Source organism: Salinimicrobium catena (assembly GCF_900102915.1).
Taxonomy (GTDB): Bacteria; Bacteroidota; Bacteroidia; order Flavobacteriales; family Flavobacteriaceae; genus Salinimicrobium; species Salinimicrobium catena.
In genome coordinates this window covers 57,672-173,014 of record NZ_FNGG01000003.1, presented here as the reverse complement: position 1 = coordinate 173,014, position 115,343 = coordinate 57,672, and the positions used below count along the sequence as shown (strand labels likewise).

Genomic DNA, 115,343 nt, shown 5'->3' with positions numbered 1-115,343 from the left:
ATTTCAGCTTTTTATGAGCCATGTCGGCTCATTGGCGGCTCATTGGCGGCCATAAAAAAGGCCATTTTTGCTTCCTTTTTTAGATCATTGCAGACACAAATTAAAAATCTAAAAAATGAAACTTTCAAGGCTTCTTTTCTGTCTCTTTTTACTCTTCCATGTTGTTAATGGTTCAGCTCAAGAGAAAGATCTGCACCAAAAGATCATGAAGATGGACAGCCTGCTCTTTGAAGAAGGCTTCAACAAATGCAATATGGAGGCGCTCAAAAAGATCACGGCTGAAGACCTGGAGTTTTATCACGATCAGGGCGGTATCATTTTGGGCAAATCCGATTTTATTGAAACTACCAGGAAAAATATCTGTTCTATCAATTACAAACCTATACGAAAATTGGATAAGGAGAGCCTGGAGGTCTTTCCTCTCAAGAGCAACGGCAAGATCTACGGTGCCATACAATCGGGGATTCATGAATTCTACGCAAAGGAAGAAGGCAAAGAACCCTATTTGACCAGCACTGCAAAATTCACTCATTTGTGGCTAAAGCAAGGAGAAAAATGGCTGCTGAAGCGGGTGCTGAGCTATGACCATCGCGGCCCTGAAGATGCTCATAAAAATAACATTTTTGAGGATCGTTCAACCGTAGAGACCTGGCTGCGGGAAAACAGGGTTCCTGCACTGGGGCTGGCGGTGCTAAAGGACTACAAGCTGAAAGAGGTGAAAATTTACGGCGAACTGGAAGAAAATGTGCCGGCTCCGATAGACGCTATTTTTAATGTGGCTTCCCTGACCAAGCCTATAGTTTCCGTGCTTACCCTGAAGTTGGTAAATAACGGGGATTGGGATCTTGACACGCCTGTTTCAAGGTATTGGACAGATCCCGATGTGAAGGACGATCCCAACAGCAGGCTGCTCACCACCCGTCACATCCTTTCCCACCAAAGCGGTTTCAAGAACTGGCGCTGGGAAAATAATTCGGGAAAACTGGCATTTGATTTTGAGCCCGGCACCGGCTTCAACTATTCAGGGGAAGGTTTTGAATACCTTCAGAAAGCGCTGGAGAGCAAATTTGGCAAACCCTTGGAAGTGCTGGCCGACTCGCTGCTTTTTCAGCCGCTGGAAATGAAAGATACCCATTTCTACTGGAAGAATTCGGTGGAAGAAGATCGCTTTGCCCAATGGCATAATTCCGAAGGAGTCCATGAATATCAGGTGGTAAAAGACACCTCAGCCAGTGCGGCCGATGACCTGCTGACCACTATGGAGGACTACGGAAAGTTTGCGGAATACGTCCTAAACGGCGCCGGACTGTCGAAAGAACTTTTTCAGGAGATGACCAGCGATCAGCTTTCAGAGAACAGCGGCATAAAAATGGGGCTAGGCTGGGAATTGCTTCCGAACTTAAAAGGAAATGAATATGCCATTCTGCATACCGGCGGCGACAAAGGAGTGTTCACTTTGATCATGCTGCTGCCCGAGACCGGCGAAGGCGTGGTGATGTTCACCAACGGAGATAACGGCAACAAACTTTCTTTTAAGATCATTGAGGCATATTTGTCGCTGGGTAAGCAGATCACAGGGAAATCAAATTAAAGATCAGGAGGTTTTTAACATTTTTCAGTAGTTTTAATCCGGTAAAAACTACAACAGGCGAAAAACTTTTCTTCTAGGCATTGGTCTTGCAACCCTCACCCTGTTCTCCTGCAAAGAGAAAAATGTTTCCTTAAGTTCCTCTTCTACCGTGGTATCTTCGGAAGCTTTTAATCTGCGGAAGGTAGACACACTCGGCAGTCGGTACAACCAGTTAGGCCGCTTTAGCGGAAGCATCCTGGTGGCTGAAGAAGGTGAGATAGTTTACCAGAACTTTTTTGGAAAGGCAGATCATAAAACGAATATGATATTCACTGAAGAAACCCTTTTTGCTGCCGGTTCTTTATCTGAACTTTTTACTGAAGTTGCCCTGGAAAAGCTGAAACCTGAAGGAAATTCCGCTTCCACAGATGCTGTAGTAGAAGCAGCTACAGCTGCTCTCATTGCCGAACTGCAGCTAAAAAACACCTTTTTTCAGCAACAAGCACCCGCAAAAGCGGCAACAGGTTATGTGCATAGCGTTGGCTATGCCGGACCTGAAGTTGAGCCGGTAAATTCAGATCAGCAACCCCAGCTTTGGACCACCGCAAAAGATCTTCAAAAACTGCTGGAAAGCATTCCGAAGAAAAATATTGAGAAGGAAGGTTACCTGGAAAATGGCGGCTTTAGCTTTGCGGTGCGAAAGAATGGCGAAATTATCGTGGTAGTTCTCAGCAACCGCAGAAATCCGGTAGCCGGGGAAATGGCTAAGAGCATTGAGCAGCTTTGGAAGCGAGAACCTTATCAACTACCCCTTCCGCGTAAGGAATCAAGAGTCTCCTCTGCCCTTCTGGAAGAATATGCAGGAGCTTATCTTCTCGGGCCCGGTGCAGAACTTAAAGTGGTAACCGAGAATGACAGTCTCTTCCTCTTCATGGGACCTCAAAAGGTGCATTTGAAGCCGCAGTCAGAAAACCAGTTCTTCATGGACAATACAGAAGCGGCTATCAGGTTTGAAAAAGACAGTACGGGAAAGGTGGCTTACGCCGAATTGCTTGATGGCTTCCTAAGCGGGAAGGAGATCCCAAAAAAGCAATAAGATCTCCTACTGCACGCTGAACCTGCTGGCCAGTTTTTTTCCAAGAACTACCACCAGCAGGCTTACCCCACCTATGATAATATTGAGCCAGGCTACCGGCGCATTGACATTGAACAAGTTTACGAGCACTTCATTGAGCGGGGCAACAAAATAGGATATTCCCAAAGTTAGCAGCAGGATGCCCAGAAATAATGCGTAGACCTGGGCGCCACCTCTAAGACCCGTCCAGATTCCGGTGATCCCCAGGAGGACATGAATAACAGCATGCAAAGGGTTGGAAGTGAAAACGCCCAGGAAAGGAGGGTCCAGCAGGTTGTAAATTCCCTGGACCAACAGGAGGGCACCAATAATAATGCAGTAAAAATCAAGTGTGCGTAAAGGACTTTTCATCTATGTAGGGTTGGTAAAGCTCAGATTCAACAGACCGTTTAAAATTAAACAAAATACCTGTAGCTGTTAATTTTAGAATGCTAAAACGGTACTAAAACCTGTGCTACAGTTTTTCCCGGAAATTTGAGTAAATTTGGGGCCCATTGAACAGAATACCTATGCACGATTCCCAGCCTAATTCCCCGCAGGAAACAGAACTTCAAAATGAAGCCAACAGGCCAAGTTTATATTCAAAGACCCTGATCATCATTTTCTCATTGCTGTTCTCCCCTATCTTTGCGGCGGTTCTGCTCATGTCTAACCTCAAGGCCGTGGACCGACCAAAAGCAAGGATCTATGTGCTCATTTTTGCCATAGCGTACCTGTTTGCCACGGCGGCCGTTCTGCAAATATTCAACCTGCCTCCTAACCTCACTTTTATTGCAAACGTAATAGGGGCTGCCATTCTCAACGAGTACTTCTGGAACAAATACATTGGCAGGGACGTTACCTACGAAAAGAAAAGCTGGATCAAACCCGCCCTTATCTCGGTAGCTATCGCCCTGTTCTTCCTGCTGCTCTTAATGAGTTTAGGCGGTAATTTACCTCAATAGCATTTATTTTATATAAAACTTTGACCTACAGGTAATTGAATTTATCCTGAATACGATCTTCAGCCAATATTTGGAATCTTCACATTTTATTTAGATTTTAGAAATGAAATTTAACTGTTGTTAACATTCCCTTCGGAAGGAATTCCCCCATTCTTCCGGAAGCAAGGATCTGGGGGAAATATGCAGTAACCCCCAATCTGCCGCACATGAAATACTTTTATGTTAACCTGATATTCCTTTTTTTCAGCCTGAAGCTTGCTGCTCAAGATCCTTCCGAAGCAAGGATAAGCAAAGAATTTCTGCTGGGAAAAACAGCATACACAGAGTCCAATTTTGTAAAAGTAGATCCCAAACATGCCTCCCGCAATATGTACCTCAACCGGGAAACCTATACCGCTTTTGAAAGAATGTTCAAAGCAGCAAAGGCCGATGGCATTCACTTGCAGATCGTATCGGGAGCACGTAGTTTTGAACATCAAAAGGCCATTTGGGACAGGAAATGGAAGGCCAATGAAGACCTGGAACCGCTTTGCCGCAGCCAAAAAATACTGGAGTTCAGTTCTATGCCCGCCACCTCCCGGCACCACTGGGGCACCGATATTGACCTGAACAACCTTGAAAATTCCTATTTCGAAGAGGGTTCGGGAAAAGCCGAATATGAATGGCTGGTCCAAAATGCGGCCCGCTTTGGGTTTTTCCAGGTGTACACCTCCAAAGATTCCGGGCGCACCGGTTATAACGAGGAAAAATGGCACTGGTCCTACCTGCCGCTGGCCCGGCATTACCTGAAGGCTTACAATGAAATGGTGAGCTATGAAGATATTGCCGGTTTTGAAGGAGCATACCTGGCAGAGGTACAGGAAATGATAGCTGATTATGTGAACGGTATTTCCCAGGAGGAACCGGCTTCCATTACCGGAAATACAGAGCGTCAGACGGTTTTTACTGAACCCGGAGAATAGGATCTCCTTCAAGCCTGCTGCTTAGAATAGACTCTAATTTTCCTATCTTGCCCACAATGAAATTCAGCAGCAAAACTTTTATCCTACTTGCAGGACCTCTCCTGTTCCTTTTATTATGGCTTTTAGAAGCCCCAGAAGGTATGAACGAATCGGCCTGGGCCGTTTTGGCGGTGACCCTCTGGATGGCCCTGTGGTGGGTAACAGAGGCTGTGCCCATAGCGGTAACTGCATTGCTGCCTATTCTTTTGTTCCCGCTTACGGGCGCTTTGGATATTGGCAGCACCACCTCGGCTTACGGGGACAAATATGTTTTCTTGTATCTCGGCGGATTTCTGATCGCGATCGCCATAGAGAAATGGAACCTGCACAAACGCATCGCCCTCTCGATCATCAACCTTATTGGGACCGATGTCAAATTCATCATTCTGGGATTTATGGTAGCCACGGCTTTTCTATCCATGTGGATCTCCAACACAGCAACTTCTGTGATGATGCTGCCAATTGGAACGGCTATTATTAGTCAGTTACAGGATGATCCCGCTACTGCTAAAAATGAGAATGCCTTCTTTGGGAAAGCGCTTATGCTGGCAATAGCCTACAGCGCCTCTATAGGTGGTATCGCCACTCTTATTGGTACTCCGCCCAACCTGGTGCTGGCAGGAGTGGTCCAAAAGCTCTACGGAATTGAGATCAGCTTTTTGCAGTGGGCCAAGCTGGGAATTCCGGTGTCGATAGTCCTGCTGCTGATCTGCTGGAAGTATCTTACCCGTTTTGCCTTTGACCTTTCCAGTCTAAAGTTTCCTGCCGGAAAAGCTGAGATCGCCTCACTTCTGGCCGGGCTGGGAAAAATGAGCTTTCAGGAAAAGGTTGTGCTGACTGTATTCTCTTTGACCGCCTTTGCCTGGATCACCCGGTCATTTTTGTTACAGCCCATTGTCCCCTTTATTGACGATACCATCATTGCCATTGCGGCAGGAAGCATTCTGTTTGCACTCCCTGCCGGGAACGGCGAACGAGTCCTACATTGGGAAGATACAGTACGGGTTCCATGGGGGATCATCATCCTTTTTGGAGGAGGCATGGCCCTCGCCAAAGCTTTCGGAGAGACCGGGCTGGCCGTATGGCTGGGGGAGCAACTGACAGCCCTGGAAGACCTTCCGCTTTACCTGCTGGTACTGGTGGTAGTGGCCGCGGTGAACTTCCTTACCGAAGTGACCTCGAACCTGGCTACAACTGCCATGTTGCTGCCTATCCTGGCGCCAATGGCCCTGGCTATGGGTGTTCATCCTTATTTCTTGTTGGTGGCCGCGACCCTGGCTGCTTCCTGCGCCTTTATGCTGCCGGTGGCCACGCCACCCAATGCTGTAGTCTTTGGCTCGGGCCACCTTACTATTCCCGATATGGCCAGGGCAGGCATTTGGATGAACACCTTTTCTATTCTGTTAATAAGCCTGATCATCTATTTTTTACTCCCCTGGTTGTGGAACTTCAAGATCGAGGAGATCCCTGCTGTCTTTGGTTGATCGCAATAACTAATGAATTAGTTTATATTAATATATTTGCACTGCAAATCATTTTTCTATGAGAATATTCTATTTCCTGATAATATTTTTCCTATTTTCTTCCGGATATGCACAAAAGCTAACAGAGCGTATTGATCTGCTTGTTCTGGAACATCACGCTTCTTACCCGGATGTAGGCCTGGTAGTTTCGGCTTCCAAAGCAGAAGAAGTAGTATTTGAAGATGCCTATGGCTATTCAAACCGTGAATTCCAGGTAAAAGCACAGCCACAGCATAAGTTCAGGATAGGATCCATTACCAAGCAATTCACCGCGGTGGCTATTATTAAGTTAATGGAAGAAGGTAAATTATCGCTTAATGATCCTCTTCAAAAATACCTCCCAGGTTTCCCTTCAGAAATAAAACTAGAGCACCTGCTCACCCACACTTCGGGCCTTATGGATTATGGTAATAAACCTGACTGGTTTCCCAAGGTTTCCAAACAGGACCTGGAGCCGGAGGCGCTTGCTGATTACATTCAAAAGGACACTTTGCAATTCACCCCCGGCAGCAGGTTCGCCTACAACAATTCAGGGTATCACCTCCTCGGGCTCATTATTAAAAAGCTAAGCAAAAAATCCTACGAGGAATATTTAAAAAATGAAATTTTTGAGCCTCTTGGAATGAATGACAGTTTTGCCCATTCTTCAAGTGAAGTCGTGGCAGATATGGCCGAAGGCTACGAAGATATAAATGGAAAAGCTTACGCCCCGGAATTCATTCACCCCAAACAGCCATTTGCAGCCGGAAATATTGTCTCCACTGCAGCCGATCTGCGGAAATGGTACAGCGGATTGTTCTCGGGAAAGATAATAAAACCTGAAACTCTTGAAAAAGCTTTGACTCCTTACACACTTATCGATTCCACTAAAACAAAGTACGGTCTGGGCTGGCAGGTAGACAACCTTCAGGGACTGCAGATGGTGAACCATGGAAGCTATTATCCGGGTTATACGGCCGAAGCATGGTATTTTCCTGAGACGGAAGTCCTGGTTACCGCGTTTTCCAACAGCATGCCACTTACCAACATGGTAAAGAAAATCGGTTTAATTGCTAATTCAAAACCCCTGGAGAAAAAAGAATTTCTTCAGCTAAGCCATAAGGAGTTGCTCCCCTTAAATGCGACTTATCAAAAAGATAATGATCAGTGGAAATTTCAGGTGATTGAAAACAAGATCTATTATTCCCGCAACAATAGTTCCCGGTACGAGATCAAACCCGTAAAAAAGGATCTTTTTTACTCCCTCGACTGGGACATCTTCCTGGAGTTCAAGGATGCTGAAAATGGAGTTTATCAAACCTATGTCTTTCACTGGAACGGTACAGAAACAGAGTATTCACTGGTTTCAGAAGAAAAAACAAGCCTTCATTAAAGTTCTCGCAAAGGCTGAATTAATGTTTCCCGTAGATCTCGCTGTTATTCGCAGATCAATTTTTCATGAGACATATCTCTAATTAGGTTTCACACGAAGGACACGGAGATCAAAAAAATTAAGCGCACATAGACAACATCTTTCCTCGCCATGGGCGTAAAGTGTAAAATACACTAATCCCTATCTCCACAACTTCCTGAAATTCAAAATATTCATTAAATTAGGATTCCCTCCCCAGCAACAGTTTTTATAACTAACTAATTCCTGATAAAAATGAAAAAATTGATTCAAGATCTTCAGAACAAGAGCCTGTTGGCAGGTTTTATACTTCTTCTAAGCACTGCAGTGTTATTTGGCCAGAACAAAGCCGAAGAAATTGATAACCTGTTGAGCAAGTATCATGAATACGATCAGTTCAACGGGTCGGTCCTGGTGGCTGATGGCGGAGAGGTCGTCTTTTCAGACGGCTACGGCATGGCCAATATGGAATACGACATTCCAAATACGCCCGAAACCAAACACCGATTGGGCTCTATCACAAAACAATTTACGGCAGCACTGGTTTTGCAGCTGGTCGAAGAGGGAAAACTGGAACTGGATCACCCCATTTCAACTTACCTTCCTAATTATGAAGGGCCTGCTGCCGATGTAGTGACCATTCATCACCTGCTCACTCACAGCTCGGGCATTCCCAGCTACACCTCCTTCCCCAACTTTTTCCAGGACCATAGTCGGGATCCATCCAGTCCAAAAGAATTTGTAAAGACATTTTCCGACTCTACCTTACAATTTACTCCGGGAGAGAAATTCGCCTACAACAATTCCGGTTATTTCCTGCTGGGCCATATCCTTGAAGAGGTGACGGGAAAATCCTATGAACAGGCCCTGAAGGAGAGGATCTTTGATCCGCTCAACATGAATAACACCGGCTACGACAGGCATGAGACCATTTTGAAAAACAGGGCTTCAGGCTATGCAAGGACCGGTGATGGTTACAAGAATGCCGCTTACCTGGACATGTCCCTCCCCTATGCTGCCGGCTCCCTTTATTCTACTGTAGAAGATCTTTACAAATGGGACCGGGCCTTAGATGCCAACGAGGTGCTTTCCGAAGAATCCAAACAGCTCATGTTCTCCTCCCAGATCCCTGCAGGCAAATCTCAATACGGCTATGGCTGGATGATCAATAAAATGCCGGTGGGCGATACCGGGGACAGCATTCCTATGGTAGCCCATGGTGGGGGCATCAACGGCTTCAATACGCTTATAGTTCGTTTCCCCAAAGAGGACGATCTTATTGTTCTCCTGAACAATACCGGAGGCGCCAAACTCAGCGATCTGGCAATGGGAATAAATAATATTCTTCATGGTGAAGAAGCTGAAATGCCGAAAAAGTCCTTGGCTATGGCTCTATTTCCTGTTTTTGCGCAAGACGGGGTTGAGGCCGGTTTGGCTAAATATGAGAAACTAAAGAATGATGATACTTATGCGATTAATGAGGGAGAAATGAATCAGCTAGGTTACCAATTACTGCAGAACGGAAAGGCCAAAGAAGCCATTGAAGTATTTAAGATCAATGTAGCTGAATTTCCTGATTCCTGGAATACTTATGATAGTTTGGGTGAAGCCTATATGGAAGATCGCCAGAAGGAAAAGGCCATTGCGAATTATGAGAAATCCATTCAAATGAATCCGGAGAACGAAAACGGAAAAAAGATGTTGAAAAAGATGCAGGAAGAATAAAATAGGAAGCAAAGTTTGACAAAGACTTTTTTTGTTTTTTCCACAAATGCCGCTGATACTGATAAAATATTTAATGCAGCAGATGTTGGTTAGATGAATTCTCTGTAACACTTTCAGAACGCGGCCGTCTGTAGGTAATAACTTCAACTTCTTTTCAAATGAAAACATTACCTCTTGTTAACCTGTTATTCCTTCTGGGCATCCTGACCTACCTGATTTTCTTTTCGCAAGAACAACAAACGCAGGATGTCATTCCTGAGCTGAGTGTAAACAGGCTGAACGTTGTGGGAGAAAATGGCAATAAATATGTCGTTATCAGCAGTCCGGAACTTCAGGCGTTGGGAACCATTAACGGAAAAACTATTGATCCCGAGACCACGGAAAGACCGGTTCCTGGCCTGCTTTTCTTTAACGAGGAAGGTGACGAAATAGGTGGCTTGGTCTTTGGAATAGACAGTACAAACAGTTATCAAATGCTAACCTTTGATCAAAGAAAGAACGACCAGATCATGACCTTAAGAAAAGAGGAGCAAAAAATAGAAGGGGAATGGAAAAAACGTTATGGACTTTTGCTTCAGGAGCGGTCTGAAAAGCCTCTGCCCGAAATTGTTTCAGAAATAAGAGCGATTGAAAAGATCGGAGACACTGCAATAAGGACACAAAAGTTTCGTGAATTTTACAGTAACGAAGAACATCTTGCTCCCCGGCGCATGTTCCTTGGCCGCACATTTAACGGGGATGTAGGGCTGTTTCTCATGGATAGGAACAATCAACCCCGGGTAAAGATCTATGTAGATCCTGAAGGTAACCCAAAGATTGAAAAAATAGATAGTATCGGCGTTAAGAAAGAACTTTAAAGAAGGTGGTAATTAGCTCTTTTTTATCCTCACCTCATTTTCCAAAGTTCTTCCTTCCTCAAAATCGCTCAGGTTCTTTATAGTAGTCGCGGCGATCTCCTCCAGGGCTTCATGCGTGAAAAATCCCTGGTGTGAGGTGATGAGCACATTGGGAAAGGTAATGAGCTGCAGGATCTGCTCATCAGGGATGATGCTTTCTGAAAGATCTCTGAAAAACAGGTTTTCCTCCTGCTCATATACATCCATTCCCAGGTAGCCCAGCTTTCCGGACCTTAAAGCATCGATGGCATCTGAAGTTTTGATCACCGCGCCCCTCCCGGTATTGATGATCATGGTGCCTTTCTTAATCTTGTCAAAAACATTCTTGTCGAGGAGGTGATAGGTTTCGGGAGTAAGCGGGCAATTCAGCGAAATGATGTCAGCCTGCCGCACCAGTTCGTCAAAAGTGCAATATTCAACCCCTTTCTGTTTCAGGGCATCTGACTCCCGGGGATCATATGCCAGAACCCGGCAGCCAAACCCCAGCATGATCTCGCAAAAGATGGCTCCTATCTGACCGGTACCCACTACTCCAACGGTCTTTTCAAAAAGGTTAAAACCTACCAGTTTTTCAAGGGAGAAATTCCCTTCCCGAATGCGGTTATAAGCCTTATGGATCTTCCGGCTAAGGCTAAGGATGAGCGCCACGGCATGTTCGGCCACCGCGTGCGGCGAATAGGCGGGCACCCTTACCACCTTTATCTCCTTTTCTTCTGCGGAAGGAATGTCCACGTTGTTGAATCCGGCACACCTCAGGGCAATAAGCCTCACCCCGTTTTCCTGAAGTTGCTTAATGGTTTCGGGATCCAGATGATCGTTGACGAAGACGCACACGGCTTCATATCCAAGAGATAGACTCGTAGTATGGGAATTCAGGGTAGCATCAAAAAAGACCAGTTCGTGCCGCTCGTTGTTGAACCGCTCAAGATATTCCCGGTCATAGGACTTTGAACTGAAAACTGCCACTTTCATATTTCTTTCACTGAACTATGTGTATTAAATTTACGGAATTAAATGATTTTCTTCTACCCTTTATCTCTTCAGAATTAGGTAATTTCTTAACCATTTTTTTTGTATCTTATACCAATACAGCTCATTACCTGAATTAATTTCTTCCCTACATTCAGAAGACATGTAACTTTTTCTTTAAGAAATGCCCAGTTTTTTTCACCACATCCGCAGACGGTTATTGAAGAATAATAAGATCGGGAGATACCTGCAGTACGCTATTGGAGAAATAATATTAGTAGTGGCAGGAATCCTGATCGCACTTTATATAAACAACTACAACCAGCAGGAAAAAAAGAAGAAAGAGTAAGGGTGATTCTTGAGGAGATCCAGAACGACCTCCAAAGGAACATCTGGGAATCTGAAGAACTTATTGAATTTTATTACCGGAAAGATTCCATTATCTGGAAAGTAATTAATGATGAATTGACCCGCCAGGACTACATTGATCATTCTTTTGAATTAGGAACATTAATAACCGATCCCTACCACATGAAGATCTACACCAACGGATATTTAAATTTCAGCAGGAATATTTCCGACGTTCCTTTGGAATACAGACATCTTTTAGGGCCATTGAATGAAATCTATGTGAATGACAAATATGAGATCGATAAATTTGATGAGCGTATGAATCATATTACCGATAGGTTTCACGATCATTTATCCCAAAACTACACCTGGTTTCTACAGTGGGGTTATGGTGAGATGAACGATACTATCATCGAATATTTTTTAAATGATGACTATTATAAAAATGCAGCTTTAACATTTGGCACTTATGGTGGCATTTTAAGACAGAGAGTGCGGGAATTCAGGTGGGCCGCAATAGATGTTTATAATATCATTACCGATATCCTGGACAATAAGCCCCAAAGGCATGAATTCATACCTCATGATAAATTTCACTATCCTCAGGAAAAACTGGATCAGTTTACCGGGATCTATCTGGAAAAGAATGAAGAGGGAATTTTAGGATATCCAATGAAATTCCATATTCTTAAAAACAATGATCGCCTTCAATTGGTATCCCAAAAATACTTGGATACCGTGCCACTATACATAAAAGCTCCGAACCGGGTATATACTACTACAGGGGAGATCGAGTTCCTGGAAAATGAAAACAAGCAGATAAAAGGTTTTAGATATGAATGGGAATCTGATACCATAGATTTTAAAAGAATAAAAAACCGGATAAAATAATTTCACCATAAAGTATGTCATGCCAGAGAACAACATTGATTTATGATTAATTTCCTTAAGAAAATCAGAGAAAATGCATTAAAAAAGAAAAAGCTGAAGAGGTATTTCTCCTATGCTATTGGAGAAATTATTTTAGTTGTCACAGGTATTTTAATTGCACTGCAACTTAATAACTGGAATGAGCGCCGAAAATTAGAAAACCGAAAAGAACTTTATGTACAATTAATAATTTCAGATCTGCAAAGCGATCTAAAGGACCTTGAAACAAAGATCAGTTTTGCAAAACAAGACAGTATAAAACTTAGTCAATTAAAAAATAGGATTTCCTCATCTGAAGCTACAGTTGATACGCTTATAAATATTTATCGCACTGACTTCAATCCCCGAATTGCTTCTGCAGTTGATTACAACACAACTACTATAGATGCTTTGGAAGCCTCAGGAGACATAAATCTTTTTCCTCCAGAAATTATTGCTCCTCTTACAAATCTTCAGAAACGGCGAAGAGCCGACTTTGAATATGCTGTTCAAAATCTGGAGCAGTATAAGCTTAGTATTAACATGGTCGTAAAAAAGTTCCCTGCACAAGGTTTTCATGGAAGTATGGCAGCTTCCTCTCCTATGGCTAAAAAGGTGTGGGATAACATTGATGAAGCAGACTTCATTTCGGACATAAACGGACTTATCACTACAAAATTTATAACTGTACAACTTTATCTTACATCTACAAGAATTATCGAAAAAAAAACAAAAGATGTACTAGAACAGTTAAAGCTTTTTTCGAAGAACTTATAGATTTCCCGAAGATCTCGGTAGCCTGATCCGTATCCGATAACCTTGATTTCATACTCATCCTCTTTGCTTTACAGCCTTTATGGTATTCCGTATTTTTTATTAACAAAAATTTAATAAATTTACCAATGCATAAGAGATTATGCTTTTACCCTACGATTTTAAGAACCCTAAATTTTTATATGGACAAGGTATTTATCCTGTTGATCAGCTTTCTTATATCTCGTGGGGAAACAGATTCATGCTTACCCGAGCCTCAGGAAAAATGTGCGACCTCGGTCGAGCTAGAAACAACAACTACTACATCAAAGAAGAACCCTGTAGCTGTTCAAACAAGTAAAGAAAAATACAACTCCAGGCTAACCCATTAGTGAACAATGAACACAAACGAAAAGTTTCCCGCAGATCTCTACACCTATATGAAGGAGCATACTTTAATGGAGGTCAAAGGAGGCACTACCCGCCCCACTTTTCTAAAGATCTGGATGGTGGAAGTAGATGGCCGCGTCTTCGCGAGAAGCTGGAACAAAAGTGAAAGAAGCTGGTTCACTGAATTCCTGCGGACGGGCGTTGGCGAGATCAAATACGGCGATACCATTATGAAAGTAAAAGGCAAAAAGATCGCTGCGGAAGATCCTGTGAACCCAAGGATCAGTGAGGCTTATCTGAAGAAGTACAACCAGCCCCAGAACCTGCCTTATGCCGAAGGGATCTCCAAGCCGGAATATTTCGATTATACCATGGAGTTTTTTCCCGATCCTGATAACACAGTATAAAGACCTTTTACTATCCTGTACTATAAGTAGATAACAAAAAGATATTGTCATTGATCACATAAACTATAATTTTAATGAAGATATATTTAGAGAAAATAATATTTGTTAATAGAGCTCCATTTGAAAACCTTGATTTAAACTTATATGAAAATGACATAAATGTATTAATGGCTGTAAATGGAAGTGGTAAAACAACAATACTATCTCATATTACAGATGCCTTTTATGAAATGGCAAAACCTCATTTTCAGAATGAATTTGAAGAAAATCAAAATAAATATTATAGGGTCTCATCAAATATTTATAATCTAAACTTTAATAATTTTTCCCTTGTCTATTTTAGGTTTATCACTCCAGAAGGAAAAATCGACTATATCGATGTAAGAAATCAAATGAGTTCTGCAGACTATGATAGACACGTCCAGCTCGATGATAAAATACCATACAACGAAATAAATGGTGTACTCGTAAATGCCACCAACGTAAAAAAAGTTTCAAAAGAACTTAATAAAGATTCTGCTTTAAAAATTTTCAATAATAATGTTTTAACCTTTTATCCCTCGTATAGATATGAAAATCCTGGCTATTTAAATCAACCTTATGAAGTAAAGTTGGAATTCAAAAAAAGTTCAGGATTTGCTGGATATCTAAACAATCCATTAGAGGTTATAACAGGTTTACCAGAACTGGCTAATTGGATTATGGATATAGTCTTAGATATGAGGATGAATCAGCAACTGCCAGATTTACTAATATTTAATAACCTGAACAATATCATTTCTCAAACATTAAAATCCAAAGGTTTGCAAAACTGCCGATTTGGCGTTGGACCAAGGGGTTATGGTAATACAAGAATTCAAATTGTTGAAAATCAAGGAAAACAAGTATATCCAAACATTTTTAATTTGTCATCAGGTGAAAGCTCTTTGCTATGTATTTTTGGAGAAATTTTAAGGCAAGCTGATAACAATATAAGCAATACAATTCTCAGTCATATTCACGGAATCGTTCTAATCGATGAAATTGATAAGCATTTACATATTAGTTTACAAAAGGAAGTACTTCCAGAGTTATTAAGATTATTTCCAAATATTCAATTTATTCTAAGTTCTCATTCTCCCTTTTTAAGTATGGGGCTTGCCGAAAAACTCGAAAATAGATCAAAAATAATCGATTTAGATAATTTCGGAATTACCAAAGATCCATCAGAAAATAAAATGTATGAGGAAGTTTATGAAATGATGATAAATGAAAACAAAAGGTTTAAAAACCTTTATCAAAATCTAGAAAGTTCAATTAACAATAATAATAAAACCTTAATAATTACAGAAGGAAAAACAGACATACAGCATATTCGGAAATCTGCAGAAATATTAGGATCGTTTGATTTTGAGGTAGAATATTTTAATGCAGAGTCCGATTCTAAGTTATTAGCAATGTTAGAACAGCTATCGAAGCTTCCAAGGACAAGAAAAATAATTGGAATATTTGATAGAGATGTTCCTAAAACGGTTTCTAAAATTGAAAAAAATGGTAATACAACCCTGGAATATGGGAATAATGTTTATGCTTTTTGCCTGCCTATTCCAGAACATAGAGAGGGTTATACGAATGTATCGATCGAATTCTATTATCCAGACAAAGACTTAAAGAAACCGCATAACGGGAAATGTCTTTACTTCAGTAATGAGTTAAATTTCAATAGCAATAGAAAACCTATATCTCCTATAAATGAACCAGAAGATGATTTTGACAAAAAAATTTGGTGTGAAAATATCGGAGATTTAGAATGGATTCATTCAAAATCAAGATTTGCAGATTTAGTGGAAGATAATCCAGAATTTGTTTCAAATTTCAACTTTGACAGTTTCAAATTGGTTCACGAAAAAATAGAAGAAATCAACGCCGCCTAACAACGGCTCATCGCAAATAACAGGTATGACCGAAAAAGCTTAGTTTTAGATACCAGGAAAGAAAAAAGTTAAACCGTCTCCCGAAGCGTCGGGACCACGTCCCTACTCCGCCCACTGGCAATAACCGAGACGTTGCAAAATGAAAAAATTTAAAACCTTTTATTGCGAGCAATTTAAAAGCTGGTTTACTGGGGAAGCCACCAATTGAAAAAGTTCAGAAATAACAAAAGGGAACTGGCTTTTTTTGTCCCGTACTCTGCCAACTGGCGATAACCGAGACCGTCGCCTACAATTGAAAAATTCACATATGAACGAAATTATCGATTTAAGCCAGGAAATATATGAAGGGATGCCCGTATTCAAAGATCTTCCTCAAGTTAAAATCACAATTCATAATTCTCATGAAAAATGGAATGGAATTAAAAATCCGGCAACAATTACTCCTGCAGTACATAAATTAGAATTAGGTGAACATACAGGAACTCATGTTGATGCCATTAATCATATGGAAATTCAACATAAAGGAAAATCAATTGATAGGATGCCTTTATCAATGTTTTATACGGATGGTATATGTCTTGATTTTTCACATAAAAATCTAAAAGAACTAATCGAACCTGAAGAAATCGAGAAAGCTTGTTCGAAAGCAAATTTAGAAATTAATGAAGGTGATACTGTTTTACTTTACACAGATCACTATCGAAGATATTTTAATACTGAAAATTGGGGAAATGGACCAGGGATATCAATTTCGAGTGCAAGATGGTTAGGAGAAAGAAAAGTATCTGCATTTGGTGTAGAAACGATGTCCCCTGGTGTTTCAGGTATATCAAATAGAGAAGTCCATCATATATGTGGAGAAATGAACTTCACTCATTATGAAAATATGATAAATCTTCACAAATTAATAGGAAGAGGAAGATTCAGATTTATAGGTTTGCCTCTTAAAATTCGTGGGGGAACTGGCTCTCCAGTTAGAGCTGTTGCTGTTTTCGAAAACAAGTAAGCGAAACCGTTCTCCAATAAATTAGTATGAAAGGTATCATCGGACATATTTTTTTAAACGTAAAAGATTTCAATGAATCTGAGTTTTTCTATGATAACCTGTTAACCCTTATAGGTTTTGAAATTGACCATGTGGATGAGGGCGATTTTGGTAAATTAAAATCCTATAAACAAGGAGAACATAATATCTGGATCAGATTTGACCGACAAAAGGAAAGCAAAGAATTTGTGCGTGATGTTGGCCTGGACCATTTAGCCTTCGAACTTCAAAGCGAATCTGAAATTGACAAAACTTACGAGGCAGTAAAAAACCTGAACGTGAAAATCACTCGAGAACCAAGAAAGTATCCGGAATATTCAGAAACTTATTACTCGTTCTTTTTTCGTGATCCCAACGGAATACCATTGGAAACTTATTTGCAGTAACTGAGTTAAATATGAAAAGCAGGGGAATACTAACTCAGATGAAAAAAGTAGGAATATGCAAAAGTGATCTCTGGCAAAACTAAAAAGCTCCTGTTATGAATTTGAAGAAAAACAAAGTGTTCTCCTTTATTGCAATTTCTGCACTAATCATTTTATTGATCATTTTTCTGGATTGGGCACTTCAACACTTCCTTGATGGATGGCAAAATCCAATGTAGCACTTTCTGACTATGATTAATAATACAGGTTGATTTAAAAGCCCTCCTGGCCGATCAACATACCATTGACTTTTTCTCTAAAGAAGGCACTATTTGATCAAATCAGGTCCTCCCCTATACATTCTTTTCAATTCCCATTCCCAACATCCAGGGTGATATATGTCATTCCTTTTCCGGCAAAAAGTGAGGAACTTTAATAGCCGGTTTCTTCGATCTATGACGGGATCGCTGTTTCCGGCCTGCCCAATAATCTGCCCGCAAAATTAACGGTTTTAACAGTTGGTAACAATGGTTACTGACCCAGGGCCTCTATTAGGGTAATTTTGTCCCATAAAATTTAAGAAATGAAGAAACAGCAACTTATTTTTCTACTTCCGGTAATGCTTTTCGGCTGGATACTTTCAGCCCAGGAAACCGTTTCTATTGGAAAAAGGGAAGTCCTGGAACGGGTGCAGGAGAATAACAGCCAGTTGAGGATCTCTCAGCAGGAGTTCCTGGCCGCCCGGGCACAGTACCGGCAGACCAACGCGGTCTTTTTACCGAACATCAGTGTCTCCCATACCGGGATGACCACCAATAATCCGTTGATGGCCTTTGGTTCCAAGCTGAACCAGGAGATCGTTACCCAAAGCGATTTCGATCCGGCCCGGCTCAATGATCCAGACCGAATCGACAACTTCGCCACCAAAGTAGAGGTACAACAACCTTTGATCAACTTTGATGGCATTTACCAGCGCAGGGCTGCAAAGAACAAGATGCAGGCTACCGAGTTAAAAAGCGCACGCACCGGCGATCACATGAAGCTGGAAACGGAAAAAGCCTATATGCAGCTGCAATTGGCGCACAAGGCGGTGAAAGTACTGGAACAGGCTCTTGAAACAGCCGAAGCCAACCTGCGCCTGGCAGAGAACAACTTCGACCAGGGATACCTGCAGAAATCTGATGTGTTGGCCGTGGAGGTTCGGGTGACCGAGGTTAACAATCAGCTGCAGTACGCCAGGAGCAACGTGAAGAACGCGAGCGATTACCTCATGTTCCTTATGGGAGATTCCATAGATGTGGTGCTGGTGCCCAAAGATTCGCTGCAGGTGCAGATGAACCCGGTGACCGCCCCTGCCCTTTCTGAAGATCGAGCAGACATACAGGCTATGGAACTGGCCGCCCAGGCCCGTCGAAAAATGTATACAGCCGATAAAATGGCCTTTTTGCCCAGGCTTAATGCCTTCGGAAGTTATGAGCTGTACGACGATGAACTCTTCCAGGGAGACGCTACCGGATATATGGCGGGAGTAGCCCTGACCTGGGACCTTTTCGACGGAAGCAAACGCTTCGGAAAGGCGCAGCAGTCTAAAGCTGAATTTAAGCAGGCGCAGCTGGAATACGAACAGCATGTACAGAAGAGTCAGCTGGAACTCAACAAGGCGGTGCGAGACCTGCAGGACGCAGAGAACAAACTGCACCTTACGCAACTGGCCATGGAACAGTCAAAAGAAGCCTTGCGCATTCGCAACAACCGTTATGAGCAGGGACTTGAAAAGACAACCGACCTGTTAGGGGCAGAAACCCAATATTCTGAAAAACAGTTGGAGTATTTCCAGACGGTGTATGAGTATAATTATGCGGTAGCATATTTAGAGTTCTTAACTGAGAGTAGTAATAAATAAAAGTGGGCAGAGGACAGTGGACAGTGGATTGAAAAGCACCAAGCACCAAATTTTTACCCGCCGAAGCTTGAAAAGCGAAGGAGGGCCAAACTCCACAAATGTCACACTGAGCCCGACTGCGAAGCAGGAGGAAAGCCTGTCCTGAGTTTAGCGAAGGATCGAAGTGCTTCGTAACCGACAACCGAAAATAGACCTTAAACATTGAACATTAAACCTTGAACAAAATAGAGATGAAAAAAACGATATACACTTTAGCCTTAGCTACCCTTGGATTGTTTGCTACCAGCTGTGGCAGCGACGAGAAAAAAGAGGCGATCAATGAAGGTCCCGTAGTGCCGGTGAGGGTGGAGACTCCATCGGGTGCCGGGGAGCGATTTCTTACCGCCAGCGGGAAGATAGAAGCGGTAAACAGCGCCAATTTGAGCACCCGCATGATGGGGTTCATTGAAGACATTCACGTAAAAGTGGGTGACAAAGTGAACAAAGGAGAATTATTGGTCTCCATCAACAACAGCGACCTGCAGGCCAAACGTGCCCAGGTGAACGCTGGCATCACCGAAGCCGAAGCAGCCTATAACAACGCGAAGAAAGATTACGAACGTTTTAAGGCATTGTATGAGAAAGAGTCGGCTTCCCAAAAGGAAATGGACGACCAGACTGCCCGCTTTGAAATGGCGAAAGCCAGGCTGGAAGCGGCAAAACAAATGAAGAACGAGGTGAACTCGCAGTTCGCTTACGTGAACATCCGTGCGCCTTTTAGCGGGGTGATCACGAACAAGTTTGCCGAAGAAGGCACCATGGCCAATCCCGGGCAACCGCTATTAGCCATAGAATCTCCCGGAAAATTCGAGGTGATGGCCAGAGTTCCGGAATCTGAGATCTCCAGGATCGAAACCGGAACAAAGGTAGACGTCAATGTAAAATCCATTGACCAGACCATTCCGGGAACCGTTTCCGAAGTAAGTACCTCGGCCAGGAATACCGGCGGACAGTACATGGTCAAAATAGCTTTGGAGGATACCGAGGCGAAACTGCTTTCGGGCATGTACGCTACCGTGCGTTTCCCAATCGAAAAGAAAGAGGAAACCGCTTCGCAGGCGGTAATGATCCCTCAGGATGCCATTATTACCCGCGGAGACCTGCAAGGAGTCTACACCGTAAGTTCCCAGAATACCGCCATGCTGAGATGGCTGCGTCTTGGAAGAACTTATGGCGACCAGGTAGAAGTGCTTAGCGGACTCAACCCTGAGGAAGCCTACATAGTTTCGGCAGACGGAAAATTGTTCAACGGAGCAAAAGTTAGTGTTAAGGAGTAGAATTCGCGTGAGGGATTGAGGCAGCTACCGTGTAGCGCTGAAAGCCCGACCCGTAGGGTCACGCCCACCTGCACAAATGCCAAGGTGGATAAACTCAAAGAAATATAAAAATATGAAAGAAGGATTAGCAGGCAAGATCGCCAAAGGCTTTATCAATTCGAAACTTACGGTGCTGCTCATGATCGTGTTCATGATCATTGGGGTGTACGCGTCGTTCTTGATCCCCCGCGAGGAGGAGCCGCAAATTGATGTGCCTATGGCCGATATTTTTGTGGGATACCCCGGGGCCAGCCCCAGCGAAGTGGAATCTCGCATTATAAAACCACTGGAGAAAATGGTCTCCAATATCAAAGGGGTGGAATACGTCTATTCTACCTCGATGAAAGAACAGGGAATGTTGATCGTGCAGTTCTATGTGGGTGAAGACATCGAGCGTTCTTATGTGAAGCTCTACAACGAGCTCATGAAGCACATGGACCAGATGCCGCCGAATGTTACCCAGCCCCTGGTGAAGACCCGGGCCATAGACGACGTTCCGGTACTTGGGTTGACCTTGTGGAGCGAGAATTACAACGATTACCAGCTGCGCCAGATGGCCAACGAGCTTAGGCACGAGATCGAAAAGGTAGAAGATGTTTCTATCGTGAACGTGATAGGGGGCCGCAACAGGCAGCTGCGCGTGGTGCTTGACAAGGATAAAATGGCCGCAAGCGGAGTTGATCTGCTTGGGGTCTCACAAAAGATACAGGCCAACAACCAGCAGCTTTCATCGGGAAGTTTTGACAGGAACGATTCTGAAATACTGGTAAGTACAGGAAGTTTCCTGGAATCGGCCGCAGATGTTGAGAACCTCATCGTGGGGGTAAATAACAATCAGCCCGTGTACCTGAAGCAGATCGCCACCGTACAGGACGGACCCGAAGTCCCAAAAGAATACGTTGCCTTTGGTTATGGACAGGCCGTAAATACTTCGGAAAAGTTCCCCGGGGAATACCCTGCCGTTACTTTATCTGTAGCCAAGAGAAAGGGTGCCGACGCGATGAAGATCGCCGATGTGATCCTTGAAAAAGTAGATCACCTGGAGAGCAACCTTATTCCTGAGGACGTGCACGTAGAAGTGACCCGAAACTACGGGGAGACCGCTTCTCACAAAGTTGGTGAATTATTGCTGCACCTTATCGGCGCAATTATAGCGGTTACTTTGGTTGTGATGCTGGCCATGGGATGGCGCGGCGGACTGGTAGTGTTCCTTTCGGTACCTATCACCTTCGCCCTTACCCTGCTGAGCTATTACATGCTGGATTATACATTGAACAGGATCACCTTGTTCGCCCTGGTATTCGTTACAGGTATCGTGGTAGATGACTCGATCATCATTGCCGAGAACATGCACCGCCACTTCAAGATGAAACGTTTGCCGTTCAAACAGGCCGCATTGTATGCCATCAATGAAGTAGGTAACCCGACCATTCTGGCAACCTTTACGGTGATCGCTTCTGTACTGCCTATGGCATTTGTGAGCGGATTAATGGGACCATATATGAGTCCGATGCCGATTGGAGCTTCCATCGCGATGATCCTGTCCCTATTCGTGGCGCTTACCATTACGCCGTACCTCGGATTTATCTTCCTGCGTGAAAAAGCGAAAAAAGGAAAGCCTGTAAAAGAGGCCGAAAAGAGCATTGAAGACTCAATGATCTACCGCATCTACAGGAGGTTTGAAGAACCGCTTATTGATAACAGCAAGATTCGCTGGGCCTTCTTAGGAATTACAGCATTCCTGCTGCTTGGATCTGTGGCTTTGTTCTTTACAAAGGATGTAGCCGTAAAAATGCTGCCGTTCGATAACAAGAACGAGTTCCAGGTGGTGATAGACATGCCCGAAGGAACTACTTTAGAGCGAACAGCTGTAGTGACCAAAGAAATAGGACAATACCTCAGCAACAGTCCGCAGGTGGTGAACTATCAAACGTACATCGGCACCTCTGCCCCTATCACCTTTAACGGACTCGTGCGTCACTACGACCTTAGAGGAGCGAGCAACACTGCCGACATACAGGTGAACCTGCTGCCAAAAGGCGACAGAGACCTGCAGAGCCATGATATTGCGAAACTATTACGTCCCGACATTCAGGCGATAGGAGATAAATACGGAGCCAACATCAAGTTGGTGGAAGTTCCGCCGGGGCCTCCGGTATTGTCGACCATTGTGGCTGAAGTTTACGGGCCCGATTACGAGACGCAGATAGCTTTAGCCGACAGTATCCAGACCATTCTTCACAATACTGAAGACGTGGTGGATATAGATTGGATGGTCGAGGCCGATCAAACCGAATACGAATTCGAGATCGACAAGGAAAAGGCCATGCTGAACGGTATCGCTCCCCAGCAGATCGTTTACACCCTGAACTCTGCTCTTGGAGAGAGAGCCATCACCCAGTTATATGACGAAGAAGCCACTCAGCGAGTGGGGATCGTGCTGGCTCTTGACGAAGAAGATAAATCTACCGTTCAGGATATCATGCAGATACAGATCGCCTCGCAGAACGGGCAAATGATCCCGGTGAGCGACCTGGTACAGCCTAAAGAGGTGACAAGGGACAAGAGCATATACCGCAAGAACCAGAAGAGGGTGGTTTATGTACTTGCCGATATGGCCGGGGAACTGGAAAGTCCGGTGTACGCTATCCTGGGCATGGAAGAAAAACTGCAAGAGATCGAACTGCCTGCGGGTTACGAGATCAGTGACCTGTACATGGGGCAGCCGGAGTATGAAGATAACTACACCGTGAAATGGGACGGAGAATGGCAGATCACCCTGGAAGTGTTCAGGGATCTGGGAATCGCTTTCCTTGGTGTGATCGTGATCATTTATATCCTCATCGTGGGATGGTTCCAGAACTTTAAAGCTCCAATCGTGATGATGGTGGCCATACCGCTATCTCTGGTAGGGATCGTTCTTGGCCACTGGCTACTGGGAGCCTTCTTTACCGCCACCTCGTTCATTGGAATGATCGCCCTGGCGGGGATCATGGTGCGGAACTCGGTGCTGCTCATCGACTTCGTCAACCTGAGACTGGAGGATGGAATTCCGCTAAAGCAGGCAGTAATTGAAGCCGGTGCCGTAAGGACCACGCCTATTCTGCTTACTGCCGGAACAGTGGTGATAGGAGCCTTTGTGATCCTTTTCGATCCTATTTTCCAGGGGCTGGCGATCTCGCTAATGGGAGGAACCATAGTATCTACCTTCCTTACTTTACTGGTGGTACCGCTGGTATACTACATGATCGAGAAAAAGAAATATGTTGACAGGGAAGAAAAGACAGTAGTGACAGAAAGAGAAACTGAGGAAGTTAATTAGTTATGAGTTATGAGTTGTCGGTTGTGGGTTGTCCGTTTAATCCACACCGACAACTGGTAACCGATCCACCTTCGCTAAAGCTACGGCGGACATAGAACCGAGAACTGAACCATTTAACCTTAAACATTGAACTTTAAACCCAAGATGATGAAACTACTAATAGTCACCACAGTATCAGAGTACCAGAAGGAAGTCCTGAAGCTGTTCAAGAAAGCGAACATTGAAGCTTTTAGCTCTTCTGAGATCGACGGGTATAAGAACACCACTTCGCTGATCGCGACGACAAGCTGGTTTCCCGGAGAAAAAGGCGGTAATGAGTCTTTGATGTTCTTTTCCTTCACCGATGAAGAAAAGATCACAGACTTCTTTAGCTACGTGCGGGAATTCAACAACAATTTGGAAACCAATAATCCGGTGCGGGCCATTGTGCTCCCCATTGAAGAATCTATTTAATAATTAAAATCTATAAAATATGCTTAACAGAGTCATTCGCGGCATTGCCGGAACCTTTATCTTGATTAGCCTGCTACTGGCAGTTTATGTAAATATCAACTGGTTGTGGTTTACAGCCTTTGTTGGGGTCAACCTTCTACAGTCTTCCATCACCAGATGGTGTTTAATGGAAGATATCCTTAAGAAATTTGGGATCAAGAATTCCGGAGAAGCTTCCTGCAACAGTTAAAGCAGCTATTAGAACCATCGGCTTTTATCAAGATTGGTAATGGCCGGGAAACTGGTTTGTTTCAAAGGATTCCGCCTGTTGCGGGATCTTTTTTGTTTCTGAGGGAAGCAAAGTTGAAACAGGAACGGACATATTCCATGCAATAAGTCTATTTTAAAGGACTATCATTTCTCCAGACTTTAACGGATCCGTTCTAAAACAAAAAGATCCCGCCTTAAGCGGGATCTTCAATTTTATTTCTCTAATCTACTCGCGGTCAAGAACCGGAGGCAATTCGTCTATATACATTCTTTGGAAAGTGGGTTGATGCATATCTCCCTGACCGATCTGCTCAAAGTTCTCTGCCGCCCTTTTCTGCGCCTGACTTTTACTTTGTTGCGCTTTACCCATCATATGATTAAGCGCGGCCTGCAACAGTGGCTCTGAAGGATCTCCAAGAGTTCCCAGGTCATTAAGGTCCTCGGCTATTTCTATATCGGGTGAGAGCCCGTTCACATAATCACTTTTTCCAACAGAATTGGCCGATTTAAAGATCAATGGCTGAATGGCGTAAGTGTGGTTTTCATTAGCTCCTTCTTTTCCAAAATCGGGACTGTCATACAGAGTTGCTGAAGCCTGGAATTTTCCGGTGGTAGTGGTTCCTACCTGTATCACATCAATATACGGATCAAGCCCGTTGATGACCAGCTCACTGGCCGAAGCTGTCCCTAAAGTGGTGATAATATAAACTTTCGAAAGCTGCAGGCTGTTGATGGCTTCCTGTGTCCTGATCACCGGATTGAAACGGTTCAGCAGGCGTTCGGGATCTTCTTCTTCAAAATAGGTCTGGTACTTTTCGTTCCACTGCTCTTGCATGAAAACCTTTCCTTCAAACTGCCCGGTGATCATGCTGGCAAGATCCACAGCAGATTCCACAGATCCCCCGCCATTATATCTAAGGTCAAGAACAAGGTCGTTCACTCCGGCAGCCTTAAACTCACCAAAAGCCGCGTTGAGTTCATCGTCAAAATCGGCAATGAAACTGTTGTACATAAGATATCCAACTTTTCTCCCTTCCACTTCCAGAACTTTATTGATAAATACAGGATTTTCGGTATATCCGGCTGGATCAAGAGTCACGGTTTGATCGGTAAGCACTATGCTTCCGTTCTCCACATATCCTACATTAATGGTAAAGGAACCCTGCATTAGGTCGGCGTAATTGTCTAGCGTGAGTTTTGTCCCGTTGACTTCAGTGAATACCGTACCGCGGGTGAGACCGGCTTCGGCTGCAGAGGTATTCGGCAGCACATATTGTAGGAAACCAAAAACATTATTGGTATTGGTGATCCTACCTAAACCAAACTCCATTCCCGCGATACTGCTGTTAATGCCCTTAAAGCTTTCTTCAAGTGCTACATAATCATCTGTAATGAAGCTAAAGCGGTCCTGGCTGGAGAGCAGGTCGTCAAAAAGAGCTTCGGGGGAATCAAATCCTGCCAGGTAGCTGTTCTTTTCGTTTGTTGAAGCAAAGTAATCATCTGCCAACACCGGTACATCTGCCTTATACAGGTAGATATCGTTCATGCCTTTATAGACAAATTGTTCTACTTCTAGATCCCCAAATTCTTCGGTGTTCTTATCTTTTTCTCCGGTATTGGTAAGGTTATCTTTTAAAGCTTCATCATCTTTTTCACAGGAGGCGAAAAGGAAAGCTGTCGCTAACAGCATAGGGGTGAGTTTCTTCAAGTTCATATATTTTCTTTTTCAATCAGTCAAAAAATCTGAACGTTCATTTCATATAACCTTCTTGGTCTTTAGTCAGAACGTTTCTGCAGCTATTTTCGTTCATCAATTATGCCACACTTCTTATAAAAGACTGAAAAACACAAGTTTAATTGGTTTTTTTTGATTCTGAAGCATGACCGATCGCATTCTTTTCTACTGCTAAAAGAGCTAAATTGGATTTCAGAAAAATAGAGACACCATGCAAAATTCGGTTGTTTACCTGCTTTTGATCCTGGTTCTCGGAAGTTGCCTTAGGGACGAGAAGCTTTCCGCAGTCTATGTTCCCATCCAGGAAAAGGCTGCAGGCAATTTACAGGAACACCCGGGGAAAGAGCTGATGGAGACACAGTGTTACGTGTGCCACAGCCCTACTGCCGCGATGGACGAAATGATCGCTCCGCCCATGGCAGCCATAAAAGCACATTACCTGCTCGACCAGCCTTCAAAAGGAGAGTTCATTAAGGCTATTGTCTCCTTTGTTGAAGATCCTTTCGCAGGAAAAGCAAAAATACCCGGTGCTGTGGCCCGCTTCGGTACCATGCCGCTTCAAAACTTTCCGGAAAATTCTGTAGAACAGATCGCGGAGTATTTATATGATCACCAGGTAGAAGAGCCGGAATGGTTTGCCGAGCACTGGAAAGCCGGGCCCGGAAAAGGCATTTATCGACAGCAGGGCCGGCGATCAAATGCTCAGGGGCAAAGCAGCCGTACACAATATGAGGAAAAAGGCATCAAAATAGCCATGGAAGCCCACCAACTCCTGGGGCAAAATCTCATGAGAGAGATCCAAAAAAACGGCACTTTAGAAGCCCTGGAATTCTGTAACCTGCAGGCCATTCCGCTTACCGACAGTGTAGCCAATAAATTCGATGCTTCTGTACAGCGGGTTTCAGACAGGAACCGCAATCCGGTGAACTCAGCTAATTCCGAAGAAAAAGCGATAATTGAAGTCTTTAAAAGAGAAATATCCGCAGGCAAGGATCCGCAACCTGTCCTAAAGATGAAAAGGGACAGTGTGGAGTTCTATTATCCGTTGGTCACCAATACCCTGTGTCTGCAGTGCCACGGAAAACAGGAGGAGATGGAATTTGCGGTAAAGGAAAAGATCCTCAAACTATATCCGCAGGACAAAGCCACCGGCTACTCAGAGAATGAAGTGCGGGGAATATGGAAGATAGCGTTTAAAAAGTAGTTTTTATTTACTGTTCCTGTTCACAAAGATCCAGTAGAGGGTAACGGCTACAACGGTTAAAATTCCTCCGGCTATGTAAATTTTGTACTCCATGATAACATTAAGAATTACGGAGGCATCCAGGTGTGAATTAACCCCATAAACTGTAAGTAGTAAAATCCATCATTAAAAATAATGTCAGGGTCACCAAAAACAGGAAAAGACTTATAAAGAAAAAAGTACTTCCCAATCGGCCTTTCTTTTCAGAAAGATCGATCATTTCTTCTTCGAGTTTCAATTGTTCTATTCCTATTTGTAAGCCCTTAAGCCGGGCTTCATTGCCTTTATCGGTAAAAAAGATCCTGCCCTCACTTTCCATTATCATACCATATTTCTTCAGTTCGCTGTAGATCTCCTCAAGACATTTGTCAGCATGTATAGAGCCGGCATCTCCCTGCTCCACCAGGTCGATCAATCTCTTCAAATGGTTTAACATTCTTCAAAAGCATTTTGAGAACCCAAATTTCCCAAAGCATTTTTAGGAATACTATGACGGTGGTCAACTTAGAAATATTTTTCAAAAAAGATTTTTACACCTCACTTTTAGCCATTTACCCCCCTGTTTAATTTCTTCGGAAGGAATTTCTGACGAACTGACCTTGGTCATAAAATAAGGATAAACCGGTCCTTAATTTTGGACCTGTAACCGAAGTAAGAAAAAATGTTTTCAAAAGCATGTGAATACGCGATACGGGCCACTGTTTTTATCGCCTCGGAATCTGAAAAAGGAAACCGGGTGAGTTTGAAGCAAATAGCCCGGGAAATAGATTCCCCCGAAGCTTTTACGGCCAAGACCCTTCAAAAGTTATCCCGAAGCGGCATTATTACCTCCACCAAGGGAGCTCATGGCGGCTTTCATGTGCTGCCCGAAAAAATGACCGAGATAAAAGTATCACAGATCGTGGTGGCCATTGACGGGGACACCGTATATAAAAGATGTAGCCTGGGACTTTCAGATTGCTCAGAAGAACACCCCTGCCCCTTTCATTCCCGGTTCAAACCGGTGCGCACAGGATTGCAGGAAATAGTGGAAAATACGAATCTTAAAGATCTCACCTCGGGGCTTATCTCGGGAGAAACATTTTTAAAAGTCTAATACACGGGTTAAAACAGTAGATGGAATTAACGACAGACCGAAAGTTAAATCTGCAGGAGCAGGTAAAAAAATTAAAAAAAGAAAAGAACGCTGTGATCCTGGCGCACTATTACCAGGAACCTGAAATACAGGAAATTGCCGATTTTATCGGGGACAGCCTGGAACTGGCACGAAAAGCAGCGGAAACCGAGGCCGAAATCATCGTTTTTGCGGGCGTACATTTCATGGCCGAAACGGCGAAGATACTTAACCCCTCAAAGAGAGTATTATTGCCAGACCTCAAGGCCGGCTGTTCCCTGGCAGATAGTTGTCCGCCTGAGGCTTTCAGAAAACTGAAGGAACAGTATCCAGATCACGTCGTGGTCACCTACATCAATTGTTCGGCAGAGATCAAAACCCTCAGCGACATTGTCTGCACCTCATCTAATGCTGAAAAGATCATCAATTCCATTTCGAAGGATAAGGAGATCATTTTTGCACCAGACAAGAACCTGGGCAGTTACCTGATGAAGAAAACCGGCAGAAAAATGCTGCTGTGGGATGGGGCCTGCCTGGTACACGAAGCTTTTTCCCTTGACAAACTGCTCGAACTTTACAAGGAACATCCTTCGGCCATGATCATTGCCCACCCCGAGTCTGAAGAGCATATCCTCAAAGTAGCGAACTACATAGGATCTACTTCAGGAATGCTGAATTTCGTAAGGAACAGTGAGCATGATAAATTCATCGTAGCAACAGAAGCGGGAATCCTGCACCAGATGCAAAAAGATGTTCCCAATAAAACACTGATCCCAGCCCCTGCAAAAGAGGATAACACCTGCGCCTGCAGTGAGTGTGCTTTTATGAAAATGAACACGCTTCAGAAATTATATAACTGTCTTAAGAACGAGGATCCGGAGATCCTTCTTGAGGAAGCCCTAATGGAAAAAGCCCATTTGCCCATCAAACGAATGCTTGAACTGTCATAATATGAGAACAGACGTACTGGTAATAGGATCAGGGATCGCTGGTTTGTCATTTGCCATAAAGATCGCGCAGGCTCGGCCAGAAAGCAGTGTCACCGTTCTTACCAAGAGCAGCAATGATACCTGCAATACCGCCCAGGCCCAGGGAGGCATTGCCGTGGTGCTTGACCGGGTTCGTGACAGTTTTGAACAACATGTACAGGATACCCTCAAGGCCGGCAGAGGCCTTAATGATCGTAAGGTGGTAGAAATGGTGGTTTCACAGGCTCCTGAGCGATTATCTGAACTTATTTCCTGGGGAACTTCTTTTGATGCCGACAAGGAAGGAGGACTGGCTTTAGGCCTCGAAGGCGGGCATTCACAACGCCGGATAGTGCACCATAAAGACCTGACAGGTCTCGAACTGGAACGCAAACTGCTGAAAAAAGCAGCCTCCTTGGCTAACATCATATTTACCGATAAATATTTCGTCATCGACCTGCTTCTGGAAGAAAATTGCAACAAGACCTGTACAGGGGTAAAAGTGCTGGATAAAACTTCGCGGCAGCAGATCAACATCTCTTCCAGGGTCACCTTTTTGGCTACCGGGGGCAGCGGAATGATCTTTCAGAATACCACCAATCCGTCGGTAGCGACCGCCGATGGTGTGGCCATGGCTGTAAGGGCCGGGGCTCGGGTGAGCAACATGAACTTCATACAGTTTCACCCAACCGCACTTTTTGAAGAGGGAAAACATCCTCTGTTCCTGCTCTCAGAAGCCGTACGCGGATTTGGCGCCTATATTGTGAACCATAACGGCAATCGCTTCCTCTTTAAAACCGATACCCGCGGAGAACTGGCAACCCGGGATATAGTTTCCGAAGCCATTGTAAGGGAACTGAAAACTTCAGGCGAAAGTCATGCATTTCTGGATTGCCGGCACCTGAACTTTGAGGCTTTTCAGAATGAATTTCCTACCATAGTCGCCTACTGTCAGAGAATTGGATTGAACCTCAAAACAGATCTAATACCCATTGTTCCCGCGGCTCACTATCAGTGCGGCGGAATCGATGTGGATCAGAATGCCCGCACCTCGATCTCCAACCTCTTCGCTTCAGGAGAATGCGCCAATACCGGACTTCACGGTGCCAACCGGCTGGCATCGAATTCGCTGTTGGAAGCGCTGGTATATTCGCACCAGGCATTTGAATCGGTCGTGCAAGAACTCGACGAGATCAAAGAGCCAAAGAACGAGATACAGCCCGAGATCCTGACCTGGGAACACGAAGCTGATGACGAGATCATTGAAAGCCTTAGACAAAGGCTCAATGAGGTCATGACCTACGATCTTGTTCACGCCTCCGGTAAAAGGGATAAAAAAGAAGCCCTTGAACAGCTGGAAGAACTAAAAGATATTATTGATCATTATCCGCCTTTCAATACAGGTACTACCGCTTTTTATGAATTGAGGAACATGGTATGCACTGCCATCATCATCCTTGACCAGGCCATAGATCATCACTCCAAAATGCGAAAAAATTTGCCCGATCCTGTAATGTAAAATTGAAAGGGGATTTTTTGATGCAGAAGGCTTCTTTTTAGGAAAGAATATGCTATACTTGCTGCTTTACAAATAAGCCCCCAAAATGCCTATAGTTAAGAGACAAACAGCTTCAAAAATAAGAAAGACCCATCGTTACCTGGGACTCTTCATCGGGATCCAATTCTTAATGTGGACCATCAGTGGACTGTACTTCAGCTGGACCGACATTGATGAGATACACGGGGACCAATTTCGGAATGCGGAAATGACACCTTTAAATTTTGAAGGGCTGGTAAGTCCTTCAGAAGCGACAGGCATGGAGGTGCATTCTTTACAGCTGAAGGAGATCGCGGGAGAACCTTACTACTGGATCAACCACAGCATGCTTCACAATGCCCGTACGGGAGAAATGAAGAAAGAGTTGACAGAAGCTGAAGCCATGTTAATTGCTGAAAAGAACATGATGGAAGGGCTTGAGGTAGAGGGGATCGAAAAGATCACCACTACCGGAAATCACCACGAATACCGTGGCGGACCGCTACCTGCTTATGTAATAAGTTACGATACACCTGAAAATATCAAAGCCTACGTTTCTATTGCCGACGGAACCTTCAGGACTCTGAGGCATCGCGACTGGCGCTGGTTCGACTTTTTGTGGATGACCCATACAATGGATTATGAAGGGCGGGATGACTTCAACACTTTCGTACTCAGGGCTTTTTCCCTATTGGGCCTCATCACCGTACTCAGCGGATTCCTACTGTGGTTTATCTCTTCTCCTACCATGATCAAATGGACAGGAAACAAAAAGAAGGGCAAAAAAGTAAAACGGGTAAAAAAGTAGATCTTTTACCCGTCTGATCTTCTTCAATTTTAAAAATGGATCATTCAAACTGAATGATCCTTTAGCTTCTTTCTTTGTAATATTTATGGATGTGCCTACGCACGTAAAGGAACCTTAGTACCCCGAAACCAAGGATCACCGGGGCAAGGGCAATAAAGAAAAAACCCAGACCCGTAAGATCTTTTAATACCTCTACTTTTAAAATGGCTACCCCAGAACCCAGGATCACCATAAAGGTGCGCAGGTAAGCCAGGAAGGTGCGCTCATTGGCCATTTTCGTGCGGTCAATTGCCAGCCAGTCACGGGTTATTAGTTCCTTTTCCTCCATTATTTCTTTTCGGCCGCCCAGGCCTTATATCCTCCTTCCAGGTCAATGATCTTCTTGAATCCGGCTTTAGAGAGTTTTTTTGACGCTTTTGCGCTGCGGTTTCCGCTTCTGCAGTAAATATAGAGGGGTTCGTTCTTTTCCATTCCCTGGAACTGCTCTATAAAATCCTCAGAAAAGAAGTCTATGTTCCTCGCGCCTTTTATATGGCCCTCTTTAAATTCTTCAGGAGTACGCACATCTACCAGTTGTACCTCCTTCTTCTTGATCTTTTGATCGTATTCTTTAACTTCGATCACCGAAATTTCAGCACTGCTTTGAGCAAAGGCCGCTGAAACCCCTAAAAACAGTATTACCGCCACTAATATCTTTTTCATATATGCTCCTTTTTTAATCCTTAACGGGACAAAAACCAAACCAAAGATATCAATTTTTCAGCGGGATAACATGCTCATAGATCGCCATGAAATGGGAAAAACTTCCGAAGAGAACAAAAAAATGAAAAAGCGCGTGATTGTACTTTAATCTGTTAATGCTATACAAGACGGCGCCAAGGGTATAAAAAAGACCACCCGCAAACAACCACCACAGTCCGCCGACAGAAAGGTTTTCCAGTAAAGGTTTGATCGCGGCAATGATGATCCAGCCCATGCTCACGTAAAGAATGGTAGAAAGGGTCTTATACTTTCCGGTGAAGAAAAGCTTCAAAATGGTACCTGTGAGGGCTATTCCCCAGGCCACTCCAAAGATGGCCCATCCCGTGGTTCCTTTTAAGGTTACAAGAGAAAAAGGCGTGTAGGTGCCGGCTATGAGAATGAAGATGGCAATATGATCCAGCACTTTAAGCCTGAATCGCCAAACAGGATCTTTCGCGCTGTGGTAAAAGGTTGAGGAGGCATAAAGCAGCAGCAGGCTTATGGCAAAGACCATGAAAGTAAGGGTGACCCTTGTACTTTGAAACTCTGCTGCCCTTATCCATAACAATACCGCCGCCAACAGGCTGAGCAAAATGCCAAACCCATGAGTAAGGATATTCCACTTTTCCTCTTTGGGCGGATAAAATTTTACGGGTCCTTCTCCTTCCATAGTTTTATTCTGTTGCTGTAAAAATAAGAACATAATTTCTTATTTCCTGATCACTTCGGAAGGAAAAGCATGGATTTCCCCCATTCCAAAAAAGGCAGCTGAAGGCTATTTTTAAAAGATCAAATATGAATATCATGCGAAGTTTACATTGTCGCGATGCGGGTTTTGACTGCGAGGGAGTCATCCGTGCAAAATCAGATGAAGAGGTGTTGAATCAGGCTGCCCAACACGCCAAAGAAGTTCACGGAGTCGAGGCTACGCCAGAAATGCAGAAGGACCTCCAGGCTTTGATAAGGGAGGAGTAAAAGGAGGTTTTCCTGAGGTGATTGATAAGTCTGCACTTGCTCGGGAAGAGAAAGAACAGGCCAGGGTTACCGTATGGCTTGATTCTTATGATGATCTGTTTTCAGATTTTGATCCCCGCTCCTATTCCAAAAGGGCACTTTCTGATGATTTTATCGCGCAGGCAAAAAAACTGATCCGTGAGGAAAGCAGGGGCAGGGATTTTTTGTGGCAGTTACTTCTTCCCGCTTCCGTACGTAACTCTGCACATGAGGCCGTGATCGCAGAGCGCTTACCACTTATCTTCTCGCGAAGCTACGAGCAGCTCTTATTACAAAGAAAAAAAAGTAGGATAAGAGGTATAAAAATGGCAGGATTTGGAATTCTTCTCATGGTCATTGGCGGGTACATCTCCTTTCAGGAACCCGAAGAATTTTCAGTTCATCTTCTTCTTATCATCTTTGAACCCGCAGGATGGTTCCTGTTCTGGAGTGGGCTGGATATACTTCTGGAATATTCGAGGAAGACAAAAAAGGACCTGGATTTCTACCGCCGAATCTCCCGCACAAAGATCATATTCGGTTCCTATTGAGATACTCTTTTATAGGTATTTTTACAGGAAAGTTACTTTTCGGGAAATTTTTTCAACTCCAATGCGTTATATTAGCGTAAGAATTACCTGGCCAACAGTAGTTAAACCTTCCTAAACTAGTGCCAAATTGTAAGGCTGTTTCGGTGAAATACCATTTTTTTCGATAAAAAGCATTGTTTTTTAAAATAAAGATGTATTTTAGTCCCGAAATCATAACCACCAAAGAAACATGGATCTGATCGTAGTACTTATTTCTTTTGATATAATTGCCTCCAAATTTCTGGATTCATACATCACCTCTTATAGGGCTGTAGATTTTTATCAGGAGAGAAATCCCTTCCTGGCAAAATTACTTTCAGCTTTGAACATAGACCATGATGCATGGCTATCTTTCTTCTTTACCATTTTAATGGTGGGAGTCGCCGTTTACTTCCTTAACACGGCTTACGCCTCCATGCCTTACCAGTTGTTGTTCATCCTTACCGGTTTATTCACAACTACTTTGAACCTGGGAGCGGCACACAGCACTTACTTTGGAAAGAAGAATTTCATTACCCGCAGATTATTACAGGGAAGAAAATTGGAAGCATAGAGAAAAACTTAAGAATTACATTTAAATATAAGGATCAAAGAAATTTGATCCTTTTTTATGTCCTGATCTTTCTGAAGACTTTGACTCAATCCCTCTAAATGAGCAAGAATTTCCATAAATTTCCGCTTCAAAACGAAACCCTACAATTTGAAATATATAATTTAATGAAGATGATGAAAAAACTTAAATTTTTAGCGGTCTTATGGCTCGTCGCAAGCAGCAGTCTTTTGGCCCAGGAATTAGAATCTCCTAACGGCCAACTTGAAATGGAGTTTTCCCTGCTGAAGGACGGAACTCCCACCTATGATCTGGAGTACAAAGACAAAGATGTAATCAAACAAAGCAAATTGGGGCTGGACCTGAAAGAGGAGAAAGACCTGCTGAAGAATTTTACAGTTGCCGACGTACAAACTTCAACCTATGATGAGACCTGGGAGCCTGTTTGGGGCGAGCAAAAGGAGATCCGCAACCACTACAATGAAATGGCAGTGACCCTGCTTCAGGAAGATACAGGGCGAAAAATGATCCTTCGCTTCAGGCTTTTCAACGACGGGCTTGGTTTCAGGTATGAATTTCCGCAGCAAAAAAGTTTAGGACATTTCGTGATCGATGATGAAAAGACCCAGTTCGCCATGACCGGTGATCACACCGCTTTCTGGATCCCGGGAGATTATGACACACAGGAATACGATTATACAGAGTCAAAACTTTCAGAAATAAGAGAAAAGATGGAAAGTTCTATTACTGCGAATCTTTCCCAAACCTCCTTCTCTCCTACCGGGGTGCAAACATCTCTAATGATGAAGACCGATGACGGCCTTTACATTAACCTTCACGAGGCAGCACTGATAGATTATTCTGCAATGCACCTGGACCTGGACGATGAGAACATGATCTTCGAAGCCTGGCTTACACCAGATGTTAACGGAGACAGGGTTTATATGGTCGCGCCGGCTACCACTCCATGGAGAACCATTATTGTGAGTGACGACGCCCGGGATATCCTCGCCTCAAAAATGACCTACAACCTTAACGATCCAATCGCCATAGAGGATCCTTCCTGGATCAAACCTGTAAAATATATCGGCGTTTGGTGGGAAATGATCACCGGGAAAAGCTCCTGGCATTACACCAATGATTTCTCTGCCGTTAAACTCGGAGTTACAGATTACGAATCGGCAGAACCAAATGACACACATGGTGCAACAACCGAGCACGTGAAGGAATATATCGATTTTGCTGCCGAACATGGTTTTGACGGGGTGCTGGTCGAAGGTTGGAACATTGGCTGGGAAGACTGGTTTGGCCACTCAAAGGATTATGTCTTTGATTTTATGACCCCTTACCCTGATTTTGACCTGGAAGAAATTCGTGATTATGCGAAAAGCAAGGGAGTGGAAATGATCATGCACCATGAGACCTCCTCTTCTGTTCGAAATTATGAGCGTCACATGGATGAAGCTTATCAATTCATGAAAGACAATGGGTACAATGCCGTTAAAAGCGGGTATGTAGGAGATATACTGCCGCGGGGAGAGAACCATTACAGCCAGTGGCTGGTAAATCATTACCAGTACGCCTTAGAAAAGGCTGCCGATTACGAGATCATGGTTAACGCCCACGAAGCCGTTAGACCTACCGGGATAGCCCGTACTTATCCAAACCTTATCGGCAACGAATCTGCACGCGGCCAGGAATACCAGGCTTTTGGAGGTTCAAAACCCAACCACGTCACGGTGCTTCCGTTTACCAGATTGATAGGCGGACCAATGGATTATACTCCCGGGATCTTTGAGATGGACATCAGCAAACTGAACCCTGACAACGATTCCTGGGTGAACAGCACCATAGCCAATCAGCTGGCATTATATGTCACCCTTTACAGTCCGTTGCAAATGGCAGCCGATCTTATCGAGAACTATGAAAGATTCCCTGATGCCTTCCAGTTCATCAAAGATGTGGGAATGGATTGGTCTGAAAGCATTTACCTGGAAGCAGAGCCGGGAGATTATGTGACCGTAGCGCGCAAGGAAAAGGGAACTGACAAGTGGTTCGTTGGAAACGTGAACGGAGAAACTCCGCGGACTTCAAAAATTAAATTTGATTTCCTTGATAAAGGTGAAAAATATATAGCCACCATTTATTCAGATGCCAAAGATGCGCATTACAAAAAGAATCCGCAGGCATACGAGATCAGGAAAGTGGTGGTGACCAGCAAGTCAAAGTTATCGCAGAAGTCGGCTCCGGGTGGCGGTTACGCCATCAGCATAGTTCCCGCGGAAAAAGGCGAGACCAAAGGTTTGAAAAAGCTGTAAAAAATCAGCTTCTTAGTAATAATGAAGAGCAGGCAGTTTGCCTGCTCTTTTTTTTGACAAAATGTAGAACCTGTATTTTCCTGAAGTTTTTGTATTTTGAAGCAACTAATCAGAATTATAGATCATGAAAACAGCTTCCATACTTAAAGACCTGGATTTTAATGAGAACAAACCGGCCGTACAGGTGCTTCTTGAGACCGACAGCAGTAAGGAAATTCGCATTGCTATAAAAAAAGGGCAGGTAATGAAAGAACATAAGACTCCTTACCCCATCGTAGTGGAGATCTTTGAAGGTTCGGTCAATTTTGGGGTGAATGGCGAAAGCATGCTGGTGAGAAAAGGAGACCTGCTCTCCCTGGAGGGAAATATTCCGCATGACCTGCGGGCCGAAGAAGACAGCGTGATACGACTTACCCTTACCAAGGCCGACAGTGCAGAGCGGGTAAAAGGAGTAGCCGATCAAAAAGAGTAAAAAAATCAGTTTCAAGGGCTTAGAAAGGCGAGTTCAAAAACAACGATTTTCCCTTTGAAAATTACAAATAAGCTGCTTAATTTGCAGTTCAATTCGGGATGTGGCGCAGTCCGGTAGCGTATACGTCTGGGGGGCGTAGGGTCGCAGGTTCAAATCCTGTCATCCCGACGAATCGCGTAATAAGCGATTACAAAGCACTGTTAATCTGTTGATTTTCAGTGCTTTTTGTTTTTAGGGATATCAGATAATATCATCTAAAATCAATAGTTTGGTGAATGATTCGGTGAATTAAAATTTACACTTTATTCCGTAACTTCAGAAGGTAATTAGCAGAATTAAATTTGTTCTTCAAGAAAAATTTCGTTTAACCCAATACCTTCGCAATGCCTGATTTTACTACCTTTTCTGTATTATTCTTCGTAAGAAATACGAAAGATGACAAATCTAAACTCTCTGTTTATGCACGGATTACTGTAAACGGAAAACGAACAGAACTCAGTTTAAAACGAACTGTACCGGTGAATTATTGGGACACTTCCAAAGGACGAGGAAGAGGAACTTCTCCAATAATTAAGAAACTTAACCAATATCTTGATCAGGTAAATGCCAGGTTTTTAGACTGCCACAAAGAACTTTGTGCTGAAAATAAGGTGATCACCGCTAAAAGCATTAAAGCTCGATTTCACGGGACGGATGCCCGAACAAAGACTTTAATGGAGTTAGTAGACTACCATAATAAAAAAATGGTTTCCATTCTTAAACCAGGTACTCTGAAGAATTACCGCACAACAGAAAAGTATCTTAAGGAATTCTTAGCCATAAAATTTAAAAGTGAAGATATCTTTCTTTCTGAACTCAATTATAAATTTATTACAGAATTCGAAATTTTTATTAGAACCTACTCCCCTTTTAAAGATAGGAAGATCTGTTCCAATAACGGAACCATGAAACATCTGGAACGTTTGAAAAAAATGGTACGGTTAGCTGTTAAGCTGGAATGGCTTCCGAAAAATCCATTTATCAATTATCAACTCAAATTCTCAAAATCAGACCGACAGTTTCTTAACGAACATGAATTGGAAAAGCTGGAAAATACGCAGTTTAGACGAGGAAGTCTCGAAAGAACCAAAGATATATTTCTTTTCTCCTGCTTCAGTGGATTGTCCTATATTGACATTAAGAATCTCTCACCTAAGCAGCTTTTAACTGGGTCTGATGGTAAAACATGGATTTACACAAAAAGGGAAAAAACGTCAGAAACAGTCAAGATCCCTCTTCTTTACCAGGCTCAGGAGATCCTTTCAAAATATCAGAAAACTGCAAATGATGATGAACGATTATTTCCGGTGGTTTCTAATCAGCAGATCAATTCTTATTTAAAGGAAATTGCTTCTGCCTGTGGGATTCGGAAAAAAATTTCCTTCCATTCTGCACGACATACATTTGCAACTACAGTTACCTTATCTAATGGAGTACCCATAGAAACCGTTTCCAAACTTTTAGGACATTCCAAACTTTCTACCACCCAGATCTATGCAAGAGTACTGGAGGAAAAAATCAGTACAGATATGGAAAATCTGTCTTTAACCTTTAAAAGAAAACGAGAAGAAAGATTAAACAGTAGAGAGTGATTTTCAACATTCCTTACTGCATGTAATTCTCAAGAAAATGTTATCTTTTGCCATCTTTTCCCATTTTTGGTAATAATAAGTGGTTTTATCTTTTTTGTTATGATAATTGAGTAAACTCTTCCTTGTTTTAAATATTTAATGAAAATAATCTAACTATACTCCTTCCGTAATAAAAAGCGAAACCAAAATCCATAGATGAATATGTGAGGAAGATGAAGAACCATCAAGCTGGATGAAATAATGGAGCTCATGACCGATGCAATGGAGGAGTTTAAGAAAGGTCTAATAAAGTTGAAGAAGTTGCCGAATGGCCTTCATAATAGAATCATTTCTGTTACTATCGAGCCTTTGGATAAACAATTAAAATTTTTCTTTCAGCACCAAGAGAAAAGAGATATTCTGACTGCCGAAGCACTAAAGGCCATTAATCAGAAATTAAATAAAGCTTACATATTCTCTAAAAGTTTGTGAATTCTGTTTAAGAGTTTTTTAGTTATACTAGTGACTGTGATAAGGCACCTAAACTTTCTAGTCGCAGGTTCAGAAAAGGTAACACCTGGCAGCAATCCAAAAATAGAAGAAGAAGCAATATTTTTTAAGTATCTTCTGGAAAAACCGGAGAAAATGGCCGATTCACAAGATTGATCCTAAACCAGAACTCACCATAATGCGCCCTATACTGTTTTTACTTCACGCTTAACTTCCGTACGCTATAAAAACAGCACAGGATCCAGCGCCAGGTAAGTTATGGTAGATTTGGGGGCTTAAACAAATAATATCAGCCGATTAAATCTGCTTATTTCTTCTTCCCCACCACAACAGGAACCCCGAAACCGGTAGACCTGCAATAAAAAAACTGCCTAAAAAAACTAGTATTTTTCCCCCTAACCCAAAATATTGCCCGGTATGAAGCCCATAGCTCATTTCCTGCAATTTAAGTCCATTACTTTTATCTCTATAGAAATGCTCCTGTAAAAGATCACCGCTTACAGGATGAAAATAAAAATTCGACTGATGGTCAAAATGTAGGGCTTCTGGATAGGCACCGGTAATTGTGGGCAAGTCTTTCCCTTGATCCCATACAAAGAACATCCCACTCTGGGGATATATTGCGAAGGTCTGTGCCATTGCCTTGTCAACAACAGGAACTCCAGAATCCTCGGCTTCCTCACTTATTTTCAAAGAGATGAAATCCGCTGGGTATTCCTGTCCTAGATTTCCAATTTGGTAAAAAGTACTGTGCATCCATTCATAAGAAAAGCTTAGGCCGGTTATTGCCAATAGCAGCCCAAGTATAGTGACATAGAGACCAGTTGTTCTGTGCCAGTCATAATTAACCCTTCTCCACCTGGCTTTCCATTTTATGGTCAGATGTTTTTTAAGATTTTTTCTTTTCTTAGGCCACCAGAGAATGATTCCGGTTATAAGCATTATGATAAAAATAATGGTGGATATTCCCACTACCTGCTTTCCTACTTCCTCTGGAAGCATGAGGTGCATATGTAGGTCTTCTATAATGAGGAAGAAATCCTTTTCAGTATTCTGAATATGTATAATTTCCCCTGTATAGGGATCTAAATAGATATTGTGTAAGGTTCCTTCTAAAAAGGTAGCTATATGCGCCGGCCTTTCCCGGTCCTGGTAAACAACCATACTTACATCTGCCCCCGGAAAATGCTCCTTCACTTCTTTTTGCAGGAGTGATGGAGGTACAAATTCCTGTTCTCTTGGTTCTATTTTTCTCCAATCCTGAGTAAGGTCGCGAATCTCATCATGAAAAACGAAAATACAACCGGTAACTGCTACAATAAAAACAACAAGCCCCGAAGTAAGGCCTAACCAAAGGTGCAGCTTCGCTGCCCAGAGTTTATATCTCTTTTGTTTTTTCGCTTTCGACATCACATAAAAAAAAACGTCCGGGCAAAATTAAATTTCTCCGGACGGTTTTCTTAGTTTAATTCAAATTAAAAATTATAGGTAAAGCTGGCCGCAAAGTTTCGTGGAGCCTGAGGGTTGATCGTTGACCAACCATTGTAATACTCTTCGTCACCAAGATTGTTCAGCTTTAAATTGAGGGAGAATTTTTGAACATTATAAAAAACCGCTGCATTTAACACAGTGTATGATGGAAGGGTAAAAATCCCTCCAACCTCTCGGTTAAAGATCATGTTCTCACTTGCGTAATTACCCCCAAGACCAAATCCAAATCCTTCCAGTGTTCCTTCATGAAACCTATAGCTTGCCCATAGATTAGCAAGATCCTCAGGTCCTGCAGATTCCGGTCTTCTTCCTAAAAAGTCGGTTTGATCAGATACTGTCAATTTGCTGTCGTTATGGCTATATCCTGCTATAATGTTTAATCCTTCAAAAGGAGTCGCAGTAATACTGGCTTCAAACCCACGGCTGTAGCGTTCTCCATCCTGCACATAAAAGAAAGGTCTCCCAGTCTCTTCCATTACAATATTCGACACCTGTATATCATAATAACTTATTGTGGCTGCAATCTTGTTGCGTATAAGATTCAACTTAGTACCAACTTCTAGCTGCCTTGCTCTTTCGGGCTCAAAAGTAACAGTCGTTGTTTGCCCTTCAGCAGGGTTTCCTTCCTGGCCTGGAGCTATGTTCCTGAAGCCATCCATATAATTTCCGAAAAGGGAAACTCGTTCCAAAACAGGTTGGTAAACAATTCCGAATTTTGGAGAAAGTGTGGTTTGACTGTGAGAATCATTTTCAAACCTGTCTACCCTTAAACTAGCCATAGCAGAAATTTTTGGGGTAAAATTGATTACATTAGAGACATAAGCACTGTAGACATCCTCTTCAACCGTATTATTGTTCAGCTGCGAATTTGCAAGCAAATTATTGGCAGCTGCTACAGAAAGGATTCCGTTATCATTATCACTTATGTAAGCAGAAGGATCAAATATTCCATAAACACTTTCATTCACATTTTGAAGACTGGCATCACCAATATAGACATTCCCATTGGCGACATATCCCGAACTGTTATCGATCACTTGTCGGTTATAATAATCCAAACCTACCACCATACGGTTTCTCATTCCTGCTACAGTAAATTCCCCAATGAAATTTTGCTGAATGTCTGAAGTAAGCGTAGTGGAATTTTGGTGATTCATATATCTTGTAAATACAAGCCCCTCATCAAGGTTTGTTACAGAACCTTCAACTTCTTCTCTTTCCTTGAAGAAGCGGGTAGTTTCATACAGATATGTATAATGTCCTTTTGCCTTCGCTGAAGCGCGAGACAAAACAGTCTGGGAAAGCCAATTATCAGAAAGCTGATAATTCATTTGCCCCTGAAGACTATAACTAGGATTTTTGAGAGTTAATTCATTACTTGTATAAGAAAGGTTGGGATTATATCCTAATTCTTCAATATTAGTAGCAGTAAGAGGGGCGCCTCTATCTACAAATAACATCGTAGGGTTGGTGCTTTCTCCTGTATAAATTTCTGTATTTACAAGAAAGGACAAACGATCGTTTACGGTATAGCTCAAAGAAGGTGCTATAAAGAAAGATTCTTGAAACCCTAAATCCTGGAAACTATTTTGCTTATGATAAGCAGTGTTCACTCTTAGGGCCACTCTCCCGGCTTCATCAAGAGGAGTATTAACATCCGCAGTCACACGGTTTAAACCGAAACTTCCGATAGTATAGGAAATATTTCCTCCAAAATAATCATATGGCTTTTTAGTCACGATATTGATAAGACCACCATACGAAATCAAGCTGCTTCCATAAAGGGTTCCAGACGGCCCCTTGATAACCTCAATCCTATCGATATTCGCAGGGTCTGGACTACCATTAGTGACTCCGGGCAAACCATTCACTAGGGTTGGCTGAACAGGAAAACCTCTCAACGAATAATATCCAGCTCCATCATTCCCACGACCAGTAGATTCCCAAAGCTTAGAAATACCTGGTGCATTTCTGATGGCATCATCAAAGTTAGTAACTACCTGCTCTTCTAAAAGTTCGGTGGTAATTGTATTATAAACCTGAGGGTTTTCAATATCCTTCAATGGTAATTTAGCGACGTAGGGAGTCTTACCTCTCGCAAATTCATTAATGTTTCCATTGGCTCTTACTACAACCTCTTCTAAATCCTGTTCTTTATTATTAAGAATTATGGCAGGAACAGTAGTGGTTGCACCACCCTGAACAGAAACTGCAAGTTCCCTGGTTTGAAATCCTACATAAGATATACGAAGGTTATAATTGCCGGTAGGAACATTCTGAAGGAGAAAACTCCCATCCTCCTCCGATTCGGTTCCCATACCTGAATTTGGAATAGTAATATTAGCATGCGCAATTGCATTACCATTTTTATTGATAACCGTTCCCTTTATATTTCCTGTTGTTTGGCTAAAACTCCACTGTGTTACAAATAGAAAAAAACTCAGCAATATGTATTTCTGACTCATGTTTTAAGGATTAACTTTATTTAGATTAAATGTAAATAACAGCGCAAATGTAGGAACCACAACCTACAAAAGAAAGCTTATTTATAATCTTTATAAATAAAATTGTTTTAAAAAAGTTTCATTGTCAGAAAATCAACCCATTAACTAATTAATTTTAACAATCTGCGCATTTAAGATTTTGAAGTTGTTGAGGACATCTGAGGAAACTTCATCCAAAAATTAAAATCCGTCGGCCAACGAATGTGATGAAAAACATTTACTCTTGATAAGCCAAAATAGGTTTGGATATGACTTTCTTTTTTTTAATTGTTCGTCCATACCACAGCAGAAACCCCGTTATCGGAAGAGAGGCACAAAGTAAACTTATAAAGAAGGCAAGAACTTTCCCCGGGATTCCCCCAATAGCTCCCACGTGAATGTCGTAATTCATGCGCAATACTTTTTCCGGAAAACCGGCTTCTTCATATTTACCATATAAAGTAGGTGATGAGATTTCTTGCAATGATTTGTTGTCGTAAAAACGATAATCGGCATCGTAATAAACCCCGTCCTGATAACCAATCTCTACATATATAGCGTCAGAAGAGGCATAAGGATAATGGAATTCAAGATCATTTGCCTGTGGATATTCCTCTCTAAGATCATAATATAATTGATCAATAGGCTCCAGCTTTCCAGCTATTCTAGAACTATTTTCATAATTTTTTGACAACCGCCATAAAGCTTCCTTTTCTCCCCCAAGACCATAATATACAGCAGCTCCAAAAGAATCAAAAGCCATGACCAATCCCGTATATATAACGATGATCGCAACAAAACTTACATAAAAGCCTACAACAGAATGGAGATCATAATTTTTTCTTTTCCACCGCGTGCTCTTTTTCCAGTCAAAACTGAACTTCTGTTTGCGTTGTTTCCGCTTTTTTGGCCACCAGAGCACAATGCCACTAATTAACATGAACGCAAAAATTACCGTACTCCAGGCTACTACTTGTTCACCTATAAATTTGGGCATCCAAAGGTACCTGTGCCCTTCAAGTACAAAAGGAAAAAAACCCTTCAAATTATTATCTATCTCAAGTACTTCCCCCGAATATGGATGCAAATAAACAGTTTGATAAAATTCCGGTTCCAGTTCGTAAAAAATAACCTTTATGGGATCGTTCTGAGCCTCATAAAGTGTCCCATGAATCAATCTTCCCGGAAAAACCTCATGCGCCAGTTCCTTTGCTTCAGAAGGTAAAATTACCGGCAGATTCTGCTTTTCAATGGTGGGTAGAGTAGAAGTAAATTTGTTGATCTCTTCCTGGAATGCCCAAAGACAGCCGGTAACAGAAACAATAAAAACCACAAGACCACTAACCAAACCTAAATAGAGATGGGCCTGACGAATCAATTCTTTAAATGCGACGGAGGGTTTCCTTTTTTTCATAAGTACATGCAATGGTAGTTTAGACTAAATCTAAATAAGATGTAAAAGTATACAGGTTCATTCGTTTTTGCAAGTATTCTTCCTTTTCACATCCTCAGATCCTTTAACTTTTGGTAAATTTAAAAGAGTTATCTAATTTCCATGATCCATGAATCAACGTACATCCAGATATAACAATGAAGAATTTCTGGAGTTTAAGAAGCTGATAATGGCAAATATTCATTCGGCACAAGAACAATTGGAGCAATATACCCAGGCATACATTAATACCAGTACAAATGACGATTCAGATCCTGCCCCATTGTTCCCCCAAAAAGAAGGCTCTGAAGCTTCTAACAAAGAAGCCGGTTAATCGTGTAATAATATTTAAACTTGCTTATACTATGGCAGAAACCTAAAAAAGGAAGCGAAAAAATTTTCGCCTCCTTTCACACAATTCAACATCGATTAATTAAAGTACTAAAACGATTCAATATAGTAATTCTCAAATTTATAAGGAATTCCCAGCTCCTCCCTCCGTCGGTCATTCATTTTCCAATTCCAAGAAATTCCGATCTTTAAAAAACTTGAGCCGCAATTCTCTTAATGTTTTTACTCTTTCCCATGGAATAATAATGAAGAACAGGCACTCCCGCAGCCACCAATTCTTTGCTCTGCTGAACACACCACTCTATGCCCACCTCCTGTACCTCTTTATTACTTCCGCACTTTTCCACTTCCCTGATTAACTCATCAGGAAGGTCCACATGGAACCGATGAGGGATAAGACTAAGGTGCCTCTTTATCGAAATGGGTTTCAAACCGGGAATAATAGGAATGGTTATCCCGTTTTCCCGGCATTTTTGTTCAAACTGGAAAAACCTCTCATTATCAAAGAACATTTGTGTGACGATATACTCTGCGCCCGCCTCCTGTTTCGCTTTAAGGTTCTGGATATCCCGCTCCAGACTCGGAGCCTCCATGTGCTTCTCGGGATACCCGGCTACTCCGATACAAAAATCTGTGCAGTGACCGTTTTCCAACGCTTCATCAAGAAATTTCCCCTCGTTCATACCTGCTACCTGCTTCACAAGTTCACCTGCATATCGATGTCCGTCTGCTTCCGGTGTAAAATATAATTCACTCTTGACGGCATCCCCTCGCAGAGCCATGACATTTTGAATTCCCAGGAAATCCAGGTCGATCAAAAAGTTTTCTGTATCCTCTTTTGAGAAGCCGCCACAAAGAATATGCGGAACAGCATCCACTTTATATTTATTCTGGATAGCAGCGCAAATACCCACCGTTCCCGGTCGCTTCCGTACAACTCTTTTTTCAAGCAATCCTTTTTCTCTTTCGATATAGACGTATTCTTCCCTGTGGTACGTAACGTCTACAAAGGGTGGTTTGAAGTCCATCAGGGGATCAATTCCGTCAAAGATACCTTGAATATTATGCCCCTTCAAAGGGGGCAGGATCTCGAAAGAAAACAATGATCTTCCTTTTGAAGCTTTTATATGTTCGGTAATCTTCATTTTTTATTCTACTGTATTTTAAGCTCTTATTCTGCTATTGAAGGATTAAGCCATTTTTTGGCTGTTTCAAAGCTGATTCCTTTTCTCTCAGCGAAATCTTTCACCTGGTCTTCTTTAATTTTACCCACTCCAAAATATCGGGCTTCGGGATTAGCGAAATAATATCCACTTACACTTGCAGCGGGCCACATTGCCAGACTATCGGTCAGTTTTACACCAATCCTCTCCTCTACCTTCAGTACTTGCCAAATACTTATTTTTTCCAGGTGATCAGGGCAGGCTGGGTACCCCGGCGCCGGTCGGATACCTTTATACCTCTCCCTGATCAATTCTTCGTTACTCAAATTTTCTTCAGGAGCATAGCCCCAATCATCTATCCTGATCTTTTCGTGGAGATATTCAGCAAAAGCCTCGGCGAGCCTATCGGCAAGGCCTTTGATTAAAATGGAATTGTAATCATCGTGTTCTGCTTCAAATTGTCTTGACAGTTGTTCTGTACCAAAGCCCGCAGTAACACAAAAACAGCCCATATAATCCTGGATTCCTAATTCTCGTGGTGCTACAAAGTCGGCCAGCGCGAAATTTGACTTTCCTTCGTGTTTATCCAGCTGCTGACGGAGGGTGCGAAAAATCATTGTTTTTTCTTCGGAATTCTCCCGATATCGAATTTCAATATCGTCAACATTAATCGTATTCGCAGGAAAAAGACCATAAACAGCTTTTGCTTTTAGCAGTCTCTCATCAAAGATCCTTCTCAGCATTTTCTGTGCGTCAGTAAAAAGCGTTGTTGCTTGTTCCCCTACCAGCTCATCTTTAAGTATTTTGGGATATCTCCCGTGCAATTCCCAGCTCCTGAAAAAAGGGGTCCAATCGATATATTTTTCCAGCTTCTCCAGTTCCAGGTCCTCAATGACGTGGATCCCTGGCTTTTGAGGTGCGTGAATCTTCGATTGGTTCCAGTCAATACAAAATTTATTAATCCTTGCCTGCCCTAAACTTAAAAAAGATTTCACCTTACTCCTTTTGCTAAAATTCTGGCGGAATATTTCATAATCGGATTTAAGGTCATCTATATATTTTTGACGAGTATTGACCTTTAGCAAGTCCCCCACCACAGTAACGGCACGCGAAGCGTCATTAATATGAACGACGGCGTTCCTGTACTGCGGATCAATTTTCACTGCCGTATGAGCCTTTGAGGTAGTAGCCCCACCAATCAACAAAGGAACGCTGAAACCCTGCCGATCCATTTCCTTCGCCAAGAAAACCATTTCGTCGAGTGACGGTGTGATTAATCCACTTAGGCCAATAGCATCAACGTTTTCGGTCTTGGCCGTTTCAATGATCTTTTCCGGCGGTACCATTACCCCCAGGTCAATGATCTCATAATTATTACAGCCCAGCACAACGCTCACGATATTTTTCCCGATGTCGTGCACATCTCCCTTTACCGTAGCCATAAGAACTTTCCCAGCCGAGCTCCTTTTATTCTTTTTGTCGGCCTCAATGTACGGCAGCAAGTATGCCACCGCTTTTTTCATCACGCGGGCCGACTTTACCACCTGTGGTAGGAACATTTTTCCGCTTCCAAATAGATCTCCCACTACATTCATTCCGGTCATCAGAGGGCCTTCAATTACATCCAGTGGTCTGTCACTCTGTTTGCGTGCCTCTTCCACATCTTCAACTATAAAAGAATCTATTCCCTTCACCAAAGCATGGGTGATACGTTCCTGTAGGAGCTTTTCCCTCCAGGAAAAGTCTATTTTACTTTCTTTTTCAGTGCCGACCACTGTCTCGGCAAACGAGAGTAGCCTTTCAGTTGCGTCATCCCTTCTATCAAGGATTACATCTTCCACATGCTCCAACAAGTCCTCTGGAATGTTATCATACACTTCGAGTAAAGCAGGATTTACGATCCCCATGTTCATTCCCGCCCGTATAGCATGATAAAGAAAGACAGAATGCATGGCTTCGCGCACCGGATTATTTCCGCGGAAAGAAAAGGAGACGTTACTCACTCCCCCGCTTAAACTCACATGAGGAAGATTCTTTTTCACCCAACGAGTGGCCTCAAAATAATCTATGGCATTCCGTCGGTGCTCTTCCATTCCTGTTCCCACCGGGAAGATATTCAGATCAAAAATGATATCCTCGGGCGGAAATTTCACCTTCTCTACAAGCAGTTGATAGGACCGTTTGGCAATCTCCACGCGACGCTCATAGTTATCTGCCTGCCCCACCTCATCGAAGGCCATGACGATGACCGCAGCCCCGTAGCGTTTGATCCTCTTTGCGTGCGTGAGGAACTCTTCCTCCCCTTCCTTGAGGCTAATTGAATTCACCACGCATTTTCCCTGTACAACCTGTAAACCCGCCTCCAGGATCTCCCATTTGGAGCTGTCGATCATTATAGGCACCCGGGCAATATCGGGTTCTGCAACCAACAGGTTCAGGAACTTAACCATCGCTTCTCTTCCTTCAATTAACCCGTCGTCCATATTGATGTCTATGATCTGTGCACCACCCTCTACCTGCTCCCGGGCCACAGATAGGGCTTCCTCAAATTTTTCTTCTTTTATAAGCCTCAGGAATTTCTTTGAACCTGCGACATTCGTTCTCTCCCCAATGTTTATGAAATTGCTTTCGGGGGTGATTACCAGGGGCTCCAGCCCAGATAATTTAAGAGGTCTGATTTCTAGCATCCTTTAAAGTTGTCGTATGTTAACTCTCTTTTAATCACTCGTGGCTTATAATCTTTTGCAACTGCGGCAATGGCTTGAATATGTTCCGGAGTTGTTCCGCAGCAGCCGCCCAGAATATTAACCAAACCCCTCTCGAGATAGTTTTTGATCTGATTCGCCATATCCCACGGGGACTGGTCGTACTCCCCAAATGCATTTGGGAGCCCCGCATTGGGATAAGCCGATACACCGGCGGCAGATTTTTGGGCCAGTACCTCCAGATATGGGGTAAGCTGTTTTGCTCCCAGCGCACAATTGAAACCAACGCTTAGCAGATTCATGTGGGAGATGGAGATCAGGAAGGCCTCTGCTGTTTGGCCAGAAAGAGTTCTTCCTGAAGCATCTGTAATGGTACCACTGATCATAACCGGAATATCGTTATCCAGTTCTTCCTTAAGCTCATCAATAGCAAAAAGCGCGGCCTTGGCATTCAGGGTATCGAATACCGTTTCCACCAGCAATACATCCACTCCCCCGTCTATGAGCGCACGGGCCTGTTGTTTATAAGCAATCCTAAGTTCTTCAAAAGAAATAGCACGAAAGCCGGGGTCATTTACATCTGGACTCATGCTCGCCGTTTTATTAGTGGGCCCCATGGCCCCCGCTACGAAACGCGGTTTTTCAGGATCTCGCGAAGTCACCTCTTTCGCCACCTCCTTCGCTATCCTGGCCGATTCGAAATTCATTTCGTACACCAGTTCCTCCATTTTATAGTCTGCCATCGCAATGGCAGTCCCTGAGAAGGTATTGGTTTCTACTATGTCTGCACCAGCTTCAAAATATTTACGGTGTACATCTGCAATGGCCTTAGGCTGTGTAAGAGACAACAGATCATTATTGCCCTTTAGGGAAACCGGCCAGTCGGAAAAACGTTTTCCGCGGAAATCTTCTTCGGTGAATCGATACTCCTGCAACATAGTACCCATGGCACCATCCAGGATGAGAATTTTTTTAGAGAGTACTTCTTCTATTTTTGACATGTTATTGCATTAAAATGCTATCAAAAAAGAAGGGAAAGGATATTCTTTTTGTTATCTATCCGCAGAAAAAGCGGTAGAATTTAGCACCTTCTCCAGAAGGAGGGTTGCCAAGGCTTCAACGGGTCTATTCCCTCAACCTTTCTTGATAACGAAAATTCAAAAATTTAAATGAACTGGAAAACGCAAATATGGGAGTTCTAATTGAAAACTGCAAGTTCCATAACAGGTACTATTATCACTTTTTTTTCATGGTGGCCTAAGGGCGTAAGAAAATCTTGAAGATCAGTATCTCAGGAATTGACCTTGATCGGGCAGGGGGCAAAAAAAACGGCTATACACAATGACAGCCGTTGATTTCTTTAAAAATAACTTTTTAGATAAGCTGATTAATAACTGTATTTGAAAATCGTTCCATTTCCTCCAATTGCGGGCTCGCCTGTAACAGGAAAAAATCCACCCCAATTTTTTCAAAAGCGACTATCTGATCCTGAACCTGTGCAGGAGTCCCTGTGAGACCGGTTCTAAGACCACGATTAGAGACTGAATAATCTTTTTTTGAAAGTTCATTTTCAAGTTGAGTATTTTCCACCCATTGCTGGTAATTTTTGTAACTGGCCGAAGAAGCCTCAACATTGGTAATTCTTTCAATCTCTTTCTTAACCTCCTGCTCAGTTTCACGAACAATGGAATAAGCAGCCACCCCAAACTTCATTGGCGGCAGTCCTAACTTTTCCCTTCGTTCCTTCATGCCTTCAATTCGCCTTGCTATTCCTTCGGGAGAGTCACCGTGCATTACATATCCATCACACTGCGTACTAATCATAGTTTTGGCAGCTTCAGATTCCCCTCCGGCATAAAGAAAAGGTTTTTTACGTGGTTTTGGCTGCAGCACGTTATCCTGTACCTGATAATACTTACCGTTAAACGAAACGTGATCCTCCTGCCACAGCTTTGACAGAAGTTCAATCCATTCACTGGTCCTGGCGTAACGGTTGTCATGTTGATCAAACTCGATGCCGTATTTTTCGGCTTCAGCTTTCCACCAGGATGCCACAACGTTTAGGGATATTCTGTCATTGCTGATATGCTCCAGGTTAGCAACCGCTTTAGCAAGTAGTGCAGGGTTGTGGTAAGTAGGCCTAACGGCTACCATGATTTCCAGTTCCTTGGTCACAGCAGCAAGAGCTGCGGCTGTAGACCAGGCATCCAGGGAGGGCGCCTCCTCCCCTTTTATATCATTTAAATAATTCGGCGATCAGGGAAAGGCTATATCCCCAGTCTTCACTTTTCTGGGCAAGCTGTTTTATATAGTCCCAGGAAATTGACATTTCCTCCTCGTTTACATTTCGCAACCATCCACCAAAAACGGGTAACCAGTATCCAAACTTCATATCGCTACTTCTAATTTTTTATTTGTTTCTTTTTCCAGGAAATCCACCAGTTTTCCATGTGGATCAAATCCAATTACATTAACTGCATCAGCCACAAAGTTCGACATCGCGTTAATGTCGTAGTAGTATAGTTGTCCATCACGGTCATCAATGATGTATTCTATACCCCCTACTTCAATTTCGGTTTTACGCATGATCTTTTCAATATTATTGATAATTTCCTGGGGCGGAGTAAAAGCCTCTACTTTGAGACCGTTCTTTGCCGCGTCCACGGCACAGGCATTGCGAACAAGTTCCTGTCCATTGGTGGTTTGGCAGATGTCTGCCGGACAAAGATTAAAGCTATCGCCGGAAGTATAGACCTTTATACCATAAAGATATTTTCCCTGAAGAGTTTCAACCCTATGGATATGACCTCCCCTGGCCGGAATGAATTCCTGGACCAGAGCAGTATGATCAAGTCCTAGATCAATATTTCCTTCAGAAACCGCCTGGTGAAGCTCCTCGGCGCTGTTGTAGCGCACAATTCCTGCACCACTTCCTCCTATGTTGGCTTTTACCACAATTGGGAAACGCAATTCCCTGCTTGCCTCCACAGCCTGTGACGCATGATTAATCACCACAGCTTTTGGATAAGACAGCTCTAAAGAATCAAGCAAGCTGAGTTGGAGAGCCTTGGAAATTTCGTACCTCCAGGCCTTTGAACCATTTATTACCCGCACGCCCTTACTCTCAAGATAACTGAGAAGGCTCGTGGTATAAAAAATGGCCTGTGTATTGTCGCGCAGGTATGCCGACGGACTCATTCTGTTAAAAAAGACTTTATACGACAGATCCTGCTGCTGCATGAAAGGACTAAAGCTATGCGCTGCTGCATTATATATTTTATATGGAAGTTTTCTTTTTTCTAGCTCTGAGAAAAGAGGCTTGAACCAATCTGGATGCTCGTGGAAAATTGCAAGGGTATTTCGTTTATAATTCATTTTACATTAACTGTTTGGGCATTATTTGTTTCTAAAGGAAAAATCCACAGTTTAATTCTTTGAAAGTGTTTTCCCGTTTATCATATTAAACCTACCAATTAAGTAGGTTTCAAGGCAAAAGTAATGGTCCTGGTAAAAAGAATCTTCTTTTTAGCCATTCAATTTTCATTTTTAACATATTATTGGGAATTTATTTTCCTCTTGTCCTGCGCAATATCATCCAGGGTATTCTCACCCAATACTCTCAAGGTGCTGTCCCTCACCTGGATCATAAGGGCATGTACTGAGCAGGCAGCTTCATCAGGACAATCTTCACACCTCTCATAGTAATTAAGGCTAACACAGGGGACCATCGCAATAGGTCCTTCCAACTCTCTGATCACATCTGTCATTTTTATTTGTGAAGGGGGGTTCATCAAATAATATCCCCCACCCTTTCCTTTTCTCGAACCCAGAAAACCAGCTTTTCGAAGACTGATGAGGATATTTTCCAGAAATTTATGGGATATGTTTTCACATTTAGCAATCTCGGCGGTTTGCACAGGTTCCCTTTCAGCCTTTCTTGCCAGATGAGCCAGTGCTTTTATTCCATATTTAGTCCTTTTAGAAAGCATCGTCACAAGGTAGAAATATTTCGGCAATCTTAGAATTTGAAAGAGTCTTATCTCTTTCTCCAGAACGCCGTCCCAAAATGGTAAATTCTTTTTCGATACAAAAAAACCCCTTCAGGGAGAAGTGAATACTTCTGCATTCCCAAAGAGGTTTCCCCTCTACGATTAACCAAAAGAAACTATGATTACTGTTTAATTTCTCCCTCTGGAAAAGTTATAAAAAGAGGCGCATCATTTTACTCAATCTAAGCCATGGTTGTTGTTGCCTGTTATTCTACTAAACAACAAGGTAATTATTTCTTCACATCTTTCTTCCTAATAGAAGGTTAATAATATCAGGATAAAATGTAGTTCTAACGTATAAGAAAAAGAAAATAGATTGATCTGAAGTAGAGACCTTTTTAGTAGTGACAGAAGAAGTTAAAAATTTAACGATCAAATTTTTAGGGCCTTGATTATTTATGTCTTCCCAAATCTGAGATAATAATGAAAGAAAATGTTAAAGAACACGTATTAAGGATTTTCCAGGACAAAGTTTGTTCAATGCCTCAATTAAATTCTGAAAAAGAAATAAAGATTTTCTTGCAGTTACAAAAGTACAATTTAATTTATGTTACTCCTGAAGGTGCTATAACGATCACTAAAAAAGGTAAAGCGGCTTTGAAGTTTGGGGTTGAGAAATATATTGTGCTGGAAAGATTTGAAGAAAAACTTTTGAAGGATGCGATGAATAGAGAGATAGAACGAAAATGGATTTATTTTGCCGCTATACCGTTGATTCTTATTTTAAGTATAGGATTATTATATCTCCAATTAGAGATAAACTAGCTTATTTTTAACCTCAGTTAATCAGACTCCGCTTCTATAAAAATTACATGCTCCTGAAAACTTCGAACCAGGAAAAATAAACTTATAACGTACAACAGATTATCGATGTTCTGCCAATTCTTTTGATCCATAAAAAGAATGGCATATATCACTAATTCGGAAAGGGACAATAGTAACACTCCTAGAAAAAAGTAGGACGTTAGTGTATTGGCTTTATGAATACTGAAGAAAAAAGCTATCAGCACTAGTGCAATAATGAGAAAACCATTTATATAAAATGTAACCTCTAAAATGTCGCTTTGCAAATCGATAGAAAAGAACTGTCCTAAATAAAGGAGAATAAATGAATTGATTCCCAAAAAAGCTCCAAGAACTATAATGTCGAAAATTGTAACTTTTACCCTTCCCAGAACTCTTACAGTTAAAAACATCAACGTAAGAAGAAATATTATATGAGTTACATAATAGGCCAATTTGATAAAGTCTTTCTCCCAACCAAGGAGAAAAACATCACATAGGGGGAGTAAAACAAAGGGTATAACTCCTGCATTCTTTCCTATATGTCCTACTCGTAAGGCAAAGAATAAAAAAATACTGGATATTATTATTCGAAGAATCTTACTTTGCACAAAAGCATATTCAATATTTATCCAGGACAAGAGAACCAGAATTGCCGATATGATCAAGATAACCTTCTTCATCCAACATTTTAAGCATCAAAAGTATATTTCTCATTTATAGTATATAAATATATTTCCCTTTTTTCGATGAACTGCAGAATGTAATTTAACCTCGAACCCAACTGTTATAAAGAGAATTTACATCATCAGAGTGATGCGTTTACTCCAACAATAGAAAATCTTTCCTTTCACCATGAAAATATTTTTTTTGATCACTTCTAATGCGTGGTGCCGCAAAAATATTCCCCTTTCCCTTTCCCTTTGATCTGCAGGAAAAAGCTTTAAAAATAAAACCTCTTAACCAAAAAGAAGGGGTTCTGGATAAGAGGTTTTGAACAAATTAAAAGGGGAATTCCCTCTCAATCATGAAAAAACTATTTTTCGATATATTTCTGGTGATCACGGATCCACCTCTGAAGAGTCTTTTCCTGTAGACGGCTCACGCTCTTACCATTTTCATGAGTCCAAGTACCATTGTCGACATTTTTTTGAAAAATGGTTTTCTTCTCTGCTATTTTTAATTTAAAAACTCGAATAGAGCGTAAAGCCTCTACAACATATCCTTTACTCTCACGAGAAACCCTTAAAAGCTTCATGTAATTCTGTTCTATGGGATCAATAATTTTATTCTTCCCCTAAATTAAACCAAAGCATTTTCTTCCCCTGTATAAAAATGGTTAAACTCTTTTTAATAGTTTCAAAATTTAAAGCACAACCTACACAGTTTCTCTATTAAAATTCGTTGCTCTAATTTTATTTTCAAAAAAATTCCCCCATGAGTATTACCTCCCGAAGAATTCTTGAATATTTGAATAATGGTGACATCGAAAGAGTATTAGAAGTAGATAATCTTCATGATCAACTTAATTACCTTGTAGAAAATAATTTTATTGTCATTAATGATCAGGAGATCACAATAACTGAAAAAGGATTAGATATACTGTAAATTGTGTTTGACGGAAACAGATTTTCCATTATGTAACTCGCCAATCATTGAATCTATTGGTTTTTTTTCACCGAATTGTGAACCATTCTTCTGTCGATCCTTACGTCCAAAACTAAAGATATTTTTTGATACCATTAATGCCAAGGAGAAATGAATAATAAAGCATTAATATCTACGAAGTTCTAGAAGTTTTTTTGTGCATTAAAGGGTCCTAAACTTTTTCCAAGAAAGGCAGTGTTTTTACTGAGCGGAGAAGTTTTTGTTAATGATATACCTCTTAAATTAGGGACGGGAGTACTACAAAGTACAGCGCAGGTGAGACAGTAGAAATGTACTGTAGTTAATATTCGAGCTAATTCCTTCTTCGCTATTAAATTGAAGAAAAGTTTTATTGGATGACTATTCCTTAGACAGTAGCCTAAACCAGTTAGGGAATTATGAACATATAATTAATAAAGGTCGCCTGAAAGCAAAGTTTCAAACACAGTTGTAGTAATGCTTAAAAGCACTAATTCCGCCCCTTCAAGATCAACATTCTAACTATGATAGCGACCGTAAATCATCAAATACTGATGTTACTGAAACAGTATACGTAAGGGTATCGGTTTTTAGAGGTATGTAAGAAAACGAATATTTAGACCCTATTTAATGCCTACCGGAATAAAGAATAAAAAATGGAGTTTAATCAAAAAAAGAGAGGCTGCCAATAGACAGCCTCTCTCATTATTTATTCAAGAGTCATTTTCCTTATCTACAAGGAGAATGGGGTAATTTCCTGAATTTGTCCACATGCAACAGGCAAGGTGGCAACGTATTCTGCTGCTTGGTCATCATTAGGATCCAAATCAGCTGTCATACCATGAAGTACAATTACTCTGTTCTCCAATGGATCAATTCCATCAGCAGAGATAGTCTCTCCTTCTCCCAGTGTGAAACTCTGGCTATAGGTATAGGTTCCCACTGAATTTGCGGTTGGAAATGAACCATCATTTTGTGTTAAAGGTAGAAGGACCGGTCCATAGAATGGAGCTCCTTCTCCTAAAGTAACAAAGCCATTTCCGTCTTCATCTGCACTACTTGGTGGACAAACTGAATTACTATCATCTTCAAAACCATGTATGTGCTGAGGGTGTAACATGTTTGCTTCCATTCCTGACGCTAGAACGGTCGTGTATAGCCTATTATCCTCGAGTTTTAAGTAAGCTAGACCCTTGGCGTTCGAATCATTTAACTCGCTAACAATCGCCTTATAAAAAATAGCATCAGATTCAGGGTCTTGGAAAACGGGAACACTATCCTCCCCTTCACATCCTGTTCTAAAATGGTAGTACTCCAAATTATTATCACCATCAAAGAAACTTCTTACTTCATCATCGTTGATGACTCCGGATCTAATTACCCTGTTTTGGACATCTCCGTAAGCATCAGAATCCTCAAGTGTAATTTCGAAATAATATTCGTCCATCCCTTCTGTGTCTGGAAGGATGAAACATAAAGGAGCGGTTGCGTAATCGCCATTTCCGTCCAGTGACACGTTATTGCCATGGTCGTTATAAATCTGACTTCCTCTAGTTCCATTTTCATATCTCCAGACATCAACGCTATATTCTGCAGGATAATGTCTTCCTGTTTCATCACAATAATTTCCGAAAATACAGAATTCGATTCCTTCGTTGGTGTCCAGATCGAAAAATAAATATCCATATTCGTTAACATTACGATCATCATAGCATAGAACAGAAACGTCCACATACTTTTTGACTCCTGCCCCTAAGCTTATATCCATGGGTAAAGGAGCGTCAACAAAATCTGCCATTGTACCACCTGCAGGTGCAACCCATATAAGGTTACCATCTGCGTCATAAACCATGAAATGATCTAAGGAATATTCTCCCGGCTCTAGTTCTAGCTCAGGAGTCTCTTCTGTAAAAACCTGACCTGCAACAAGATCGACCCTAAACGGTGCTTCCATGGTTCCAACCACTGGCATACCGTTTTGCGATAGCACTACCGTTGCATAAGCGGGTTGCGCATCTGAGCACTCCGGAATATCACTTGCACTACTCTGTTTATTAGAACTTTTTGAAGCCAAATCATTTACAATCGCACTAAACGATAGCGTAGCTTTTTCTGAATTGTCAGTTGGATTTGTCTCGTCTTTACTACAGGAGGTAAAGGCCAAGGCCAGTACACTGAAGTAGCAAAACATTAGTTTGAATTTTCTCATAATTAAAATTTAGAATGGTTAATAAAAATTATTTAAATGATAATTCTTTATGCTAAATCTCTTTTGTCATTAAAAAGAATGACCAGAAATGAATAAAAAATTACAATTTTGGTAAAATTAAGGATTACAAAAGACTTTATAGTGGGTAAAAACCCTCATTATCAAATAATTAACATCCCAAATGTTATTATGAAGCTAAAAAATTTTGGCTCATGTAGTAGGTTATTAAAGCTCATAACCAGTAATTGATATTTTTAGAATAAAGTCATATCTAATATATGATGTTCATGAAAGATCTCTTGAGGTCATTCCTTCTTCATGGAATACATATCTTATGTTTTCCTAATCTGAAAATTAAACGAAACCTATTAGAATGGAGTTACATCAGTCCCCAAGTCAACAACAACTTACTTGTGCCGGATCGTGTGCTGTTTTTGAAGGTACCGGAGGCTACATGTTAAACAAGAACAGCATAGAGCTCATCATGGTAAATATTTATATTCAACTAAAAATTGGAGATTTTCGAATAATAACCATAGGAATAGAATAATCCCCCAAACATGGTTTTGATAAGATATTCCAATACTCAAAACATAAGAAAGCAAATCATAATTCAGCTGTTAAGTACTCTCTATATCCTACTAAAAGAGTTTTGATCTCACCTCGTGATGATTTGAAAAACAAAAAGTCATCGTCGTAAATACTAAATTTTATCTGATTAGATAAAATTGAATGGCTAAAAAAGAAGAGAGAAACCTGACAGAAAAAGTAAAATTAAGAGGATATTTTTGAATTGCACTTCGTTAATTTTTGGGAAAAGTTTAATTCCCACAAATTGTGCAAGAAAGAAAACAGGGAGTATAATTATACTTATTTTTACATGATTCATTGTTAGTATTCCGCTAATGCTAAGAGCAGGAACACGAATTAAAGTGACTAAAGCCAGAACCCCCATCATGGTTGCTCTAAAGGTTCGGGCTTCGTAGATACTGTTCTTAACGCTGATTACATAGAGTGGACCTCCAGTTGAAAAAACACCGGCAAAGAATCCACCGAGGATACCAAAAGCAAGATTTGTTTTCCTGCCTATTTTATAGTCCTTCCGTAGAAAAAATACATAGGCAACATATGACAAAATGAAGACCCCGAGGCCTTTTTTTAAAATGACCGGTTTTGTATAACTAAGAACTATTATTCCTAATATAACTCCCACAACTGATGCCAGACTGAGCCTTATAATGGTTTTACGATCAATATTCTTCCATTCCCTATAAATCATATAGGCACTGGAAATCATGTAGAAAAGGGAAATATAAGCTATGGCATCAGGTAATCTTAGTGCCAAGAGGAGAATTGGTAATGCCACCAGGGACCCGGCAAAACCCACCAGAGTTTGGACAAAGAAGCCACAAAAAATTGCAGTAGCCAGAATAAATAATAAATACAGATCCAAGAAATAAAGCTTTTATGGCAGACAAAATTAATAGGCACAACTTCTTCATGAAAGTGGAATCAAGGGATGTAAATGGTAATTTTCGTTGATTTTATTTATTTTCGGCCATATAATATCCGAAATAATGGTAGATGATGTAGATCGTAAATTAATCCGAATCCTAAAAGAAAATAGTAGATTATCTTATGTTGAAATTGGGAAGAAAATATTTCTATCCCCTTCTTCAGTCAGGGAACGAATTAAAAAGTTAGAAGACACAGGAGTAATTAAAGCCTACACTCTTAACATCAATGAAAACTTGTTAGGAAACAGCCTGGAGGTTTTTATTATGTTGAAAATTTTTAGCGGTAAATTTAAAACAGTTATTTCGGAGATTAGTTCATATGCGGAGGTAAAGGAAGCATATAGAATTACCGGGCAGCATAACGTACATATGCGGGTGGCTTTAAAAGATCAGCTTCATTTGCAGCAATTTATTGATAAACTGGTCACTTTTGGAGAACCAACTACCCATCTCATTCTTTCTAAAGTGGGAAATTCATAAGGTTTAATTCCAGGGGAGGTCTAACTATTATAAAAGTAAATGCACCTTTTTCCATTCAACATAAATTTCTCTACAGCTTATTTTTTCACTTTTGTGGAAAACCATGTGGAAAACTAATTTAATGTTATTTAAATTTCATTGCTTCATTCCCTATTTTTACACTCGTAAACCTGTAACCAAAACGATTTATTCATAAGGGGAATCATGTGAAAATCATGAGCTGTTGCGCAACTGTAAGTAATTAGATTTACGAGCCAGGCTACCTTAATTTTGGTTAGACTTTTACTTTCGCATAAAAAGTAAATGTCCAATGACTTTGTGACCACTCCCTCACATTCTCTTTTTGGAACATACGTTTTATGTATTTTTTTAACGATCTAAAAAAATATTATGAGCATTTTTGAAAAAAGAGTGAATTACAAACCATTTGAATATCCTGAAATTTTAAAATTTACTGAGGCTATTAATAAATCCTTTTGGGTGCACTCTGAAGTAGATTTCACCGCAGATGTACAAGATTTCCATTCATACCTGTCTCCAAATGAAAAACAGGTGGTTAAGCGAAGCCTTTTAGCTATTGCACAGATTGAAGTTGCTGTTAAATCTTTTTGGGGTGATCTTTATACTCATCTTCCCAAGCCTGAATTCAACGGCCTGGGAAGCACCTTTGCAGAGTGCGAATTTCGGCACTTTCCGAAGAAGAAAAGGCAGTATTTAAAACTTTCAAAGAGATAAATCAGCTAGAGATTGTTCAACAGGCATCGATTCGCCAAAAATTCATTGATCAGGCACAAAGTTTAAATCTGAACATCCCTTCAAATCTTCCCGTGAAGGAAGTCAATAAACTGATGATTGAAGCCTGGAAGCTGGGAGTAAAAACACTTTATTACCAGAGAAGCCAGAGTGTTTCAAAGGAATTCATTGCAGAAATGGTGACCTGCTCCAGCTGCGAAGCTTAAATTTTTTAATTTTTTCAAATGATTTAACCTTAAGGTGCAAAATGTAAATTATTGAATTATCTATATTTTATTCAATTAATAAATTTCCAATTATGCACCTGCTTTTGAAATGTTATGGTATACTTTGTACAGAACGATAATACTTATCTCTAAATCTTTGTGGTCTCGTTGAATACCTGTCCATAATCTCCTTTCAATATTGGGATATGATTGATAGGCCGAATATCCCAAAAACCACCTTTGAAACCTGTAAGCAACAACATCCAGCCAGTTGTTATTATGCGAAGACACCCGCTATAAGAGGTATTCTATTGATCTTTATCTCAAATATTAGGTGTTTTCCTGTAGCTAATGAAAGTTCAGAATTTTATTTATAGAGGGGTAGGATTAATTCTACCCCCCCTCATACCAGTGAATTCAATACTTATTCTCTTTCAACTCCTCCGGGTAATAGGTAATCTTCAGAATCGAGCAAATTGATAACATGAGATTATATAATTAATAAAATAAGTGATTTATATGGTATATACTATTGGAAATACCTGTTGTAGAGACTTAGAGCTAAAACAAAAAATTATGCACTATAAAGGCTGCCAAAAAAATACTGCCTATAAGTAAGATCCATTTCCCAAATTTGTACCGATCCTTAAGCATATTATCTTCCATAACAGATAATTTTAATTTTAAAAATGGATAACCTCTTAGGACATCGGACTTATAGACTCCTAAGAGAGTTATCCAAAAACAGATTGGGGGAATGGGTAAAATGATGGGGGAATGAATTAAAATGGTTAGATATGCTTAACCATAAAAGTCAATTAAATATAGAAATTTAATTTTAATTAAAAAAACACAACCACTTCGTGTAAAAAAGTTTTATGCACAGCTAGGGGGGAAGAAGAAAGCAAGAGGGCAACACGCGGTGCGATGTTGCAAAACATATTTCCTTTATTTTCAGGTAATTACATTCTAAAATTAATTATCCACACTATACAGGTTTACTAATTCCTTTAGATAGACCAATTTACAGTCTACCTTTTTTACTAAAAGAAATCTATCTAACTCCTTTTTGTGCCTCACAATATAGTATTAGTTCTGGTAGATTGGGGCTTGCAGCGCTTCGCTCGCTAAAATCCTGATCTTTCAGAAATACGAGTTTCATTAAATAAACATCTTTAATTATTATTTATTTATTTCAGGATTATTTGCGAAAAACGTAATTCCCATCCCCTCATTCTCTTAAATGTTATTCCCAGAATTACTTTTCCCTGCCCCACCTGTATCTTTATTCTGATAGACTCTTTACTATGGAGAAAAAGTGCTTTGTAACCTTAAAGATCAAATCGGAAACTGCAGAAATGTTCCGGAAGTTCAGTCGTGATCTTGGGGAACAACAAACGGAGACGCTTCAGCTAATGCTGGATTTCTTTTCAAAACACAACCTGAATCCCTCTGAAGATCTAGGCCCCAACATGAAAACCCTGGAAGGTACCATCAGTAAAAGAATAAATGTCATTATAGCGATCATTAGGGATATTGAGAAACGCCAAACTAAACCGACTCTGGCCATGCTCCAACTTCTATTCCAGGAAAGCCCGCAAAAACAACCACTCCTAGTGGAAAAAAGGAAACCTTCTGTAGAGATAGAAAAAACTGCCTATAGCGAAACTCAACACAAAAATGAAATTCTGCAGAAAAAGGTCTTTCAGTGGCAGACCATTACCACAAGCATTCTCGATAAAGTGGCAATATCCAGAACAAGCTTCGGAAAAATCCAGTTGCGACTCCTGATGTCACCCAAGGAGCTCCAGGATATCAAAACTAAAATCGAAAAACTCTGAGCATGTATCTAACCATCTCTCCTCAGAAATTGTCCCAGAATTATTCATCCAGCTCGGCGGATTTCGTTACCTACCTTGAAAAAGAAAATCAATCTATTAATGCTGACTCACCTGAACTCTTCTTTAACCAGGATTCCCATAGGATAACTTCTTCAGAGGTGATAGAGGCAATAGATGGCAATGTCGCCAAGTTAAAAAGAACAGAACCCAGATATTATTCCATCACGATCAATCCCAGCCAGAGGGAATTAAATCATATTGGAAATGACAAACAGAAACTGATCACCTATACTCGGGAGGTGATGAAGAATTATGCGGCTGCATTTAACCGGCAAATTCATGGGAGACCAGTAAGTCCTAAAGATATTTTGTTCTTCGGTAAAGTAGAATTCAGTCGTACTTTCAAGGGAACCGACCGGGAGGTCAGGGAAAATAAACCCTTCCTGAAAAGAATAGCCGCCCTGGAAAATTCTCTTAGAAAGATCGAACGGGAAGAATTATCTGCCCCCGCCTCGGACATTAAAAACGAGTTGAATAAAGTGATCGTACAATGTCCTCATAAGATCAATAACAAACCCATAGAACCTGGTATGAGAAAACCGGGAAACCAAAGCCATATCCACCTGATCGTAAGTCGAAAAGATATTTCCAATACCTACAGTCTATCCCCTGGCAGTAAATACAGATCCTCAGAGGTTGTAATGCATGGAAAACTGGTCAGAAGAGGGTTTGACAGGGATAAATTTTTTCAAACTGCTGAAAAAACCTTCGATAGACTCTTTAATTACCAAAGAAATTTCGTGGAATCATATGACGCTAAAAAAATATTGGCTAAAGACCCACAGAAATTTTATTCTTCTTTGCAACACCTTACCCCGGCAGAAAAAAAGATAGCTCTTAAATTGATGGATCAGGCAGGTTTGAAACTCCCTATGCTGAACCTAAATCCGAACCAAGCTTCCTTTGTTTTAAAGCAAATAAAAAGAGCCATTGGAGTAGCGGTAAGATCTAGTTCAATAGGTTACTAGAATGAATTGGGGAGAAGTACATATGGATATGCTACAATTAATTTGCTTTGGGATACTTTTTTGGGGAATGATTAAAATAACTAACTGGGGATTTTTTTTGAACACGATCCTTATCCTGTTCCTCATGGCATTCTTTATCCCTGCCGATCTTTTGGAGATTCAACGGTTCCTGCTCTTAGAACTTGTTCCTCTCCTTACCCTAAACACCCTCCTCTTGGCAGTCACAGAAAAGTCGCACTTCAATAGAAGGCTTCCCAGGTACAGCCCTCGTTTCAAATTGAAAAAAGGCAAAATAAACATTTCAGATATTCGCCGAGGTGTGGCTATAATAGGTGCCGCAGGAAGCGGAAAAACTGAAAGCGTGGTTTACAATCTTATTGATCATTTTCGCAAACATTCATTTTGCGGGATTATGCATGATTACAAGAATTTTGAATTAACTGAATTGGCTTATCCTCTGTACAGAACGGCCGAAATTCCTTTTTATATTCTCTCCTTTGATCAAATAATTCATAGAGTAAATCCCATTGCTCCACGGTATCTCCCCGATGAGGAAAGTGTAAATGAGGTGTCTCGAGTACTTCTGGAAAATCTCCTTGAGCAAAAAGAATCACTTTCCTCCGGCAATTCGAAATTCTTTAATGATGCAGCTGAAGGTTTGATCTGTGGCCTGATCTGGAAATTAAAGACAGACTATCCTGATCTTTGCACTCTACCCCATTTGATCACCCTATATCAACATTTAAATACGCAAAGCCTGGTCACCTATCTTTCCTCTGACCCAACTTCTAAAGCCATGGCCAATGCATTTCTTAGTGGTGTGGACTCTGAAAGACAAACGGCAGCCGTTAAAAGTACCCTCGCCAACGCATTCAAGAAGATAAATACGAAAAGAATTTTTATGGCACTTTCCGCAGATGAAGTTCCGCTGAATATCAATGACCCCCTGAATCCCGCTGTGATCTCCATTGTAAACAATCCAAAATTTGAGACTGCCTACTCCCCTGCCATCGCGACGGTGATCCATACCATATCCAAACAGATGAGTATTAGAAAGAAACTTCCCTCGTTCATATTGTTAGAAGAAGCTCCCACCATACGCCTTCTAAACATGCACCGCATTCCTGCCACCCTCCGGAGCTATGATATTGCAACTATATATGTGATGCAGGACAAGATCCAGAATGACCTCCTCTATGGCGAAAAAGCCAGCAAAGCTATCCTCAGTAATCTGTCGTACCAGTTTTTTGGAAAGGTAAATGATCCGGATACTGCTAAATATTACGAACGTTTTTTTGAGATCGTTAAAAGAAAAAGCATTAGTACCAGTCAAAGCGAAGGATTAAACTTTGATACTCGAATTACTAAAAGTGAAAGAGAGGTATCAAAAATAAGAGCCGACCGTTTCTTTAGACTACAACCGGGAGAATTTGTGGCTTTTGCAGACGGAAAGGATCAGGCGGTATGTTTTAATTCCGGAAAGCTGAAAAAACAACTTCCAATACTGGTCAGAAAATTTACCGAAGAGGATATTCTACAAAATTATGTGAGAATCCAGGATGAAATCAAATCGATGTTTACCATTACCCGAGATTCATGAGAAGAATTTCAGCTTTAAATTATAAACTGTTGCGACAAATCCGACTTATTTTTATCCTTTTATTGGTTGATAGTACAATATAACAGCTCCTTTTTTTAAAGTTTTAGTTTTATTAAGCTTAAAAGTAATTCTCTCTTTAATATTATCAAATAAAGGCAAACCGTTCCCTACAACAACTGGAAATATGCAAAGTTGGAATTCATCAATTAGGTTCAGGTTTAATAATTGTATAATTAAACTGCGACTACCAATAAAAATATCATTACCTGATTGTTGTTTGAGTTCTATTACTTCATTTCTTAGGTCTCGTTTCGCTATTGTAGCACTTTCCCACTCTGTATTTTCAATTGTACGGGAGAAAACTATCTTCGGAATTTTGTCAATTGCCGTAGCAAATTCATTTATAGATTTATCTTCCGAAGGATTTTTTAATACGGTTCGCCAGAATTCCATAAGTTCAAAGGTAATTCTACCATATAAAATGGCATCTCCCTGTCCTAATAGTTCCGTATAGTGCTGATGTATTTCTTCATCGGGTAGTCCAGAAGTATGATCACAAAAACCATCAAGCGTCATATTAAATGCTGCAATTATTTTTCTCATTACCTCGTTGTTTAATTGTCGCCATTTTAGCCGTTACTATAAGTCAAACATTGGAATGACTGGAGTTCAAAAATTTCCGGTAAAGACAATTTAAAATCTTTTTTCCTGATTGACTCCCGAGCTGTCCAGCTAATCTACTGAGAAAACTTTCTATAAACCAAATATAGCGTTGTCTTAATTTAGCGGGTTTTCCCCTATTTTCTTGAGGCTTCAAATCTGTTAAATTTAGAGTAATTTAAGTTTCCCCCCATAAAGCGCTCTTTAATTCTGTTCGACTTCAGAATCCCCCAACCACTTCAGTGATACACTCTTCTCTGAATTGGTAACAAGGTCGGCAATGACTCTGAAATTAAAATTTAACCATTGTATTAATCTTTAATTCTTTCAATTATGAAAAACCTAAGACTTTTCATTGCTTCTTTAGTGGTGTTCACCCTGATCTTTACTTCATGTAGTAAGGACGAACCTCAAATCGAAGGCTCAGAAAAGGCATCGTTGTCTTTTGGAGCAATCGTAAATGATCTTCTTAACAGATCCGGCACCAAACAGGCCGTTATGGATTTACCGGCTTGTTCTGATGATACGCCAGCATATGTGCATGTTGTATTAATGCAGGGAGACACGGAAATTGTCGGTACCGAGACAGAACCTTATCGCGTAGATCTGGTAGCAGGCCAAATTTTCACCGAAGAGGATCCTGCGCTTCAACTGGATCCTGGAAGTTATAGCCTGAATCATTTTTCGGTATACAACGACGCAGGTGATCTTTTATGGATTGCTCCGCGACTCGGCTCTGAACTGGCTGAATTTGTTGATGGGGCCTTACCACTAACTATTAACCTGGGGGCCGGAGTGAAAAAATACGTCGAGGTACCGGTCCTATGCTTTGATGATCGCGAGGTCAATCAATATGGTTACCTGTTCTTTGAATTGGATGAAGTAAGAGCCTATGAACTCTGTTTCTTTGCCAACTATTGTGATGATGATGGAAGGCATTACACCGCCAACTACAATTTAGATATCTGGCTGGGAACAGACAATACAGGAGAAATTCTATATTCAGACCTGGTACCGGAAACCGGAATTGACGAAAATGGTGATTTCTTCGCCAGACCTGTTTGTGTAGCCTTACCAATCAATGATGTTCCCGATGAGGACTATATTTATTATGAAGCGACTTTACTAAACTGGAATGAAAACTATGACTCTCCAACTCCTATCGTCCTTAGTGGCACATTGAGCCGAAATGATATTGAAGCTAATTTTGGACCAGATATGACAGTTGAGTACGAGCACTTGCGTTTCAATTGTGTACCTGGTGGAGGTGAACCAACAGGTCCGGTTTGTCTACCCGCTATCACGGGAGATTGTGAAAGAGCTGTGTTCATTCAAATGGTAGGAAACGACGGTCCATCAGGATTGACAGAGTTTTATCCAATTTTTACACAGGATGGAGATGAAGTCGGAACCATCAGATATAATCTGGTAAAACGTCCCGCAATGAAAGACCTTTTAACCGCTACCGTTGATTTGAATGACGGGTGGACTGCTACCCATGCAAGATTCACCTTACCTAATGTAGATGAAGATGATGTTTGTGTGAACAATATCAATGATGACAATTTTGATATGGTCTATGAGGCAGCTAATCTAACTTATCCTGTACAGGCTCGAGTTGCGATTAATGTATGTCCGGAATAAAAATGGAGAAATAAATGGAATTAAAGACTACTTTGGACATCCAAAGTAGTCTTTTTATTTATAGAGTGTATAATATTTGAACCTACTTTACCTCCATCGAATCAACCTAGTCTTTTATTTTTCCGCTTATCGTAGTATTTTTTGTTGTAACGCTCCAAAAGTTACTAGTGAACGGTAGCCGATATTGGCGGTTCTTAATTTTCTTATTTTTCATTAAGCTGTTGTGCAAGTCCGACTAAAATCCCTTCTGTTCCGCGTATGTAACAAAGTCGATAAGCATCTTCATACTGAACTATTTCTCCAACAAGTTCCGCACCTTTTTTGATAAGTCTAGAAACCAATTCGTCAATATTATCAACTCTAAACATTACACGCAGATAACCAAGGGAATTAACAGGTGCTTTTCTGTGATCCGAAATGGTTTCAGGTATTAGAAATTTTGAAATTTCAAGTCGGTTATGTCCATCAGGTGTAACCATCATCGCCATTTCTACAGATTGATTTCCAAGCCTAGTTACTTGGGCAGCCCATTCACCTTCAACCATTCCTCGACCTTCTAGTATCAGTCCGATTTCTAGGAAAAATGAAATGGCATTGTCAAGGTTTTCTACAACAATACCAACATTATTCATTTCAAGTAATTTGCTTTTTCTCATGATCACTTAGTGTAAGCAAAAAATACCTCTTTTATGTTTTAAATTTTATGTTCTGCTTATGGGTTGTGGGTTCAATTATATCATCTAAAGGTTTGGCTATTGATGAAAAATTACGTTTTAATGTCCGAAGTAAAAGTAGATTTTTCATTCTTTTTCTTATTATAGTTCAAATTTAACTTACGCACAAAGGTTTGCCGTTATCGCAAATGAAGGGACTAGGAACGAATACTTTTCGGCTTTGCATTTTCAATTTCTGATTACTAAAAGAGATTCTTCCTACAACACTCGTACTTGGGATGAACAGCTGCTAGGATCAGTTTATTTTTTTAAATAATATTTCTTTTACAGTACCTTCCGAAGCAACTTCAAAAGAAACCACCTTTCCCTTTATATTTCGGTTGAAGGAGTATTTTGTTCTTCTGTTCGCTCCAAAAGTATCCTTTACTCCTTCGGTAAGAATAATATTCTCGTTGTTTGGATAACTCAAAGACAGGTTGTTGTTTTCCAGGGAAAGCGTATAATTTACGTCGAGTTCATCTGAGTAATAATTCCCTGTATAGTCATTTAAATTTTGATTGGGATTTGACTCAAGTTGAACCCTTTCAAAATAGAATATGGCACCTCCAAAATCCACTTCCAGATCTACCTCTGACCCTTCTTCGGAATAGAACGTGTAAACTATTGAAGGACTATCTAACCGGTAAAATGAATTAGCAGTTTTTGGAACCAACGGAGTTGCACTTCTTCCGAAGCTGCTAATAGCCTTTAAAGTATCTTTTTTACTGAAGATCTCCATTCTTAGATCACTGTTTAATTCCTGATAGGTTCCCCGGAACTTATTTAAATGATTAGGAAAATGTTCTTTTTGTTTTTCCTTTTTTTCAATATTATCCTTAACAAAGAGATCCAGGATCCGGTATGAGATATTTACGGCATTAATGTCTTCAAAATTTGTCAATACTATTATGGCCAGATCTTTCTCCGGAATACAAATGAATTGAGAGCGCATACCCAGATCCCGTCCACTGTGATTAAATGTGGTGTAGCCTTTATAGGGAGAAACAAACATACCTCTTCCATGAGTCATTAACTTTCCACTATTCAAGGTGTCCTGATAAGTTATAAAGTTCTTTAAAAAGGAAAACTCATGATCCGGATCTAAGAATACCTTAGCCCATTTTGCCAGATCCTGAATGGTACTTACCATTCCACCGGCACCAACACACAGTGTTAAGGACTTAGGTTGCAGGTATTGGTCACTATTTTTGTAATAAGGATATGCTTGGTTTTCGATGATCTCCTGGAGATTACTTTTGTAAAAAGTCCCGGACATTTGAAGGGGTAGGAATATCTCCTGTTTTGCAAATTCATGGATAGGGATTCCAGAGACTCTTTCCACAATTAATGCAAGCAGTACGTAATTTGTATTAGAATACAACATTTTCTCGCCCGGAGCATTGTTCAACCCTCTTTGCCTAAACATGAGCTCCTCTATCATTTTATTTGTATAACCCTGATGCTCATAGTCAAAACCGCTCAAGTTGAGTAACACATTATGATTTCTGATGCCGCTTGTATGGTTCAGTAAATGTTCAATGCGAATGGTATCTGAGTAAGCTGTCAGCTCAGGAATATATTTTCTAACATCGTCATTTACAGATAATTCACCTTTTTTCTCCAAAATACCTATGCAAGCAGAAGTGAATTGCTTTGTAACAGATGCAAGTCCAAATACAGTTGAACTATTTATCGGAAGATCGTATTCCAGGTTCATACTACCCCGGTTGCCCCTGTAAATCAACTCTCCATCTTTTACAACACCTATGCTTAGACCGGGATCAGATCCCGAATGGACTTGAGTATTGAGGATTTTGCTAAAAGATTCCTGTAGGCCAATTTGGGAATAGGCACTTGAACTAATGAGAACAGAAACAATAAGAGGATAGATTTTCATTTTTTATTGCGAAAAAGTGTTATTTTAATGGATGAAAACCATAATACAAATGATTACGCTTCATTTAATACATAGTTTGCATGAATATCAATTCCCAAAAAATTTCCAATTGTTATTTCGCCTGAATGATAAATTGCGTGTTTTTTCGGAAAATTGAGCATTTACATGATTAATACTAAAAATTAAAACAAGGATTAATAATCTCTGTTTCAAATATAAAGTTTGTGTAAAAGTTAATCACAACGGTCTCGGCTATCGCAAGTTGCGGGAGTTGGGACGCGGAGTTGTCAGTTTAATGGTTTTATTTCGCGGTTTTTAAAATTACTTTTTTCCAATAATCCCGATATTTTCGATGAGCCGTTGTTACCTACAGTTTTATTGTAAATAACTATTTGTATTTACTAACTCAAACTCCGGCGAACTTTTAAATAACAAATTGAGAACACTCATATGTCCAGAACCGAAAATAACTAAAATTTTGTCATTTGGATTTGTTTGAATTCGTTGAATATTTCTAAAAATTTTCAAATTCCTATTAAACCATCGGCCACTTTCGAAATTCACTCCGAAAAAATCACCTTTTTCACTTTCATATTTAAATGGACCAATTAAATAATTGCCTAAGGTTTTTTGAATGTCTTTAGGATCATTTATTCTAATTAACTCTGACAATATACCTTCTGCTTTAAATATCGTTTTTGGTTTATATTTTATGGAAGCGTCAACTTCATTTTGATAATAGTTATTAAATTTTTTGTTTTCAACGCTATCGTTACCGAATATGACTTCATTAACTTGTTGGTTAAACTCACCCCACTCATCTACGCAATATAGTTTGGTAGCTCCTATTTCCTTCGCTATTCTAAATCCGATTTGTTGTGGTTCTGCTCTTTCCAATTTATACTCTCCTTTTAAGTATTTTGAGTATAAGGAGTCGATTTTCTTTTGCTCGGAAGGTTGATATTCAATCGCTATAATTGTCGGTTCAAATTCTTTTAGCTTTTTAACTATTAAATTAATTTCTTTTTGATATTCTGGATTTAGAACATCGATTTGATTTGCGTTTTCAGTTTTAATAAAATCTCTATTTGGGAAGTCAAAATGGAAAGTTCCAAGTGTAAGGACTTCCGTTCTTTTTTGTTGAGCTTGAAATTGTAAAGTAAAAAATAGCGTAACTAGTAAAATGTAAAATCTCATTATTGTTTTTAAAAATGACAAACAAATATTTTAAGTGTTACACTCTTCGTGGAAATTGTAGGCAACAGTTAGAGTTAAACCCAGTGTGCGGAATTTAGCACTCGGAGTTGATGGCTTGTTGTTTAGTTGTTTGGAGTTCTTAGTTATTGATTTTCTTGAATACCGCATATTGGCCTCGTTAATCGCTGTTATAGTGTCGTTTTTTATTCACCTAATATGTTTTCTATAAAATCTTCAATTGTTGGATCTGTCGGATCTTTAAAATTTAGATCAGGAATTTCGAATATTAAAGTATCATAATTATTAACTACCTGGAATTCTAAACTGCATGGATTTTTAATGAGAGTGAATGGGTCGTCAAGTTCTATAAATAAGTTACTCTGGTTTTTAATCACTTGACCTTTATTTTTCAATGAAGATCCGGAGGGAATTATTAGGTTGTCATTTAAAATTGCAAAGCCGTGATCAATCTTCATTTTCTCGATGTCGGTTTTAATTCCAAGTTCTTTATCTAATACTCTGTGATTATCGTATCTATGATAATCTAGAGAGAAAATAATTCCTGAAATAATGAATGTTACGATTATAGTAGTGAGATAAAATGTTGAAAGTAAATTTTTCTTAAGATTCATCAATTTAGTCAATTTACAGTTATTATCTCAAAATTTTAATTTTTATCCTCTGTCTTAAAAAATGCACCACAACGGTCTACGGTTATCGCCAGTTGGCGGAGTAGGGGACGCGGATTTGTCGGCTTAGTGTTGGTTTGTTGGTTAAGCTAATTATTTTCTTTCTTAGGCTGCCGCTTATTGGCGATGAACCGTTGTTGTAGCCAGTATTTTATTTGTAAATTATTCTTCCCAATCAAGAACTTTTATTGGCATTTCTGTTTTGTAATCGAGGTCAATGTTTTGGAGTTCAGATACCTCTTTTCTAAACCAATCTGAAAAATTAGATTTATCTTTTTTGAAATTGTCCATAAATTCATCGCTTTCAGCCTCAGTGTAAACAAGGACTGAATATTCTTCATTTGAATTTTGTAAGAACCAGCTTTCTTTTTTAACTCCAATTCTTTTGTGCATTTCGGTGAATTCATCTTTTCTGGTTGTATTAACTTCTTTTACGAAGTTTAACCATTGATCAACTTTATCCTCTAAAATAGGAAAACTGTATGCAAATTTTTTCATTTTATAAAGTGTATGTCAATTATTTAATTGAAGTCGATTAGAGTATATTTTATTCAAATATTTCTTCTACGTTTTGCAGAATTTCACAATCAAAGTAGGCATCAATATTTTTTAAGCATTCAAATTTTTCACCTGGATTTATGTTCAAATTTTCATCCATTGGAAGTCTTGAAAGAATTCGTTCATTTCTTCTTGCTTTAATTGCTTTTTAATTTCTATTCTGCGAGCTTTTTCAAGTTTTGAAGGTATTAATTTATATTGAAGTCAATCAGATTTTCTTCTTTAAAAAATCACTATGAATATTGGCTACAATTCGCTATATCAAAACTAATATAGTCGTTTATCAGTTAAACTTGCCGGGAAGGTGATCTGTGTTTTTATTAAAAAGAAGAAGTAAGGATTGCCCTTACTTCTTTTATGCCTCTCTCAAAGATTAGCCTTTAAATTTCATCCTCAACCACCGGCTGCCCTTCTTTTCCCTTACCTCTAACTCAAGCTCCTCATTCTCTCCTAATGTAAATTTCGGGAATACCAGTACAAATTTCTTTTCCTGATGATGATAGATGTTTGGCGGAAATTGATGGATATATATAGGCTCCAGCAGCAATTTTTGATAGGATGCGTTTCTTTTCCTGTTGCCCCTGGAGATATACACGTTCAGGTAATCGGGTTCAAAAGTGATTCCAGACTGGTTCTCCAAAGCCACAACCAGGTAAACTTCATCCTTAAAATAATTCATATCGCCCACTGCCAGCTTTAATCCTTTTTTCTTCCGGCTCTTTATCTCACCTTTAGAATTCTTCAAATGATATTCAGCACGCATTTTTAAAGCATTTTTTTCGGTTTTCGGATCTTTTCCACGTTGTGTGACGTCCATAGTGTCTTCGACCAGGGCAGCAAAGACCTTTTCTTTCAACGGTTTTTCATTACCGATGCTTTCTTCTATACCTATGAAATAGTTAAAGTAGGGCAAATGTGCTCTATAGCTCAGTACGTAAGAATATATCTGCCCATCCTGCGTAAGGACCAGTAGATTACTGGTGGAACCGCGAACTCCTTTTAGTAGCCCAAAATACTGAGGCTTTTCTTGGCTGTAACTAAAAACAAAATTTTCTGAACCCACAATCCCCTGCCTCACCTTTTCGGGAAAAAACAATGCGGTATTCTGATTCTCATTGACATAAATGGTGTCTACGGTCTGGGCTGTACCTGTAAAGAATAAAAGTCCCAGCACGCCTAAAAATAACTGTTTCATAACTTAAGGTTTTAAAAGAAGTTGATATTGATCCATGACCGTAACTTTGACATTGCGGTTGTTTTTTCTAAAGATATTTTTGATTCCGCTTAGCTGAGGCAGCCCGCCAATGTTGATATCCTGCACCACGTCATCCAGTACTTTTCGCCGTGCCTCATCCCTGATACTGTTTTCCACATAAATTCCTTCGTTGCTGTCCTGCAGGTCAAAAGCTCTTAATTCAACAGGAAAATTTTGGATATGAGTGATCTTTATCTGTACCCGATTGGGCTGCAATGTCACAAATCCAAACACCGGTGTATGCTTGGCAAACTCCCTCCCTCCTATCTCCACTTTTTCCATTAGTCGTAATTCAAGACGATCATTTGTCCTCACGGTTTGGTCTCCGCTTACAACAGCAAGAACATTTTCTGATTGTAGGCCGGTTTCCACAAGTGACTCTTCTGCCACAGTTCCGGAAAGGAAAAATGTTTTGTGGCCAATGGCCAGATCCTGAGCATTCAGCTCTTTTGGTGCAATAGAATCATTCCCCGGAGGGGATTCTTCAGTAAATGTTTCTTCAGCATATATGGAATCACCATCATTGACCTCCAGAAATCTGGATCTGTAAATACTGTCAATGACCCATTCCCGCTCCTTTTCCTCTAAAGCAGGATCATATACTCCCATGGAATCCAACAGAGCCTCAGAATAGATACTGGGGATCTGTTTTTCCCGTTCTTCCTTCAAAGCATCGATGGCCTTCAGCTTGGAGGTGTAACTGGTTTCCTCCTCCTTTAACTCGGGTACCACGGGCTGATCCAGCTTCTGAAGTTCATCCTCACTAAAAAATAAAAGTATGGAATAGCTCACTATGAAAATGAGCACTATCAACAGGATACTCGCAAATACGATCTTCTTTTTATCTATTTTCATCGGTTAATTTTCTTAAGCTGTTTTCAAAAAAATTGGTTATCAGTAATCCGTGAGTGTTTCTGGGAAAATGCCTGTCTACTTTTATTAGATTTCCCGTGGTAATAAGTTCGTAAGTGTCCACCACCTTTCCTCGATTGATCTCGAAGATGGTGGTGGTCCTAAAATCAAAAGGTTCTTTCGAAAGATCCAGTTCAGTATTTACCTCCTTTATTCGCTGAACCAGTGAATACTGCAGTAAACGATTGTATAATCCTTCAGATTTTTTCTGCCGGTATATGTTATCAACTGAACTGTTCCCCAGCCATAAAGCTTTTTCAAGATTACTCTCGTAATTACTGGCATCGATCCCGTAGAAATAATTATGGAACAGCTCCAGGTGAGCCTGGGCCTCTACTTCCAGGTTCTCTCTTGCTGAAGTCAGTTTTAATGGAATAACCGCCCCATCTGTATTCACGGCGAACATGCTGTTCAGCATCTTCTGGTTCATATCAAAAACAGACCAGAGGGAAAAAGCACTGGTCAGAAAAGCCATGCTGACCACAGACCAGACGATCAAGCGATTGATCTTTAATACGGAATAAATATTCTTGTATATCTTTTTCATACATAATTGGTTTTTAGGTGGCGAATAGCCTGAAGGTGAATGAAATTGCTCTGCGGTAGAGCTTGAACTTGAGAAAAACGATGAATCCTATGGAACCCAATTGAACAATAGGGGCGAAAAATCCACTTTCAGATCCGTCATCCAGTAAATTACCCCAAAAGTTGGTGTTGATCTCCTCATAAAGAAGGTTTACAAATACATTGACCAGAAAGAAGGCTGGTACAATCATGTAAACAGCGGCATACAGCTTAAAAAATCTGTAGCCCATCTCCCGAAACTTTTCAAAGACCGCCAGACTGATCACCAGCGGAAAAAAAGCCTGCATGAGCCCCAGCAGAAAAAAACGCTCTGCCAGAAACAATGGATAGATGAAAATATCCATGATCCACAGAAAAAGACCCAGGATAAAAGCTACCACCTTCATGGGATACAGCGGAGTTACAAGATATTCATACAGCATACTCAGCGCCTTAGTGCCGGCTTCTACGAAATTGACATCTTCTTCGATCTGTAAATCCTGGAATTGTAATGGGATCAAGGCAGGAGCGGTATTGCGATATTGCCCCTCGATGGCTACCAGAATACTGTCAAAATAACTGAGGATCTGAGTCGAAAATATCACGAGCAATACCACCACAAAATTTTTAATCAGGTCACCCGGACTTAAGCCCCAGGTATATCCATCATTGCTTACGGCACCTTCACTGTACTTCTTGATGATATTCACCAGGAAGAAGAGAACGGCCAGGGACTTCATCCCCATGATGGTATATTCTGAGAAGCTGCTTTCCTTGATGGTGGTAAAAACCGCATCCACGTACTCGAGACCAATTGAGAGGTTCATTTCCCCGCTTTTTAATAATTGATCTCCCTGTTAAGGATCCTGTCCTGCATCTCCCTTACCGAAATAATTGCCCGGTATCGTTTGTACCTCAGGTCAATTTCTGCTCTCATAGACCTTGACCGTTCCTTTTGAGCCTCCAAAACTGCCAGTCTCTCCGCATCGGTCATGTTCAAAAGATTGCTGGTAAGCAATTGTTGCATAAAATCAAGGTCTTCCAGTGCCATTTCGATAATGGAATTGAAAGAATCAGAAATTCGGTCAACTTCTTCAGGGCGGATGTATGGGGAGTTTAGGATCTCCCTCAGATCTTGCTGTACCGTATTGTAAAGTTGCTGGTTGTTTTCCAGGATTTCCTGAACGGCCTTCACCTGTTTTACCACATTGCTCACCTGCTCCAGGCGTTCTTTTTGTTCTTTTAGGAACTTCACCGTCTTTAGCAGCTCTGAAGTTTGCTTCGCCGATTCGATCAATGATTTTCCAAGGGTTATGAAATTAGTGTTGTCATAGACGGGCATACCTTGTGCCTGTCCCTTCTGGCTGAACATAGCTAATACCAGGATTAAAAGGATCTTTGTTTTCATTTGCTGTTGTTTTTGATTAGAAATTTCTTGATGGCTGCTTCCATGGAACCGGTTTTGTTATAGAGGCGTAATAATTCTTCGTTCTCTCTTCCGTCAGTGAGATAGGCGGCATATACTTCTGGAGGTACTTCCAGCCGAAAAATGTTACTCTCCCTCCCGATCTTGAGGAACATCTCGGTGTACTTGCGTGGACCCCTCAGATTGTTCCTGATTGATTTCAGCTGGTTTAGGTCATGTGCGGAAAGGTTCAGACGTTTCTGCAATTGCTCGTACCCCTTCTCATTGTGCAGGCTGTAGATCACCTGGGTATTCTCAAGGATACTTGCAGAGGTGGCATTTTGAGGCAGCTGATTGATGGACTGTAAAATGATGCCTATAGCCCCGTTCTGTTTCCTGATAGCCTGGTAATAAAATTCCACACTCTCCAGGACATTTTCAAACTTCAGCTGTTTGGCGAATTCATCAAAAAGGATGATTCCCTTTTCACTCCTGTTTTGCCAAATGGTGCGCTGAATGGCCGATTTGATCAGCTTCAGCATGACAGAAAGGATCTCCTTGTTATCCCTGATTTCGTCTAGTTCAAATACTATTAGCCGCTTCTCCTCCAGCCGGAAACTTTGGTCTTCGCTGATCTCGAACAGGAAACTGTAAAGTCCCTGGCCCACGTATTCTGACATGATATGCAGGAAGTTCTCTATGTTGAAATAATCTCTGTGGATCTGCAGTTGACTCAGCAAAGTTTTTTGCTCTTCCTTGATAAACCGGTAAAAGATTTCCATGGAATGGTTGTCCTCAACCTTTTCATAATATTCCCGAAGGATCTTTTTGACCGCCACTTCCCTGGCCTTCTCCACTTTCTCGCCTGAGGCAAATAACTCCAGTAAAAAAGTGGCAAGATCTTCCAGGTGTTGGGGAGCAATATCATCAGTGCTGCTGATGAAAAAGGGATTGATCCCGAGATTCTTTCCCTGTTCATACCGTAGGATGAGATGATCTTCCGGATACAGTTTAGCGAATTTGTTATAGGAACCTCCGAGATCAATGATCACCAATCGCACTCCCTTCTCAAAGTATTGCCGAAGAATATTGTTGGCCAGGAAAGATTTGCCCTCTCCGGTAGGGGCGAAAATGGCAAAGTTCCTGGCCTTGATCCTTTTCTTCTGTTCATCCCAGACATCTTTCAACACCGGGATATTCTGTTGCCTGTCATTAAAGATGATCCCCTCCTCATCATTCTTGTAACCGGTATTGTTGATCAGAAGACAGAGCGCGTGCTTCAGATCTGTGACGTAGAGATCTTCATCAGAGAAGTTAGACGAAAAACAGAAGAAACTGTTCAGGAAATAATTCTTTCGCTCCTCTCCCAGCGGATAATGTGGTAAAATATCCAGTTCTTTAAATTCACTTTTGATGACCGATCCAATTTGACCCAGTTTGCGTTCATCCTCTTCCCAAAAAATCACATTGAAATGCCCCCGTATCACTCTGGAACTGTCATCTTCATTTATTTGATCCAGGATGCTTTTGATCTTTTCAAGCACCACCTTGTTCTGGCTCCCGAAATTGCTGCTCTTTTTAAGCTCCTCAATCCTTTTCTCCAAAAGCTTTCGCCACTTTTGCTTATCATCGAGATAGACCACCTGGTTCAGGATGTGATTCTCCTTCAGGTTCAGGCCCAATCCATCGACAAAACCCTGATGGAACACAAATTCATCTGAGGTGAAGTTATCATTCCTTCTGCTGGATTGTACCCCTTCCCCAAAGCACAATTCGCTGTTAACCGCCAGCACCTCAAACAGATTCTTGCCAATCTGCAGGCGCGAACGATCCAACAAGATGTCTGAATCGAATCCTTCGTTGAACCCATTGAAATAAGAAGAGGATAACTTCAGGATCTGTTCTTCTCCCAACGGAATGAGCTCGAACTTCTTACTGTTGTTCAGGAAAGATACTGTGTCATTCACCGCTCTAATAAACTCCTGCAGTCCTTCTTCCATTTCCCCCGGAAGTTTTCGGGATGGCTTCTTAAAAGGATTCACGTATTTCGCATTATTCAGGGCTTTGTTCCTGGGATAGGTAAAAAAGAGATAGCTTTGATGCTCCAGATATTCCCTGCCCTGAAAATGTTCTTTGGTTGCCTTTTCCAGGAAGGTCTTTCCCGGCAATTTTTCTGCGGAAAATTGCCTTTTCAGGTAAACATCCTGCTTGTGTACCACGCAGCCGCTTTTCAGGGATCGCAAACCCTGAAACCAGATTCCGTGCAGGTCCTCAAAATCCTTTTCAGATAGTGAATAGATCTCAGGAAGATCCATTCTGTAACAAAGGACCAGGTTTCCGTTGTTGGCAAAAACCAGATTATCTCTAATATCGATCAGCGGATGGTGATGGGCTAGATTAATTTTCATAAGAAAGACCTGTAAATTTTTTATTAGAGATCATCCTTGGAAAAACACTTCGGAAATGCAGCAGTTGGGGATTGGCGGCTAACCTTACCAACAGGAAATAAACCAGCAGATTAAGACTCACCACCGAAATGATCATCCCAAGGCTGAAAGAGAAGATCACCGCCAGCAGAGATCCTATGATTACAAGCATAATAAGAGCAAAAAAAGCAATGGGAAGGCCGTATATGAGCGCCTTTTTCCTGATGTTCCTGTAAACTTCGTAGCGTTTCATTACACGACGATGCTTATGAGGTACGTAAAGATCCCTACCACCGCTCCGGCAATAAGCACAAATACCAGTACTCTGGTAATTCCCTTTTTGAGATCGGCATTTTCTCCAAAGAAATGTCCTGCATTAAAGAGAAATCCCACCAGAAAGATCACTCCCAGGATTATAGGAAAAACCGCTCTCACAGTATCTGCCATATCGTTAACAGAGTTTTCGATTCCCCCGATCTGCGCAAAAGCCGAAGAAGTAAGAAGTAGACAAAAAAGGCTGAAGTAAAAAGATTTTTTCATCGGTTTGTGATTTAAATATTATACCGATGGTGAATCTATTACAGGGAATTATTCCAAGTACTTGGAATATTTGACTTTAACTATTTTACTGATTGACAATTATTTAAAATTCAATGATATGGACAAAAAACTAATGTTTCTGCTATTGAATTTGTTCTGAGAAATGATCAGACAAATTTCAAAGTGACTTTTTATTTTCAAAAATGTTTTTAATTTTGCCGCCATTATCAAGAATCTCAATAAGGGAGATAGCAACCTGCAAAACGAGCAAGGTGCTAAAGTGATAAGCCAGTGCTGGAAAAAACGTTGAATCCTCTGTATTGCCTTTTCTCTTCCCCGTTAAAAAATCTAAACTATGAAAACCTCAACAGGTTCCAAGGGAAGTATTATTGCCCTCCTGCCTTTCTTATTATTCATTTTCAGCTTCCTGGGAGCAGGAATCTACCTAAACGACTTTTATGCTCTCCCCTCTCCAATAGCCGTAACTTTAGGAATAGCTTCGGCTTTTATTCTTTTCAAAGATGCAATGCCCGTTAAAGTCTCCACCTTCTTGAAAGGTTGCGGCGACGAAAAGATCATGACGATGTGCGTGATCTACCTTTTAGCCGGAGCCTTTACCGTTGTAAGTAAAGCAACAGGAAGTATAGATGCCGTTGTTGATCTGGGGCTTACCTACTTTTCAGTAAATTTTTTATATGCCGGTGTATTTTTACTAGCTGCATTTCTTTCTTTTGCCACGGGAACTTCTGTAGGAGCTATAGTAGCGCTTGCGGCCATTGTATCGGGATTTGCAGAGAAATCAGGGGTTTCTCTTCCTGTTCTAAGTGCTTCCTTGCTGGGAGGTGCCATGTTTGGGGACAACTTATCTTTTATTTCCGATACCACCATTGCCGCTACCCAAACCATGGGCTGTGAAATGAAAGACAAATTCAGGCAAAATTTTAAAATTGCACTCCCGGCGGCTATACTTACTGTGATTATTCTGCTTTTCCAGGGAATGTTCCTGCAGGACACCCCAATACCAGAAGCTAATTCTGCAAATCCTATAAAGATCATTCCGTACCTCCTGGTGATCACCCTAGCAATCTTGGGTCTGAATGTGTTCACTGTTTTATTCCTGGGAATATTATCTGCCGGTGCAGTAGGTTTCTACTACTCCAGCTTCAATTTACTTGAATTTGCCAATTTAAGCTACGAAGGATTCACGGGAATGACAGAGATCTTTCTTCTTTCTATGTTAACAGGAGGCCTTGCTGCCCTGGTCACCAAAGCAGGTGGCCTTAATTATATCACCAGTCTGATTACCCGAAAGATCACCAAACATTCAGCCTACCTGAAGATTGGGGGACTCGTTGGCCTTACCAACTTGGCAATTGCAAATAACACGGTGTCGATCATTATCACCGGCAGTATTGCTAAAGAAATTAAAGATCGGCTGGATCTGAATAAGATAAAGGTGGCTTCGGTCCTGGATATTTTTGCCTGCGTTATCCAAGGTATGTTGCCTTACGGGGCACAGGTATTGCTTTTGTTGAGCTATGCACGTGGTAAAATGAATTACTTCGACCTTATCTCCAACGCTTGGTACCTTTGGTTGCTAGGGGCTTGTACCGCCTCCTATTTCATATTTAATATAAAGACAGGTAAAAATAAAGTTGAAGACCTCCTTGAGGAACAGCCGGCTTAAGAGAGGATTTTTAAGCTTAAATGTCTACATTTATATTCCCTCATTGCAGAGGGCCCCTTGCTGAGGCAGGGGGCTTTTTTATTCCTCCTTGGAAGTCATCATTTAAAATCAATAAATTGTAGTTGATACTGGCATAGATAATATACTTTGCTGTTACTTTTCTTTCCTACTTTCCACCACCACGGCGCTAATTATATTATTGCAACTTTAGCCGGTTTTCGTGCTTCAGAGTCAATAGAACAACAGCAAGAATGGTCAGCATCAATAATTCTGTCCAAAAATTCGGGAGAAGCGATTGTCTTTGGTTATTTTGCCACCCAAAATATTTTAAGTGAAAACAAGCACCAGAAGAAAGTGGATCTCCTTTTTAGACATTCTTGATCGACCTCTGAAATTTAATCCTTTGGTCTTAAATAGAACCTTCTTCTTATGGGCGCTGTTAGGGGTCATCGGCGGAGTGATATCAGGGCTATACTGGATAGTTCTGGAACTTCTCACACATGGTTTAGCCTTTTTTGAAGGATGGCAGGTCATCCCCACCATGGCCATAGCTGGATTCTTAGCAGGTCTCATCATTCACCTGATAGGAGACCCCGGGGAGATCAATTTGATTGTTAATAACATACGGTTTAATAAAGGGATATTAGATCCAAAGAACAACCTGTCCATGATCTTGTCCTCCTTGCTGTGCGTGGCATCAGGAGGAAGTCTTGGCCCCGAAGCTCCCCTGGTACAGGTGACCGGATCAACAGGAAGCTGGCTGGGTAAAATGCTGAGACTAAAGGGAGAAGAACTGCGATCGCTTAGTATTGCAGGAATGGCATCGGGATTTACTGCCCTTTTTGGTGCACCCCTGGGTGGCAGCCTCTTTTCTTTAGAGATCCTGCACCATAGATATTCGGCGATGTATTATAAAGCCCTAATCCCGGCATTTGTGGCCAGTTGCTTTAGCTATATCATCTTTGCCCTGATCATACATCTTGGCCTGGGGCCGATCTGGGATCTTCCCTCGTATCAGATGGAAGACAAATATGACTTTGCTTATGCTGTTATTTTTGGTGTGGTAGCTACTGCTGCTGGCTGGCTCTTTATAATTTGCACCAAATCATTTAAAACAATGTTTGGGAAATTTAAGCTCCCCATTTATTATAAGACCTTGACCGGCGGCCTGATCCTGGGTACAATTGCTTTTTATTTTCCCCTCACCAGGTACTTTGGCCATCATACCATTAATGACCTGCTGGCACAATCATTTTCATTAGATTTACTAATCACTGTCTTTATTCTAAAGATCGTTGCTATTGCGATCACTGTCACTTCGGGATGGAGAGGAGGATTTATCATTCCCTTATTTTTTGTCGGCACTACTCTTGGCTTGATCATTCATAACCTTTTTCCATCCACAAACGTATCACTCGCCATAGTTGCCTGTATGGCAGCGATTAATGTTTGCGTAACAAGGACACCCATGAGTACTACAATCTTATTGGCTACTCTAACCGGCTTCAATTATTTTATTCCTATTTTGTTTGCCAGCCTTACCGGATATTTCCTGGCACCAAGAATACCGTTTATCTCTTCACAAAAAGATCCCAATTTCAACCTTCCATAGCTACTGAAGGTTTATCCCGCCATAATTCCTGAAAATTCTTCTTAATAATGATAAACCATCAGTACATTTACAACCAATCTGGAAGTCTACACCCTATACTTTTTATAGCAGACTATTTATCATTATAGGATAAAAACGCAAAAGTCGAGGCGAAGAATTTTATTCGTTAAAGGATTTTCTGAAATCTCAAAGTAAGAATACATAGGTGTCTCCTCTGTTCTTTTCCATTAAAGGCAGAACAGCTAAAGAAATGAGGGAGGAAATGAAAGGCAACTTCTATATTTTGATAAAGTATTATCGGATTTATGGCTACCTTTAGTTTATGTGCTACAGAACCAAATTGAACGCCAGTCTACAAAGTATCGAGGAGACTTTTGAGGCCACCTTTCTTAATCCTGAAGAATATAAACCTCAAAAAGAGATTAATGCTTTCGACTTTCCGTATACTCCGGTAATTGCAGACCAGGAGCCAGAAGAAATATTATTTTTCAAATGGGGCTTGATTCCCCATTGGGCTAAAGATGTAGGTATTGAAAAGATGACTCTTAATTCCATGGTTGAAACCTGTAAAGAAAAACCAGCCTTTAGAGATTCAGTTGACAATCGATGTTTGGTAATTGCAAATGGTTACTATGAATGGCAATGGCTCGATTCGAGGGGAAAAAATAAACAGAAATTTCTGATCAAGCCTAAAGATCAGGAAGTATTCGCTTTTGCAGGTATATACGCGATCTGGAAGAAACCTGACACTGGTGCTCAGGTGAACTCCTACTCCATCCTTACCACTAAAGCCAATGAGTTGATGAGCAAAATCCACAACAATAAAAAAAGAATGCCCATAGTGTTGAGGCAAAAGGATCTTGGGCTGTATTTGGGAGGTAGTAACATAGAAAATTTCGCTTTTCCTTATGAGGTGGAACTAATGGGCACAAAATTATGATGTTCAGAAAACCTCCTGAAGTATCCAAATAATAAAACCTGCAGTTCCTATTACAATAAGGATTTTGTATACTAATAATCCTTTCTTCAGGAAATCCACTGTCTTAGAATGTCTTTTTATCAATAACCTCTGTTTTAACCCTCAAAATAAAGTGCTTTTCAAAAATATGTTAACGTTTTTGATGAAATTATTAATAAAATTAACTTGACATGTCTTCTACAATTTTTTATTAAGATGCATTGGAACCTGTACCTCTTTGGGAAATGAGCTAATGATTCCATCACTCCAAAAATCTTTCTTGCTAAAACTCCATCCAAAGTGCAGGATGAGAACTCGCCTGATGCGCTTGTCCATGTAGGGTATCATAACAGGTCCATTGTCTTTTTCTCTCTGGCCAAATTCCTTTCCGGTTCAAACCCGATCTTTTTATTTTAGAGAAGATTTGAGGAGAGGAAAGCAAGTAGTCTTTTTGCTTCAGGTTCACCCCCATTCGATAAGCCCCTAAGCTAAAATATTCAGCGTCTTTTCCTTCATCCAAATCCACATTAAAGCTGATATGTCTTTTAACATCTTTTAATTCTGTTTCCCTCAGTACTGGAGAAAGAGAATCGCAGTAAGAAGGTTTATTCAAAGTTCCAGCCACAACAATATTCTTTCCGTTTTGTAATTCTTTCATAACGATCTCCCTGACCTTCCTGGCTTGTTGCTTTCTAATCTCATCCCCACTTTCTTTATGCATTATAACATCCTGCAGGTGAAGCCCAAAAACTGAAAGTTGGTACCCCTTAGGACAGGTTACATTATATTCTTGAACATCTTTATCAAAAAGAAACTTGCCATTTCGTCGAACATTCGCATAGCTGTTGATACTGGTTACCTCATACCCTTCTTTAGTCATTAATGCTAATCCTCTTCCTTCTCGGTCATTGCCATCAATCATCAGGATATTAGAAAACCTTACTCCTTCTGGTAGGTAGTGCTTGTTGAAATCAAGAAGGGACTGCCTGTCCTCTACCTCCTGTAGTATGAGTATGTCTGGATTAATTTCAGCAATCACTCTAGCCTTATTCTGAACCGCTTGATCGTAAATAGGTTTGGAATTTACTTTTACCCAACCGCTCCAGCCACTCATGGGAACCGCTCGGTTTTCGGGTTGAAAGTTCTTTTTCCGCAGGTACAATTCTCCGGCTTTCCGGCGCATAACCACAAAGGGCTCAAAAGCCGATTTATGGAATCCGAGCAGGAAAGATAATTCGCGCATTCTTGCAATTTCATTTCCTCCACGTGGGGATTTGCACATCAACTGCTCAAATTCCTCTACCCACATGTTGATTGATTCATTAAGAGTCCTTTTCACAAGGGATGAATCCCGGTGAAAAATGTTTTCAATATTGTAACTTGCTATTTTCATGATCCTTGGTTTTTATTTTCTTTTGTCTTTTGCATTGGCATCAAAGGCTAAGAGATTGAAAAGCTCTCGCATTCTGCTCCTTACCCTTTGCCCGTATCGTTCTTCCAGTTCGGTAGCACTTAGATTGGTAGTAATATGAGTCTTCACTTTATATCTCTGAAACAGCTCATGTCTGGACAGCAAGATCTCACCCATTACTTCGCAATCTTTGCCGAAGTACCTGCCCCGGGGTTCTACTCCCAGATCGTCAAAACAGAAGTAACCACTGCTCCCGTAATCCTCCACCGTTTTGAATCCGATGTGATTAAACCCAAAAACTATATTCCTGGTAGAGATCACTTCATAAGGACGCTGAAAGGGAGTGATAAATTTCAGTAGCCGCATAATGCTGGTCTTACCACACCCCACCGGGCCTGATAAAAGAATTCCCTTCTTTAGATCTATTTCGTACTTCTTACAACTCTCCACATTCCGGATAAAATAATTACTTAACTTTAGTAAGATTCCACGATCTTCTTCATGGATCCTGAAGTGCTCCCCAAACATTAATTTCCCTTTTACCTGGAGGTAATCCAGGATCTTTGAAAAATCATAGACGATCTGCTTTCCATGAATTTTTCCCAGATTATACACTACTCCGCCCTCTCTAATCTCATAAGGGTTCTCCATAATTTTTGAATTTTGAAGTTTTTAAATTTTCAGGATCTTTGAAAAAATCTCTTTTTCTTTCACCCGCTTTTATCATCCAATTTTCAGCCGCCGCCTCCCAATCATGAATCTTTGCCTTTCCCCCTATTTTCCAGCCGGTAGATTTATAGTGGTTAAAAAATTTTCTAGCTTCTATTTCGGGCCACTTTTTACGTTTGAAAAAATCAACCACAACATTTTCTGAGCTGGGTGGTTTAGCTAATGTTTTTAATTGTTTATTACAGTTTATAAAAGGAGGTACTACTTGTTCCTCTTGATGTTCCCTGGTTATTCCTGTAGTTGTGTCTTTAGTTGTTCCCTTTTTACCTAACCGCTTTTCTTTAAAGATTAACAGCTTTATCCGGCTTCCCACCTGCGGATCGTGGGAAGGGAAATACCGAATGTACCTTCTGTCATTTAAGTACCACAAGCCTCTGTGATAAGTTTTAAGGGATCCTATTTTGGATGTTCTCATAACTTCCTGTCGGTTTACATACAGTATCTCTGGAAAGTGGGCCATGTTCCACATCTGGAAGAGCGCCATATACAGACTTATTTGCACTGCTTTGAGATTTTCGTCGTTGGAAAACCGTCTGAAGACCTTATTCAGATGCTGGATGTAATTCACTTCCATAGGTTCAGGAATTCAGCACCCGGTTCTCTTCCATCACCCGCTCGATTTCCGAAGCGTCGTAATAAATCAGGCCACCAATCTTAGTATAGGGAAGGGTGCCATTGACACGTAAATTTTGAAGTGTTCCCGGACTGATCTTCAACATCTCCATGACGTCTGTTGACTTCAACCATTTCTTCATAGTGACTCCTGCTTTCTGGGTCATTAATTCTTTGATCTCCTCTATAAGCTCCATCTTGAACTCTCTGAGATCATCTGTAGTAATAATAGATGTTGGCATAACAAATAAGGTTTTAATATTCCTGGTATTAAAAAGGAAGGAATAGTGTTATTTGCTACGAAGATGGAGGGAATGATTCACTTTGTTTCACAAGATGACTCGTACTACGATAAATTTTAACTTTCCTATTTTTAGGATTCTTAGTGCCTGGATTCGCGAGATACTGAGCGTTTATTCAAGAATTTCAGAGGTAATTCTTCTCTCCCATTGGTTTTTTGAAGAGTCCTGAGTTTTCGTAGTACGGAAAAAGCACGAAGATTAGATACTGTCCTCTTTGTTCATTTTGTGTTGAAGATTAACCATTAACTCTTCCAGGAATTTTGTCTTACTCCCTTTACGAGCTTTTATTTCTGAATAGGTTTTGTAGACATTATCGAGCTTTACATTGAAGAAATCCTCAAATGAGGTGGTGATGGTATTGAGATCAGCTGCACCATGATTAAGTGCGCCATCAGAATACAGAGCATAGATCAATTCTGTAAGGGCTGTTTTTGAAGAAGTCCACAGTAAAACAGGATGTTTCCTTTCAGGAGAAAAATAGTTATGTCCTGGCCGAAGATCTTCCAGGGCTTTTCTGATATAGTGAAGAAACTTATGCATCGCCTTGATCTTTGACCAAAGCATATCATGAGATGTAGAGAATTCCGGAAATTGGTAATAATTGACCAAGGGGGTAAAAGGAAAATTTTCTTTATAGTTGCGCGTGAACAGCTGGTGATCAAGATAATTGTGCCCGAGCTCCATGTAATGAGAGAAATCGATGTTCCTGTAAAAGAATTTATTAACCTTCTTGATCTCCTTTTCAAAAAACCTAATCTGAAAATTTACTCCGGCCTTGGGTTTTCTTATCTCACAAGAACGTACTTCTGTGAAATAGATCAGGTAGCTCATTACCGCCGGTTTCACTTCTTTAAAGAAATGGATCTCTTCCTCTACCGACTCAAAATCCTGCTGGTCTATTTGTTCCTTTAGATTGGATAAAACTTTATTACAGAGGCTTATTCCTTTATGGGTAACTTTTACTTGTTGAACAGGAGACTCTAGTAACGCTGAGATTTCCTGGTCAAATTCTTTCATGACTCCGGCAAAATTCTTCATATCAATTTGAGGGATTGAAAAACTGGATGGGGAGCTGATGTACTTCAATAGGTTATCTACTATTCTGTAGGGTCTCAAGGAGTTCCAGTGAAAAATTATCCTTGGCCTGGATATAACAAACTTTAGATTTCACCTTAGCACCTAACTTCTTCTTTTCAAATGAAGCGGTTAGACCAAAATCTATCCGTTCAAATTCAAGCTCTTTAGCTCGGAGGATAGTATGATAAAGAAGTTGCCTGTAGATACTAAAATCGTCAGTGCAGTCATAATCCATACCTACAAAGCTCGGAACATAAGTTTTGCCGGAATTTTTATAACAAAACATTACCCCGGCCAGATCACCACGCCTATCCTTGTCTTGTTTTAAACTTAGACAAATAAATTCCCAGTTAGGATGCCCATTCATTTCTGCGAATAATTTGGGTGGAAAAGGAAAGGTGTTGAGCCCGGGATTATTCTGCCTTACGTTCTCATATAGTTTTAGAAAATGAGTTAAATATTCTTCAGGAACTTTTTCTATCACCTCTACCACAACAAGTTCCTCATAAGGTTTAATATCTTTATAAAAATGCCTCCTGGATTTTTTGGATAGTACAGAAGAAAAATCTCCCCTACCCTCCCAGGAAAAATCTTCAAAAAAACAACAATCCGGCATATTAGCCTTCACAAAACCACGGTCATGGAAAAAGTTGTTAAGAGGGGTATCTGCATCAAAATCTCTCAAAACGATCATTGATGTCTCAGATTCCCACTCTTCCATTTTATCAACCAAAAGTCCGAGTGCCTTTTCTCTTTCGGGATGGTTCTCATTTAAATAAAGATGATCTCCTTCAGTAAACATAGATCCCAGACTCAGCACACGGGAGGTAAGATAATATTTACCTTGCTGCTGTCTCATTCCCTCAACTTTTAGAGAGGTAGACGCCTGGGCTAACAGATCATCCTTCCATAACGCTATAGTTATTGGAGCGGCCAAGATTATGGTGTCTTTCACATCCCGAATAACGGCATAAAGAAAGTTCCAGTTGTATTCATTCTGTTCGTGACCGCTAAAAACATTCTGAAGAAAAAGCTGTCCTTCCCAATCGAGCACCCCTTTCCCGCTGAACAGGCTGTTCCAGGTTTCTTTGGAAATCTTCTCAATGGAATCAAAAATCTCCAACTTCATACCTGGTGAAATTTCAATTTTAGTCATCTCAGTTTTAACCGGCATTCTGAAAGCTTTCCGCACTTTTGTCAGGTTAGTGGCTGTTTCCTCCAAAGCTTTAGGATGGTGGTATTCCATAGCCTCTACTAGAGCTTTTATATCACTTGCTTTATTGTGCCTTGAGATGGTAATTCTTACTCCTGTATTTTTAACAGGCACTGCTGGATAAATACCCAGGTTTACATAGAAACCTTCTTTTAATAAACGTTGCACGAAATTATACCCGGTAACAGGCATTCCGGTTCCGATGTAAAAAACAGGAGAGGTATTCTTATTGATCAGGGGAAGCTCAGTCTTATCCAAAAGTTTATTGAAGTATCCAATTCCTGCCTGTAACTCGGCCTGAAGGTTGTAAATTTCCGGTGACAGATGAATATTTGCTGAAGCTATTGCCGCCCCTACTGAAGCCGGCTCCAACTGGGCTGAAAAAGTAAGAGGTCCTCCGAAGGTCTTGATCTTTGAATAAAGTTTTTTATCAGTAGAAATGGCCACGGCACCACTCGCTCCAAAGGTCTTACTCAGGGTGCCAAAAAGAAGTACATTTTCAGGCAGATCCTTCAGTACACATTTAATATACCCCGTACCATTCTCTCCGTTCCAGCTCATCCCGTGAACGTCATCAAAATAAATGTGTAGCTGTGGATACTTCTTTGACAATTCCATAAGCTCTTCTACTGGAGCATAATCACCATACATCGAATACACCCCGTCGGCCATATACCAGACCTTTTGACACTTATTGGAAAGCTGTCTGATCTTATCCTCCAGCATCTCCAGATTGTTATGTCTTATCATTTCTACCGGAACACCTCTGGTCTTTAATAAACTGGTCGCATTCTGTACACTCCAATGAACCTGATGATCCAGGATCACCCCATCTTCATCACGAACGGCCGTGGGAATAACCGCTAAATGTCCCAGGGTGCTGTTTTTAGTAATAATTACTGGAGTGTCATACATAACCCCTACTCTCTCCTCTAAACTGGAGTAAAGGGGATGCGAAATATAACTTTTTGACAATGGGAATTGAGTGCCGTACTGCTCAATCGCTCGAATTGCCGCCTCCTTCAATCGCTGATCCTGTTCTAACCCTAAATAGCCAGTGGTACCAAAATGGAAATGAGATTTACCATTAATTTGAATGGTTCGACCGGAAAAATGGTCTCCTTCTGCGTGCAAATGCAAAACCCCTGCTTTCCTTGCACTGGTGAATACCTCATCAACAGTATCCAGAAAATTGTTTTGTCTGATTTTAGCCATTTGTACAGAGTTTTAAGTTCATACTATGAATCTAATTAATCCTGCTCAGCAAATCTCTTTATCCTCCCTTTGTACTGAAAACTGAATACCTTACAGGCAAGTAGTTATCCCTTTATGACAAAATTTCTCTTCTTGACAAGTCTTCTTTGATATTAAATACCTTTAGAACAAATCAAACTCCGTCATCTATAACTCAACCGAGTTATTTCATATTATTTTTATCTAAGAGGTTGAGTGAAAAAAGTGAAAATCAGTTTTTTACATAAAATTTCCCTAACTTCATTATCGGCTAAACAAGAGTATAATGAATAATTCCCTCTCCAATGACTTTGCTACCTTTTGGATAGATGATGGTATCCTGCATTTCATATATCACCCTGCTGTAGTTATTGATCTGGCCGCCGCCGAACAAGTTGTTATGGACAGGCTGAGATACCAGGGGGAAAAAGTATTGCCTGTCTTCTGCGATACTCGGGGTATAAAGGATACTGATAAGAGTGCCCGAGATTACCTGGCAAAAGAAGGCTCTATAATGACCTCCGCTGTTGCTTTTTTGGTTAACCCTCCTATATCTCAGGCTATCACGGATTTTTACATTCGCACCAATAAACCTATTACTCCTACAAAAATCTTTACTGAAAAATATGAAGCATTAAAATTTTTAAAGACTTATCGCAAGTAACAGGTCATGTATACCAAAACAGATAAAGAAAAAATTGAAAAGATCTGCCAGATGATCTTTGAAGTGGCCAGTGGAAACTTCTCCTATAGAATTGAACGCTCCCGACATGAAGACCAGCTGGAGACCGTCATTGTTCTTTTGAACATGATGGCAGAGGAAATACTAGAAAGCTTCCATCACTTCGCTCTTATTAATCCACATGAGACGTATAAGCAAATTGCCCAAATGACCTTTATTCTGGATGAGCAATTCTGCATACGTAACTTCAATGCCCCGGCTCAACAATTAACAGGAATGGAACCCTCTCAGTTATACGGAACGTCATTTGAAAATTTCCTGACCTCAGAATCAAAAGCTAATTGGTCAAAACAAATAGAAGAAATGAAAAACTCCGGGGAACAACCCTTTTTTCATACTCTGCGACTTTTCTTTTCTTCTAAAAATTCCCTCACCGTCCCCTCCCTCTGCTCCATCTCTTCCCTATTGCTTAAAAAAGATGGCCAAAAACTTTACTTCGTCACTGCCCTGCAAACCATTATTCAGTCTAAAGAGAAGGAAGAAAGAATTCAACTGGCCCTTCAAAATCTAAAACTTCAGGACAATAAGTCCCCTAAAAAGAAAAAGGCATTATTGCATAGGGAAGCCGATAAACGAAAGATTCAGGAAATTTATGACTATATTCTTAACAACCTGGAGAAACCACTACCATCTTTAAAAGAACTGGCGCATAAGCATGGTACTAACGAGTTCAAACTCAAGATTGGCTTCAGACAACTCTATAACACCACCGTTTTTCGCTTTCAAAAAGAACAGCGCCTGAAAAGAGCCCATAGTTTCATCATCAACAGTGACCTCCCTCTTGGAAGAATAGCAGACATCTGTGGCTTTCAAAGCTTTCCTCACTTTTCCAAGATCTTTAAGGCCCAGTATGGCTACAACCCCAGTGAGCTTCTAAAGAAGCGAAAAGAATGAACATACCTAAACCACAAGCCTTAATACGAGAATATTAAATTTTGCTTCAGACCTTTATCATGTAAAGAAAAGCATGATGAAGACTTTTAAAATTATCAATAGAAAAACCTCGCGGGAATTGTTCTCCTTTCTGCTAATCACTCTATGGATTTACGCAGCAGTAGAGAAATTAATTCAGCTGGAAACCTTTCGAATCCGCCTGAGTCAATTTCCGTTCATAAGCGAGTATGCAGAACTGCTTGCATGGCTGGTACCGGGTGTGGAAATTATGATTGCTCTTTTATTCTTCTTTCCACGCCTAAAGGATGAAGCCTATTTGGCCTCTTTCTCTCTTCTTCTGATTTTCACAGTTTATATTATTGCGGTCTTAAATCTTTCTGATTCAATTCCCTGCTCCTGCAATGGTGTTTTACCCTCCTTATCCTGGAAGGAGCATATCCTTTTTAACGGTGGTTTCCTTATTCTGGCATTAGCAGGTTTAGTCATGTCCCCTCAACAAAGAAAATATGATCAATAATTTTTGTTGCAACAAAAGCAGGGGAAGCCGAAAACCTGATTGAGAGTAGGCAATAATTCTAAATTTTTAATGTTATGAAAAATAGATTTTTAATTCCGGCACTGGCAATGTTTTTTGCCATAGGTATGTCCTTTGCGACAGAAAAGGCAGAAAGCGATCCGAATACGGATTATGTAAAAATCAATGGAACCTTTATGTCGTTGAACCAGGAGTATGATTGTGGACAGGATGAACTTCCTTGCCAGATCAGGCTGAGAAATGGCCAGGTTCATGACCTTTATGATGCTCCTTCATCTGGTAGTCAAAAGGAGGGTGATGGAATCATTATTGAACAGTAACAGTTAGTACTGAGACTATTAGAAAGACACACCGAATTAATCGGTGTGTCTTTGCTTTTGTTATTTATAGCTCATTCTCCTTCATTACAAATTCATATAGATTTTTATCCTGAAAAAACTTGTTTGCTAAACGACGTATGTCTTTAGGAGTAAGAGAAACAAGATATTCCTTCATTTCATCCGGACTAGCTAAAGCTTGACCATACTTGTAGTGATCAAAAAGCTGTTCATTTCTTTTTTGAATTGTTCCAGGTGAACCGTACAGCTTGTGCCTTTTTGATGCAACGTATCGCACGGCTTGATGCAGGTCTTCTTTAGAGACCAGATTTGATTTTAAGTCTTTGAAGATCTTATGAACCTCCTTGCGGACTGCAGAATACTGCTCAGGCATAAGATCCAGGTAAGAAGATATCTCATATCTGTTCATCTTTTTATTCAATTCCCCTAATACCAGCACATCATAAATTGCAAATCCATGTTTAAACCTCAGATCCCAACCTCTTATATTGGCAAGTTTACCCAAAACTTCAACCTCCATTTGATCCTTCCAATTATCGGACTTAGGTGCATCCTTGATATACTTCCACCCATACTTGACATTTTTGTGGTCAAAATGCGGAGGAGTGGGAACTACAAACATTTCAGGGCCTTTCGGTAAACTGGTCTCCGTTTTTGTGGTACACGTGGTAACTTTAGAAGTTCCTGAAGGTAGGTTTCCAAAATATTTTACCAGTGTTGGAGCAACTTCATCAATTTCAAAATCTCCACTTACAACAATTGTAAAGTCTGTAGCATCTCCGAAGAAATATTTAAAATACTTTCGAGCTTCATTGAGGTCGGTTTCTCCAATTCCTTCCGTTGTTTCCAAGCTCCCGAAAAGACTTTTTCTTCCTTTAAAATAATCTGTAATTGAGGGATCTCCTGTTTTTTCTTTTATAAAATGATAAAATTCAACAGCCTCTGAACTTGTAAAGGATTCCAACTTATCCTTTTTCCATTTCTGAAATTCCTTCTCACTTTCATTGGGAGAGGTAATATAGAGATAAAGCAGTTGAAGTAAATTCTCTAATTGATCTACCTCAACGAAGCCCTGGATTCCTGATTCATTATAGTCTACATAAAAAGAAAGTACCCCAGGATATAGGCCATTTTCTTGCATATGCTGTTCAACTTCATGCTTACTGAAGCCGTTAATTCCTGAATTCAGTATTATTTCAGGTGCAAAGATTGCAGAGTAATATTCTTCTTGCGGAATAGTACAAACGCCTTTCCCGGAGAACCCGTTGATCACAATCTTCCCTTTATCGTTTTCCGATCCCGGTTCTATAGATTGGGCTATTAGTTTTAAACCATTTTCTAAATCATACTCTTTTATATTTCGGGCTTTAAATTTTTCCTTGTAATGAACCTTTTTATTTAAATTTTTAACCTGCTCGGGCCGTAATAAAGTTTTTGATACTTCTGAATAAACAAACTCTTCAACCGGTTCTTTTTTCTGCTCTTCAATCCAGGACCTCACCTGATCTTCCTGAAGATTAAGCGCTTCACTTCCAGTGGGAGCAATAATCCCAATGTCATCTGGACCTGTGGATAAGAACCTTTCCAAATAGTCATTGAACTTCCTTAGACTTAAATTATCAATAAAATCCTTTTGCATCTGCTTTTTTTGAGCAGGCAGGGCTTCTCCTAATACGAAGTGGGAGAAAATCTGCTCTTTCCAATATCTCGGGTCTTCTCCCCTGTCTGAAAGGGCATTACGCGAATAACTTTGCTTTAACTGTTGGAATTCTTCTTCTGAAATTCCGTGCTTTTCAAGTTGGGCAAGACTTTTTTGTATTTCCTGAAAGGCCACCTTGTAAAGGTCGTTATCTGCTTCAGCTTCAATTAGGAGCCCGGCCAACATATCTTCTTCATAAAGAGAAGCGTTTTGGATACAAAAAAGACTACATCCCTTTGAGATATCTGCAAACCTTCTGACCAGAAGTTCAACCAACAAGTCTGTTAACATTAATTTTTTTAAGCCCTGGCTATTGGACCAATTATAGAATGTCTCTGGGTCTCGATAGAACAAGTGAAAATTTACTTTTTTGTTGGGAACCAGTTTAGATGGATCTGTTTTTCTTTCTATTGTAAAAAACTGCTGTGGCCTCTTAAAATACAATGAATCACAGTTTTTAGGCTTTTTGGGGTTTTTGGGATTGTTTAGGTCGCCAAAGGCTTTTATAATTAAAGTCTCCAGTTGATCAATATCGCGTATAGCCCCAATGACACTTACTGCCATTAAATCTGGCCGATAAAAATCTTCATAAAAGGCACGCACTGTCTGAGGATCCATTTTTGCCTGTTGACTTAGAAAATTGGTATGATCATGCGAACAGGGATAAATACTTGAAGTGAGCCTTGTATCAGCTTCAATCTTTTTCGGATCTTGTATTTTTAGCAGGTACTCCTGTCGTAGCTCACCCCTGACTACCTCAATATCCTCATCAGTGAACAGAAGTCCGTCAACAATGTCTTTAAAATAGATCAAACCTGTTTTGAGGGCTTTCTTATTATTGCCTGGCGCGTTAAAAAAATATTCTGTGTATTTTGATCCACTAAAGGCTTGTAGGTCATATATGGTCATTCCCACATCTTTAATTTCTTCACTTTGACCAATGCCTTCGGGGAAATTCTTAGTTGCCTTAAACGCTAAGTGTTCTACTGCATGAGATATATTTATCTCGTCCTTTTTTGAATGATTAGAACCAGCTTTTACGTAAAGATTCATTTGCAATTTTGACTGTTGTTCAGAAAGGGATTTTATGTAATAGGTGAATCCGTTCTTTAATTGTCCATATCTGATATTCTCATCCAGAGGAAGAGAATCTATAGTACCATTCCATTCGGTCTGAGCAGCGGTATTTAAACTTACTACCAGCAACAAAAAGGTCCATACTCTTTTAGCTCCTATGAATGTGGATTTATTGTTTGTTTTAGTATCCATCGTTCTGAATTAGATTAGGGTTTTTAATGAGTTCTGATTCAGGAATTGGGTAAAGTACATCTGTAGACTCCCATCCATTGGTATCTTCGAATATGGCTTCGGCCATTCCTGCACGCTTTAGATCAAGCCAACGATGTCCCCATTCCGTAAAGAGCTCCTTGTTTCGTTCTTCTATAATCAGAGTAACTAAATCGGTCTCTGAAATGTTCGGGTTGAACTCCGCTATAGGGTCCAGGCCGGCTCTCATTTTTATAACATCAAGATCAGAAATGGCTCCTGTCAAGTCGCCAGAGCGGGCTCTGGCCTCGGCGCGTATCAGATATTGTTCAGCTAATCGAAGGACCATAGAATACTCAGTGGCTTCGTCTGTACTGTTTTGAACCTTGTACTTGTAAGGAAAGAAAACTCCGAGTGCTTCGTTATAGCCAACCCAGTTGTTCAATCTATGGTCTTCATCATCAAATGATTGAATAAACTCATCATTTAGCTTCAGTGCGGCAAAAAAGTAGAAGAACGGATCAATAACAAAATTGCTCGCTTCCAACGTATTGGTAAGGCTTAATCCTCTTCCGTAAGGCGAAAGTTGCCAAATGGCTTCCTGACTGTTTTTCAGGAACACTTCATTCAAGTTCTGAAGAATCCGGTAATTACTGTCGGCAATGACCTGGCTACTATAGTTTTCCGCCTCAATCCAATTTTGGAGATATAACTGTACCCTTGCCATTAGAGCATGTGCAGCAGCTTTGGTTACCTGTGTACGTTCTCCTGAAGAATATTCTGAAGCCAACAAGTTTGAAGCATCTGTCAGATCCTCAACGATCTTCTCGTAAACCTCTTCTTTAGGTGTCCTGGAAATCATCGAGTTTTTCTGGTAATCTGTTGTGGTCACCAAAGGCACGTCTCCAAATAAATTGACTAAATAGAAGTAAGTAAATGCCCGTACAAATTTCGATTCTCCCTCCAGCCTTCCTACTACTCCATCTGAAAGTTGGTCAGAATTTCTCACTCCTTCGAGAAGAGAATTCGTGGAATAAATGATGTTATAGGCGCTGGACCACAGGTTAAGATTCTTACTGTTATCTGGCGAAATTTCATGTTCATTAAATTCAGAATCCTCATTACCTATATCATAAATTGTGGAAATATCATCTGCTGATAACCCGGCCAGAACAGTCACACTATTGGCTCCTCCACTGCTGAAGGGAACTGTTGCCAATTGATTATAAATGCCCCTCATAGCGCTTTGTGCCGTTTCATCATTTTCAAAAACTGCTTCGCTGATGATCTTTTGATCTGGCGTTTCCAGTTCCAGGTAATCTTCACATGAAATGAACAGGAGTCCCACAAGAATCACGGCGCACCTTATACTATTTATTAAATTTTTCATCTTTGCTTCTGTTTTAAAATTGTAACTGAAAGCCTGCATTGATTGAACTCAATGAGGAAAAATAGGTTCCGACCTTTGGAAACTCAGGATCCATACCTTCATACCCGGTAATGGTTATTAGGTTCTGTCCATTAAGGAAGATTTTGCCGTTTTTTAATCCGACTTGTGAAAGCATTAAAGAAGGCAGCTTATAGGCCAGGGATAGATTTTTAAGTCGCAGGTAAGAGGCGTCCACAACCGGGAAATTCGTATAAAGAACTCGATTATAAGCAGTCCGGGCCTGAGAGGATCTTGAAACTTTTTGAAACTGAGTGTTTTGGCTCAACGCATCATAGTCCTCTGTTCTTTGGTTCCCAAAAGCCCCGGCATTAAATAAATTTAAAGTACCTTCCTGTTTTGCGAAACTGACAAGAAACTGCAATGAGAATCCTCTATAGCTTAGGGTATTACTTAATCCTCCATAGAATTCCCTGTCAAAACTTTTTATTACAGTACGGTCCTCATAATTGTACCTGCCGTCTTCATTTACATCTGCTACTTTATAGAAACCCGTTTCAGGATCTAACCCTTCATACCGGTACAGAAGCTCTATGCTGAGAGGATGACCCACACGATACGTATTGGCATAAACCGAATTCTCTATGCCGGGATATTTGATCAATTCATTTTTGGGAACAGTAACGTTTAAAAATGTTTCCCAACTAAAGTTCTTCGTTTGAAGTGGTAAAAATGACAGTTCCGCTTCCAGTCCTGTATTTTCCACGGTTGCCGGAAGATTAGCCGTTATATTTGTAAAACCCGTTGTAGATGGCAGGGAAAAGCCTACCAGCTGATTAGATGAACGGTTTTGGTACCAGCTCATACCCAGCCCTATTCTATCCTGTAAAAACCCCAGATGAATGGCTGCCTCTAATTTTTTGTTGATCTCCCAGGAATAGTCAGAATTGGCAAGCTGTGTGGGATACAAACCTCCGGGTCCCGGGGTGGCTTCATAGGCATCGAGATAGCCGTAATCCCCTATCTGATCACTACCGGTGGTTCCATAACTGGCCCGTATTTTTCCGAACGACAGAAAAGATTCACTGTCCTTAAAAATATCTTCTTCGGTAAAGATCCAGGCGGCGCCTATGGCACCAAAATCAGCCCATTTTTTTCCGGAGCCAAAACGCGAGGAACCATCCCGTCTCCCGGTGAGATTCAGAAAATATTTTTCATCAAGGTCCACTCCCAATCTTCCAAAAATGGCTGCATAACGATATTCGGTATTGGAATCATCTGTAATGATTATATTTTCGGCAGCCCTGAGGTTTCCTATTAAAGATTCTGCGACATACCCTTCTCCTGTGATATTACTTATGGCATAATTACTCTGTTGGAGGGTCCCTCCTATCAAAGCGTCAAACCCTAACCTTTCTCCCTGAAAATTATAATGAAGCTGGGGTTCAATGATCCACGTCTCCCTGTCGTTTTCGATCTGATGGGAAGTATTCGTCACATTTTCCCAATCTGCCGGATTGTAAGATCGCTTTGGCATTTTAACCAGTTCTGTATTATGAAAATTGGTATAGCCAAAATTTGACTTAAGGTTAAGCCCGTCTACAAGATCATATGACAAGGCAAGATTAGAAATGAGGTTATTACTCTTCGTGCGACTTTCATTGAAGAAACCACCAAAGGGATTATCCATACCTGCATTACCCCATTCTTCCCAGTGAAGGCTTCCGTCCTCGTTAAATATTTTCGGTGCATTAGGAGGCAGATAAAAAGCCTCAACTGAAAGGCTGTTATCTCCAACCGAGGAAATATCGTCTCTTCCATAATTAACTGATAGCCCCATGAAGAGCTTGTCGTCTTTCGAGTAATGGTTGATGTTGAGAGATCCGGCGATTTTATTGTAATCCAGGTCTGCACGATAGATCGTCCCCACATTTTGGTACGAGCCTCCTAACCAAAATGTCGTGTTATCCATACTCTCTACTGCAGAGAGATTTATATTCTGCATTTCTGCGGTACCCCCAAATGCATAATCCTGCCAGTCTGTATATCTTTCCTGATCCCAAACTGTAAGGTCTGGCGCATTGGAAGCAGTGGGTTCCACACCGTCATTTTCAAAAGCCGTGCGCCTTAGTTGTAAATACTCTTCTGTATTGAGAAGGTCCATCCTGCGGGGCATCCAGGAAACTCCTGTAGAAGTGGAAACCTGCAGCCCCCTGTCTTTATATTTCCCCTGCTTTGTAGTGATCAAAACGTAGGCTGTTGCTTCCTATTGGAGTGGAATTTACGGGAACCCCGTCTATGATGTACAGAGGGTAATTTCCTTCGTCCCTGAGACTGTTCCTTCCCCTTATCCTTATGGTGGGAGCCATACCGGGTTGATCCCCTCCCGGGGTGACCTCTACCCCCGCCATTCTCCCCTGCAATGCCTGCAGCGGACTCACGACCGGCTGCATTTCTATCTCCTCTGCGGTTACCCTGGAAATGTTCCCTGTGCTTTCTCTCCTGGTGGTGTTGTAGTACCCGGCATTGATCTCAACTTCATCGAGAGCGGTTACATCTTCTATAAGAGTGACATTGATTTGACTTCTCCCCTTCACCGGCACCTCCTGCCTTTTGAAGCCCAGGTAGGAGAAGTTGAGGATATCATTAGATGCTGCATCTATATTGTAGGTACCACCAAGATTGGTGACGGTACCGTTATTGCTGTTCTTTATATTAACGGCTACCCCCGGAATGGGCAAGCCTTCTTGGTCAACTACTTTCCCGCTTATAGTTGTCTGGAAGTAGATTTCCTTTTCTGCACCATAGCCTTTCACGGTCATGGCATATAGAAAAAGAATAATGGTGATGAGCGCGATTATTACAAACCGGCTGTAGTTATTTTTCATAACTTTGTAATGGTTAAATGAAACTTAGTTTTATTTGATTTAGGCCTTCCAGCGTCCTTCGCCAAAAGTGACTGGAAGGCCATTTTAGTATGGAACCCGTTCCTGGAACAGGTGTAGGTGTGGCCAAAGCTGCCGTGGGGGTTGGCAGTTTTGACCAGAATGTTTTTTAGTACTGTTTCATTGGCATCACTGTTTTGGTTTTACCTTTAAAAGTCATCCCTTTTTAAAAGGGCAAAATTGTATCCCACCCACCCATCACCATTACAAGTTGTAGGTATTGCGTAATGGTTATCCCACGGGTACTTAACACTAACCATGCACCCTAAGCGCTTTGCCCTGTACAAGAGTAATGGCTAATTAACAGGCAAAGCAAAAGTTCTTCTAATTGTGAAACCTCTAAACTGGAAGCAGCTTTGAAGAAAGAAGAGTATCGGGGGGACGTCTTAATGAGGGGGATCAAAAAGGCGTGGATACTCAACTTATTGTATCAGAGGTACTGGTATACCTGTACACGAATAAGAGAGCCCACGCCCGGGTCGTGAGCATCCTAGCTTATCCTCTTGTGTACTAAAAAATTACCAGTTTTCTGATACAAGATTCAAAGCGAATGCTTCTAATATTTTACTTAAAGAAGAATCGCAAATATATTATCTGGGGCTAATATATAAAAATATTTGTCAATGGTACATGTACAGTTGTTAAAATTTAAAATAAACCTCCCCTTTGTAGAACCATTTGAGATAGAATGAGCGAAATAGAATTATATGTGATTAATGAAGTAAAGAAAAGGAGGCTGGAAAAAGGCATATCTCAATCCTCTCTGTCCTGTAAAATGGATATGAGCAACAGCTTTGTTTCACATGTAGAATCTTTAAAAAGGAGAGCAAAATACAATCTTAATCATCTCAATAAGCTTGCTGAAATCCTGGAATGCTCACCAAAGGATTTTTGGCCAGAAGAGCCTCTTTAGAGTTATAGATCTTTTTTGAAGTAACGATGCGGAAGCTCCCCTTCGGCAAATTTTCTTTTACCAACTACTTTGTTGTTCCAAAGATCATACTCAACTTCTACAAAATATTTATCCACAGCATATAAAGCAAACCGTTTATTCTTATTATATGATAATTCAAAAATTAACTTGTTATTACTTGTAAGTTAACATTACCCACTGTTGAAAGATAATGACTTGTTGTCCCTAACAGCGATAAAATACCTTCCGAAGCATCGGTTTTTGAAAGGGAAGGTTGTACTATGTAAATATGAAATTTGGCATCAAGGTTCCATTTAACTGCCGTTGAAAGTAATTCTAAATCCTCAACAGAACCTTTAATTAATCTGGAACATTCTTTCTCTTTTTCTTTCTTTTTCACTCTCTTCAATAGATGTGTAAATAACTCTTTTCCTTCTCGGTATTTCCAGTTCAAGGATTTTTGAGCCTGCCCACAAACCTGATAGAAATTATCAATATCATTACTCACTTTGCCACCCTTGGCATACTTTAAATGAAACAAGTGAATATCAATCTTAACTTCAGATCGATTAATACCTATAACATCAGCAATTTCCCCAGAACCATCATCATCGTATATTATTTCGAATTCGTCTTTAATTCTTTGAATAAAATTGAATTGGATCGAATCTTTAATATAAGGCTTGATTCCCATTGATTCTTTATTAAGGGACACGCCTTCCCAATTCCAACTTTCCAGACGATCTGGACTAAAACCTTCAACAGGATCCTTTGGCTTAAAATAATAATTAAGCTCTAACTGAGATCCATCAGCAAAAAAGATCACAGGTGGGTACTCATTAAAAAAATCAGCAATATTTTCTCTTTTATTTCCAGATGTCACTATAGCATCAATGGTTCCAACTCGATTAATTTTGCCAAAAGATTCTAAGCGTCCGTCTATTATCTTTGAGCCCAATACCAGCTCAAATTCAATTCTGTCAGTTTCAGAATTCCAAGAGAAACGTATTGGTTGATCTATAGGTGTATCAATAATGTTTAATTCAGAAGAAGAAAGATCGAAAAACTTTCCAAAACGTCCTATATTGAAAGAATACTTATGTTCCGGATATCTGTATAAGTGTGGATTCCAATCAACTGCAATGGGAAGGGTATTTTGGGGTCGAATATTAATTCTTTCTGGAAGGATAGTATTTTTTAAAAACACGTTAGGATTTATTGACTTATCTATAAGAACAGTTCCCAACTCTTGACACCAATCAATCAACTCTTTGAGATTACCTCTAAGATAGGCCCATACCTTTCCCTTTACCGAACAACCAATCGTTACTTGATCTCCTTCTTTAAATCCTGTACCAAATGCATTATTCTTTTTTAATGTTCCCTGCTCTAGTTGTTTAATTCCATCTTCAACATTTTTACCAAAGAAAGACTGAAAACTAATATCTTGACCAATACCTTTTCTACCACCAAAATTATACAGTTTTAGCCGTTTAACGTCATGAAAGACTCTGAAAACATCCATTCCCTGTATAATTGAATTTTGCTCATTAAATATTGCATCAATTAGTTTTTTGCTTTTGAAGGGATTTAAGGAAGTATGAACAAATGCTAAATTTCTATCGGTTCTGTTATCCCAATGAACAATAATTAAATCCCATTGAAAATTCTGGACGGTATCAAAGCTTCCCCAATCGGTATTAAACTTTTTGCCTAGAATGACAACTAATGTATTTTGATTACTGTTGATATCATTAAATTGGTACTCATAGGTATCCAAATTAGAAATTCCTTCCCTCCATTTACTTGGCTCCCACCTGTCAGTTGTTAACTTGTAAACTGTCGCACTTAATGCTGGCTTAATCGATTCAAAGGGAATAGTAGATTGCTGTAATCTCCTGAATCCATTCAAAAAAGATTGGAAATCTAATTCCTTTTTTGTGGCTCCTTCACTAATTTTCGGAAGTAGTACGTTCCAATCGCTACCTTTAGAATATAATTGATCAAGCTCTTGTTGAATCGGAGGATAAGCCAAATTCGTAATGAATGTAGCGTCACCGATCATTTTCCCGGAAGTCCTAGTAAACCTACCAATAAATTGCAGCATTATTGGAATGCTCTGCCTGTCATCATGGATTGCTGCTATTTTCAATTCTGGTAGATCAAAACCTTCTCCAAGCATGTCTACACACACAATGATTTTATTGTGCAAATTTTTAATGGAAGCTAATTTCTTTTTTAATGCAGGTATTCCATTGTAAACTAAAACTGGGTTTAGTTCGGAATGTTTTATATAGTGTTGAAATACTTCCTTCGCTCTATCCTTTGTCTTACAACGTGCCAGTAAAATATGATTAAGGCCTTTCTTTCGATCATCTTTTAGAACAGAAACTGCTTTCTCAGCAATTGCCATATCCGCGCTAATTAAATCATATTCTCTAACGGGTTTAAATTGTATATTTTTATAGTAGCCCTGTTCTTGTGCTTGTTTTAGTGAAAATTCATATATGAATTTTCCATCAAGCTTTTTCTGGTCGTTACGAAAAGGAGTAGCTGTGAATAAAAAAACCTTGTGAGGGTCAAACAGTCCTATAAAATTTCTCCAGGAACTAGCCTCTGAATGATGAGCCTCATCAATAAAATAATGAGAAATGGAATCGCTAATAATGGCTTTTTGATTTTGTTCAAGCCCTGAAAGTATATTTATAGTTGTAACAACAACATTGACTTGGTTAAGAAAATCGACTAGTTCTTTTTCTGTTTTAAATTTTGTAGTAATTATTCCCACGATCGGGTTTAAAGCTTTTTCCGATACTATGCCGAATTTCCTTAACAAGCCAAGGGTAGAAAATTTTTTTGCTAATTGCTCCCGCAAAGCATCTGAGGGAACAGAAATTAGTAATTTATTACATTGATTGGCTATCAATGTAGAAATCATAGTTTCAGTTTTGCCCGTTCCTGTAGGCAATACGACAATTGCTTTATCTCCTTTATTTTGCAGATGAGAAAGAATCGCATAAAGAGCACCCAATTGTGGTGGCCGAAGCCCATGAATATTCTTCTGCAAATCTTCTTTTATATAATTAAAATTTCCATCCCATGACTCCTTTATTTCGGTAGATGTATGAGCCTTAATTAAAGGATGTTTCAGCCATCGTCTAAAATTAAATTTAGATCCCAAAAAATCTTTATTAGTTGGTTTTTTAGAAGAAAGTAAAGCATAATCACATTCTTCTGGGACTTTAAAATCTGGATCGCTAGAAATTAGAATTCTGTCACCATTGGAATTAAGAATGAATGGTTCTTCACTCTCAAGCATGCAGTTCTCAAATTTTTCAGCACCTGTAAAGAACTGTTTAGCTAGATTTCCATCTTTGTTGTAATGGAAAAATTCAACGGTTGGAGTCTTGACATCTATCATCCGGGGTCATTTTAATTGTTTTCAATAATATCAATCTCCACCTCCGTCAAATCATAAAGCTCATAAACTAACTTATCGATTTCTGCTTCTAAAGAAAAGGTGTCGGCGGCGGAATTTTCTTTTTTTGATTCAAGAATTTGATCTACCAAGGATTCTATTTTGTTTTCCTGTTCTACAGTAGGAACCTTGACAGGAAGTAATTCAATCTTGTATTTTTTCCAACGGTTCGTCCCCATCCCTGTAGTCGTACCGATCAGGTTGAAATACCACTCAGAAACTTTAGAGTTTAGGATTGCCAACAGGAATTTTAGTTTTTCCCCTGTCATTAGAAAAGTAGTAGCTTCAGCGTAATAGCCAGAATCATCAAATGCAAATTTTGGGCGGTCCGATATTTCTCCCCAGATTATTTTAGGTTTATTAAAATCTTTCCAGTAAGAAATAGAATCTTGTGTTTCAAACCATTTGTTGCTCGTTTTCTTCCTACTTCCTTTCTTTCCACATTGTTCGAGCCTAAACTTACCCAGACTTAATAAATAATCTCGTACAGCAGGATAATCATCAATATCAATTTTTAATGCGGGAAAAGTACATATGGCCCATTTTCGTGAAAAATCATGCTTGTATTTCTGAACATCTCTCCCCCTCAGAATGGGTTTTATAATATTCGCACTTTCTGGATGTTCTTTAATTAATTCATCCTTCTTTTCTTCCTCAATAATAAATGCTTTATTATATCCTGTTTTAATTCCAAAATTGATTGTCAGGTCAAATTCCTTAAGAGGTTTTGAGTTAGTTTCAATTTTAAGTTTAAGTTCAGTTTCTTTTTGATTTCCAATAAACCAATCGGAAGTTTCTGGAATGACAAAATCAAAACTGTAGTTATTAAAAAATTCGGCTAAAGAAGAACCGATAGCATATTTCTCAGAAAGATTTACCACAGGAAAGGAACTTGTTTTTTTTCCTTTCTGAAGAGTAATAATATTTGACTCTACTGTGGCCTCATCAAATACCTGGATATCTTCAATATTTAAAAGGGCAATAGGATGAAGATTTTCTAAAAAATAATCCTTAAGTAAATTTCCATAGATTCCTCTTAACCATGAATTAGAGGTTATATAAGTAAGATGGCCCTGCGGTTTTAAAATTTCTCCTCCCCGCTCATAGAAAAGACAATATATGTCTGCACCTTTAGAAAAGGTAGTAAATCCTGCCTGTGAAAAATAATCCGACTGTTCCTTTATCTTTGACAAAGAAAAATAAGGCGGATTCCCAATCACCACATCAAAGCCCGCATAATCCCCATTGTCATCCAGGACTTCGGGGAATTCAAAGCGCCATTCAAAAGCGTCCTCAAAGACCTTGTTGTCCTTGATCTCCTGGATCTCGATTTCCAGCTTTTTGCTTTCTTTGGTGAGCTTCTCCAGCCTTTTGTTCCAGGCGGCTTTTTCTCTTTTTGACTGCTCAAAGAGCTGCGTCTGGTTGGCCATTAAAAAGATCTCCCCTTTTACCTTTTCCAGCCTCTTTACCTTCGGGTCATTGGTAGAGATCTCGCTCCTAAAATCGTTCTTGATGTCGTGGATGATCTTCTCCATTTCCCGCTTCTGCTCCTTGTTGTGCGCGTTGCGGTAGGTGTCAACAGCCACCCGGTAGCTGTCTATGTTCCACTTGCTGTCCTTAAGCGCCTTGCTCAGGTCGGCATCCAGGTCAAAACGGCTTATAAGGGAATTACCGCATTTGATATTGATGTCGATATTCGGCAGGGTCTCAAGTTCTGTCTCGTTCTTATAGTAGGCATGCTTCAGTAGTTCTATCCACAGCCGCAGGCGGCAGATCTTTACAGAGTTCGGGTTGATGTCCACTCCAAAAAGGCAATTCTCAATGATGTTCTGTTTCTCGTGGAAAAGCGCTTCCTGTACCCGCTGGCTTTCCTTTCCGGAGGGATTGTATTCAAAAAGCTCCCCGTCATCATCGGTCACGATCAATTCGTCATTGACCACTTCCACATGGTATTCCTTCAGCCTTCTTCCGTGACGATCCTGCAGAATATTGAGATCGTTCTTGATGGCGATCATCTCATTCAGGGCAGAGACCAGGAAATGTCCTGAGCCCACCGCTGGATCACAGATCTTCAAACTATTGATAAGCTCATTGGCCTCCTGCCGGTCTTCTATACGATCATAAAGTGTGTCAAGATCTTCACAGTTCCAGCCTTTGGCCTCATTGAACTTCTGCACCACGGCCTTCCTAATGGTCTCGCGGCACATGTACATGGTGATAAAGCCGGGCGTGAAGAAAGAGCCGTCCTTATAGCCGTTGATCTTTTCAAAGATAAGCCCAAGCACAGAGGCATTAATGAGGGTTTTGTTGTCTTCCTGAATGGTTTCGCCCCCCTCACTGCTAAAATCGTAGGCATTGAGGAATTCGAACAAATACTCCAGCGCATTGAGTTCGCCGCTGCGCTTTTTGCCTTTCTTATCCTTCAGCACGGTGGAACTGTAGATAGGCAACGTCTTATCGTCACGCAGGTTGCTGATGAACAGGGTGGCATGCTCAATATCTGTAGGCTCGAACAGGGAAGAGTTCAGGTAAGGCACCTTCTCAAAAAGGGCTTTTACATCTTCATTCCTGTCCCCGTGCTGCCTTGCCAGCACCTGGAAGAACAAAGAATTTAGGTCGTCGTAATTGTGGATCCTGTCAAGACTAAGGAACTCGTAAGATCTATCTCCTTTATGATAAGTGAGAAGCTGGGCTTCCAGCAACTTAAGAAAAAGGATCCTGTTGAGCCAGGTGATGCTCAACTCCAGGCCCACGGAAAAAAGACGGTCTTCTTGGGTTTCTCCAAAATGCGCAGGGTTGTCCAGCCGGCCAATCTTGTCCATGCTTTCAAGCTGGATGATCGCGTTCTCAAGGAACGAGCCGGTATTTCGTTGCCCCTCTTTTTGCCGCTCAATGATCTTTTTACCTCCCTGTTTGTTTTCGGTAAGGCCTATGATGTGCAGCAGCTCTCCGTAAAAACGTTTATCCAGGCTATTACTGTCATTTGAAAAGGGCAATTTCAGCAGGTGCTCGGGAGAAAGCAATTTGAACAGCGCAATGAGCTTATTGTCGTCTTTGGGATTATTGTTACGCAGCGGTTTTTCGTAGTTCCTGATATCAAAATGCGTAAACTCCACTTCCTGCTGCATTTCAGCAACAAAAGGTTCCGCGATTTCCTTATAGAAGAAGTCGGTCGTTTTCCCGGCCAGCCTACCGGCTTCAAAGTCTGTGAATTGGCTCACCAGTTTCTTGTTCTGCGCGAAAGCTTTTTCAAAGAAATTGGCGTCGAAAATGAACCACTCATTGATGTTTGTCGCCACCAGATATTTTATCTCCAGGTTCTTGTGCGTGATACGCTCCCTTAAATAATAAAGCACCAGTTCATGGAATGCCTTACAATTGATCTTGTCGCGACTGAGCATTTCTGCTCTGTTGGTGGGTTTCTTGGCTTCAATAATGACCCCGACGCTGCTTTTGGCTTTATCGCCATTATGGATCACCAGGTCTGTTCGCCCCTTTGTATTTATAAAATGGCTTGGGTGGTAATAGGTTCTCTTGAGAAAATCGGTTACCAGGTTCTTGTGGAACTCTTCAGATTCAATTTCATTGGTCCTGTCTAGTAACTCGATGAGATTTTGCTTAAAACTCTCTATCTGAGACCGGTTTGGTTTGACCTTAAGGTAAGCTTTATTTAAAGCTTTACGGGGTTTAAGTATATGAAGATTGCCGGTAATGAGGGGCTGGTCTGTATGCATTCAGAAAGATATAATTTGCAATAAAGCAGAAGCTGTAGGGGTCGCCTCCGCCCACGCTTTGTTAAAGCGGTCTTAAAAATAGCATTTTATATTGAAATAGCAGAAGGAAAAACCACAATCCTTGTTAATCTTCATCATTTTATTCATAAAGGAAGATGATCTTCATTTATTTGCCGGGCGTACACCCAAAAGATTGTTTACTAAAGTATTTCCTGCACAAGGGAAAAAAGGATTATTTCAGTTGCTTTTCAAATTCCTCCAGGTACCGGGCAATATGAAATCCATCGACCAAACCATGATGCGCCTCAACAGAAACGGGCAAGAAGATTCTTCCTTCTCTTTTTTTGGACTTACCAAATGTTATTTTGGGTACAGATTCCTTTCTATCCAGATCAGAAGGGTGAAGAAGACCCGTAAAAGAACTCCAGGGAAAAGTAGAGTGTCTTATGAGGTCTTTTTTAATAGCATCATTATTTAAACGCAAGCCTGTAGAGTTCTTAACTGCCAGGATCTCTTTTTGCAACTCCCGATTAAAATTCTCAAAACTTAGCTCGAACGGAATAAAAGCAAAGCCGAAGGTCTCATCTTCCCTACCTATTGTCGTACCTGCATGAATGGTTTCGAATTCCACAACATCATCACCAATAATGCGTAGTTTCAACTCCCTCACTAAATTGACGGCAACCATAGATTTGTGCAGGTAAGACGCGAAGAAAGAAACACCACTTTCTTTTGCCTTTTTGTAGGCGTTTGTACATTCCACCTCTGCCACAACTCCAAAAAACGGACTTTTCATCTTTGAAAAGAATTCAAAATGTTCTCTCCTGTTCCAGTTATTTAGATCTATTTTTCTCATGTTCAGTTTAACCACTATTTATTACTCTTTTTACATTCAAATTTTTAAAGAACAAGCTGATCCTGCCGAACCCCACTAAAAGTCTTTGGACACCATCCTTTTTCAAGAAAATTTTGAAACTCTTCAGACAGTAACAAGTTGGAACCATTTTTCATTTGATTGTACCAAAGCTGCTTTCTTAGCAGGTTTCAATAACATTTTTTTAGTTGTGTTACAGATCTGGTCAATTCTTCCAATGCCAAAGCTCTTCCTTTTTTAAAAAGCAAAACTACAACATTGAATTCCGGAGACGGCATAAAGCCACTGCGCTTTTTATACGTCTCTTTCGGCCTTCAATGTTGTGATCGTACTGCATTAAAAAAGAATAAAGCTCTGGCACTGCCGGAAACAAAATTTCTTCAACTAAAATGTAATGCTATGAAAACTTCTGTCAATGAAATCTCCCTTCGCTATCAAAACACCAAAATCCAAATGGCCATGGCCCCAAAGATCAACTCCTCCAGGGAAGCCTTCAACATCTTCAATTCCATCTGGGATCAAAATGCCATAGCTGCGCAGGAACACTTCAACGTCATGCTCCTCAACAATTCAAACCGGGTTAAAGGCATTTTCCTTCTCTCTTCTGGAGGAATAACAGCTACGCTGGTTGATATTCGTATCCTTTTTGCCGTGGTGCTTAAATCCTTAAGTACAGCAGTGATCATCGCACATAATCACCCCAGCGGAGCTCTTCACCCCAGTACTGCAGATAAAAAGCTTACCGAAAGGATTAAAAATGCAGGGGAACTGCTGGATATTAAATTACTTGACCATTTGATTCTCACTCCCAGCAATGAGTATTACAGTTTTGCTGATGAAGGGCTACTGTGAATGCAGCCCTTTTAAATTTAAAAAAAGCCTCAGGTTCTAGTGAATTACGTTCAAAGGAATCTCTTTCCACCAGAGGAAGGTATTACGATTCCCTTTACGCTTTAATTTCCATAACCCTCTCTTCAAAATTCTCTCGCGAATTCGATCTTGATTTTGCCCGGGTTTTATAAGTATATATTGTTGCTACAGATAAGTTTAAAAATTCAGCAATTTGATTGCTGTCTTGAATCCCCAAACGATAGAGAGCAAAAACTCGCAGTTCAGTATTCAACAAATCCCCTTTTCTTACCTCTTTTTGTTGTTCCTCCGGGAATAGGGCATAAAATTCCTGCTTAAAATCTGGGAACAGCTTTAAAAACACCTCGTCGAATTCCCTGAACAAAGCTTCCCTTTCTTTTTTTACGCTATATTTTTTAAGGTTCTTTAGAACATCTTCTGGTTTTTTAGCCAGGAGTTTTTGAGTTGTGATTTTCTGTATTTTGTCTATTTTCTTGATCAAATCAGAAGTAGCACTAAGAAAATACCGAATATACTCCTGCTTTACTGCATCTGCCTCTTGAAGGCTTGCATTTAGTTCCTGTAATTTATGATTGTAATCTGTGAGGGCTCTTCGGGACCGGTTCCTGTTTTTAAGCTGCTTATAAATGATCCCTATGAAAACCAGCACAACCAATGTTAGTATGCCTAGCAAAATAGCAATGATTCCCAAGGTATTGTTTTGTTTTTCGATTTTAATAAGCTGAGCCCCTTCAATAATTGGAAGTATCGAGGAGATTTCCAGTTTACGATGCCGCGCATTATAAAACGTGGCATCATTCATTGCAATTCTTATAAACTTATTCGCTTTTTCCAGATCTCCGTTCTTATAGAGTTCATTAGCAAGATTTCTAAGAGCCACGTTCTCCATCGTAGCATTTTTAACATCTGCTATGGCCGCCATGGCCAAATAATTTATTGCCTGGTCAGTATATCCTGTTTCAGAATAAAGATAACCAAGACTGGAAGTGGCTACGCCATAGAATTCCGGTGTGAGGTCGAAATTATTGATCCAGTATGTAAAAGCGAATTTTGCTCCTTTCCAGTCCTGATGTTTCATTCGTCGTAAACTCTCCGTTGCCCAATAATAGGATGAATTCGGATCTGTAAATTTCAGGGCTTCTTCAATATATTGGTTTCCCTTTCGTGTATAGTCTAACCCGAACCGAGGATCCTTTGTATAATCTGCCAGATCATAAAAAGAACGAGCTTTCACAAAGTTGTACCTGAACTTATCGTGATGGGATAGCAGGGAATAATCAATACTATTAAGAGTGTCCAGCGCTTCCTTAAAGAGCCCGGAAGATAAAAGAATAAACCCTTCTTTTATCTTTGCTCGTGATAAACTAAGGCTGTCTTTCAGCTGCAGGGCATTTGCCTTAGCGCGCTCCAGAAATAAGTAGGCCGAATCATATTTAAATGACTGGTATTCTTCTGATAAACTCATATTTATTTGGAAAAGACTGTCTTTTTGACGCTGCAGACGATACCTGTCCAACTTTTGCTGGAGTAAAGAAATCCTTTGATGTTTCTTTTTTATAAAGAATTCCTTCTTTTCAAGCGTCTGCTCGAGTTCCTGAAGTAAACTATCCTGGTCCTGCCCGGGAACTGAATTGGTGACAAACAAAAAAGTCAGAAAAAATATGATACGCATATTTTGATATTTGGGGCTCTGAAAATTCTCATTAAAAGTAACTTTAAGAAAACGTTTGCGCTAAAGTATAAAAATTAGCCAATAAACAGTCCTTTTCGGCTACTCATTCTTCAAGATTTGGTCTTGATTTTCTCAATTGATCCTGATTTATAAAGCTTTGATTATTATTCTCTTGTCTAAAATCACCTCTTAAAATCATCTCGATTTTTAATTGATTTCTTTCCAGGCTTGTGATATCCTCTAATTTTGAAATTCAGATTGCATTATAAGATTTTTTTAACAAACATAAACCTTATGAAAAAAATGAAATTTAAATTTTTATCCCTCTTACTGGCGGTATTGGTATTCAGTTGCTATACCCCTGATGATGGTGACCATGTAGAACCCATTACTACCTACGAAGTCATTGCCGGTGAATGGGGGCTTATGAACTTAACCATGGTTGATGAATTTGCCAAAAGAAACAATATTAAACCCAATGAGGAGAACTTAAGCACGCTCTTTAATTTCGAAGATTTCCGGATACGTTTTGATGTTGATGAGAATAACCGGCCGACTACCTATGAGGTGGTAGGGGATGTTCCTCCTCTTTTTCAGCTAAAGGGATACTGGGATCTTAATAGCGATTTCCAACCAACAAATTCAAGTTCTATTGTCATCAGACTTTATAGTGATGCTGACAAAACCCAGCTAAAGGATGAATTGCATTTAACTTCTGTTCCAAGAACAAACCGTCAAATGGAGCTGCAAATTATCCGTACAACCGATGGAACACCTTTCGTTTCCTATAAGTTCAAATTAATAGAAGAAATATAAATAGCGACATGAAAAAAATTATATATACTTTTTTATTTCTAGCTCTTCTTACCCCCTCTGTGAGTAATGCTCAAGAGGTAATTGGAGCAATCAAAGATATGTGGTCTTACCCTGTGGTATATTCCTTTGATGAGGAAGTTACCTGGTATTTTGACTTGGCCGGTACTTCTGCCGTTGAAAACGAAGATTTCTATATTTGGATATGGTCCCCTTCAGAACCAGATGCAGGGAACTTTAACTCTTCTTCAGACTTCGCAAAACTTACCTATGAGGGTGACATGATATGGAGTTTTACTCTTACTCCAACGGAATATTTTTCAAGAACACCTGAAGAAATTCGTAATAGTGATGGCTTCTGGTTCTTCCTAAAAGACAAAACCGGGACGAAACAAACCGAAGTTACCCAAATGAAATACACAGATTTTTCTGCATTCTATGATGCCGGGGAAATTATGAAAGCCTATCCATCAAGACCATCTTTAAACGAAGGAGTGAGTATTCTTTTCAACTCCAATCTCGTGGAAGGGTTTGAAAATGCTAATAATGTTTACTTCCACAGCGGTCTTAACAATTGGGCAGTCCCTATGGAATACCAGGCCTGGGTTCCTGAACGAGTGGAAAAAACAAGAACGACAAATCTTGGGAATGGATTTTATAAAATGGACTTGATCCCTTCAGAATATTACGGAGTAGAACCGGATTTTGTCATGGAAAACATTGTTTTCCTTTTTGTTGCTGAAGATTGGACTGCGGTAGGCCCTGATCTTATATTAAATGCAGCAGAGGATATCCCACCTCCACCGGCTGAATTTCGATTCTTTCCTCTTCAACTGAGCAAAAAAGATTTTCTAGGGGTGATTAGGATTAATAATGAACGTGGAGTGAATAGTCTTCATTATACCGTTAATGCGGGCCCAAAGGTGATCACCGGAGAATTTACCGGAAACACTACAGAAATCAAAGGATTTATTGACCTGGTGACTGCATTGAAAGATGTTGAAAATGTCTCTGAGATCCATGTAGTGATCGAAGACAATAACGGAAGGGTCATAACAGATACTACAATTCCTTTGATCCCTCTCGATTAACAGCACAAAAAGGCACAATACAATTTTCACTAAAATATCTATTCTAATGAATATTAAAAATAATTTCACAAGTCCAGGAAGAAAACCTGTACTGGGCTCCCTGCTATTGCTCTGCATGCTTCTTTTTACTTTAGGAATGGAAGCACAGGAAAAGAGAGAAATTAGCGGTACCGTCTATGATAAAACAGGGCAACCCTTACCGGGCGCAACCATTTTGGAAAGCGGTACAAGTAATGGAACCACAACAGACTTTGACGGTCATTTCGAAATAACTATTGCCGAAGGAAATAATCTTGAAGTGTCCTACGTAGGATTTGTTACTCGGAACATTCCTATAACTTCAGAAACTTCTTCTCCTTTACCTATTACTCTTGAAACCGATGCTCAAGCGCTTGAAGAAGTTGTACTGGTAGCAGTAGGTTATGGAACAATGCGGAAATCGGATCTTACCGGAGCTATTTCCTCTGTTTCGGGAGATGAGCTGGTAAAAGGAGTTATCTCTTCTACCGAACAAGTGCTACAGGGAAAAGTAGCCGGTCTGACGGTAGTTCAGGGTTCAGGCGATCCCAGCAGTGGAGCTACCATGAGGTTAAGAGGAGGGACTTCCTTAACTGCCAGTAATAATCCTCTGGTTGTAGTTGATGGAATTCCGGGGGTAGACATCAATGCTGTGCAGCCTTCAGATATCAAATCCATTGACGTTCTTAAAGACGCGTCGGCATCGGCTATATACGGTTCTAGAGGAGCAAACGGGGTAATAATAATTACAACAAAGAGCGGTGAATTAAGTGGAATGGCTGTTAACTACACCGGTTATTCCGGAGTGAGTTTTTCTGCCAATAACATTGATATGCTCTCGGCCAACCAGTGGCGAAACTATGTTCGCGAAAATAACGTTACCCAAGCCATAGATTTTGGAGCTGATACCAACTGGCAGGAAGAATTAGAGCAAACGGCTTTTACACAATCTCATACCATAAGCCTCTCAACAGGAAAAGAATTCAGTGGTTTACGAGCTTCTGTGTCATACCTGGACAATGAAGGTATAGTTAAAACCACAGGTCTGGAAAGATTGGCGGCAAGCGTACGCACTTATCAATACGCTCTTGAAAAAGATCTGAAATTTGATATCGGTCTTACTGCAAATATGGATGAATGGCATCCTCTTGATTACAGGATATTCAAAAGAGCTTATAACTTGAACCCCACAATTCCTGTATACACCCGTGAGGGTGAATTTAGCCAAGTAGGCGGCACTCTTTACGAAAACCCGGTGGAGATCATGACAAACAGAACCGCTGATGACAAGAGAAAGCGACTGTTA

99 protein-coding genes, 1 tRNA gene, 2 pseudogenes and 2 riboswitches (2 of these 104 cut by a window edge) are annotated in these 115,343 nt (G+C 40.6%); of the genes and pseudogenes, 55 read left to right on the top strand and 47 right to left on the bottom strand.

Translation table 11 applies throughout. From position 1 onward, the window contains the following. From BLS64_RS08565 to BLS64_RS08555, 3 genes are all read left to right on the top strand, one after another. Positions 1-17 carry the 3' end of a helix-turn-helix domain-containing protein gene (locus BLS64_RS08565; protein ID WP_176763452.1) on the top strand. Its footprint begins 520 nt before the window's first position, so 17 of the gene's 537 nt are visible here — the last part of the coding sequence; the start codon falls outside the window, past its left edge; its stop codon occupies positions 15-17. A 98-nt stretch (positions 18-115) separates the two neighbouring features. Beyond that, positions 116-1,591 carry a serine hydrolase gene (locus BLS64_RS08560; RefSeq protein ID WP_093113106.1) on the top strand — a complete coding sequence of 492 codons (1,476 nt, stop codon included), beginning with the start codon at positions 116-118 and terminating at the stop codon, positions 1,589-1,591. A gap of 148 nt (positions 1,592-1,739) precedes the next feature. Next, positions 1,740-2,666, top strand: coding sequence for a DUF3471 domain-containing protein (locus BLS64_RS08555; RefSeq protein ID WP_093113105.1), 927 nt, complete (start codon positions 1,740-1,742; stop codon positions 2,664-2,666). A 6-nt stretch (positions 2,667-2,672) separates the two neighbouring features. Here BLS64_RS08555 and BLS64_RS08550 read toward each other — a convergent pair whose 3' ends face one another. Beyond that, the gene (locus BLS64_RS08550) at positions 2,673-3,056 is read right to left on the bottom strand and encodes a DUF4383 domain-containing protein (RefSeq protein ID WP_093113104.1); all 384 of its coding nucleotides are present in this window, start codon (positions 3,054-3,056) and stop codon (positions 2,673-2,675) included. Between the two features lie 143 nt (positions 3,057-3,199). On the opposite strand from BLS64_RS08550, the gene BLS64_RS08545 reads away from it, so the two are divergent. The 6 genes from BLS64_RS08545 to BLS64_RS08520 all read left to right on the top strand — a co-directional run bounded on the left by BLS64_RS08545 (position 3,200) and on the right by BLS64_RS08520 (position 10,145). Then, positions 3,200-3,649 (top strand): hypothetical protein, encoded by a 450-nt coding sequence (locus BLS64_RS08545; protein WP_143019291.1) that lies wholly within the window; start codon positions 3,200-3,202, stop codon positions 3,647-3,649. A gap of 206 nt (positions 3,650-3,855) precedes the next feature. Further along, entirely contained in the window at positions 3,856-4,611 is a 756-nt protein-coding gene (locus tag BLS64_RS08540; protein ID WP_093113102.1) for a M15 family metallopeptidase, read from the top strand. A 56-nt stretch (positions 4,612-4,667) separates the two neighbouring features. Then, complete coding sequence (locus BLS64_RS08535) at positions 4,668-6,134, top strand: SLC13 family permease (protein WP_093113101.1); 1,467 nt, start codon at positions 4,668-4,670, stop codon at positions 6,132-6,134. Positions 6,135-6,192: 58 nt separating this feature from the next. Further along, complete coding sequence (locus BLS64_RS08530; protein ID WP_093113100.1) at positions 6,193-7,545, top strand: serine hydrolase domain-containing protein; 1,353 nt, start codon at positions 6,193-6,195, stop codon at positions 7,543-7,545. Positions 7,546-7,818: 273 nt separating this feature from the next. Continuing rightward, complete coding sequence (locus BLS64_RS08525; RefSeq protein WP_093113099.1) at positions 7,819-9,288, top strand: serine hydrolase domain-containing protein; 1,470 nt, start codon at positions 7,819-7,821, stop codon at positions 9,286-9,288. Positions 9,289-9,446: 158 nt separating this feature from the next. Further along, the gene (locus tag BLS64_RS08520) at positions 9,447-10,145 is read left to right on the top strand and encodes a hypothetical protein (RefSeq protein WP_093113098.1); all 699 of its coding nucleotides are present in this window, start codon (positions 9,447-9,449) and stop codon (positions 10,143-10,145) included. A gap of 12 nt (positions 10,146-10,157) precedes the next feature. On the opposite strand, the gene BLS64_RS08515 is transcribed toward BLS64_RS08520, so the two are convergent. Continuing rightward, the gene (locus tag BLS64_RS08515) at positions 10,158-11,156 is read right to left on the bottom strand and encodes a 2-hydroxyacid dehydrogenase (protein WP_093113097.1); all 999 of its coding nucleotides are present in this window, start codon (positions 11,154-11,156) and stop codon (positions 10,158-10,160) included. A gap of 181 nt (positions 11,157-11,337) precedes the next feature. Between BLS64_RS08515 and BLS64_RS15200 the strand changes: the two genes are divergently transcribed. The 12 genes from BLS64_RS15200 (at position 11,338) to BLS64_RS08455 (ending at position 24,548) form a co-directional block, all read left to right on the top strand. Further along, entirely contained in the window at positions 11,338-11,502 is a 165-nt protein-coding gene (locus tag BLS64_RS15200) for a hypothetical protein (RefSeq protein ID WP_176763451.1), read from the top strand. A gap of 2 nt (positions 11,503-11,504) precedes the next feature. Continuing rightward, positions 11,505-12,395 carry a hypothetical protein gene (locus tag BLS64_RS08510; RefSeq protein WP_093113096.1) on the top strand — a complete coding sequence of 297 codons (891 nt, stop codon included), beginning with the start codon at positions 11,505-11,507 and terminating at the stop codon, positions 12,393-12,395. Between the two features lie 42 nt (positions 12,396-12,437). Further along, entirely contained in the window at positions 12,438-13,190 is a 753-nt protein-coding gene (locus BLS64_RS08505) for a DUF6090 family protein (protein ID WP_093113095.1), read from the top strand. A 374-nt stretch (positions 13,191-13,564) separates the two neighbouring features. Beyond that, positions 13,565-13,963, top strand: coding sequence for a DUF2255 family protein (locus BLS64_RS08495; protein ID WP_093113093.1), 399 nt, complete (start codon positions 13,565-13,567; stop codon positions 13,961-13,963). 74 nt (positions 13,964-14,037) lie between these two features. Next, positions 14,038-15,876: an AAA family ATPase gene (locus tag BLS64_RS08490; RefSeq protein WP_093113092.1), complete on the top strand. Its 1,839-nt coding sequence runs from the start codon at positions 14,038-14,040 to the stop codon at positions 15,874-15,876. Positions 15,877-16,183: 307 nt separating this feature from the next. Further along, positions 16,184-16,882, top strand: a complete 699-nt coding sequence (locus BLS64_RS08485) for a cyclase family protein (protein WP_093113091.1) — start codon at positions 16,184-16,186, stop codon at positions 16,880-16,882. A 26-nt stretch (positions 16,883-16,908) separates the two neighbouring features. Continuing rightward, positions 16,909-17,307, top strand: a complete 399-nt coding sequence (locus BLS64_RS08480; RefSeq protein ID WP_093113090.1) for a VOC family protein — start codon at positions 16,909-16,911, stop codon at positions 17,305-17,307. Positions 17,308-17,869: 562 nt separating this feature from the next. Next, positions 17,870-19,189: a TolC family protein gene (locus BLS64_RS08475; RefSeq protein ID WP_093113089.1), complete on the top strand. Its 1,320-nt coding sequence runs from the start codon at positions 17,870-17,872 to the stop codon at positions 19,187-19,189. Positions 19,190-19,419: 230 nt separating this feature from the next. Next, the gene (locus BLS64_RS08470) at positions 19,420-20,505 is read left to right on the top strand and encodes an efflux RND transporter periplasmic adaptor subunit (protein ID WP_093113088.1); all 1,086 of its coding nucleotides are present in this window, start codon (positions 19,420-19,422) and stop codon (positions 20,503-20,505) included. Between the two features lie 112 nt (positions 20,506-20,617). Further along, positions 20,618-23,866, top strand: a complete 3,249-nt coding sequence (locus tag BLS64_RS08465; protein ID WP_093113280.1) for an efflux RND transporter permease subunit — start codon at positions 20,618-20,620, stop codon at positions 23,864-23,866. 144 nt (positions 23,867-24,010) lie between these two features. Beyond that, positions 24,011-24,319, top strand: a complete 309-nt coding sequence (locus tag BLS64_RS08460; protein ID WP_407690097.1) for a hypothetical protein — start codon at positions 24,011-24,013, stop codon at positions 24,317-24,319. 19 nt (positions 24,320-24,338) lie between these two features. Beyond that, a complete protein-coding gene (locus tag BLS64_RS08455; RefSeq protein ID WP_093113087.1) occupies positions 24,339-24,548 on the top strand; it encodes a YgaP family membrane protein in 210 nt (69 codons plus the stop codon). Between the two features lie 246 nt (positions 24,549-24,794). On the opposite strand, the gene BLS64_RS08450 is transcribed toward BLS64_RS08455, so the two are convergent. After that, positions 24,795-26,282 (bottom strand): S41 family peptidase, encoded by a 1,488-nt coding sequence (locus BLS64_RS08450; protein ID WP_093113086.1) that lies wholly within the window; start codon positions 26,280-26,282, stop codon positions 24,795-24,797. A 232-nt stretch (positions 26,283-26,514) separates the two neighbouring features. Here BLS64_RS08450 and BLS64_RS08445 point away from each other — a divergent pair, with 232 nt between their 5' ends. Further along, positions 26,515-27,507: a Tll0287-like domain-containing protein gene (locus BLS64_RS08445; protein ID WP_093113085.1), complete on the top strand. Its 993-nt coding sequence runs from the start codon at positions 26,515-26,517 to the stop codon at positions 27,505-27,507. A 130-nt stretch (positions 27,508-27,637) separates the two neighbouring features. Here the strand turns inward: BLS64_RS08445 and BLS64_RS08440 are convergent, their stop codons facing one another. After that, positions 27,638-27,982: a hypothetical protein gene (locus BLS64_RS08440; protein ID WP_093113084.1), complete on the bottom strand. Its 345-nt coding sequence runs from the start codon at positions 27,980-27,982 to the stop codon at positions 27,638-27,640. 225 nt (positions 27,983-28,207) lie between these two features. On the opposite strand from BLS64_RS08440, the gene BLS64_RS08435 reads away from it, so the two are divergent. The 4 genes from BLS64_RS08435 to BLS64_RS08420 all read left to right on the top strand — a co-directional run bounded on the left by BLS64_RS08435 (position 28,208) and on the right by BLS64_RS08420 (position 31,973). Further along, positions 28,208-28,642: an RrF2 family transcriptional regulator gene (locus BLS64_RS08435; RefSeq protein WP_093113083.1), complete on the top strand. Its 435-nt coding sequence runs from the start codon at positions 28,208-28,210 to the stop codon at positions 28,640-28,642. Positions 28,643-28,662: 20 nt separating this feature from the next. Then, the gene (gene nadA / locus BLS64_RS08430; protein WP_093113082.1) at positions 28,663-29,610 is read left to right on the top strand and encodes a quinolinate synthase NadA; all 948 of its coding nucleotides are present in this window, start codon (positions 28,663-28,665) and stop codon (positions 29,608-29,610) included. A 1-nt stretch (position 29,611) separates the two neighbouring features. Then, positions 29,612-31,147, top strand: coding sequence for an L-aspartate oxidase (nadB, locus tag BLS64_RS08425; RefSeq protein WP_093113081.1), 1,536 nt, complete (start codon positions 29,612-29,614; stop codon positions 31,145-31,147). Between the two features lie 91 nt (positions 31,148-31,238). Beyond that, positions 31,239-31,973, top strand: coding sequence for a PepSY domain-containing protein (locus tag BLS64_RS08420; protein ID WP_093113278.1), 735 nt, complete (start codon positions 31,239-31,241; stop codon positions 31,971-31,973). 61 nt (positions 31,974-32,034) lie between these two features. On the opposite strand, the gene BLS64_RS08415 is transcribed toward BLS64_RS08420, so the two are convergent. From BLS64_RS08415 to trhA, 3 genes are read right to left on the bottom strand one after another with little or no spacing between them, the layout of a single operon-like run. Beyond that, entirely contained in the window at positions 32,035-32,301 is a 267-nt protein-coding gene (locus BLS64_RS08415) for a DUF202 domain-containing protein (protein WP_093113080.1), read from the bottom strand. Continuing rightward, positions 32,301-32,675, bottom strand: a complete 375-nt coding sequence (locus BLS64_RS08410) for a rhodanese-like domain-containing protein (protein WP_093113079.1) — start codon at positions 32,673-32,675, stop codon at positions 32,301-32,303. Before BLS64_RS08410 ends, BLS64_RS08415 begins: the two co-directional genes overlap by 1 nt. 49 nt (positions 32,676-32,724) lie before the next feature. Next, on the bottom strand, positions 32,725-33,417 hold the full coding sequence (gene trhA, locus BLS64_RS08405) for a PAQR family membrane homeostasis protein TrhA (RefSeq protein ID WP_245693403.1): 693 nt from the start codon (positions 33,415-33,417) through the stop codon (positions 32,725-32,727). 101 nt (positions 33,418-33,518) lie between these two features. Here trhA and BLS64_RS08400 point away from each other — a divergent pair, with 101 nt between their 5' ends. The 8 genes from BLS64_RS08400 to BLS64_RS08365 all read left to right on the top strand — a co-directional run bounded on the left by BLS64_RS08400 (position 33,519) and on the right by BLS64_RS08365 (position 39,739). Continuing rightward, positions 33,519-33,689, top strand: coding sequence for a DUF1059 domain-containing protein (locus BLS64_RS08400; RefSeq protein WP_093113277.1), 171 nt, complete (start codon positions 33,519-33,521; stop codon positions 33,687-33,689). A 17-nt stretch (positions 33,690-33,706) separates the two neighbouring features. Beyond that, positions 33,707-34,258 (top strand): hypothetical protein, encoded by a 552-nt coding sequence (locus tag BLS64_RS08395; RefSeq protein WP_093113077.1) that lies wholly within the window; start codon positions 33,707-33,709, stop codon positions 34,256-34,258. A 229-nt stretch (positions 34,259-34,487) separates the two neighbouring features. Next, positions 34,488-34,850 (top strand): hypothetical protein, encoded by a 363-nt coding sequence (locus BLS64_RS08390; RefSeq protein ID WP_093113076.1) that lies wholly within the window; start codon positions 34,488-34,490, stop codon positions 34,848-34,850. Between the two features lie 173 nt (positions 34,851-35,023). Beyond that, on the top strand, positions 35,024-37,165 hold the full coding sequence (locus tag BLS64_RS08385) for a glycoside hydrolase family 97 protein (RefSeq protein WP_093113276.1): 2,142 nt from the start codon (positions 35,024-35,026) through the stop codon (positions 37,163-37,165). A gap of 124 nt (positions 37,166-37,289) precedes the next feature. Then, on the top strand, positions 37,290-37,637 hold the full coding sequence (locus BLS64_RS08380; protein ID WP_093113075.1) for a cupin domain-containing protein: 348 nt from the start codon (positions 37,290-37,292) through the stop codon (positions 37,635-37,637). Between the two features lie 94 nt (positions 37,638-37,731). Then, positions 37,732-37,805: transfer RNA gene (locus BLS64_RS08375), tRNA-Pro, on the top strand. A gap of 215 nt (positions 37,806-38,020) precedes the next feature. Further along, complete coding sequence (locus tag BLS64_RS08370; protein ID WP_093113074.1) at positions 38,021-39,268, top strand: site-specific integrase; 1,248 nt, start codon at positions 38,021-38,023, stop codon at positions 39,266-39,268. A gap of 222 nt (positions 39,269-39,490) precedes the next feature. Further along, positions 39,491-39,739 (top strand): DUF6730 family protein, encoded by a 249-nt coding sequence (locus tag BLS64_RS08365; protein ID WP_317039635.1) that lies wholly within the window; start codon positions 39,491-39,493, stop codon positions 39,737-39,739. A gap of 315 nt (positions 39,740-40,054) precedes the next feature. Here BLS64_RS08365 and BLS64_RS08360 read toward each other — a convergent pair whose 3' ends face one another. From BLS64_RS08360 to BLS64_RS08350, 3 genes are all read right to left on the bottom strand, one after another. After that, positions 40,055-41,167 carry a PepSY-associated TM helix domain-containing protein gene (locus tag BLS64_RS08360; protein WP_093113072.1) on the bottom strand — a complete coding sequence of 371 codons (1,113 nt, stop codon included), beginning with the start codon at positions 41,165-41,167 and terminating at the stop codon, positions 40,055-40,057. Positions 41,168-41,232: 65 nt separating this feature from the next. Next, complete coding sequence (locus tag BLS64_RS08355; protein ID WP_093113071.1) at positions 41,233-43,713, bottom strand: TonB-dependent receptor; 2,481 nt, start codon at positions 43,711-43,713, stop codon at positions 41,233-41,235. Between the two features lie 256 nt (positions 43,714-43,969). Beyond that, complete coding sequence (locus tag BLS64_RS08350; protein WP_093113070.1) at positions 43,970-45,145, bottom strand: PepSY-associated TM helix domain-containing protein; 1,176 nt, start codon at positions 45,143-45,145, stop codon at positions 43,970-43,972. A 148-nt stretch (positions 45,146-45,293) separates the two neighbouring features. Here BLS64_RS08350 and BLS64_RS08345 point away from each other — a divergent pair, with 148 nt between their 5' ends. Then, positions 45,294-45,497, top strand: coding sequence for a hypothetical protein (locus tag BLS64_RS08345; RefSeq protein WP_093113069.1), 204 nt, complete (start codon positions 45,294-45,296; stop codon positions 45,495-45,497). Between the two features lie 205 nt (positions 45,498-45,702). Here the strand turns inward: BLS64_RS08345 and metF are convergent, their stop codons facing one another. The 7 genes from metF to BLS64_RS08315 form a co-directional block, all read right to left on the bottom strand. Further along, positions 45,703-46,659 carry a methylenetetrahydrofolate reductase [NAD(P)H] gene (gene metF / locus BLS64_RS08340; protein WP_093113068.1) on the bottom strand — a complete coding sequence of 319 codons (957 nt, stop codon included), beginning with the start codon at positions 46,657-46,659 and terminating at the stop codon, positions 45,703-45,705. 26 nt (positions 46,660-46,685) lie between these two features. Continuing rightward, positions 46,686-49,364: a methionine synthase gene (gene metH / locus BLS64_RS08335; RefSeq protein WP_093113067.1), complete on the bottom strand. Its 2,679-nt coding sequence runs from the start codon at positions 49,362-49,364 to the stop codon at positions 46,686-46,688. Beyond that, on the bottom strand, positions 49,358-50,383 hold the full coding sequence (locus BLS64_RS08330; protein WP_093113066.1) for a homocysteine S-methyltransferase family protein: 1,026 nt from the start codon (positions 50,381-50,383) through the stop codon (positions 49,358-49,360). Before BLS64_RS08330 ends, metH begins: the two co-directional genes overlap by 7 nt. A gap of 48 nt (positions 50,384-50,431) precedes the next feature. Then, positions 50,432-50,535, bottom strand: a riboswitch (SAM riboswitch). Positions 50,536-50,756: 221 nt separating this feature from the next. Beyond that, complete coding sequence (locus BLS64_RS08325; RefSeq protein WP_256325193.1) at positions 50,757-51,593, bottom strand: LLM class flavin-dependent oxidoreductase; 837 nt, start codon at positions 51,591-51,593, stop codon at positions 50,757-50,759. 25 nt (positions 51,594-51,618) lie between these two features. Next, positions 51,619-51,774, bottom strand: coding sequence for a hypothetical protein (locus tag BLS64_RS15270; protein WP_218124606.1), 156 nt, complete (start codon positions 51,772-51,774; stop codon positions 51,619-51,621). After that, positions 51,771-52,757, bottom strand: a complete 987-nt coding sequence (locus tag BLS64_RS08320; RefSeq protein WP_093113065.1) for an ATP-grasp domain-containing protein — start codon at positions 52,755-52,757, stop codon at positions 51,771-51,773. The genes BLS64_RS15270 and BLS64_RS08320 overlap by 4 nt, the downstream gene beginning before the upstream one ends. Before the next feature lie 179 nt (positions 52,758-52,936). Next, positions 52,937-53,371 (bottom strand): RrF2 family transcriptional regulator, encoded by a 435-nt coding sequence (locus tag BLS64_RS08315; protein WP_093113064.1) that lies wholly within the window; start codon positions 53,369-53,371, stop codon positions 52,937-52,939. A 483-nt stretch (positions 53,372-53,854) separates the two neighbouring features. Here BLS64_RS08315 and BLS64_RS08310 point away from each other — a divergent pair, with 483 nt between their 5' ends. After that, on the top strand, positions 53,855-54,196 hold the full coding sequence (locus BLS64_RS08310) for a hypothetical protein (RefSeq protein ID WP_093113063.1): 342 nt from the start codon (positions 53,855-53,857) through the stop codon (positions 54,194-54,196). A 2,377-nt stretch (positions 54,197-56,573) separates the two neighbouring features. Here BLS64_RS08310 and BLS64_RS08295 read toward each other — a convergent pair. Together BLS64_RS08295 and BLS64_RS08290 are read right to left on the bottom strand one after the other, a co-directional pair. Then, complete coding sequence (locus BLS64_RS08295) at positions 56,574-58,049, bottom strand: hypothetical protein (protein ID WP_093113060.1); 1,476 nt, start codon at positions 58,047-58,049, stop codon at positions 56,574-56,576. Between the two features lie 736 nt (positions 58,050-58,785). Further along, positions 58,786-59,502, bottom strand: a complete 717-nt coding sequence (locus BLS64_RS08290) for a sulfite exporter TauE/SafE family protein (RefSeq protein WP_093113059.1) — start codon at positions 59,500-59,502, stop codon at positions 58,786-58,788. A gap of 124 nt (positions 59,503-59,626) precedes the next feature. On the opposite strand from BLS64_RS08290, the gene BLS64_RS08285 reads away from it, so the two are divergent. From BLS64_RS08285 to BLS64_RS08260, 6 genes and pseudogenes are all read left to right on the top strand, one after another. After that, entirely contained in the window at positions 59,627-60,046 is a 420-nt protein-coding gene (locus tag BLS64_RS08285) for an Lrp/AsnC family transcriptional regulator (protein WP_093113058.1), read from the top strand. Between the two features lie 390 nt (positions 60,047-60,436). After that, positions 60,437-60,736: pseudogene (locus BLS64_RS08280) on the top strand (ribonucleotide-diphosphate reductase subunit beta); the annotation flags it as partial. Beyond that, a pseudogene (locus BLS64_RS08275) lies at positions 60,727-61,005 on the top strand (ribonucleoside-diphosphate reductase subunit alpha); the annotation flags it as partial. The pseudogenes BLS64_RS08280 and BLS64_RS08275, both read left to right, overlap by 10 nt. Before the next feature lie 1,307 nt (positions 61,006-62,312). Beyond that, positions 62,313-62,846: a BfmA/BtgA family mobilization protein gene (locus BLS64_RS08270; protein WP_093113057.1), complete on the top strand. Its 534-nt coding sequence runs from the start codon at positions 62,313-62,315 to the stop codon at positions 62,844-62,846. 2 nt (positions 62,847-62,848) lie between these two features. Beyond that, entirely contained in the window at positions 62,849-63,874 is a 1,026-nt protein-coding gene (gene mobB / locus BLS64_RS08265; RefSeq protein ID WP_093113056.1) for a MobB family relaxase, read from the top strand. Positions 63,875-63,896: 22 nt separating this feature from the next. Continuing rightward, positions 63,897-65,474: a type IV secretory system conjugative DNA transfer family protein gene (locus tag BLS64_RS08260; protein WP_093113275.1), complete on the top strand. Its 1,578-nt coding sequence runs from the start codon at positions 63,897-63,899 to the stop codon at positions 65,472-65,474. A gap of 51 nt (positions 65,475-65,525) precedes the next feature. On the opposite strand, the gene BLS64_RS08255 is transcribed toward BLS64_RS08260, so the two are convergent. Then, entirely contained in the window at positions 65,526-66,077 is a 552-nt protein-coding gene (locus tag BLS64_RS08255) for a dihydrofolate reductase family protein (protein ID WP_093113055.1), read from the bottom strand. A gap of 609 nt (positions 66,078-66,686) precedes the next feature. Here BLS64_RS08255 and BLS64_RS08250 point away from each other — a divergent pair. After that, positions 66,687-67,778 (top strand): hypothetical protein, encoded by a 1,092-nt coding sequence (locus BLS64_RS08250; RefSeq protein ID WP_143019289.1) that lies wholly within the window; start codon positions 66,687-66,689, stop codon positions 67,776-67,778. A 203-nt stretch (positions 67,779-67,981) separates the two neighbouring features. Here BLS64_RS08250 and BLS64_RS08245 read toward each other — a convergent pair whose 3' ends face one another. From BLS64_RS08245 to BLS64_RS08185, 13 genes are all read right to left on the bottom strand, one after another. Continuing rightward, positions 67,982-68,434 (bottom strand): VOC family protein, encoded by a 453-nt coding sequence (locus BLS64_RS08245; RefSeq protein WP_093113053.1) that lies wholly within the window; start codon positions 68,432-68,434, stop codon positions 67,982-67,984. 313 nt (positions 68,435-68,747) lie between these two features. After that, positions 68,748-70,388: a serine hydrolase domain-containing protein gene (locus BLS64_RS08240; RefSeq protein WP_093113052.1), complete on the bottom strand. Its 1,641-nt coding sequence runs from the start codon at positions 70,386-70,388 to the stop codon at positions 68,748-68,750. Between the two features lie 375 nt (positions 70,389-70,763). After that, complete coding sequence (locus BLS64_RS08235) at positions 70,764-71,585, bottom strand: DUF5694 domain-containing protein (RefSeq protein ID WP_218124605.1); 822 nt, start codon at positions 71,583-71,585, stop codon at positions 70,764-70,766. A 203-nt stretch (positions 71,586-71,788) separates the two neighbouring features. Next, a complete protein-coding gene (locus BLS64_RS08230) occupies positions 71,789-72,217 on the bottom strand; it encodes a hypothetical protein (protein ID WP_093113051.1) in 429 nt (142 codons plus the stop codon). A gap of 219 nt (positions 72,218-72,436) precedes the next feature. Further along, entirely contained in the window at positions 72,437-72,772 is a 336-nt protein-coding gene (locus BLS64_RS08225) for a hypothetical protein (protein ID WP_093113050.1), read from the bottom strand. Positions 72,773-73,205: 433 nt separating this feature from the next. Continuing rightward, on the bottom strand, positions 73,206-74,027 hold the full coding sequence (locus BLS64_RS08220; RefSeq protein WP_093113049.1) for a DUF4138 domain-containing protein: 822 nt from the start codon (positions 74,025-74,027) through the stop codon (positions 73,206-73,208). Between the two features lie 3 nt (positions 74,028-74,030). Continuing rightward, the gene (gene traM / locus BLS64_RS08215) at positions 74,031-74,942 is read right to left on the bottom strand and encodes a conjugative transposon protein TraM (RefSeq protein WP_093113048.1); all 912 of its coding nucleotides are present in this window, start codon (positions 74,940-74,942) and stop codon (positions 74,031-74,033) included. Beyond that, positions 74,929-75,546, bottom strand: coding sequence for a conjugal transfer protein TraK (locus BLS64_RS08210; RefSeq protein ID WP_093113047.1), 618 nt, complete (start codon positions 75,544-75,546; stop codon positions 74,929-74,931). Before BLS64_RS08210 ends, traM begins: the two co-directional genes overlap by 14 nt. Positions 75,547-75,559: 13 nt before the next feature. Next, entirely contained in the window at positions 75,560-76,390 is an 831-nt protein-coding gene (locus BLS64_RS08205) for a hypothetical protein (protein WP_093113046.1), read from the bottom strand. A gap of 11 nt (positions 76,391-76,401) precedes the next feature. Then, on the bottom strand, positions 76,402-76,971 hold the full coding sequence (locus BLS64_RS08200; protein ID WP_093113045.1) for a conjugal transfer protein: 570 nt from the start codon (positions 76,969-76,971) through the stop codon (positions 76,402-76,404). Continuing rightward, a complete protein-coding gene (locus BLS64_RS08195; RefSeq protein ID WP_093113044.1) occupies positions 76,968-79,376 on the bottom strand; it encodes a TraG family conjugative transposon ATPase in 2,409 nt (802 codons plus the stop codon). The genes BLS64_RS08200 and BLS64_RS08195 overlap by 4 nt, the downstream gene beginning before the upstream one ends. After that, a complete protein-coding gene (locus tag BLS64_RS08190; RefSeq protein WP_093113043.1) occupies positions 79,366-79,647 on the bottom strand; it encodes a hypothetical protein in 282 nt (93 codons plus the stop codon). Before BLS64_RS08190 ends, BLS64_RS08195 begins: the two co-directional genes overlap by 11 nt. Then, positions 79,647-79,934 (bottom strand): hypothetical protein, encoded by a 288-nt coding sequence (locus BLS64_RS08185; protein ID WP_093113042.1) that lies wholly within the window; start codon positions 79,932-79,934, stop codon positions 79,647-79,649. Before BLS64_RS08185 ends, BLS64_RS08190 begins: the two co-directional genes overlap by 1 nt. 219 nt (positions 79,935-80,153) lie before the next feature. Next, positions 80,154-80,248: riboswitch (SAM-I-IV-variant riboswitch) on the top strand. Positions 80,249-80,289: 41 nt separating this feature from the next. Between BLS64_RS08185 and BLS64_RS08180 the strand changes: the two genes are divergently transcribed. From BLS64_RS08180 to BLS64_RS08170, 3 genes are all read left to right on the top strand, one after another. Further along, positions 80,290-81,621 (top strand): Na+/H+ antiporter NhaC family protein, encoded by a 1,332-nt coding sequence (locus BLS64_RS08180; protein WP_093113041.1) that lies wholly within the window; start codon positions 80,290-80,292, stop codon positions 81,619-81,621. A gap of 331 nt (positions 81,622-81,952) precedes the next feature. After that, a complete protein-coding gene (locus tag BLS64_RS08175) occupies positions 81,953-83,233 on the top strand; it encodes a chloride channel protein (RefSeq protein ID WP_093113040.1) in 1,281 nt (426 codons plus the stop codon). A gap of 322 nt (positions 83,234-83,555) precedes the next feature. Beyond that, positions 83,556-84,173 (top strand): SOS response-associated peptidase, encoded by a 618-nt coding sequence (locus BLS64_RS08170; protein WP_093113039.1) that lies wholly within the window; start codon positions 83,556-83,558, stop codon positions 84,171-84,173. Between the two features lie 301 nt (positions 84,174-84,474). Here the strand turns inward: BLS64_RS08170 and BLS64_RS08165 are convergent, their stop codons facing one another. From BLS64_RS08165 to BLS64_RS08140, 6 genes are all read right to left on the bottom strand, one after another. Continuing rightward, entirely contained in the window at positions 84,475-85,584 is a 1,110-nt protein-coding gene (locus BLS64_RS08165) for an exonuclease/endonuclease/phosphatase family protein (protein WP_143019288.1), read from the bottom strand. Between the two features lie 12 nt (positions 85,585-85,596). Beyond that, a complete protein-coding gene (locus BLS64_RS08160) occupies positions 85,597-86,253 on the bottom strand; it encodes a P-loop NTPase family protein (protein WP_093113037.1) in 657 nt (218 codons plus the stop codon). Next, positions 86,237-86,815: a hypothetical protein gene (locus BLS64_RS08155; RefSeq protein WP_143019287.1), complete on the bottom strand. Its 579-nt coding sequence runs from the start codon at positions 86,813-86,815 to the stop codon at positions 86,237-86,239. Before BLS64_RS08155 ends, BLS64_RS08160 begins: the two co-directional genes overlap by 17 nt. A gap of 94 nt (positions 86,816-86,909) precedes the next feature. Next, entirely contained in the window at positions 86,910-87,185 is a 276-nt protein-coding gene (locus tag BLS64_RS08150; RefSeq protein ID WP_093113035.1) for a helix-turn-helix domain-containing protein, read from the bottom strand. A 258-nt stretch (positions 87,186-87,443) separates the two neighbouring features. After that, positions 87,444-88,283: an RteC domain-containing protein gene (locus BLS64_RS08145; RefSeq protein ID WP_093113034.1), complete on the bottom strand. Its 840-nt coding sequence runs from the start codon at positions 88,281-88,283 to the stop codon at positions 87,444-87,446. A 52-nt stretch (positions 88,284-88,335) separates the two neighbouring features. Next, the gene (locus BLS64_RS08140) at positions 88,336-90,750 is read right to left on the bottom strand and encodes an aminotransferase class I/II-fold pyridoxal phosphate-dependent enzyme (protein WP_093113033.1); all 2,415 of its coding nucleotides are present in this window, start codon (positions 90,748-90,750) and stop codon (positions 88,336-88,338) included. Between the two features lie 304 nt (positions 90,751-91,054). Here BLS64_RS08140 and BLS64_RS08135 point away from each other — a divergent pair, with 304 nt between their 5' ends. The 4 genes from BLS64_RS08135 (at position 91,055) to BLS64_RS08120 (ending at position 93,259) form a co-directional block, all read left to right on the top strand. Beyond that, positions 91,055-91,432 carry a DUF7793 family protein gene (locus tag BLS64_RS08135; protein WP_093113032.1) on the top strand — a complete coding sequence of 126 codons (378 nt, stop codon included), beginning with the start codon at positions 91,055-91,057 and terminating at the stop codon, positions 91,430-91,432. A 6-nt stretch (positions 91,433-91,438) separates the two neighbouring features. Next, on the top strand, positions 91,439-92,404 hold the full coding sequence (locus tag BLS64_RS08130) for a helix-turn-helix domain-containing protein (protein ID WP_093113031.1): 966 nt from the start codon (positions 91,439-91,441) through the stop codon (positions 92,402-92,404). A 73-nt stretch (positions 92,405-92,477) separates the two neighbouring features. Then, positions 92,478-92,921 carry a MauE/DoxX family redox-associated membrane protein gene (locus tag BLS64_RS08125; RefSeq protein ID WP_093113030.1) on the top strand — a complete coding sequence of 148 codons (444 nt, stop codon included), beginning with the start codon at positions 92,478-92,480 and terminating at the stop codon, positions 92,919-92,921. Between the two features lie 74 nt (positions 92,922-92,995). Continuing rightward, the gene (locus BLS64_RS08120) at positions 92,996-93,259 is read left to right on the top strand and encodes a DUF6520 family protein (RefSeq protein WP_093113029.1); all 264 of its coding nucleotides are present in this window, start codon (positions 92,996-92,998) and stop codon (positions 93,257-93,259) included. Positions 93,260-93,323: 64 nt separating this feature from the next. Here BLS64_RS08120 and BLS64_RS08115 read toward each other — a convergent pair whose 3' ends face one another. From BLS64_RS08115 to BLS64_RS15330, 4 genes are read right to left on the bottom strand one after another with little or no spacing between them, the layout of a single operon-like run. After that, positions 93,324-96,245, bottom strand: a complete 2,922-nt coding sequence (locus tag BLS64_RS08115; RefSeq protein ID WP_093113028.1) for a M16 family metallopeptidase — start codon at positions 96,243-96,245, stop codon at positions 93,324-93,326. Then, positions 96,235-97,632, bottom strand: coding sequence for a RagB/SusD family nutrient uptake outer membrane protein (locus BLS64_RS08110; protein WP_093113273.1), 1,398 nt, complete (start codon positions 97,630-97,632; stop codon positions 96,235-96,237). The genes BLS64_RS08115 and BLS64_RS08110 overlap by 11 nt, the downstream gene beginning before the upstream one ends. Positions 97,633-97,645: 13 nt before the next feature. Beyond that, positions 97,646-99,877 carry a SusC/RagA family TonB-linked outer membrane protein gene (locus tag BLS64_RS08105; RefSeq protein WP_245693398.1) on the bottom strand — a complete coding sequence of 744 codons (2,232 nt, stop codon included), beginning with the start codon at positions 99,875-99,877 and terminating at the stop codon, positions 97,646-97,648. Then, the gene (locus BLS64_RS15330) at positions 99,849-100,517 is read right to left on the bottom strand and encodes a carboxypeptidase-like regulatory domain-containing protein (RefSeq protein WP_245693397.1); all 669 of its coding nucleotides are present in this window, start codon (positions 100,515-100,517) and stop codon (positions 99,849-99,851) included. The genes BLS64_RS08105 and BLS64_RS15330 overlap by 29 nt, the downstream gene beginning before the upstream one ends. Before the next feature lie 745 nt (positions 100,518-101,262). Here BLS64_RS15330 and BLS64_RS08100 point away from each other — a divergent pair. After that, on the top strand, positions 101,263-101,487 hold the full coding sequence (locus tag BLS64_RS08100) for a helix-turn-helix domain-containing protein (protein ID WP_093113027.1): 225 nt from the start codon (positions 101,263-101,265) through the stop codon (positions 101,485-101,487). 163 nt (positions 101,488-101,650) lie between these two features. On the opposite strand, the gene BLS64_RS08095 is transcribed toward BLS64_RS08100, so the two are convergent. From BLS64_RS08095 to BLS64_RS08085, 3 genes are all read right to left on the bottom strand, one after another. After that, on the bottom strand, positions 101,651-104,908 hold the full coding sequence (locus BLS64_RS08095; RefSeq protein WP_093113026.1) for a DEAD/DEAH box helicase: 3,258 nt from the start codon (positions 104,906-104,908) through the stop codon (positions 101,651-101,653). 11 nt (positions 104,909-104,919) lie between these two features. Continuing rightward, entirely contained in the window at positions 104,920-108,699 is a 3,780-nt protein-coding gene (locus BLS64_RS08090; RefSeq protein ID WP_176763450.1) for a class I SAM-dependent DNA methyltransferase, read from the bottom strand. Positions 108,700-108,931: 232 nt separating this feature from the next. Next, entirely contained in the window at positions 108,932-109,555 is a 624-nt protein-coding gene (locus BLS64_RS08085) for a chloramphenicol acetyltransferase (RefSeq protein ID WP_093113271.1), read from the bottom strand. Positions 109,556-109,972: 417 nt separating this feature from the next. Here BLS64_RS08085 and BLS64_RS08080 point away from each other — a divergent pair, with 417 nt between their 5' ends. Further along, the gene (locus BLS64_RS08080; protein WP_093113025.1) at positions 109,973-110,425 is read left to right on the top strand and encodes a JAB domain-containing protein; all 453 of its coding nucleotides are present in this window, start codon (positions 109,973-109,975) and stop codon (positions 110,423-110,425) included. Between the two features lie 94 nt (positions 110,426-110,519). Here BLS64_RS08080 and BLS64_RS08075 read toward each other — a convergent pair whose 3' ends face one another. Next, positions 110,520-112,115 carry a DUF6377 domain-containing protein gene (locus BLS64_RS08075; protein ID WP_093113024.1) on the bottom strand — a complete coding sequence of 532 codons (1,596 nt, stop codon included), beginning with the start codon at positions 112,113-112,115 and terminating at the stop codon, positions 110,520-110,522. Positions 112,116-112,409: 294 nt separating this feature from the next. Here BLS64_RS08075 and BLS64_RS08070 point away from each other — a divergent pair, with 294 nt between their 5' ends. The 3 genes in view from BLS64_RS08070 to BLS64_RS08060 are tightly spaced (at most 46 nt apart) and all read left to right on the top strand, a layout consistent with a single transcriptional unit that may run on beyond the window. Further along, positions 112,410-112,931, top strand: a complete 522-nt coding sequence (locus tag BLS64_RS08070; protein ID WP_093113023.1) for a DUF5004 domain-containing protein — start codon at positions 112,410-112,412, stop codon at positions 112,929-112,931. Between the two features lie 8 nt (positions 112,932-112,939). Continuing rightward, a complete protein-coding gene (locus BLS64_RS08065) occupies positions 112,940-114,019 on the top strand; it encodes a hypothetical protein (protein ID WP_093113022.1) in 1,080 nt (359 codons plus the stop codon). 46 nt (positions 114,020-114,065) lie between these two features. Next, a protein-coding gene (locus tag BLS64_RS08060) for a SusC/RagA family TonB-linked outer membrane protein (RefSeq protein ID WP_093113021.1) crosses the window boundary here: on the top strand, positions 114,066-115,343 show its start. The gene runs 1,653 nt beyond the window's last position; the window shows 1,278 of its 2,931 coding nt (coding positions 1-1,278); its start codon is at positions 114,066-114,068; the stop codon falls past the right edge of the window.

What these genes read in the sequence shown, in the direction of transcription:
- BLS64_RS08090 (WP_176763450.1), bottom strand. Translation starts at nt 108,699, where the DNA reads ATGCATACAGACCAGCCCCTCATTACCGGCAATCTTCATATACTTAAA.
- nadA (WP_093113082.1), top strand. Translation starts at nt 28,663, where the DNA reads ATGGAATTAACGACAGACCGAAAGTTAAATCTGCAGGAGCAGGTAAAA.
- BLS64_RS08130 (WP_093113031.1), top strand. Translation starts at nt 91,439, where the DNA reads ATGTATACCAAAACAGATAAAGAAAAAATTGAAAAGATCTGCCAGATG.
- nadB (WP_093113081.1), top strand. Translation starts at nt 29,612, where the DNA reads ATGAGAACAGACGTACTGGTAATAGGATCAGGGATCGCTGGTTTGTCA.
- BLS64_RS08540 (WP_093113102.1), top strand. Translation starts at nt 3,856, where the DNA reads ATGAAATACTTTTATGTTAACCTGATATTCCTTTTTTTCAGCCTGAAG.
- BLS64_RS08170 (WP_093113039.1), top strand. Translation starts at nt 83,556, where the DNA reads ATGTGCTACAGAACCAAATTGAACGCCAGTCTACAAAGTATCGAGGAG.
- BLS64_RS08505 (WP_093113095.1), top strand. Translation starts at nt 12,438, where the DNA reads ATGATTAATTTCCTTAAGAAAATCAGAGAAAATGCATTAAAAAAGAAA.
- BLS64_RS15270 (WP_218124606.1), bottom strand. Translation starts at nt 51,774, where the DNA reads ATGAAGTTTGGATACTGGTTACCCGTTTTTGGTGGATGGTTGCGAAAT.
- BLS64_RS08195 (WP_093113044.1), bottom strand. Translation starts at nt 79,376, where the DNA reads ATGAAAATTAATCTAGCCCATCACCATCCGCTGATCGATATTAGAGAT.
- BLS64_RS08475 (WP_093113089.1), top strand. Translation starts at nt 17,870, where the DNA reads ATGAAGAAACAGCAACTTATTTTTCTACTTCCGGTAATGCTTTTCGGC.
- BLS64_RS08250 (WP_143019289.1), top strand. Translation starts at nt 66,687, where the DNA reads ATGCAGGGAGACACGGAAATTGTCGGTACCGAGACAGAACCTTATCGC.
- metH (WP_093113067.1), bottom strand. Translation starts at nt 49,364, where the DNA reads ATGCTAGAAATCAGACCTCTTAAATTATCTGGGCTGGAGCCCCTGGTA.
- mobB (WP_093113056.1), top strand. Translation starts at nt 62,849, where the DNA reads ATGTATCTAACCATCTCTCCTCAGAAATTGTCCCAGAATTATTCATCC.
- BLS64_RS08155 (WP_143019287.1), bottom strand. Translation starts at nt 86,815, where the DNA reads ATGGCGCTCTTCCAGATGTGGAACATGGCCCACTTTCCAGAGATACTG.
- BLS64_RS08355 (WP_093113071.1), bottom strand. Translation starts at nt 43,713, where the DNA reads ATGAGTCAGAAATACATATTGCTGAGTTTTTTTCTATTTGTAACACAG.
- BLS64_RS08100 (WP_093113027.1), top strand. Translation starts at nt 101,263, where the DNA reads ATGAGCGAAATAGAATTATATGTGATTAATGAAGTAAAGAAAAGGAGG.
- BLS64_RS08285 (WP_093113058.1), top strand. Translation starts at nt 59,627, where the DNA reads ATGGTAGATGATGTAGATCGTAAATTAATCCGAATCCTAAAAGAAAAT.
- BLS64_RS08230 (WP_093113051.1), bottom strand. Translation starts at nt 72,217, where the DNA reads ATGAATCTTAAGAAAAATTTACTTTCAACATTTTATCTCACTACTATA.
- BLS64_RS08295 (WP_093113060.1), bottom strand. Translation starts at nt 58,049, where the DNA reads ATGAGAAAATTCAAACTAATGTTTTGCTACTTCAGTGTACTGGCCTTG.
- BLS64_RS08075 (WP_093113024.1), bottom strand. Translation starts at nt 112,115, where the DNA reads ATGCGTATCATATTTTTTCTGACTTTTTTGTTTGTCACCAATTCAGTT.
- BLS64_RS08460 (WP_407690097.1), top strand. Translation starts at nt 24,011, where the DNA reads ATGATGAAACTACTAATAGTCACCACAGTATCAGAGTACCAGAAGGAA.
- BLS64_RS08445 (WP_093113085.1), top strand. Translation starts at nt 26,515, where the DNA reads ATGCAAAATTCGGTTGTTTACCTGCTTTTGATCCTGGTTCTCGGAAGT.
- BLS64_RS08310 (WP_093113063.1), top strand. Translation starts at nt 53,855, where the DNA reads ATGAAAGAAAATGTTAAAGAACACGTATTAAGGATTTTCCAGGACAAA.
- BLS64_RS08205 (WP_093113046.1), bottom strand. Translation starts at nt 76,390, where the DNA reads ATGAACCTCTCAATTGGTCTCGAGTACGTGGATGCGGTTTTTACCACC.
- BLS64_RS08415 (WP_093113080.1), bottom strand. Translation starts at nt 32,301, where the DNA reads ATGGAGGAAAAGGAACTAATAACCCGTGACTGGCTGGCAATTGACCGC.
- BLS64_RS08470 (WP_093113088.1), top strand. Translation starts at nt 19,420, where the DNA reads ATGAAAAAAACGATATACACTTTAGCCTTAGCTACCCTTGGATTGTTT.
- trhA (WP_245693403.1), bottom strand. Translation starts at nt 33,417, where the DNA reads ATGTTCTTATTTTTACAGCAACAGAATAAAACTATGGAAGGAGAAGGA.
- BLS64_RS08465 (WP_093113280.1), top strand. Translation starts at nt 20,618, where the DNA reads ATGAAAGAAGGATTAGCAGGCAAGATCGCCAAAGGCTTTATCAATTCG.
- BLS64_RS08260 (WP_093113275.1), top strand. Translation starts at nt 63,897, where the DNA reads ATGGATATGCTACAATTAATTTGCTTTGGGATACTTTTTTGGGGAATG.
- BLS64_RS08255 (WP_093113055.1), bottom strand. Translation starts at nt 66,077, where the DNA reads ATGAGAAAAATAATTGCAGCATTTAATATGACGCTTGATGGTTTTTGT.
- BLS64_RS08185 (WP_093113042.1), bottom strand. Translation starts at nt 79,934, where the DNA reads ATGAAAAAATCTTTTTACTTCAGCCTTTTTTGTCTACTTCTTACTTCT.
- BLS64_RS08225 (WP_093113050.1), bottom strand. Translation starts at nt 72,772, where the DNA reads ATGAAAAAATTTGCATACAGTTTTCCTATTTTAGAGGATAAAGTTGAT.
- BLS64_RS08360 (WP_093113072.1), bottom strand. Translation starts at nt 41,167, where the DNA reads ATGTCGAAAGCGAAAAAACAAAAGAGATATAAACTCTGGGCAGCGAAG.
- BLS64_RS08525 (WP_093113099.1), top strand. Translation starts at nt 7,819, where the DNA reads ATGAAAAAATTGATTCAAGATCTTCAGAACAAGAGCCTGTTGGCAGGT.
- BLS64_RS08145 (WP_093113034.1), bottom strand. Translation starts at nt 88,283, where the DNA reads ATGAAGAATTTTGCCGGAGTCATGAAAGAATTTGACCAGGAAATCTCA.
- BLS64_RS08270 (WP_093113057.1), top strand. Translation starts at nt 62,313, where the DNA reads ATGGAGAAAAAGTGCTTTGTAACCTTAAAGATCAAATCGGAAACTGCA.
- BLS64_RS08085 (WP_093113271.1), bottom strand. Translation starts at nt 109,555, where the DNA reads ATGAGAAAAATAGATCTAAATAACTGGAACAGGAGAGAACATTTTGAA.
- BLS64_RS08140 (WP_093113033.1), bottom strand. Translation starts at nt 90,750, where the DNA reads ATGGCTAAAATCAGACAAAACAATTTTCTGGATACTGTTGATGAGGTA.
- BLS64_RS08180 (WP_093113041.1), top strand. Translation starts at nt 80,290, where the DNA reads ATGAAAACCTCAACAGGTTCCAAGGGAAGTATTATTGCCCTCCTGCCT.
- BLS64_RS08220 (WP_093113049.1), bottom strand. Translation starts at nt 74,027, where the DNA reads ATGAAACAGTTATTTTTAGGCGTGCTGGGACTTTTATTCTTTACAGGT.
- BLS64_RS08330 (WP_093113066.1), bottom strand. Translation starts at nt 50,383, where the DNA reads ATGTCAAAAATAGAAGAAGTACTCTCTAAAAAAATTCTCATCCTGGAT.
- BLS64_RS08150 (WP_093113035.1), bottom strand. Translation starts at nt 87,185, where the DNA reads ATGCCAACATCTATTATTACTACAGATGATCTCAGAGAGTTCAAGATG.
- traM (WP_093113048.1), bottom strand. Translation starts at nt 74,942, where the DNA reads ATGAAAATAGATAAAAAGAAGATCGTATTTGCGAGTATCCTGTTGATA.
- BLS64_RS15330 (WP_245693397.1), bottom strand. Translation starts at nt 100,517, where the DNA reads ATGAAAAATAACTACAGCCGGTTTGTAATAATCGCGCTCATCACCATT.
- BLS64_RS08165 (WP_143019288.1), bottom strand. Translation starts at nt 85,584, where the DNA reads ATGAAAATAGCAAGTTACAATATTGAAAACATTTTTCACCGGGATTCA.
- BLS64_RS08065 (WP_093113022.1), top strand. Translation starts at nt 112,940, where the DNA reads ATGAAAAAAATTATATATACTTTTTTATTTCTAGCTCTTCTTACCCCC.
- BLS64_RS08235 (WP_218124605.1), bottom strand. Translation starts at nt 71,585, where the DNA reads ATGAGATTTTACATTTTACTAGTTACGCTATTTTTTACTTTACAATTT.
- BLS64_RS08350 (WP_093113070.1), bottom strand. Translation starts at nt 45,145, where the DNA reads ATGAAAAAAAGGAAACCCTCCGTCGCATTTAAAGAATTGATTCGTCAG.
- BLS64_RS15200 (WP_176763451.1), top strand. Translation starts at nt 11,338, where the DNA reads ATGCCCAGTTTTTTTCACCACATCCGCAGACGGTTATTGAAGAATAAT.
- BLS64_RS08125 (WP_093113030.1), top strand. Translation starts at nt 92,478, where the DNA reads ATGATGAAGACTTTTAAAATTATCAATAGAAAAACCTCGCGGGAATTG.
- BLS64_RS08380 (WP_093113075.1), top strand. Translation starts at nt 37,290, where the DNA reads ATGAAAACAGCTTCCATACTTAAAGACCTGGATTTTAATGAGAACAAA.
- BLS64_RS08520 (WP_093113098.1), top strand. Translation starts at nt 9,447, where the DNA reads ATGAAAACATTACCTCTTGTTAACCTGTTATTCCTTCTGGGCATCCTG.
- BLS64_RS08080 (WP_093113025.1), top strand. Translation starts at nt 109,973, where the DNA reads ATGAAAACTTCTGTCAATGAAATCTCCCTTCGCTATCAAAACACCAAA.
- BLS64_RS08070 (WP_093113023.1), top strand. Translation starts at nt 112,410, where the DNA reads ATGAAAAAAATGAAATTTAAATTTTTATCCCTCTTACTGGCGGTATTG.
- BLS64_RS08450 (WP_093113086.1), bottom strand. Translation starts at nt 26,282, where the DNA reads ATGAACTTGAAGAAACTCACCCCTATGCTGTTAGCGACAGCTTTCCTT.
- BLS64_RS08210 (WP_093113047.1), bottom strand. Translation starts at nt 75,546, where the DNA reads ATGAAAAAGATATACAAGAATATTTATTCCGTATTAAAGATCAATCGC.
- BLS64_RS08515 (WP_093113097.1), bottom strand. Translation starts at nt 11,156, where the DNA reads ATGAAAGTGGCAGTTTTCAGTTCAAAGTCCTATGACCGGGAATATCTT.
- BLS64_RS08110 (WP_093113273.1), bottom strand. Translation starts at nt 97,632, where the DNA reads ATGAAAAATTTAATAAATAGTATAAGGTGCGCCGTGATTCTTGTGGGA.
- BLS64_RS08370 (WP_093113074.1), top strand. Translation starts at nt 38,021, where the DNA reads ATGCCTGATTTTACTACCTTTTCTGTATTATTCTTCGTAAGAAATACG.
- BLS64_RS08160 (WP_093113037.1), bottom strand. Translation starts at nt 86,253, where the DNA reads ATGGAGAACCCTTATGAGATTAGAGAGGGCGGAGTAGTGTATAATCTG.
- BLS64_RS08490 (WP_093113092.1), top strand. Translation starts at nt 14,038, where the DNA reads ATGAAGATATATTTAGAGAAAATAATATTTGTTAATAGAGCTCCATTT.
- BLS64_RS08530 (WP_093113100.1), top strand. Translation starts at nt 6,193, where the DNA reads ATGAGAATATTCTATTTCCTGATAATATTTTTCCTATTTTCTTCCGGA.
- BLS64_RS08240 (WP_093113052.1), bottom strand. Translation starts at nt 70,388, where the DNA reads ATGAAAATCTATCCTCTTATTGTTTCTGTTCTCATTAGTTCAAGTGCC.
- BLS64_RS08535 (WP_093113101.1), top strand. Translation starts at nt 4,668, where the DNA reads ATGAAATTCAGCAGCAAAACTTTTATCCTACTTGCAGGACCTCTCCTG.
- BLS64_RS08095 (WP_093113026.1), bottom strand. Translation starts at nt 104,908, where the DNA reads ATGATAGATGTCAAGACTCCAACCGTTGAATTTTTCCATTACAACAAA.
- BLS64_RS08385 (WP_093113276.1), top strand. Translation starts at nt 35,024, where the DNA reads ATGAAAAAACTTAAATTTTTAGCGGTCTTATGGCTCGTCGCAAGCAGC.
- BLS64_RS08120 (WP_093113029.1), top strand. Translation starts at nt 92,996, where the DNA reads ATGAAAAATAGATTTTTAATTCCGGCACTGGCAATGTTTTTTGCCATA.
- BLS64_RS08135 (WP_093113032.1), top strand. Translation starts at nt 91,055, where the DNA reads ATGAATAATTCCCTCTCCAATGACTTTGCTACCTTTTGGATAGATGAT.
- BLS64_RS08190 (WP_093113043.1), bottom strand. Translation starts at nt 79,647, where the DNA reads ATGAAACGCTACGAAGTTTACAGGAACATCAGGAAAAAGGCGCTCATA.
- BLS64_RS08410 (WP_093113079.1), bottom strand. Translation starts at nt 32,675, where the DNA reads ATGAAAAAGATATTAGTGGCGGTAATACTGTTTTTAGGGGTTTCAGCG.
- BLS64_RS08455 (WP_093113087.1), top strand. Translation starts at nt 24,339, where the DNA reads ATGCTTAACAGAGTCATTCGCGGCATTGCCGGAACCTTTATCTTGATT.
- BLS64_RS08495 (WP_093113093.1), top strand. Translation starts at nt 13,565, where the DNA reads ATGAACACAAACGAAAAGTTTCCCGCAGATCTCTACACCTATATGAAG.
- BLS64_RS08345 (WP_093113069.1), top strand. Translation starts at nt 45,294, where the DNA reads ATGAATCAACGTACATCCAGATATAACAATGAAGAATTTCTGGAGTTT.
- BLS64_RS08550 (WP_093113104.1), bottom strand. Translation starts at nt 3,056, where the DNA reads ATGAAAAGTCCTTTACGCACACTTGATTTTTACTGCATTATTATTGGT.
- metF (WP_093113068.1), bottom strand. Translation starts at nt 46,659, where the DNA reads ATGAAGATTACCGAACATATAAAAGCTTCAAAAGGAAGATCATTGTTT.
- BLS64_RS08400 (WP_093113277.1), top strand. Translation starts at nt 33,519, where the DNA reads ATGCGAAGTTTACATTGTCGCGATGCGGGTTTTGACTGCGAGGGAGTC.
- BLS64_RS08560 (WP_093113106.1), top strand. Translation starts at nt 116, where the DNA reads ATGAAACTTTCAAGGCTTCTTTTCTGTCTCTTTTTACTCTTCCATGTT.
- BLS64_RS08115 (WP_093113028.1), bottom strand. Translation starts at nt 96,245, where the DNA reads ATGGATACTAAAACAAACAATAAATCCACATTCATAGGAGCTAAAAGA.
- BLS64_RS08320 (WP_093113065.1), bottom strand. Translation starts at nt 52,757, where the DNA reads ATGAATTATAAACGAAATACCCTTGCAATTTTCCACGAGCATCCAGAT.
- BLS64_RS08480 (WP_093113090.1), top strand. Translation starts at nt 16,909, where the DNA reads ATGAAAGGTATCATCGGACATATTTTTTTAAACGTAAAAGATTTCAAT.
- BLS64_RS08485 (WP_093113091.1), top strand. Translation starts at nt 16,184, where the DNA reads ATGAACGAAATTATCGATTTAAGCCAGGAAATATATGAAGGGATGCCC.
- BLS64_RS08435 (WP_093113083.1), top strand. Translation starts at nt 28,208, where the DNA reads ATGTTTTCAAAAGCATGTGAATACGCGATACGGGCCACTGTTTTTATC.
- BLS64_RS08440 (WP_093113084.1), bottom strand. Translation starts at nt 27,982, where the DNA reads ATGTTAAACCATTTGAAGAGATTGATCGACCTGGTGGAGCAGGGAGAT.
- BLS64_RS08315 (WP_093113064.1), bottom strand. Translation starts at nt 53,371, where the DNA reads ATGCTTTCTAAAAGGACTAAATATGGAATAAAAGCACTGGCTCATCTG.
- BLS64_RS08245 (WP_093113053.1), bottom strand. Translation starts at nt 68,434, where the DNA reads ATGAGAAAAAGCAAATTACTTGAAATGAATAATGTTGGTATTGTTGTA.
- BLS64_RS08200 (WP_093113045.1), bottom strand. Translation starts at nt 76,971, where the DNA reads ATGAAAACAAAGATCCTTTTAATCCTGGTATTAGCTATGTTCAGCCAG.
- BLS64_RS08390 (WP_093113076.1), top strand. Translation starts at nt 34,488, where the DNA reads ATGGATCTGATCGTAGTACTTATTTCTTTTGATATAATTGCCTCCAAA.